92 protein-coding genes and 3 pseudogenes (1 of these 95 running past the window's edge) are annotated in these 115,343 nt (G+C 64.5%); 57 read left to right on the top strand and 38 right to left on the bottom strand.

All coding sequences use genetic code 11. The features are described 5' to 3' along the window. Positions 1–93: 93 nt before the first annotated feature. The 4 genes from A9K66_RS13320 to A9K66_RS13305 all read right to left on the bottom strand — a co-directional run bounded on the left by A9K66_RS13320 (position 94) and on the right by A9K66_RS13305 (position 7,476). Positions 94–2,409 (bottom strand): EAL domain-containing protein, encoded by a 2,316-nt coding sequence (locus tag A9K66_RS13320; RefSeq protein WP_067003356.1) that lies wholly within the window; start codon positions 2,407–2,409, stop codon positions 94–96. Positions 2,410–2,664: 255 nt separating this feature from the next. Then, positions 2,665–6,171: an indolepyruvate ferredoxin oxidoreductase family protein gene (locus A9K66_RS13315; RefSeq protein ID WP_280944367.1), complete on the bottom strand. Its 3,507-nt coding sequence runs from the start codon at positions 6,169–6,171 to the stop codon at positions 2,665–2,667. A gap of 176 nt (positions 6,172–6,347) precedes the next feature. Continuing rightward, entirely contained in the window at positions 6,348–6,875 is a 528-nt protein-coding gene (locus tag A9K66_RS13310; RefSeq protein WP_067324162.1) for a hypothetical protein, read from the bottom strand. Further along, the gene (locus A9K66_RS13305; RefSeq protein ID WP_067324160.1) at positions 6,868–7,476 is read right to left on the bottom strand and encodes a CGNR zinc finger domain-containing protein; all 609 of its coding nucleotides are present in this window, start codon (positions 7,474–7,476) and stop codon (positions 6,868–6,870) included. Before A9K66_RS13305 ends, A9K66_RS13310 begins: the two co-directional genes overlap by 8 nt. 95 nt (positions 7,477–7,571) lie before the next feature. Here A9K66_RS13305 and A9K66_RS13300 point away from each other — a divergent pair, with 95 nt between their 5' ends. The 4 genes from A9K66_RS13300 to A9K66_RS13285 all read left to right on the top strand — a co-directional run bounded on the left by A9K66_RS13300 (position 7,572) and on the right by A9K66_RS13285 (position 12,160). After that, the gene (locus A9K66_RS13300) at positions 7,572–8,477 is read left to right on the top strand and encodes a branched-chain amino acid ABC transporter permease (RefSeq protein WP_067324158.1); all 906 of its coding nucleotides are present in this window, start codon (positions 7,572–7,574) and stop codon (positions 8,475–8,477) included. Positions 8,478–8,720: 243 nt separating this feature from the next. Beyond that, positions 8,721–9,326 carry a TRAP transporter small permease subunit gene (locus A9K66_RS13295; protein ID WP_067324156.1) on the top strand — a complete coding sequence of 202 codons (606 nt, stop codon included), beginning with the start codon at positions 8,721–8,723 and terminating at the stop codon, positions 9,324–9,326. Then, a complete protein-coding gene (locus A9K66_RS13290) occupies positions 9,323–11,119 on the top strand; it encodes a TRAP transporter large permease subunit (protein WP_067324154.1) in 1,797 nt (598 codons plus the stop codon). The genes A9K66_RS13295 and A9K66_RS13290 overlap by 4 nt, the downstream gene beginning before the upstream one ends. A gap of 12 nt (positions 11,120–11,131) precedes the next feature. Further along, positions 11,132–12,160, top strand: coding sequence for a zinc-dependent alcohol dehydrogenase family protein (locus tag A9K66_RS13285; RefSeq protein WP_067324152.1), 1,029 nt, complete (start codon positions 11,132–11,134; stop codon positions 12,158–12,160). An 83-nt stretch (positions 12,161–12,243) separates the two neighbouring features. Here the strand turns inward: A9K66_RS13285 and A9K66_RS13280 are convergent, their stop codons facing one another. Further along, positions 12,244–13,353, bottom strand: a complete 1,110-nt coding sequence (locus tag A9K66_RS13280) for a TRAP transporter substrate-binding protein (protein WP_067003340.1) — start codon at positions 13,351–13,353, stop codon at positions 12,244–12,246. A 245-nt stretch (positions 13,354–13,598) separates the two neighbouring features. Here A9K66_RS13280 and A9K66_RS13275 point away from each other — a divergent pair, with 245 nt between their 5' ends. Next, positions 13,599–14,372 carry a gamma-glutamyl-gamma-aminobutyrate hydrolase family protein gene (locus A9K66_RS13275; RefSeq protein WP_067324150.1) on the top strand — a complete coding sequence of 258 codons (774 nt, stop codon included), beginning with the start codon at positions 13,599–13,601 and terminating at the stop codon, positions 14,370–14,372. A gap of 6 nt (positions 14,373–14,378) precedes the next feature. On the opposite strand, the gene A9K66_RS13270 is transcribed toward A9K66_RS13275, so the two are convergent. The 5 genes and pseudogenes from A9K66_RS13270 to A9K66_RS13250 all read right to left on the bottom strand — a co-directional run bounded on the left by A9K66_RS13270 (position 14,379) and on the right by A9K66_RS13250 (position 18,595). Further along, on the bottom strand, positions 14,379–14,771 hold the full coding sequence (locus tag A9K66_RS13270; RefSeq protein WP_067324148.1) for a hypothetical protein: 393 nt from the start codon (positions 14,769–14,771) through the stop codon (positions 14,379–14,381). A gap of 131 nt (positions 14,772–14,902) precedes the next feature. After that, entirely contained in the window at positions 14,903–15,886 is a 984-nt protein-coding gene (locus A9K66_RS13265; protein ID WP_067324146.1) for a 2-hydroxyacid dehydrogenase, read from the bottom strand. Further along, positions 15,883–16,905 (bottom strand): LacI family DNA-binding transcriptional regulator, encoded by a 1,023-nt coding sequence (locus A9K66_RS13260; RefSeq protein WP_067324144.1) that lies wholly within the window; start codon positions 16,903–16,905, stop codon positions 15,883–15,885. The genes A9K66_RS13265 and A9K66_RS13260 overlap by 4 nt, the downstream gene beginning before the upstream one ends. Positions 16,906–16,965: 60 nt before the next feature. Then, a pseudogene (locus A9K66_RS13255) lies at positions 16,966–17,848 on the bottom strand (DMT family transporter). Between the two features lie 339 nt (positions 17,849–18,187). Beyond that, on the bottom strand, positions 18,188–18,595 hold the full coding sequence (locus A9K66_RS13250) for a DUF2000 family protein (RefSeq protein WP_067324142.1): 408 nt from the start codon (positions 18,593–18,595) through the stop codon (positions 18,188–18,190). Between the two features lie 33 nt (positions 18,596–18,628). Between A9K66_RS13250 and A9K66_RS13245 the strand changes: the two genes are divergently transcribed. Further along, entirely contained in the window at positions 18,629–19,480 is an 852-nt protein-coding gene (locus A9K66_RS13245) for an AraC family transcriptional regulator (RefSeq protein WP_067324140.1), read from the top strand. A 264-nt stretch (positions 19,481–19,744) separates the two neighbouring features. Here the strand turns inward: A9K66_RS13245 and A9K66_RS13240 are convergent, their stop codons facing one another. After that, positions 19,745–20,215, bottom strand: coding sequence for a MarR family transcriptional regulator (locus A9K66_RS13240; protein WP_067003705.1), 471 nt, complete (start codon positions 20,213–20,215; stop codon positions 19,745–19,747). A gap of 357 nt (positions 20,216–20,572) precedes the next feature. Between A9K66_RS13240 and A9K66_RS13235 the strand changes: the two genes are divergently transcribed. The 6 genes and pseudogenes from A9K66_RS13235 (at position 20,573) to A9K66_RS13210 (ending at position 28,619) form a co-directional block, all read left to right on the top strand. Beyond that, positions 20,573–21,634, top strand: a complete 1,062-nt coding sequence (locus A9K66_RS13235) for a GTP-binding protein (protein ID WP_067324704.1) — start codon at positions 20,573–20,575, stop codon at positions 21,632–21,634. 233 nt (positions 21,635–21,867) lie between these two features. Beyond that, positions 21,868–22,842, top strand: coding sequence for a WD40 repeat domain-containing protein (locus tag A9K66_RS13230; protein WP_067324138.1), 975 nt, complete (start codon positions 21,868–21,870; stop codon positions 22,840–22,842). Positions 22,843–23,031: 189 nt separating this feature from the next. After that, a pseudogene (locus tag A9K66_RS13225) lies at positions 23,032–24,393 on the top strand (aspartate aminotransferase family protein); the annotation flags it as partial. Between the two features lie 25 nt (positions 24,394–24,418). After that, positions 24,419–25,825, top strand: a complete 1,407-nt coding sequence (locus tag A9K66_RS13220; protein WP_082953846.1) for a glutamine synthetase family protein — start codon at positions 24,419–24,421, stop codon at positions 25,823–25,825. 89 nt (positions 25,826–25,914) lie between these two features. Then, positions 25,915–27,150, top strand: a complete 1,236-nt coding sequence (locus A9K66_RS13215; protein WP_067324134.1) for a putative DNA modification/repair radical SAM protein — start codon at positions 25,915–25,917, stop codon at positions 27,148–27,150. Positions 27,151–27,152: 2 nt separating this feature from the next. After that, positions 27,153–28,619 (top strand): UdgX family uracil-DNA binding protein, encoded by a 1,467-nt coding sequence (locus tag A9K66_RS13210; protein WP_067324132.1) that lies wholly within the window; start codon positions 27,153–27,155, stop codon positions 28,617–28,619. 290 nt (positions 28,620–28,909) lie between these two features. Here the strand turns inward: A9K66_RS13210 and A9K66_RS13205 are convergent, their stop codons facing one another. The 4 genes from A9K66_RS13205 to A9K66_RS13190 form a co-directional block, all read right to left on the bottom strand. Beyond that, positions 28,910–30,169: a glycerate kinase gene (locus tag A9K66_RS13205; RefSeq protein ID WP_067324130.1), complete on the bottom strand. Its 1,260-nt coding sequence runs from the start codon at positions 30,167–30,169 to the stop codon at positions 28,910–28,912. Continuing rightward, entirely contained in the window at positions 30,166–30,669 is a 504-nt protein-coding gene (locus tag A9K66_RS13200; RefSeq protein ID WP_067324128.1) for a heme-degrading domain-containing protein, read from the bottom strand. Before A9K66_RS13200 ends, A9K66_RS13205 begins: the two co-directional genes overlap by 4 nt. A 75-nt stretch (positions 30,670–30,744) precedes the next feature. Beyond that, a complete protein-coding gene (gene guaD, locus A9K66_RS13195; RefSeq protein WP_067324126.1) occupies positions 30,745–32,058 on the bottom strand; it encodes a guanine deaminase in 1,314 nt (437 codons plus the stop codon). 2 nt (positions 32,059–32,060) lie between these two features. Continuing rightward, positions 32,061–33,287, bottom strand: coding sequence for a urate hydroxylase PuuD (locus A9K66_RS13190; RefSeq protein WP_067324124.1), 1,227 nt, complete (start codon positions 33,285–33,287; stop codon positions 32,061–32,063). A gap of 151 nt (positions 33,288–33,438) precedes the next feature. On the opposite strand from A9K66_RS13190, the gene A9K66_RS13185 reads away from it, so the two are divergent. Beyond that, on the top strand, positions 33,439–34,359 hold the full coding sequence (locus A9K66_RS13185) for a LysR family transcriptional regulator (RefSeq protein WP_067324122.1): 921 nt from the start codon (positions 33,439–33,441) through the stop codon (positions 34,357–34,359). A 37-nt stretch (positions 34,360–34,396) separates the two neighbouring features. On the opposite strand, the gene A9K66_RS13180 is transcribed toward A9K66_RS13185, so the two are convergent. Then, entirely contained in the window at positions 34,397–35,233 is an 837-nt protein-coding gene (locus A9K66_RS13180; protein WP_067324702.1) for a PhzF family phenazine biosynthesis protein, read from the bottom strand. Between the two features lie 249 nt (positions 35,234–35,482). On the opposite strand from A9K66_RS13180, the gene dps reads away from it, so the two are divergent. Continuing rightward, positions 35,483–35,971, top strand: coding sequence for a DNA starvation/stationary phase protection protein Dps (dps, locus tag A9K66_RS13175; RefSeq protein ID WP_067324121.1), 489 nt, complete (start codon positions 35,483–35,485; stop codon positions 35,969–35,971). Between the two features lie 25 nt (positions 35,972–35,996). On the opposite strand, the gene xdhC is transcribed toward dps, so the two are convergent. The 4 genes from xdhC to uraH all read right to left on the bottom strand — a co-directional run bounded on the left by xdhC (position 35,997) and on the right by uraH (position 41,274). After that, positions 35,997–36,992: a xanthine dehydrogenase accessory protein XdhC gene (gene xdhC, locus A9K66_RS13170; protein WP_067324699.1), complete on the bottom strand. Its 996-nt coding sequence runs from the start codon at positions 36,990–36,992 to the stop codon at positions 35,997–35,999. Between the two features lie 62 nt (positions 36,993–37,054). Next, positions 37,055–39,418, bottom strand: coding sequence for a xanthine dehydrogenase molybdopterin binding subunit (gene xdhB / locus A9K66_RS13165; RefSeq protein ID WP_067324119.1), 2,364 nt, complete (start codon positions 39,416–39,418; stop codon positions 37,055–37,057). After that, positions 39,418–40,896: a xanthine dehydrogenase small subunit gene (xdhA, locus tag A9K66_RS13160; protein WP_067324118.1), complete on the bottom strand. Its 1,479-nt coding sequence runs from the start codon at positions 40,894–40,896 to the stop codon at positions 39,418–39,420. The genes xdhB and xdhA overlap by 1 nt, the downstream gene beginning before the upstream one ends. A gap of 3 nt (positions 40,897–40,899) precedes the next feature. Further along, positions 40,900–41,274, bottom strand: a complete 375-nt coding sequence (uraH, locus tag A9K66_RS13155) for a hydroxyisourate hydrolase (RefSeq protein ID WP_067324116.1) — start codon at positions 41,272–41,274, stop codon at positions 40,900–40,902. A gap of 176 nt (positions 41,275–41,450) precedes the next feature. Between uraH and puuE the strand changes: the two genes are divergently transcribed. From puuE to A9K66_RS13090, 13 genes are all read left to right on the top strand, one after another. Next, positions 41,451–42,875: an allantoinase PuuE gene (puuE, locus tag A9K66_RS13150; protein ID WP_067324114.1), complete on the top strand. Its 1,425-nt coding sequence runs from the start codon at positions 41,451–41,453 to the stop codon at positions 42,873–42,875. Positions 42,876–42,885: 10 nt separating this feature from the next. Next, positions 42,886–43,746, top strand: coding sequence for a bifunctional allantoicase/(S)-ureidoglycine aminohydrolase (locus tag A9K66_RS13145; RefSeq protein ID WP_067324113.1), 861 nt, complete (start codon positions 42,886–42,888; stop codon positions 43,744–43,746). Next, complete coding sequence (locus A9K66_RS13140; RefSeq protein ID WP_067324111.1) at positions 43,743–44,234, top strand: ureidoglycolate lyase; 492 nt, start codon at positions 43,743–43,745, stop codon at positions 44,232–44,234. Before A9K66_RS13145 ends, A9K66_RS13140 begins: the two co-directional genes overlap by 4 nt. Before the next feature lie 19 nt (positions 44,235–44,253). Then, positions 44,254–44,847 carry a nucleoside deaminase gene (locus A9K66_RS13135; RefSeq protein WP_067324109.1) on the top strand — a complete coding sequence of 198 codons (594 nt, stop codon included), beginning with the start codon at positions 44,254–44,256 and terminating at the stop codon, positions 44,845–44,847. 83 nt (positions 44,848–44,930) lie between these two features. Further along, complete coding sequence (locus A9K66_RS13130; protein ID WP_067324108.1) at positions 44,931–46,916, top strand: CocE/NonD family hydrolase; 1,986 nt, start codon at positions 44,931–44,933, stop codon at positions 46,914–46,916. 149 nt (positions 46,917–47,065) lie between these two features. Beyond that, positions 47,066–48,652, top strand: a complete 1,587-nt coding sequence (locus tag A9K66_RS13125) for an ABC transporter substrate-binding protein (RefSeq protein WP_067324106.1) — start codon at positions 47,066–47,068, stop codon at positions 48,650–48,652. 17 nt (positions 48,653–48,669) lie between these two features. Further along, positions 48,670–49,629: an ABC transporter permease gene (locus A9K66_RS13120; RefSeq protein WP_067324105.1), complete on the top strand. Its 960-nt coding sequence runs from the start codon at positions 48,670–48,672 to the stop codon at positions 49,627–49,629. 11 nt (positions 49,630–49,640) lie between these two features. After that, entirely contained in the window at positions 49,641–50,468 is an 828-nt protein-coding gene (locus A9K66_RS13115; RefSeq protein ID WP_066995982.1) for an ABC transporter permease, read from the top strand. Next, positions 50,468–52,123, top strand: a complete 1,656-nt coding sequence (locus A9K66_RS13110) for an ABC transporter ATP-binding protein (protein WP_067324103.1) — start codon at positions 50,468–50,470, stop codon at positions 52,121–52,123. Before A9K66_RS13115 ends, A9K66_RS13110 begins: the two co-directional genes overlap by 1 nt. 87 nt (positions 52,124–52,210) lie before the next feature. Next, positions 52,211–53,050, top strand: a complete 840-nt coding sequence (locus A9K66_RS13105) for an alkaline phosphatase family protein (RefSeq protein WP_082953873.1) — start codon at positions 52,211–52,213, stop codon at positions 53,048–53,050. Positions 53,051–53,322: 272 nt separating this feature from the next. Further along, positions 53,323–53,889 carry a sigma-70 family RNA polymerase sigma factor gene (locus A9K66_RS13100; RefSeq protein ID WP_067324697.1) on the top strand — a complete coding sequence of 189 codons (567 nt, stop codon included), beginning with the start codon at positions 53,323–53,325 and terminating at the stop codon, positions 53,887–53,889. After that, the gene (locus A9K66_RS13095; protein ID WP_082953845.1) at positions 53,886–54,554 is read left to right on the top strand and encodes an anti-sigma factor; all 669 of its coding nucleotides are present in this window, start codon (positions 53,886–53,888) and stop codon (positions 54,552–54,554) included. The genes A9K66_RS13100 and A9K66_RS13095 overlap by 4 nt, the downstream gene beginning before the upstream one ends. Further along, on the top strand, positions 54,544–55,986 hold the full coding sequence (locus A9K66_RS13090; RefSeq protein ID WP_067324098.1) for a S8 family serine peptidase: 1,443 nt from the start codon (positions 54,544–54,546) through the stop codon (positions 55,984–55,986). The genes A9K66_RS13095 and A9K66_RS13090 overlap by 11 nt, the downstream gene beginning before the upstream one ends. A gap of 229 nt (positions 55,987–56,215) precedes the next feature. Here A9K66_RS13090 and A9K66_RS13085 read toward each other — a convergent pair whose 3' ends face one another. Further along, positions 56,216–57,238: a substrate-binding domain-containing protein gene (locus tag A9K66_RS13085; RefSeq protein ID WP_067324096.1), complete on the bottom strand. Its 1,023-nt coding sequence runs from the start codon at positions 57,236–57,238 to the stop codon at positions 56,216–56,218. Between the two features lie 361 nt (positions 57,239–57,599). On the opposite strand from A9K66_RS13085, the gene A9K66_RS13080 reads away from it, so the two are divergent. From A9K66_RS13080 to ugpC, 5 genes are all read left to right on the top strand, one after another. After that, positions 57,600–58,955, top strand: a complete 1,356-nt coding sequence (locus A9K66_RS13080; protein WP_066996009.1) for an ABC transporter substrate-binding protein — start codon at positions 57,600–57,602, stop codon at positions 58,953–58,955. A gap of 175 nt (positions 58,956–59,130) precedes the next feature. Next, the gene (locus A9K66_RS13075; RefSeq protein ID WP_066996012.1) at positions 59,131–60,144 is read left to right on the top strand and encodes a sugar ABC transporter permease; all 1,014 of its coding nucleotides are present in this window, start codon (positions 59,131–59,133) and stop codon (positions 60,142–60,144) included. 1 nt (position 60,145) lies between these two features. Then, positions 60,146–61,300: a carbohydrate ABC transporter permease gene (locus A9K66_RS13070; RefSeq protein WP_067324093.1), complete on the top strand. Its 1,155-nt coding sequence runs from the start codon at positions 60,146–60,148 to the stop codon at positions 61,298–61,300. A gap of 4 nt (positions 61,301–61,304) precedes the next feature. Further along, a complete protein-coding gene (locus tag A9K66_RS13065; RefSeq protein ID WP_067324091.1) occupies positions 61,305–62,969 on the top strand; it encodes an alpha-glucosidase family protein in 1,665 nt (554 codons plus the stop codon). 33 nt (positions 62,970–63,002) lie between these two features. Further along, positions 63,003–64,115 carry a sn-glycerol-3-phosphate ABC transporter ATP-binding protein UgpC gene (gene ugpC / locus A9K66_RS13060; protein ID WP_066996021.1) on the top strand — a complete coding sequence of 371 codons (1,113 nt, stop codon included), beginning with the start codon at positions 63,003–63,005 and terminating at the stop codon, positions 64,113–64,115. A gap of 105 nt (positions 64,116–64,220) precedes the next feature. On the opposite strand, the gene A9K66_RS13055 is transcribed toward ugpC, so the two are convergent. From A9K66_RS13055 to A9K66_RS13025, 6 genes are all read right to left on the bottom strand, one after another. Continuing rightward, entirely contained in the window at positions 64,221–64,451 is a 231-nt protein-coding gene (locus tag A9K66_RS13055; protein WP_067324089.1) for a DUF680 domain-containing protein, read from the bottom strand. A 146-nt stretch (positions 64,452–64,597) separates the two neighbouring features. Further along, a complete protein-coding gene (locus tag A9K66_RS13050; protein WP_066996029.1) occupies positions 64,598–64,804 on the bottom strand; it encodes a DUF680 domain-containing protein in 207 nt (68 codons plus the stop codon). 609 nt (positions 64,805–65,413) lie between these two features. Beyond that, positions 65,414–66,958 (bottom strand): DegQ family serine endoprotease, encoded by a 1,545-nt coding sequence (locus A9K66_RS13040; protein WP_067324085.1) that lies wholly within the window; start codon positions 66,956–66,958, stop codon positions 65,414–65,416. Between the two features lie 191 nt (positions 66,959–67,149). Beyond that, positions 67,150–67,896, bottom strand: a complete 747-nt coding sequence (locus A9K66_RS13035; RefSeq protein WP_067324083.1) for an MBL fold metallo-hydrolase — start codon at positions 67,894–67,896, stop codon at positions 67,150–67,152. Beyond that, positions 67,896–69,062: a diphosphate--fructose-6-phosphate 1-phosphotransferase gene (locus A9K66_RS13030; protein WP_067324081.1), complete on the bottom strand. Its 1,167-nt coding sequence runs from the start codon at positions 69,060–69,062 to the stop codon at positions 67,896–67,898. The genes A9K66_RS13035 and A9K66_RS13030 overlap by 1 nt, the downstream gene beginning before the upstream one ends. Positions 69,063–69,184: 122 nt before the next feature. Continuing rightward, the gene (locus tag A9K66_RS13025) at positions 69,185–69,952 is read right to left on the bottom strand and encodes a L,D-transpeptidase (protein WP_067324079.1); all 768 of its coding nucleotides are present in this window, start codon (positions 69,950–69,952) and stop codon (positions 69,185–69,187) included. Positions 69,953–70,183: 231 nt separating this feature from the next. Between A9K66_RS13025 and A9K66_RS13020 the strand changes: the two genes are divergently transcribed. From A9K66_RS13020 to xylB, 3 genes are all read left to right on the top strand, one after another. Further along, complete coding sequence (locus A9K66_RS13020) at positions 70,184–70,807, top strand: LysE family translocator (protein WP_067324077.1); 624 nt, start codon at positions 70,184–70,186, stop codon at positions 70,805–70,807. 111 nt (positions 70,808–70,918) lie between these two features. Next, a complete protein-coding gene (locus A9K66_RS13015; protein ID WP_067324075.1) occupies positions 70,919–72,244 on the top strand; it encodes a tetratricopeptide repeat protein in 1,326 nt (441 codons plus the stop codon). Between the two features lie 82 nt (positions 72,245–72,326). After that, positions 72,327–73,796 (top strand): xylulokinase, encoded by a 1,470-nt coding sequence (xylB, locus tag A9K66_RS13010; RefSeq protein WP_067324073.1) that lies wholly within the window; start codon positions 72,327–72,329, stop codon positions 73,794–73,796. Positions 73,797–73,995: 199 nt separating this feature from the next. On the opposite strand, the gene A9K66_RS13005 is transcribed toward xylB, so the two are convergent. After that, positions 73,996–74,364, bottom strand: coding sequence for a nuclear transport factor 2 family protein (locus A9K66_RS13005; protein ID WP_067324695.1), 369 nt, complete (start codon positions 74,362–74,364; stop codon positions 73,996–73,998). A 111-nt stretch (positions 74,365–74,475) separates the two neighbouring features. Here A9K66_RS13005 and xylA point away from each other — a divergent pair, with 111 nt between their 5' ends. The 3 genes from xylA (at position 74,476) to A9K66_RS12990 (ending at position 77,038) form a co-directional block, all read left to right on the top strand. Further along, positions 74,476–75,801: a xylose isomerase gene (gene xylA / locus A9K66_RS13000; RefSeq protein ID WP_067324071.1), complete on the top strand. Its 1,326-nt coding sequence runs from the start codon at positions 74,476–74,478 to the stop codon at positions 75,799–75,801. Positions 75,802–75,986: 185 nt separating this feature from the next. Further along, a complete protein-coding gene (locus A9K66_RS12995; RefSeq protein WP_066996194.1) occupies positions 75,987–76,190 on the top strand; it encodes a hypothetical protein in 204 nt (67 codons plus the stop codon). Between the two features lie 74 nt (positions 76,191–76,264). Further along, positions 76,265–77,038, top strand: a complete 774-nt coding sequence (locus tag A9K66_RS12990) for a TIGR01458 family HAD-type hydrolase (RefSeq protein ID WP_067324069.1) — start codon at positions 76,265–76,267, stop codon at positions 77,036–77,038. Here the strand turns inward: A9K66_RS12990 and A9K66_RS12985 are convergent. After that, a complete protein-coding gene (locus A9K66_RS12985; protein ID WP_067324067.1) occupies positions 77,019–77,999 on the bottom strand; it encodes a GlxA family transcriptional regulator in 981 nt (326 codons plus the stop codon). The genes A9K66_RS12990 and A9K66_RS12985 overlap by 20 nt on opposite strands. Positions 78,000–78,127: 128 nt before the next feature. Between A9K66_RS12985 and A9K66_RS12980 the strand changes: the two genes are divergently transcribed. From A9K66_RS12980 to A9K66_RS12925, 12 genes and pseudogenes are all read left to right on the top strand, one after another. Next, on the top strand, positions 78,128–79,045 hold the full coding sequence (locus tag A9K66_RS12980) for a 3-keto-5-aminohexanoate cleavage protein (RefSeq protein WP_066996067.1): 918 nt from the start codon (positions 78,128–78,130) through the stop codon (positions 79,043–79,045). 95 nt (positions 79,046–79,140) lie between these two features. Continuing rightward, a complete protein-coding gene (locus A9K66_RS12975; RefSeq protein WP_067324064.1) occupies positions 79,141–79,764 on the top strand; it encodes an HD domain-containing protein in 624 nt (207 codons plus the stop codon). Positions 79,765–79,766: 2 nt separating this feature from the next. Beyond that, positions 79,767–80,894, top strand: coding sequence for a carnitine 3-dehydrogenase (locus A9K66_RS12970; RefSeq protein WP_067324062.1), 1,128 nt, complete (start codon positions 79,767–79,769; stop codon positions 80,892–80,894). 4 nt (positions 80,895–80,898) lie between these two features. Beyond that, a complete protein-coding gene (locus A9K66_RS12965; protein WP_067324060.1) occupies positions 80,899–82,062 on the top strand; it encodes an acyl-CoA dehydrogenase in 1,164 nt (387 codons plus the stop codon). A gap of 64 nt (positions 82,063–82,126) precedes the next feature. Further along, positions 82,127–84,205, top strand: a complete 2,079-nt coding sequence (locus A9K66_RS12960; protein WP_066996197.1) for an acetate--CoA ligase family protein — start codon at positions 82,127–82,129, stop codon at positions 84,203–84,205. After that, the gene (locus A9K66_RS12955) at positions 84,198–84,980 is read left to right on the top strand and encodes a carnitinyl-CoA dehydratase (RefSeq protein ID WP_066996079.1); all 783 of its coding nucleotides are present in this window, start codon (positions 84,198–84,200) and stop codon (positions 84,978–84,980) included. The genes A9K66_RS12960 and A9K66_RS12955 overlap by 8 nt, the downstream gene beginning before the upstream one ends. 216 nt (positions 84,981–85,196) lie before the next feature. Further along, on the top strand, positions 85,197–86,138 hold the full coding sequence (locus tag A9K66_RS12950; RefSeq protein ID WP_067324058.1) for an alpha/beta hydrolase: 942 nt from the start codon (positions 85,197–85,199) through the stop codon (positions 86,136–86,138). Between the two features lie 553 nt (positions 86,139–86,691). Then, positions 86,692–88,686, top strand: a complete 1,995-nt coding sequence (locus tag A9K66_RS12945) for a hypothetical protein (RefSeq protein WP_082953843.1) — start codon at positions 86,692–86,694, stop codon at positions 88,684–88,686. Then, positions 88,683–92,411 (top strand): DUF11 domain-containing protein, encoded by a 3,729-nt coding sequence (locus A9K66_RS12940; RefSeq protein ID WP_067324055.1) that lies wholly within the window; start codon positions 88,683–88,685, stop codon positions 92,409–92,411. The genes A9K66_RS12945 and A9K66_RS12940 overlap by 4 nt, the downstream gene beginning before the upstream one ends. Positions 92,412–92,611: 200 nt before the next feature. Next, complete coding sequence (gene rpe / locus A9K66_RS12935; RefSeq protein ID WP_067324053.1) at positions 92,612–93,325, top strand: ribulose-phosphate 3-epimerase; 714 nt, start codon at positions 92,612–92,614, stop codon at positions 93,323–93,325. A gap of 221 nt (positions 93,326–93,546) precedes the next feature. Further along, a complete protein-coding gene (locus tag A9K66_RS12930; protein WP_067324052.1) occupies positions 93,547–94,290 on the top strand; it encodes a GntR family transcriptional regulator in 744 nt (247 codons plus the stop codon). 60 nt (positions 94,291–94,350) lie between these two features. After that, positions 94,351–95,877, top strand: a pseudogene (locus tag A9K66_RS12925) (malonyl-CoA synthase). Positions 95,878–96,069: 192 nt separating this feature from the next. Here the strand turns inward: A9K66_RS12925 and nagA are convergent. The 4 genes from nagA to A9K66_RS12905 are packed head-to-tail and all read right to left on the bottom strand — an operon-like array spanning position 96,070 to position 99,959. Then, entirely contained in the window at positions 96,070–97,230 is a 1,161-nt protein-coding gene (nagA, locus tag A9K66_RS12920; protein WP_067324050.1) for an N-acetylglucosamine-6-phosphate deacetylase, read from the bottom strand. Beyond that, positions 97,227–98,258 (bottom strand): SIS domain-containing protein, encoded by a 1,032-nt coding sequence (locus A9K66_RS12915; RefSeq protein WP_067324048.1) that lies wholly within the window; start codon positions 98,256–98,258, stop codon positions 97,227–97,229. Before A9K66_RS12915 ends, nagA begins: the two co-directional genes overlap by 4 nt. Further along, complete coding sequence (locus A9K66_RS12910; RefSeq protein WP_067324046.1) at positions 98,255–99,034, bottom strand: GntR family transcriptional regulator; 780 nt, start codon at positions 99,032–99,034, stop codon at positions 98,255–98,257. Before A9K66_RS12910 ends, A9K66_RS12915 begins: the two co-directional genes overlap by 4 nt. A 43-nt stretch (positions 99,035–99,077) precedes the next feature. After that, positions 99,078–99,959, bottom strand: coding sequence for an N-acetylglucosamine kinase (locus tag A9K66_RS12905; protein WP_067324044.1), 882 nt, complete (start codon positions 99,957–99,959; stop codon positions 99,078–99,080). 200 nt (positions 99,960–100,159) lie between these two features. Between A9K66_RS12905 and A9K66_RS12900 the strand changes: the two genes are divergently transcribed. The 6 genes from A9K66_RS12900 to A9K66_RS12875 all read left to right on the top strand — a co-directional run bounded on the left by A9K66_RS12900 (position 100,160) and on the right by A9K66_RS12875 (position 106,458). Further along, the gene (locus tag A9K66_RS12900; RefSeq protein WP_067324042.1) at positions 100,160–101,068 is read left to right on the top strand and encodes an N-acetylmuramic acid 6-phosphate etherase; all 909 of its coding nucleotides are present in this window, start codon (positions 100,160–100,162) and stop codon (positions 101,066–101,068) included. Positions 101,069–101,120: 52 nt separating this feature from the next. Next, a complete protein-coding gene (locus A9K66_RS12895) occupies positions 101,121–102,380 on the top strand; it encodes an ABC transporter substrate-binding protein (RefSeq protein WP_067324040.1) in 1,260 nt (419 codons plus the stop codon). A 228-nt stretch (positions 102,381–102,608) separates the two neighbouring features. After that, positions 102,609–103,538: a sugar ABC transporter permease gene (locus A9K66_RS12890; protein WP_067324038.1), complete on the top strand. Its 930-nt coding sequence runs from the start codon at positions 102,609–102,611 to the stop codon at positions 103,536–103,538. An 8-nt stretch (positions 103,539–103,546) separates the two neighbouring features. Then, positions 103,547–104,386 (top strand): carbohydrate ABC transporter permease, encoded by an 840-nt coding sequence (locus A9K66_RS12885; protein ID WP_066996124.1) that lies wholly within the window; start codon positions 103,547–103,549, stop codon positions 104,384–104,386. Beyond that, positions 104,383–105,444, top strand: a complete 1,062-nt coding sequence (locus tag A9K66_RS12880; RefSeq protein ID WP_067324036.1) for a Gfo/Idh/MocA family oxidoreductase — start codon at positions 104,383–104,385, stop codon at positions 105,442–105,444. The genes A9K66_RS12885 and A9K66_RS12880 overlap by 4 nt, the downstream gene beginning before the upstream one ends. Positions 105,445–105,459: 15 nt before the next feature. Beyond that, the gene (locus A9K66_RS12875; RefSeq protein WP_066996130.1) at positions 105,460–106,458 is read left to right on the top strand and encodes an ABC transporter ATP-binding protein; all 999 of its coding nucleotides are present in this window, start codon (positions 105,460–105,462) and stop codon (positions 106,456–106,458) included. A gap of 181 nt (positions 106,459–106,639) precedes the next feature. On the opposite strand, the gene A9K66_RS12870 is transcribed toward A9K66_RS12875, so the two are convergent. The 5 genes from A9K66_RS12870 to A9K66_RS12850 all read right to left on the bottom strand — a co-directional run bounded on the left by A9K66_RS12870 (position 106,640) and on the right by A9K66_RS12850 (position 113,213). Further along, positions 106,640–107,485, bottom strand: coding sequence for a fumarylacetoacetate hydrolase family protein (locus A9K66_RS12870; protein ID WP_067324033.1), 846 nt, complete (start codon positions 107,483–107,485; stop codon positions 106,640–106,642). Between the two features lie 237 nt (positions 107,486–107,722). Continuing rightward, entirely contained in the window at positions 107,723–108,454 is a 732-nt protein-coding gene (locus A9K66_RS12865; protein WP_067324031.1) for an SDR family oxidoreductase, read from the bottom strand. Positions 108,455–108,655: 201 nt separating this feature from the next. Then, positions 108,656–111,031: an aldehyde dehydrogenase family protein gene (locus A9K66_RS12860; protein WP_067324028.1), complete on the bottom strand. Its 2,376-nt coding sequence runs from the start codon at positions 111,029–111,031 to the stop codon at positions 108,656–108,658. A gap of 162 nt (positions 111,032–111,193) precedes the next feature. Further along, the gene (gene deoC / locus A9K66_RS12855) at positions 111,194–112,243 is read right to left on the bottom strand and encodes a deoxyribose-phosphate aldolase (RefSeq protein WP_067324693.1); all 1,050 of its coding nucleotides are present in this window, start codon (positions 112,241–112,243) and stop codon (positions 111,194–111,196) included. 142 nt (positions 112,244–112,385) lie between these two features. Then, positions 112,386–113,213: a ferredoxin--NADP reductase gene (locus A9K66_RS12850; protein WP_066996144.1), complete on the bottom strand. Its 828-nt coding sequence runs from the start codon at positions 113,211–113,213 to the stop codon at positions 112,386–112,388. A 220-nt stretch (positions 113,214–113,433) separates the two neighbouring features. On the opposite strand from A9K66_RS12850, the gene A9K66_RS12845 reads away from it, so the two are divergent. Further along, positions 113,434–115,343, top strand: partial view of a hydantoinase/oxoprolinase family protein gene (locus A9K66_RS12845; RefSeq protein ID WP_067324026.1) — the 5' portion only. Its footprint extends 163 nt past the window's final position; only the first 1,910 of its 2,073 coding nucleotides appear in the window; the start codon lies at positions 113,434–113,436; its stop codon lies off the right edge, out of view.

The following is a 115,343-nucleotide window of genomic DNA, read 5'->3' as shown; positions in this document are numbered from 1 at the left end:
ATCCTGAACAATCGGGTCAAAACCTTCCGATTGGACGAAAATTGCTGCGTAGCCAACGCAACGCGCATTCTTAATCCTGAATGATGAAATTCCCTATCTGGCCGACCGTCTGGGGGCGAGGCGCAGGTCCGCGGCGAATGGCCAGGTGACGTTCGACATCGTCTCGATGCCGGACGCGCTGAGCGCGGCGCCGAACAGGAAGCCTTGCACGAGGTCTGGCTTGACCGAACGCACCAATATCTTCAGCTGCTCGAAAGTCTCCACCCCTTCGATCGTGACGACCAGGCCCAGCGTCCGGGTCAAGCCGACGATACCCTTCAGAAGATCGAGCGACTGGGGGCTCTGGGTCACGTCGATCAGGAAGGAGCGATCAATCTTGATCTTGTCGAGCGGCAGCTTGTGCAGGTAGCTGAGGCTGGAATAGCCGGTGCCGAAGTCGTCGAGCGCGATGCGGACGCCCAGCGCTTTCAGCTCTTCGATCAGCTCGCGGGTCAGTGATTTGTCGTCGAGCAGGGCAGTCTCCGTCACCTCGATCTCGAGCCGGTGCGGCGCAAGGCCCGACGCCGCCAGCGCATCACGCACCTTCTGCACGACGTCGCGGTTGCGGAAGTCCTTGGCCGACAGGTTGATCGAAACGCTGGTCTGGGCCGGCCATTTGGCGCATTCGGCGCAGGCCGCCTGCAGCACGAAAGAGCTGATCTCGGAGATGATGCCCATCTCCTCGGCCAGCGGAATGAAGACGCCCGGCGAAATCGGGCCGAGATCGGGATGATCCCAGCGGCAGAGCGCCTCGCAGCTGGCGATGCGCATGGTGCTCATCGACACGATCGGCTGGTAGACGACGCGCAACTCCTTGGCTTGCACGGCGCTGCGCAGATCGGCCTTCATCAGCTGGCGATTGCGGAAGGCGGCGTCCATCGATGCCTCGAACAGCCGCCAGCTGTTCTTGCCGAGCTCCTTGGCTTTGTAGAGCGCGAGGTCCGCCTTGACGATCATGCCGTCGACGTCGGTGTCCTTGACCACGGACAACACCGCGCCGCCACTGGTCTGGATGCGCAGGCCGTGACCGGCGACGTCGACTTCGCCCTGCAGGCCGGCGAAGATCTCGTCGAGCAGGCTGCTGAGATGGCTCTCATCCTCGATGCGGTCGAAATAGATCATGAATTCGTCGCCGCCGAAGCGGCTGACATTGATGCCCGGCCCGGCGACCGCTGCCAGGCGCTCGGCTACGGCGTAGATCAGACCGTCGCCGACCGGGTGGCCGAGCGTGTCGTTGACGCTCTTGAAATCATCGAGGTCGAGCACCGCCAAGCCGCAGAGCCGGTCGCGGTCGCCGGACGCCATGGCTTCGCCGACCAGCTCGTGGAAGTAGGCACGGTTCGGCAGGCCGGTGAGGTTGTCGTAGCGCGCCATGAAGCGGATCTTTTCCTCCGCCTCGACCCGGGCCGTGACGTCCTCGAAGGTGATGACGCCGAGTTCCTGGCTGCCTTCGCGCGCGGAGAACTCGTAGTGCTGGCCATTGGCGAGCGACACGAGCACCTTGCGGTCCCGGCCCTCGCGCAAGGCGCGCGTCAGCTGCGCCTCGATGTAGCGGCAATCCTTCGGTGCCAGCATGCCGCCGGCGACGCCGCGCATCAGAAGGCCGTGGATCGAGCGCCCGAGCAGCGCGTCGGCCGATTTCAGCGACATCAGATGGGCGGCCTCGGCATTGGCGACGGCGACGCGCCCGTCGGGGCCGAGCATGACCAGGCCGTGCGACATCGTGTTGAGCGCGCGGTCGAACCTGCGCGTCAGGTTTCTCGCCTGCTTGTGGCCGATGACCGCCGAGAACAGCACGTTGCGGACATGATCGGCGCCGGTGATGGTGATGAACGTCATCGGGATGATCATCAGGCCGAGGACGACGGAGGGCGCGTCCATGCGCAGCAGGAGCGCGAGAGCCGCCGGACCGATGAAGGTCACGGAAAAGATCCGCACCATGCGCGGCGACCCATAGTTGCGGGCGACAACGGTGACCAGGGTCGCCAGCGTGAGCGACATTGCCGCGAGCTCGGCGAACGGTTCGGGATATATGTAGATCGACACGAAACACAGCGCGCCCAATCCGAGACCCTGAAGGCAGCCCTTCAGGATGTAGCTGCGCTCCAACCGCTGCGCGTGTTCGACATCGGCAATTGCGCCGCCTGTCCTCAGGAAGCCGCGAATGCCGAAGTAACGGATAAGGCTGACGGAAAGCAGGGCAAAAGAAAACGCCAGGAACAGGGGATTGTGGGTGCGCAGATAGATCATGAATCCGAGGATCCAGTAGCACGCGCCACCGATCAACAACATGTGCGCGTTGTCGAACAACGACCGCACAAATTGGATATAAACATCCGCTGGGATGCTTTCGGTCTTTGTTTTGCCCATAGGGTCGGCCCAACGCTAAGCCTCGTCATGACACAACCGCCTTAAGAAAGGCTTAGAACAGAACCGCCTTGAGCAGCGGCTTCGGTCTGCCGGCCAAGGGCCGCAAAGGACCTAACGCATGTCACCCACAAGTGCGCAGCGGTTTTGGGAGAACGACCTGCATCGAACAAAGGCCTAAAGCGCCTCTCCTGGATCCATTTCCACGCGAGGCACTTTAGGCCGACCGACGAAAACTTCGGGATTGGTCTGGCGCAATCACTCGGCAGCGCTGAGAACGGGCACCGGAGCGGCCTCGGTCAGCCGCTGCAGCAGCCTGGAGCGCTCTTCGGACGCCTTGGCGGCGCTGGCCTGCCGGACATGGCCATAGCCGCGGATGAGCGCCGGAACGGAGGCCAGAGCGGCGGCGGCCTCGACCTTGCCCGGCGCAAGTGCTGCGGCGATCAGATCGAGATCGGCCTCGTATTGCGCAAGCAGTTGCCGCTCGGCGCGCCGTTCGGCGGTATGGCCGAACAGGTCGAACGCGGTGCCGCGCAGGCCTCTCATGACAACAAGCAGGCGAAATGCCTTCATCATCCACGGGCCGAAACTCGATTTCCTCGGCTTGCCGTCATTGCCGCGCCGCCCGAGGATCGGCGGCGCGAGGTGAAATTCCAGCTTTTCGTAGCTTTGGAACTGCCTTGCGAGATCGGCGGCGAAGCTGCCGTCGGTGTAAAGCCGGGCCACCTCATACTCGTCCTTGATCGCCATCAGCTTGAACAGGTTTTTCGCGGCCGCCTCGGTGACGACCGTCGAGCCGGGAACCGCTGTCGCCTCGGCTGCGCGCAGCGCCGCGACCCTGTTGGCATAGCGCTTGCCATAGGCGGCGTTCTGGTAGGCGGTGAGGAAAGCCACCCGCCGGGCGACAATGTCGTCGAGCGTTTCGGCGGGTGCCGATGCCGGCTTGCCGGTATGATCGACCAGGCCGCGCACGAAATCCGGCTGGTGCGCGGCACGACGGCCCCAGCGAAAGGCGGCGATGTTCATCACCACCGCTTCGCCGTTCAATTCTATCGCTTTTTCAACGGCTTCGGCCGAGAGCGGCAGCCCGCCATGCTGGAAGGCGAAGCCGAGCATGAACATGTTGGCGCCGAGCGAATTGCCGAACAGCGCGGTCGCCGTGCGGGTGGCATCGAAGAAGTGGGCCTTGTCGTCGCCGGCGGCGGCACGGATCGCCTTCTTCAGCCGCTCGACCGGCAGCGAAAAATCGGCGGAACGGGTGAATTCGCCGGGCATGATCTCGGCGGTGTTGGCGAGGAACATGGTATGGCCCTCGCGCACCGCGGCGAGCACCTTTTTGGCGCCGGAGACGACGAGGTCGCAGCCAAGCACAAGATCGGCCTTGCCAGCGGAAACGCGGATGGCGTGGATGCCCTCGGGCGTCGGGGCGATGCGGACATGGGTGAAGACCGAGCCGCCCTTCTGGGCAAGGCCCGCCATGTCGATCATGCCGCAGCCCTTGCCCTCGATATGGGCAGCCATGCCCAGCACCGCGCCGATGGTGACGACGCCGGTGCCGCCGACACCGTCGATGATCGCCGCCCAGCCCTGAGATCCGAGTGGAAATTCGGCGGGTGACGACACGCCTTCGAGCGGATCGCTCTTGCCGGCAATCCCCTCGGCCTTCCTGATCTTGCCGCCATGCACCGTCACGAAAGAGGGGCAGAAGCCGTTGAGGCAGGAAAAATCCTTGTTGCAGCTCGACTGGTCGATCCGGCGCTTGCGGCCGAATTCGGTCTCGACCGGTTGGATCGAGACGCAGTTCGACTGCACACCGCAATCGCCGCAGCCTTCGCAGACCAGTTCGTTGATGAAGACGCGCTTGTCGGGATCGGGGAAGGTGCCGCGCTTGCGGCGCCGGCGCTTTTCCGCGGCGCAGGTCTGGTCATAGAGAAGCACCGACACGCCCTTGACCTCGCGCAGCTCGCGCTGGACGAGGTCGAGCTCGTCGCGGTGATGGATCGTGGCGCCGGGCGGGAAATCGGCCTTGCCGGCATATTTAGCCGGCTCGTCGGTGACGACGGCGATGCGCTCGACGCCCTCGGCGCGCACCTGTTTGGCGATCATATCGACGGTGAGGCCACCTTCGTGCGGCTGGCCGCCGGTCATGGCGACTGCGTCATTGTAGAGGATCTTGTAGGTGATGTTGGCGCCTGAGGAGAGCGCAAAGCGGATCGCCAGCGCGCCGGAGTGGTTGTAGGTGCCGTCGCCGAGATTCTGGAAGATATGGCCGCGCTTGGAGAACGGCGCCTGGCCGACCCATTGCGCGCCCTCGCCGCCCATGGCGGTGAAGCCGACCGTGTTCCGGTCCATCCACAGCGCCATGAAGTGGCAGCCGATGCCGGCGGCGGCAAGCGAGCCCTCCGGCACCTTGGTCGAGGAATTGTGCGGGCAGCCCGAGCAGAAGAACGGCGTGCGCGAACCGATGTCCGCGGTATCGGCGAGCATCGCCTGGAACTGGCGCAGCTTCGCCACCCGCGCCGCGATCTCCTCCGAGGGGCCGATGGTGCGCAGGATACGCTCGCCGAGCGCGATCGCGATCTCGTTCGGGTCGAGCGCGCCCTTGGCCGGAAACAGCCAGTCCCCGCGCTCGTCCTTCTTGCCGACGATGGCAGGCTGAATAGCGGAGCCGTAGAGGTTCTCGCGCAACTGCACCTCGATCAGCGAGCGCTTTTCCTCGACGACGACGATGGTATCGAGGCCGCGGGCGAAATCGGCGATATGCTGATAATCGAGCGGCCAGGGGCAGCCGACCTTGAACAGGCGGATGCCGATGCGATTGGCCGCCTTTTCGTCGATGCCGATATCCTCCAGCGCCTGGCGGACGTCGAGATAGCTCTTGCCTATGGTGATGATGCCGAGCTTCGGGTGGCGGCCGCCCGAATAGACGATCTGATTGAGCCCGTTGGCCTGGATGAAGGCGGAGGCGGCGGCGCGCTTGTGCTCATGCAGGCGCTCCTCCTGGCCGAGCATGTCGATCTCGTGGCGGATGTTCAGACCGCCCGGCGGCATGTCGAAGTCGGGAATGACGATGTTCAGCCGCGCGATCGAGGCGTCGACCGAAGCGGTCGATTCGATGTTGTCCTTGACGCATTTGATCGCCGCCCAGGTGCCGGCGAAACGCGACATGGCGAAGCCAAAGAGACCGTAGTCTATGATCTCCTGGACGCCGGCGGGGTTGAGGATCGGCACCATGGTGTCGACGAACAGGAATTCGGTCGCGTGCGCGTTGGTCGAGGATTCGGCCATATGGTCGTCGCCCATCAGGGCGAGAACGCCGCCATTTTTCGACGATCCGGCGAGATTGGCGTGGCGGAAAACGTCACCGGAGCGGTCGACGCCCGGCCCCTTGCCGTACCAGACGGCAAAGACGCCGTCATGGGTGCCTTCGCCGAGTAGCTCGGTCTGCTGCGAGCCCCAGCAGGCGGTGGCGGCGAGCTCTTCGTTGAGACCCGGCTGAAAGACGATGTCGGCTTGCGCAAGCTGCCGCTTCGCCTTCCACAGCTGCATGTCGAGGCCGCCGAGCGGCGAGCCGCGATAGCCGGAGACGAAGCCTGCGGTGTTGAGGCCGGCGCGGCGGTCGCGCTCGCGCTGCATCAAAAGCATGCGCACGACGGCTTGCGCCCCGGACAGGAAAACGCGCTCCTTGCCAAGGTCGAACTTGTCGTCGAGCGCGACGTCATGCAGCGTCATCAGGCATGTCCTCTGCGGAGGCGCGCCGCGGATCGGCGGCCAACGTCGGAGTGAGAGGCCGCAGTCTTTCTTCCCTTGCGGGACAGGTCAAACGAAATCGCAGCGGCCAGAGCGCACGCAACAAACGGTCCCGCTGGAAGCGGCCGCCGCATTCAATCGCACGCTAAACGCTTTGCAGCGCACGAAAATTTCAACCAGTCCAGCGGGCCTCACGCCGCTTTCGAGCAATCCGGCTTGGGCGCATCCGGCAGCTTGCCGTCGGGGTGCCCGGCAAGGTCCGGGTTGAGCTCGTATTTCGGCCCGATTACCAGCGGCCGGTCCGGCAGCATGGTCTGGTCCGCCGAGGAGGTCATCGTCGTCTCGAGGCTTTGAAGCAACGTGCCGCTCGAATCCTCGATGCGGATCGTGACGGAATAGGGCTTGTCCTTGACCACGCAGGTGAGCGGCGGGCTGGTCAAGGTGATATGCGGGAGCTTCGGCCAGATCTTCTGGTTGACGATGAGCGGGTCGCCGCCGGCCGGATTCTGGAAATTCACCACCGCAATCTGTCCCTCGCCCATCGGCCGCAGCGGTCTCAGCGTGATGACATAGGTGGCGATGCCAAGCCGGTAGTTGAACTCGAACAGCTTGCCGGAAATGGCGAAGAGCTGCTCCTTGCCGGTGTCGCGGCAGGCGCCGAGCGCCGTCGCGGCGATCAGGGCCGCGCCGAGAGCGATCGAACGGAATTTTCTAAGCATTGGTGGCCTCCCTGGCCGCCGTGCGGCGGCGATAATAGCGGTTCGCTTTCTGGCGGTTGCCGCAGACGGCCATGTCGCACCAGAGGCGGCTTGAGTTGCGGCTGCGGTCGACGAAGAGCCAGCTGCAGTTCGGACAGATCCTGAGCCTGGCAACGGTGTCGTCGCGCAGCAGCGAAAGCGCCGAGACGGCCAAAGCCGCCTCGAACGCTATCGGCGTCGCCGGATCGCCAAAGGGCCTGCCCGGTGCGCCGATCTCGATGCTGCTGCCGGAGAGGCCGTTGGCGCAGGCGGTCAGGAAATCCGGCAGATGGCCGGCGGCGATCGCGCCTTTCGCTATGGCATGGCGGAACAGGCGGTCCGTCGCCTCGCGTATCGACAGCACGACCGCGGCGATGCCGCCCGGTTCAGGCGCCTCCAGCCGCCGGCCGCCAAGCTCGGCGGCGCGAAAGCCGCTCGCCGCCTCGGCGAAGCGGGCGATCTCGGCCGGATCAGCGAAACGGTCGAAGGTCTTTTCCGGATCGTTGCGCAGGACGACCGTGTTCGCCGTGTCGAGCGCGAGGATGCCGCCGGTGAAGCGGTGCGGGGTCCAGGATACCGTCATGCCGGAAATCTAACCGATAAAACGTATTTGACAAGTTAGATTTCGGATGCAACGCTCCAAACAGGGGCCAGTTCGCGCGGCCCTAGGGATGCTCCATGCTCTATTTCTATCAGCAGGTGCTGAACGGGCTGCATTCGGGCGCGCTCTATGCGCTGCTCGCCTTCGGCTACGTGCTGACCAACGGCATCCTGCACCGCACCAACCTTGCCTATGGCGCGCTGTTTGCCTTTTGCGGCCACACCATGATCCTGACCGCCGCCTTCGGCTATCAGGCGCTGTGGCTGACGCTGTTTGCCTCGGTCGCGCTAGGTATCGTTGCTGCCCTGCTCTATTCGGTGCTGATCAGCCAGGTGCTGTCGCGCAGCGTGTTCGAGAGGCTGGCGGACCGGTCGCCTAATGCGATCGTGGTGACGACGCTCGGCATCTTGCTGTTCCTGTCGGAAGCAAGCCGCATCGCCGCCGACACCCATGATCTCTGGCTGCCGCCGATGCTCGCCCAGCCCGTCCTCTTCGCGCAGGGTGCCGGCTTCAAGGTGACGCTGACCGTTATCCAACTCTTGGATTGCGCGGCGGTGATGGCGATGGTGGCGGTGGCCGCGTGGCTGTTTTCGCATTCGCGCTTCGGACGCGCCTGGCGGGCCGTGTCCGACGACCCGAAGGCGGCCGCGATGTGCGGCATCGACGTCACCGCGGTGTTCCGCCGCGCGGTGCTCTATGGCGGCTTCTGCGCGGCTTTTGCCGGCATGCTCGCCGGCATCTACTACGGCAACATCAGCTTCGGCACGGGCCTCGTCTACGGCCTCAAGATCCTGTTCGTGACGGCGGTCGGCGGCTACATGTCGCCGCTCAAGGCTGCTCTCGGTGCCGCGGCCTTCGGCATGGCCGAATCGCTGTGGGCCGGTTATTTCCCGCTCGAATGGCGCGACGGCTGGATATACCTCTTCCTCGTCGCCATGCTGGTGCTGATCGGCGCCGGCCGCGACCAGGCCAAGGTCGCCTGAAATCCATCAGACTTTGGTTGCATGACGCGCCGTGAGGTGACCGGTTTTTACCGTTGCTCGCCGCGTGGATCGCCGGCACGTGCTTTGCCATGTTGACCATCCGGGCCACGCACTGCATACCGTTGGGCCAAGCGGCGCGACACCGGAGGGGGACTCGGGCGCGGCGCCAGCACTTTGAGTTAGGCATCGTGCTTTCCGAAATCGAACGCGATTCTCGGGGCCGGTGCGCGAGGGAGGAAATGCATGGCAGGGCTGCTCGCTCTATCCACGACGATCGACCGCATCAACGAGTTCATCGGCCGCTGGGTCTCGTGGCTGATCCTGCTTGCGATCCTGGTGAGCGCCGGCAACGCAGTCATCCGCAAGGTGTTCGACATCTCCTCCAACGCCTGGCTCGAACTGCAGTGGTATCTGTTCGGCGCCGCCTTCATGCTGGCTGCCGCCTATACGCTGAAACAGAACGACCATATCCGCATCGACATCGTCTACGGCATGTTCCCCCGCCGCGTGCAGCACTGGATCGACCTCCTCGGCCATCTCCTCTTCCTGATGCCGTTCGTGGTGCTGATGGTGATCTACTTCGTGCCTTACGTGTCGCTGTCCTTCCGCAGCGGCGAGATGTCGACCAATGCCGGCGGGCTGATCGTCTGGCCGGCCAAGGCCATCCTGCTCGTCGGCTTCTTGCTGCTGGCCATCCAGGGTGTCTCGGAGATCATCAAGAAGATCGCCATCATGCGCGGCGACATGGAGGATCCCACTCCCTATGTCTCGGCCCACGACCAGGCCAAGCTCGAGGCCGAAGCGCTTGCCGAAGAAGCCAAGGCGCTGTCCGACGAGGTGCGCTCATGATCGAGTTCATCGCGCAGAACATGGCGCCGATCATGTTCGCCTCGCTGATCATCTTCCTTTTGATCGGCTACCCCGTCGCCTTCTCGCTCGCTGCGAACGGCCTGTTGTTCTTCTTCATCGGCGTGCTCTTGTCGCCCTATTCCGGCGGCTCGATCAACCTCGCCTGGCCTCTGCTGCATGCGCTGCCGGATAATTTCTACGGCACAAGGGTGATGTCGAACGACACGCTGCTGGCCATTCCATTCTTCACTTTCATGGGAATCGTGCTGGAGCGATCCGGCATGGCCGAGGACCTGCTCGACACGGTCGGGCAGCTGTTCGGCCCGATCCGCGGCGGGCTTGCCTATGCGGTGATCTTCGTCGGCGCACTGCTTGCCGCAACGACCGGCGTGGTAGCGGCCTCCGTCATCGCCATGGGGCTGATCTCGCTGCCGATCATGCTGCGCTATGGCTACGACCGGCGCCTCGCCTCGGGCGTTATCGCGGCTTCCGGCACACTGGCCCAGATCATCCCCCCCTCGCTGGTGCTGATCGTGCTGGCCGACCAGCTTGGACGCTCGGTGGGCGACATGTATGCGGGCGCACTGATCCCCGGCCTCGTTTTGACCGGCATCTACATGCTCTACATCCTGATCATGTCGATCGTCCGGCCGAACTCGATGCCGGCATTGCCGCTCGAGGCCCGCACGCTCGGCCACGGCGTGATCTCGCTGATGGTGGCGCTGCTGGTGACCGGCGCGATTTCCTATGCGGCCTATCGTTATCTCGCGCCGACGCATGGCGACAATGCGGACATCCTCGGCGCCACCGTCGGCGTGATCGTCATCTACATCGTGGCGATCGCCGACCAGCGCCTCCACATCAACATGATGTCCAAGCTGGCACAGCAGGTGGTGATCGTGCTGATCCCGCCGCTGGCGCTGATCTTCCTGGTGCTGGGCACCATCTTCCTCGGCATCGCCACCCCGACCGAGGGCGGCGCCATGGGCGCCGTCGGCGCGCTGATCATGGCGGGCTTCAAGGGGCGGCTGACGATGGATGTCATCAAGCAGGCGCTGGCCTCGACGACGCGGCTCTCCGCCTTCGTGCTGTTCATCCTGATCGGCGCGCGCGTCTTCTCGCTCACCTTCTACGGCGTCAACGGCCATATCTGGGTCGAGCATCTCTTGACCTCGCTGCCGGGCGGCGAGACCGGCTTCCTGATCGGCGTCAACGTGCTGGTTTTCGTGCTCGCCTTCTTCCTCGACTTCTTCGAGCTCGCCTTCATCATCGTGCCGTTGCTGGCGCCCGCCGCCGACAAGCTCGGCATCGACCTGATCTGGTTCGGCGTGCTGCTTGGCGTGAACATGCAGACCAGCTTCATGCATCCGCCGTTCGGCTTCGCGCTGTTCTACCTGCGTTCGGTCGCGGCGCGCGTGCCCTATCTCGACCGCATCACCGGCAAGCAGATCGCGCCGGTCACCACCGGCCAGATCTACTGGGGCGCGGTGCCGTTCGTCTGTATCCAGGTGATCATGATCGGGCTTACCATCGCCTTCCCGCAAATGGTAATGCGCTACAAGGGCACCGCGGTCGAGCCGAGCACGATCGACCTCAAGCTGCCGGACATGCCGGGACTTGCGCCGCTCGGCACGCCGCCGGGCGACAATGGCGCGGCGCCCGCCAGTGGCGGCTCGGCGCCCGCCGCGCCTGGCACCCCGGACTTGTCACAGCCGCCGAATTTCGGCGATACGGCCCCCGCCAAGCCGGCGACGCCGGCACCCGATCTTTCCAAGCCGCCGAGTTTCAACTGAGGTGACCAAGTCATGAGAGCCGTACGGCTGGAAGCAATCGGCGGCATCGCCCTTCGTGCGGTCGACAAACCTGCGCCGGGGCCGGAGGATGTTCTGGTGCGGATCGAAGCCTGCGGCGTCTGCGGCACGGACCGCCACCTGTTCCATGGCGAATTCCCGTGCACGCCGCCGGTCACGCTTGGCCACGAATTCTGCGGCATCGTCGAGGCGGTCGGCGACGCGGTGTCCGGCATCGCCGTCGGCGATCGGGTCACGGGCGACCCCAACATCGCCTGCGGGCGCTGCAGCCAGTGCCGGGCCGGCCGCGTCAATTTGTGCAGCAATCTCAGGGCCATCGGCATCCACCGGGACGGCGGTTTCGCCGATTATGTCGTGATGCCGCAAGGCCAGGCCTTCCTCCTGCCCGGCAACCTCCAGCCGACGCATGGCGCCTTCTGCGAGCCGCTGGCCTGCTGCCTGCACGGCATCGACCTCGCCGGAATCAGGCCCGGCGACTCGGTGGTGGTGCTCGGCGGCGGCGTCATCGGCCTGCTCACCGTGCAATTGGCGAAGCTTGCCGGTGCCGCGACCATCATCCTATCGACCAGGCAGGCCTCGCGCCGCGCGCTGGCCGAAGAACTCGGCGCGACCGCTACGGTCGATCCAAGCGCCGTCGATCCCATCGAGGCCATCGCCGGAAAAGCCGGGCTTGTGCCGGGCGGCGTCGACGTGGTGCTGGAATGCGCCGGGGTTCGCGACACGGTCGAGCAGTCGATGCGAATTGCCAAGGCCGGAGGCACGGTGGTGATCGTCGGCGTGATGCCGCAGGGGCAGAAGGTGGCTTTCGAGCCTTTCGACGTGCTGTTCCGGGAGTTGAAGGTCCTCGGGTCCTTCATCAATCCCTTCACGCATCGACGCGCCGCGGACCTCATCGCGTCCGGCGCGATCGAGATCGACAAGCTGATTTCCAGGCAGGTGCCACTCGAAGAGGCGCCGCAGGTGATCTCGAACCCAGCCGCCCCCGGCGAGGTCAAGGTGCTGGTCGTGCCGGGCCGGACCTGAAGTCCTGCAACGTTGGCGATTGGCGAAACCGGCGGTGACAGCGCCCTCTCCCCGTCACCATAGGGGAGAGGGCTAATCCCCGGCTACAGCTTGCCGTTACGCTGCTGCACCATCATGAAGGTATCGTAGTTGTATTCGGCGACCTGGGCCCAGAGATAGTGCTCCTTGCGGAAGCCTTTGATGGATTCCCAGATCTTCTTGAACGGCGCGTTGTTGGCCTCCATTTCGGCATAGACTTCGTTGGCCTTTTCGAAGCAGGCAGCCATGATTTCCTGGCTGAAGGGGGCCAGCTTGGCGCCGCTGGCGACCAGCCGCTTCACCGCCGCCGGATTGAGGTAGTCGTATTTCTGCAGCATGTTGGCGTCGGCGGCTTGCGCGGCCGTGTGCACCAGCGACTTGTAGGCGGGCGACAATTCCTCGTATTTGGCCTTGTTGAACATCAGATGCACGGTCGGGCCGCCTTCCCACCAGCCGGGATAGTAGTAGTAGGGCGCGACCTTGTAGAAGCCGAGCTTCTCGTCGTCATAAGGGCCGACCCATTCGGCGGCGTCGATCGTGCCCTTTTCCAGCGCCGGGTAGATGTCGCCGCCGGCGATCTGCTGCGGCACGACGCCGAGCTTCTGCACCACTTTGCCGGCAAAGCCGCCGATGCGCATCTTGAGGCCGGAAAGATCGGCGACCGTGTTGATCTGCTTGCGGAACCAGCCGCCCATCTGCACGCCGGTGTTGCCGCCCGGCAGGCCGAATAGGCCTTGCGTTGCAAGGAATTCGTTGAAGAGGTCAATGCCGCCGCCATGATAGTGCCAAGCGTTCATGCCGCGCGCGTTAAGCGAGAACGGCACTGCGGCACCCAGCGCCCAGGTTGGGTCCTTGCCCCAATAGTAATATGCCACCGTGTGGCATGCCTCGACGGTGCCTGCGGCGGTGGCGTCGGCCGCCTGCAGGCCGGGAACGAGCTCGCCCGAGGCGAAGACCTGAACCTGGAAATTGCCGTCGGTCGCTTCCGACAGCATTTTTGAGAACACTTCCGCACCGCCATAGATCGTGTCGAGCGATTTCGGGAAGGACGATGCCAGCCGCCAGGTCACTTTCGGATTGGACTGGGCTATCGCCGGCGTGGCAAGCGCGGCGGCCGCTGCCGCGACACCAACACCGGATGCACCGGCCTTACGGATGAACGAACGACGATCCATGCATTTTCCTCCCGTTTAGAACCAACAGACCGATATTCGGACATCCGCGGTGCCCTGATCGGCTGCGCGAAACAATACACGGGCAAGATGTCGAGTCCAGCACCGCGGGCAACGTGCAACTATAGTCTAACGCCGACCGTCCTGGCCCATTCGGAGAACCGAAACTTGCCATGGCAAAGTGCCGACTGATCGCCTATTTTGTAGGCAGAATAATTCGTTAGCCCTCGATGGAACCCGTATCCAAAATGCAGCAGCCGCTCGTTGCCGTCTCAACCGATGTCCGCCAGTTCGACAACTACACATGGCATGCCGCGCCCCAGCAATATATCGAGGCGGCGATCGCCGGCGCCGGCGTGTTCCCGCTCCTGGTGCCGTCCTTCGGCGACCGGCTCGATTTCGACGAGCTGCTGTCCTCGGTCGACGGCGTCATGGTGACGGGTTCGAAATCCAATGTGCATCCCTCGCTCTATGGCGGCGATCCCAGCGAGGCCAACGGCCCCTACGACCCGGCGCGCGACTCCACCACGCTGCCGCTGATCCGCAAGGCGATCGAGCGCGGCGTGCCGCTGCTCGCCATCTGCCGCGGCATCCAGGAGCTCAACGTGGCGCTGGGCGGGACGCTCGGCACCGAGATCCAGGAGCGCGAAGGCTCGCTCGATCACCGCGCGCCGGTGAGCGACAATCAGGACGAGCGCTTCGGCATCCACCAGACGATTTCGATCAAGCCTGGAACCTGCCTCGCCGGCGTGTTCGGCGCCGGCGACATCAAGGTCAACTCGCTGCATCGCCAAGCGATCGACCGGCTCGGATCGAAACTGCAGGTCGAGGCTTTGGCGACCGACGGCACGATCGAGGCCGTCTCGGTCAAGGAGGCCCGCGCCTTCGCCGTCGGCGTCCAGTGGCACCCCGAATATTGGGTGAAGTCGGACAGCAACTCGGCAAAGATCTTCCGCGCCTTCGGCGATGCCGTGCGCCTGCATGCGGCGGCGAAGGCCGGTGCACGCGCGGCGGCGGAATAGCCGAACTCAGTCGCTGGTCGTCGCGTTCAGCGCCAAAAGCGGGGCGGCCGGTGCATAGGATTCGTAGCCGTCGCCATCAGCAACACCGAAGGTGACGATCGGATCGATGCCTTTCTCGCTGAACGCGACCGAGCCGTCGGCCTGCTCGCGCCAGAATTTCACACGCTCGATGCCGGGCATCAGCTTGCTGCAGTTCGGAGCAATTGTCAGCAGCGACAGGCCGTCCGAAACCTCGGCGCCGCGCTTGATTGCGCAGGCCGCTTCGTCGCCATTGGCTGTCAGCCGATAGCTGTTGGAGAGGCCGGCTTGCTCGACCGCGCTTTGGCCGTTGCCGTCGTGCAGGGACTGAACGCCCCCGTATAAGGCGACTGACGCAATCAACCCGGCTAACAGCTTCACTCCGCCTCTCCACATCCTGGCTTGCCGTGCCATGCCGGTCTCCAAACCACGCGCCGATTTGGACAACATGCATAACGAAGTATGCAGAATGATGGTTAAGCAGGCGTTAATAAATGTGGCCGGCCTTCCGCTCAGGCGCGTGGCTTGACGTTGATCGTCTCCGGCACCGGGGTCAGCGGCCGGTGCTCGCCGAACCAGGAGATGAGATTGTCGACGCACAGATCCGCCATGGCCCGGCGGGTGTGGTCGGACGCAGATCCGACATGCGGCAGAAGGGAGGTGTTGGGCGCATCGAGCAGCGCTTTGGGCACATTCGGTTCGTCGGCAAAGACATCGAGCCCGGCAGCAGCGATGGTGCCATTGGAGAGTGCGCCAGCCAGAGCCGCCTCATCAACCGTGCTGCCGCGGCCGATATTGACGAAGACGCCGTCGGGACCAAGCGCCGCCAGGACCGCCGCGTTGATGGCTTTCTCCGTCGCGGCCCCGCCCGGCGCGATACAAATCAGCGTGTCGACCGCTTCGGCCAGACCCTTAAGCGTCGCATGGTACTCGTAGGACAGGCCATCGACCTGGCGGCGGTTGTGATAGGCGATCGGCAGGCCGAAAGCCTCGAGGCGACGGGCGACGGCGAGGCCGATGCGGCCCATGCCGAAGATGCCGACGCGGCGGCCGCGCAAGGTGAGCCGGCTCAGGCGATAGTCACCCTTCTTCACCCAGTCGCCGTCGCGCAGCCATTTCTCCGCAGCGTACATTTCGCGCACCGTGTTGATCAACAGCCCGATGGTGGTGTCGGCAACCTCCTCGGTCAGCACGTCGGGCGTGTTGGTGACCATGACGCCGCGGGTCGCGGCATGACGAGCGTCGACGGAGTCATAGCCGACGCCGAAATTGGCGATGATCTCGAGATTCGGCAGCGCGTCGATCATGGCCGCGCTGATGCCGCCGAAGGAGGCGATGCCGCGCACGCTCTCGCGCATCTCGCCGGTGACGAGCGACGGATCGGCGCGCTCGATCCGCACGCGCTTGAACGCCTGGTCGATCCGGCCGATGGCATGGTCGTTGAAACGGCCCGGCACCAGGACGGCGACCGGCGACTTCGCTTCTGTCTGTGTCATTGACGCTCCACCGGCTTGCCGGTGGACTGGCGTACGTGCAGCTCCGGCTTGATCAATTCCTGCGACGGCCGCACGGCCTGCCCGTTCAGCTTGTCGAGCAGCGCGCTGGCGGCGCGGCGGCCGACCTCGCGCTGGCCATTCCAGACCGTGGTCAAGGCCGGCGTTGCTATCGCAGCCTCCTCCAGGTCGTCGTAACCAGTGACGGAGATATCGACGCCCGGCACCAGACCGGCGCGCGCGATGCCGTTCATCAGTCCGATCGCAACCAGATCATTCCAGCAGCAGGCGGCGGTCGGCTTGTCCTTCAGCGCCAAGAACTGTCCTGCAGCCTCGAAACCGGCCTGCTTGGTGCGCGGTCCAGGAATGCGCCAGGACGGCTTCACCTCCAGCCCGGCCGCTTCCATGGCGTTGACGTAGCCCTGGTAGCGGTCGCGGCCGGTCGAGGTCTGGTCCGTGCCGCCGATCATGGCGATGCGTTTGTGGCCGAGCGAGATGAGATGGTTGGTCGCGAGTGCCGTGCCATAGGCATCGTCGCCGCGGAAGACCGGCACGTCGGCGCCGGTGACGGTGCGCGCGATCAGCACCGCCGGGAGGCCGTTTTCCTCGGCCATGATGATGTCCTCGGCCGGCGTGCCTATGGCCGGCGACATGATGACGCCGTCGGCGCCGAGCTGCAGCAGCGTGTCGATGAAGGTGCGCTGCTTTTCCAGCTGGTCATAATGGTTGGACAGGATGAAGGTCTGGCGGCTGCGGTCGAGCTCGCTTTCTATCGAGCGCAGAATCTCGGCGAAGAACGGGTTCATGATGTCGTGCACGACGACGCCGACAATGCCGGAGCGCGAGGTGCGGAGCGACGCGGCCCGTCGGTTGTAGATATAGCCGATGGCGCGCGCGTGCTCCTTGATACGCTCGCGCGTCGAGCCCGCGACCAGCGGGCTGTCGCGCAGCGCCAGCGACACCGTTGCCGTGGATACGCCAAGCGCATCCGCGATCGTCGAAAGCTTGATCTTCTGTGCCAGCCTTGGTCCCCGAGGCCTTTAAACTGTTTAAATGGGCTTATGCCATCGATTGAGGGCAAATCAAAGTTTTTTTGCCAAGCCCTCGGCTTCCGTGTCCAAGGAACCGGAATTGCGCAGGCGAAGCCTGTGCTCGCGGTGGATGATGTAGAGGCCGCTGGCGACGATGATGGCCGCCCCGAGCAGGGTCCAGCGGTCGGGAAACTGGTGGAAGATCAGCCAGCCGGAGATGATCATCCAAATCATCTGCGAATAAGGGTAAGGCGCGAGCGCCGTCGTCGTCGCCAGGCGATAGGCCTGGACCAGGAGCCAATGGCCGCCGGCGCCGAAGACGCCGAGCATCAAAAGGATCACCCAGTGCCAGCCGTCCTGCGGCAGGACAATGAGAAGGGCAGCATGGGCAGGAGCAGCACCGTCGGCGCCAGCGCCGAGAACAGGATCAGGCTCTCGGATGTCTCCGTCGACGACATGCGCCGGGTCATGATGACGTAAAAAGAGTTCGACAGCATCGAGCCCAGCGCGAAGAGATGGCCCATGCCGAACACGCCGACGCCGGGCCGGGTGATGATGAGGACGCCGACGAAGCCGGTGAGGATCGCCAGCCAGCGCCGCCAGCCGCCCACTCGCCGAGCAGCGGGCCGGCCAACGCGGTGATCACCATCGGGCCGAAGAAATAGATCGAGGTGGTCTCGGCGAGCTGCAGCGTCCTGAGCGCCAGGATGTTGAACATGGTCGAGCCGAAAAGCAGACATCCGCGCAGAATGTGCGCCGGCAGGTTATTGGCGCGGAAGCGCGACGGCTCGCGCCAGCCGCGAAGGAAAACCCCGACAAGCAGGACATGCACGATGAAGCGGGCCCAGGCGACGATCAGCGCCGAGACGCCGGCGAGCACCAGATATTTGCTTGAGGTGTCGAGAAAGGTGAAGCAGACATAGACGCAGATCATCAACAGCATCGCCGCGGGCGGCGTCGCGCTGTCGTCGTGATTTTTGGGAACGCTCAAAATCGGGCCGGAGGAGAGGTAGACGCCACCCTTTTGCGGCAATCGCCGCCGGCCGGCAAGCCAAAAGCGACTGGCCCAACAAGACGTGTCGACAGGCTTAGAGCGCAGTGCCTTGGCGATCAGCAGAACGTTCCTGGTTCGTCATCCCGGGCGGAGCAAGGAGCGACGCGACGCGCGCAGACCCCAGGCTGACGAAGCAGGGAGGTTGCGGCCAATCTCGAACGTGCGCGACGTCGTCCGGACGAATGGTCAATCAGCCACCAAGAGCATCCTCCCCGAGGGTCAAGCATGCATGCGGGCGCCCTTGGTAATCTTGTCGACCAGCTTCTTTTCGGCGCGCAGCGCGATGCCGACGATCTTGGCGTCGTCCGGCGCGAATTCGGCGAAAACGGCGCGGTTGGCCAGGTCATGGCCGGTGGAGAACATCTCCTCGACATAGGCCGATGTCGTCACGCCGCGCTCCAGGGCCCGGCGGTGGATCGCAGCAAGCGTCGGCTCGTCCGCCGACAGCACGATAACGGGCTGGATCGAGAGCGGATTGAAGAGATTGCCGGCGCGGTCGCGATAGGGCTCGCCGATGATTTGAGGAGCTTGCGCGACGATGCCGCTGGTCAGGAAAGCGGTAACGTTGAGCTTCTGCCAGACGGCGAGGTCTTCCTTGAGCACGATTGCAAATTTCGTGTCGAACACCAAAATGTTTCTCCGAGATGTGGATCAGGGACCATGGCGCACGATCTAGGCAATGAGGCGCTGGGAGGTCTTGAACGTTCGTGCGCTGAGGACGACCGGATCGTTTCGGCGCCCGGTGCCACGGGCCTCGAGCGCATCGAGGCGCGTTTCCACGGCAATGCCTTCGAATTGCACCGCCACGACACCTACGCCATCGGCGTGACGCTGGACGGCGTGCAGCGCTTCCACTATCGCGGCGCGCTTCGGCACAGCGTGCCCGGCCAGGTGATCGTGCTGCATCCCGACGAACTGCATGACGGCGGCGCCGGCACCGAGGACGGCTTACGCTACAGGATTCTCTATCTCGAGCCGTCGCTGCTACTTGACTGCCTCCACGGTTCGCCGCTCCCTTTCGTTAAGGATGCTGTGGTGAGCGACCCTCAGTTGCGCGGCACGCTGCTGTCGGCGCTAACACCGCTCACCGAGGAACTCGACGACCTGTTCGTGGCGGATTTCATCGCGCAGCTGGCGCAGCAATTGAAACGCCATGCCGGACAGCCGGCAAAATCAGCGGGAAAAATCGCGTGGCGGGCTGCCGCGCTGGCCCGCGACTATCTCGAAGAAAACGCTGAACGGCCGGTGCGCTCCGACGAGCTGGAGGCGGTTACCGGCCTCGACCGCTACGCGCTGTCGCGCCATTTCCGCGCGACCTATTCGACAAGCCCGCATCGCTTCCTGTTGATGCGCCGGCTGCAGCGGGCGCGACGCATGATCGAAGCGGGAGAGCAGCTTGCCCAAACAGCTGTTGCGGCCGGCTTCAGCGACCAAAGCCATTTCAACCGGCATTTCAAGAGGGCGTTCGGGCTGACGCCGGGACGCTGGGCGACGCTGGTGCGCGACGCGTAGCGTCGTCGCCCTTTCCGCCACGCCGATGCTTGGTGGTGCCTGAGGCGACGATGCTGTGCATCGCGCTTGGGTCGCTCGAGACGACGCTGCGCGTCGCTCGTGGGTCACCAACGCCGGCGGCTAAGCGACGATGCTGCGCATCGCGCTCACGCGTCGCTCGAGACGACGCTGCGCGCCGCTCGTGGGTCACCAACGCCCAGCGGCTAAGCGACGATGCTGCGCATCGCGCTCACGCGTCCTCGAGACGACGCTGCGCGTCGCTCGTTAATCATCCAGCTCGGCGTCGTCGTCGATGAGGATCAGGTCCTCGTTCGACAGGTTGGCCTCGATGCGGGCGAGCAGCTTGAACAGCGCCTTCTGGTCTTTCTTGTCGAGACCCCTTAGCGCCTGCTTCTCGGTCTTCTTGACCGATTTCTCGATGGCGCGGATGGTTTCGCGGCCGGAGCCGGTGAGGAAAATATGGGCCTGGCGGGCATCGGCGTTGGAGGCGCGCTTTTCGAGAAAACCCTGCGCCTGCAGCCTGTTGATGGTTTTTGTGATCGTCGGCGGACGTACGCCGAGCTTGTCGGCGAGATTGCCGGGTGTCTGGCCGTCTTCGCGGTCGAGCGCCAGCATGATCTGGTCCTGGCCAGCGTAGAAGCCATGTGCCAGAAGGCGCGCAGCAAGCGCCGTGCGCGCCAGCCGCGCTGCCGAATGCAGCCGGCTCATAGTCGCCGTTCTGTCCGCCTTGGCCATGGTCATTCCCTCTTCGGCCGAACCGGCGCGGGCAGCATAGAGGCTGTCCGGCGGCTGGCAAATGACGATTTAACGAGTCCGGCCTGCAAACACTTTGCCGGCAAGCATTGCGTTGCCCGCGCAGGTGATGCCAGATGTTTATTTCAGTTAGATGACAAACGACTTTTGGCCCGCCGGCATTCACAGCGGAACATCCCGGAGGGGCTCTGATGCCGTGCGGCTGCCCTGTTACTTTAACCCACTGCGGCTGCCCCGATCGGGACCGGCTGGCCCATCGGTTTGGCGCGTGCAAAAGCGCGGCTCACATCCTATATGAGGGCCGACAAATCCTTCGAGCACAGATTTTCGAGGCAGGCCATGAGCGATGCACAGACGCAGATTCCCGTAACCGTTCTCACCGGCTATCTCGGCGCGGGCAAGACAACGCTGCTCAACCGCATCCTGTCGGAGAACCACGGCAAGCGTTACGCGGTCATCGTCAACGAGTTCGGCGAGATCGGCATCGACAACGATCTGATCGTCGAATCCGACGAGGAAATCTATGAGATGAACAATGGCTGCGTGTGCTGCACGGTGCGCGGCGACCTGATCCGCGTCGTCGAGGGCCTGATGCGGCGGCCCGGCCGTTTCGATGCCATCGTGGTCGAGACCACTGGCCTGGCCGACCCGGTGCCGGTGGCGCAGACCTTCTTCATGGACGACGATGTGCGCTCCAAAACCAAGCTCGACGCGGTGGTGGCGCTGGTTGACGCCAAGCACCTGCCGCTGCGCCTGAAGGACTCGAAGGAGGCCGAGGACCAGATCGCCTTCGCCGATGTGGTGGTGCTGAACAAGACCGATCTCGTCACTCCCGAAGAGCTCGAAAAGGTCGAGGCGACGATCCGCGCCATCAACCCGGCGGCCAGGATCCATCGCACCCAGCGCGCCGGTGTGGCGCTCGGCGAAGTGCTCGACCGCGGCGCCTTCGACCTGTCACGCGCGCTGGAGAACGATCCGCATTTCCTCGAGGCGCACGACCACGATCACGACCATGAATGCGGTCCGGATTGCGATCACGACCACCACCATCATCACGACGGGCACGATCACCATCATCACGACCATCCTTCCGCCATCCACGATGTCACGGTGAAGTCGGTCTCGCTGCGCGGCGGCGAGATGGATCCGAAGAAGTTCTTCCCCTGGATCGAGAAGGTGACCCAGATGGAAGGGCCGAACATCCTCAGGGTTAAGGGCATCATCGCGCTGAAGGGCGACGAGGACCGCTATGTCCTGCAAGGCGTGCACATGATCCTCGAAGGCGACCACCAGCGCGCCTGGAAGGACGGCGAGAAGCATGAAAGCCGGCTGGTCTTCATCGGCCGCGATCTCGACGCCGAGCGCCTCAGGAAGAGTTTTGAAGCTTGCCAGGCGGCTTGATTTCCGGACTTTCAGGCGTTAGCGCTGCCCCTACTTTCCTTCTCCCCTTGTGGGAGAAGGTGGCCGAGCGAAGCTCGGTCGGATGAGGGGTGTTCCAGCTTGGCGATGACGGCACTCCGTCGAACACCCCTCAACCGTCTTGGCGCTACGCGCCAATCCACCTTCTCCCACAAGGGGAGAAGGGGGAGTCACACCTAGCCGCGCCGGCTGGTGAAATCGAATGGACCATCCCCATGCCGACAGTCGCCCCGCTTGATCTCGAAGGCCATTGCGTCGCCGCAGTCTTCCTCAACGATGTGCCGCATTTCGCTTTGGCCGACGGCGCGATCCATCGGCTCGACAATGGGCATAAGACCGTACAGGCGAATGACGGGCTGCTCGCCGCCTTCCACGATGCGGCGAACGACCGGCTAGTTACCGGCGGCGAAGACGGCAAGGTGTTTGCGGTCAAGGCCGGCGGCGAGGCGAGCGAACTTGCCAGTGCCGGCAGAAAATGGATCACCAGCGTTGCGGCGGGCCCTCAGGGCGCAATCGCCTATGCCTCTGGCAAGACGGCGTTCGTCCGTTTCGCCGACGGCAAGATCAAGGAATTCGCGCATCCGCGCTCGGTGGAAGGGCTCGCCTTCTCGCCCAAGGGCATGCGCTTCGGCGTTGCCCGCTACAATGGCGCGACGCTGCATTTCCCGGCGGCGGAGGGCAAGCCGGTCGATCTGGAATGGGCCGGCGCCCATACCGGGATCAGCTTTTCGCCGGACAGCGCTTTCCTGATTACCACCATGCAGGAAAACGCGTTGCATGGCTGGAAGCTGGCGGACGGCAAGCACATGCGCATGAGCGGCTATCCGGGCAAGGTCAAAAGCCTGTCCTGGAGCGCGAAGGGCAAATGGCTGGCGAGCTCCGGCGCGCCGGCGGCGATCGTGTGGCCTTTCGCCAGCAAGGACGGGCCGATGGGCAAGGCGCCGCTGGAGCTCGGCACGCGCGGCAACACCATGGTGACCTGCGTTGCCTGCCATCCCAGCCAGGAGGTCACCGCGATCGGCTATGAGGACGGCATGGTGATCGCGGCCCGCTTCGCCGACGCCAAGGAAGTGCTCCTGCGTCGTCCCGGCAAAGGCGCCATCACCTCGATGATGTGGGACAAGGAAGAGCGCCGCATCGTCTTCGGCAGCGCGGCCGGCGATTGCGGCGTGATCGACATTACTGCGTAAGGGATTAGGGGAATAGGGCGGCAAGGGAATAGGGAAGGAGAGCCTTCCTCCGCTGTCTTCCCAATGCCCTACTCCCCTACTTCCTTAATCCCTTAATCCCTACTGCCTGAGCCAACGCCCGCCCCCTGCGCGGCCAATTGCGGTTTTGCCGACCGGTTGGCAGAGTGCCGCGCGAGAAAGAGGGGCTTCATGCATTCAATCGACCGGACTTCCATCGGCGGCATCGCCGCCGCCCGCATAGCCGAGCTGCGCGAGGCCGAGGCAGCCGCCTTCCGCAAGGCGCGGCCGAAGTCCGAGGCCAAGGTTGGCAACGGCATGGCCGGCTTCCTCGGCGGCGTGCCGATGCATTGGATGACCGACTGGCCGACGCCATTTGCGATCCTGGTCGACAGCGCCAAGGGTGCCACGATTACCGATGTCGACGGCAACAAGCTCGACGATTTCTGCCTGGGCGACACCGGCTCGATGTTCGGCCATTCGCCGCCAGCGGTCGCCCGCGCCATCCGCCGGCAAGCAGCACGCGGCTTGACCTATATGCTGCCCAGCGAGGATGCGCTGGCGATCGGTCCGCTCTTGCAGCAGCGCTTCCGCCTGCCGCACTGGCAGATCGCCACCACCGCCACCGATGCCAACCGCTTCGCCTTGCGGGTCGCCCGCGCGGTGACGGGGCGCGAAAAGATCCTGGTGTTCAACGGCTGCTATCACGGCTCGGTCGACGAGACGATGGTGCGACTGATCGACGGCAAGCCGGTCAACCGGCCTGGGCTGGCAGGCGAGTTCCGCGATCTCACACGGGCAACCAAGGTTATCGAATTCAACGATATTGCAGCATTGGAAGCGGCACTTGGCGACCGCGATATCGCCTGCGTGATCACCGAACCGGTGCTGACCAATTCCTGCATGGTGCTGCCGGAACCCGGCTTCCACGACGCGCTGCGGCGCCTCACCCGCGCCGCCGGCACGCTGCTTTTGATCGACGAGACGCACACCATTTCAACCGGGCCCGGCGGTTACACGCGAACGCACGGGCTGGAGCCGGACCTGTTCGTGCTCGGCAAGCCGGTGGCCGGAGGCGTGCCGGCCAGCATCTGGGGCATGAGCGAGGAGGTCGCGACGCGCTACGGCGCTTACAATCGCAGCAAGGAGCCCGGCTATTCCGGCATGGGCACCACGCTGTCGGCCAACCCGCTGCAATTCGCGGCGATGCGGGCGACGCCCGAAGAGGTAATGACCGAGGAAGCCTATGCGCATATGGACCGGCTGGCGCGCCGCCTCGACGCGGGGCTCTCCGCCGTCATCGAGCGAAACAAGCTGCCTTGGCATGTCGCGCGCGTCGGCGCCCGCGTCGAGTTCATCTGCGCGCCCGGGCCGCTCAAGAACGGCGGCGAGGCGGAGAAGGCACATGCGCCGGAACTCGAAGCCGCCGTCCATGTCGCGCTGGTCAATCGCGGCGTGCTGATCGCGCCGTTCCACAATATGATGCTGATCTCGCCGGCGACGACCGCGGCGCAGGTAAGCCGCCTGATCGCGGCTTTCGCCGCGGTTGCCGCAGGCTTACGGCATGAGACAAGCGGCTATGGACAATCCGAGCACAGTTGCGACCTCCCCTTCGGGCTCGACGCCGGCCGAGGCGAAAGCGTTTCTCGCCGCCCATCCCGACATCGAGGCCTTCGACATCGTGCTCACCGACGCCAACGGCATCGGCCGCGGCAAGATCGTGCGCCGGCACGAGCTGATGAGCATTTTCGAGGGCGGAAGGCATATGCCGATCTCGATCCTCGGCCTCGACATCACCGGTGAGGATGTTCACGAGACCGGGCTGATCTGGGACACCGGCGACGGCGACCTCAGGGCATGGCCGGTTCCAGGCACGCTGGTGCCGCTGCACGGCACCAAGCCGCCGCGCGGCCAGGTGCTGATGGCGATGTATCGTCTCGACGGCCAGCCGATGACCTCCGATCCGCGGCTGGTGCTGGCAAGGCAAGTCGGGATCCTGGCGGCGCGCGGCCTGCATCCGGCCGCCGCCTTCGAACTGGAATTTTTTCTGCTTGCCAATGAGCGCGATGCCGACGGCAAAGTGCAGGCGGCGCGCGCGGTGCTCGACGGGCGCCGCTCGGGCAAAACGGAAGTCTATTCAGTCGACCACCTGCACGGCATGGAGCCGCTGTTTTCCGACATCTACGCCGCCGCCAGGGCGCAAGGCATTCCGGCCGAGACGGTGATTTCCGAATATGCGCCCGGACAGTACGAGCTGACGCTCAACTACCGCAAGGACGTGATGCGGGCGGCCGACGACCTGGTCATGCTGAAGCGGCTGGTGAGGGCGCAGGCGCGCCGGCACGGCGTCACCGCCTGCTTCATGGCCAAGCCGATCGAGGCCTATGCCGGCTCGGGCATGCATTTCCACGTCTCGCTGCAGGACGATGCCGGCCGCAACGTCTTCACCGAAGCTGCCGGCGAGAAATGGTCGCCAAGCCTGCTCAACGCGCTTGGCGGCCTGATCCACACCATGGCGGAATCGATGCTGGTGTTTGCGCCGCATGCCAATTCATGGCGGCGTTTCGTGGCGCAATCCTATGCGCCGGTGGCGCCGACCTGGGGCGTCAACAACCGCTCCGTGGCGTTGCGCGTGCCGGCGGGCGATGCGATGAACCGGCGTATCGAGCACCGGCCGTCCGGCGTCGACGCCAACCCTTATCTTGTGGCGGCGACGGTGCTGGCGGGCATCGTCAAGGGCCTCGACGAGGCCCTTGACCCCGGACCGGAAACGACCGGCAACGGTTACGAGCAGACGACGGAAGCCTCCACCATGCCGACCGATTGGCGCGCCGCGATCGAGGCGGCACGTGGCTCCGAATTCCTGAAATCGGCGCTCGGTCCCGACCTGCACCGGACCTTCGTGGCGATCAAGCAGGCGGAATATCTGCGCGTCGCACGCACCGTCAGCGAACTCGACTACCACCTCTACCTCCACGAGGTCTGAGGACTTGGCCTCGCAGACGGAGTGATCACGTTTCGCCGCGACACTCAAAAGTTATAGCCAGGCGACTTTCTGGAACATATCATGAACGCATGGCTGTGCTTTCCGTCCGCGAGAAACTGGCGATCCTGTCCGACGCCGCTAAATACGACGCCTCCTGCGCATCGTCCGGTTCGGCGAAACGCGATTCGCTGAAATCGGGCGGCATCGGTTCGACCGAGGGCTCGGGCATCTGCCATTCCTACGCGCCGGACGGGCGCTGCATTTCGCTGCTGAAGATCCTGCTCACCAATTTCTGCATTTACGACTGCAGCTATTGCATCAACCGCTCCTCCTCCAATGTGCGGCGAGCCCGCTTCAGCGTCGACGAGGTGGTGCGGCTCACCATGGATTTTTATCGCCGCAACTACATCGAGGGTCTGTTCCTGTCTTCCGGCGTCATCCGCTCGCCGTACAAGACGATGGGCGAGATGGTCGAGGTGGCGCGACGGCTCAGGATCGAGGAGAAATTCGGCGGCTATATTCACCTCAAGACCATTCCCGAAGCGTCAGCCGAACTGATCGAAAAAGCAGGCCGTTATGCCGATCGCCTGTCGATCAATGTCGAGCTGCCGACCGACGAAGGGGTGAAGAAGCTGGCCCCGGAAAAGAAGCCGGAAACGATCCGGCTTTCCATGGCCAAGCTGCGCTGCAAGATCGAAGAGAAGGCCGAACCAACGTTGCAGAGCCGCAAACGCGAGCGCTTTGCGCCGGGCGGCCAGTCGACGCAGATGATTGTCGGCGCCGACAAAACGTCCGACGACGGCATCCTGCGCGCCAGCGCCCGGCTTTATGGCAGCTATCATCTGCGCCGCGTCTATTATTCCGCCTTCAGTCCGATCCCGGATTCGTCTGCGGCGCTGCCGTTGCAGAAGCCGCCCTTGATGCGCGAGCACCGGCTTTACCAGGCGGACTGGCTGATGCGCTTCTACGGCTTCTCGCAGCCTGAAATTCTGGCCGGCAGCAATGACGGCATGCTCGACCTTGCCATCGATCCCAAACTTGCCTGGGCGCTGCGCAACCGCGGCCGGTTCCCGGTCGACGTCAACCGCGCCGATCGGGAGGCGCTGCTACGTGTGCCGGGGTTGGGCACCAAGGTGGTCGACAGGATTCTGGAGACGCGCCGCCATCGCCGGCTGCGTCTCGAAGATGTCGGACGGCTCTGCCATTCGGTCGCCAAGGTACGCCCCTTCATCACTGCGGAAGGCTGGTCACCAGGCGCGCTCACCGACAAGTCGGGCTTGCGCGAGATCATCACCCGATCTTGCGAGCAGCTTTCGCTGTTTTGACCATGGCACGGACCCAGCTCAGCCTCGCATCTCATCTCGCCCGTCTCGAGAGCGAGACCGATTTCGACGGTTGGCGCGATGCGGCGCGCCGGCTGGCCACGAATGATATTCCGCCGGAAGAGGTGGCTTGGCAGGTTGGCCACGACGATGATGATCGCGGCAACGATTTGCCGGCTTGCCGACAGGATGCGCGCCTTGTCGTCCCGCGCGAGTTCATCGAACGTGCAGAGACGGTCATCTGTCATTCGGACCCCGAGCGTTTCAACTTCCTCTATCGGTTGCTCTGGCGGTTGCGCGTCGAACCGAAGCTGCTGTCGATCGCTTCCGACCCGGATACCCGTAAGCTCGAGTCCATGGAAAAGGCGGTTTGGCGCGACATTCACAAGATGCGCGCCTTCGTGCGCTTCCGGAAGATCGGCGACGGCGCGGAAGAACGTTATGTCGCCTGGTTCGAACCCGACCATTTCATCGTCGAGCGCAATGCCGATTTCTTTGTGCGCCGCTTCGCCGGCATGCGCTGGACGATTCTCACGCCGCACGCCTCGGCCGAATGGGACGGCAAGCGGCTGGCGATCGGCCCAGGCGCCAGCAAGCGCGACGCGCCGGCGGAAGACGACGCCGAGACGCTGTGGCGGACCTATTTCGAGAATATCTTCAACCCGGCCCGCCTCAAGGTGAAGGCGATGCAGAAGGAGATGCCGAAGAAATATTGGCGGAACCTTCCCGAGGCCTCGCTCATTCCAGACCTGATAGCAGGAGCGGACAGAGCCGCGACAGCCATGATCGCCCGGATGCCAACCTCCCCAGCGCCGCGCCACGCCAAAGTGAAGGCAAAACACTGGCCTTCGCCGGAGCCGGCGGATGTGGTGGAGCCCGAAAGTACGGATATTCCGGCATTGCGCGAAGAGGCGAGCGGTTGCCGGCGTTGCCCGCTCTGGCGCGATGCCACGCAAACCGTGTTCGGCGAGGGACCGGAGAATGCCGACGTGGTGTTTGTCGGAGAGCAGCCCGGCGACCAAGAGGACCTTGCCGGCAAGCCGTTCGTCGGGCCCGCGGGCAAGGTGTTCGACAGCATTTTGGACCAGGCCGAGATCGACCGCCGCAAGGTCTATGTGACCAATGCGGTGAAGCATTTCAAGTTCGAGCCGCGCGGCAAGAGGCGGATCCATTCAAAGCCCAATGCCGGCGAAATTCGTGCCTGCCGCTGGTGGCTCGACAAGGAACTCGACCTCATCAAGCCAAATCTTGCGGTGGCGCTCGGCGCGACAGCGGCGCAGTCGCTGCTCGGCAAGGCGGTGCCGATCACCAGGATGCGCGGCGACGTCATCCAGCGCGAGGACGGCTTGCGGGTCTTTGTCACCATCCATCCCTCCTTCATCCTGCGCATCCGCGAGCATGAGGACAAGGAGGCCGAGAGGGAGCGGTTTCTCACCGATATGAGGAAGGTGAAGCAGTTGATGGCTGCTTGACCGATCTGCGCGCCTAAACGGGACCTTGCGCGGACGGATGCTGTTGTACGAGTCGTGCGACTTGGGAGAATTGGGCGAGATGCCCGTCGCCTCGTCGTCCACGGGCGAAGCAAGGAGCGGAGCGACGCGCGCAGACCTGAGGATCATTCCGTTACCTGCAGGCGTCGCAACGATGCACAATTCTGCTCCGCTGCATTCCATGCCCGAGGTCACGGAATGGATTCCAGGGTCTCCGCGACGGAGCTTCGCTCCTGCTTCGCCCTGGAATGACGACTTCAGAGTTTATTGCGCTACCGGACGATTATCGCCCTTAGATCATTGACGTTGGTCCCGGTCGGACCGGGCACGAACAGATCGCCGACCGCGTTGAAGGCGGTCCAGGCATTGTTGCCGGCAAGCATAGCCTTAGCATCGACGCCTGCGGCACGCATGCGCGCCACGGTCGTGCCGTCGGCGAAGGCGCCGGCATTGTCCTCGGAGCCGTCGATGCCGTCGGTGTCAGCGGCTAAAGCATGGATGCCGCTGACCCCATCGATACCGATGGCGAAGGCAAGCAGGAATTCGGAATTCCGGCCGCCCTTGCCCTTCGCCCGCAGCGTTACCGTCGTCTCGCCGCCGGAGAGGATCAGCATCGGCTTCTCGAAAGGCCGGTTACGGGTCGCCACCTCGCGGGCAATCGCGGCATGCACGCCGCCGACCTCGCGCGCCTCGCCCTCGATCGAATCCGACAGGATGACGGCCTCGATGCCTTGCCGCTTCGCTGCGGCGGCCGCGGCTTCCAGCGAGACGCCGGCCGAGGCGATGAGATGCACTTGATTGCCGGCAAAGCGCGGATCGTCGGAGCGTGGCGCATCGGCTGCGGCAGACTGGATATGCGCCATGACCGCATCCGGCAGGCTCATGCCGTAGGCGGCGATCGACGCCAGCGCATCCGCGCGGCTGCCGGTGTCGGGGACGGTCGGCCCCGAGGCCACCAGCGCCGGATTGTCGCCGGGAATGTCGGAGACGACCAGCGATACGACCCGGGCCGGATGAGCGGCGCCGGCCAGCCGGCCGCCCTTTATGGTCGAGACGTGCTTGCGGATGGTGTTCATCGCCGCGATCGGCGCGCCGGAAGCGAGCAGCGCCTCGTTGACGGCGATCTCGTCGGCAAGAGTCAGGCCGGGAGCGGGCGACGGCAGCAGCGCCGAGCCGCCGCCCGAAATCAGCGCCACGACCAGATCGTCCGCGCTCAGTCCCCGCACCTTCTCCAACAGCCGACGCGAGGCTTCGAGGCCGGCGGCGTCCGGCACCGGGTGCGCCGCCTCGATGATCTCGATGCGCTCGGATTTTGCGCCATAGCCGTAGCGGGTCACGACCAGCCCATCGATCGGACCATCCCAGACCTTCTCGAAGGCCGCCGCCATCTGCGCCGAGCCCTTGCCGGCGCCGATAACGATGGTGCGGCCCTTCGGCTTTGCCGGCAAATGATTGCGGATCGTCTTCTCCGGATCGGCGGCGGCGACGGCGGCGTTGAAGATCGACGTAAGGAAAGTTTTTGGATCGGTCATTGCTCTTCCGGCGGCAACTTCAGCTTGCTCGCATCGACTCCGAGATGGGCGCAGAGCGCATCGACAACGACACCGTGGTCTTCTCGTTCGGGCAGACCGGAGACGGCGATGACGCCGATCACGCCTGCGCCCTTCACCGCGACGGGAAAGCCGCCGCCGGCCAGCACATAGTCGGCAATGTCGAGTGCTTCGCCGACCTTGAAGGTGCGGTCGGGTCGCTGCTGCTCCAGCACCATGCGATAGGTGCTTCTGAGATAGCGCTTGACGACATTGATCTTGCGCCGCGCCCAGTCGGGGTTGGAGGCGTTGGAGCCCGGCATAGCGGCATAGAATAGGGGACGGTCGAAGGTCCTAATATCGACGATAATCGGCAGGTTTTCGTTGAGCGCCCGCTCCCTGATCGCCGCGCCTATCTGGAAGGCCACGGCTTCGTCGAAGGCCGGAAAGACCAGCGTGGCTTCTTGTTTCTTGATCAGAGCGATGTCGTCGGCGGCAGCCATGGCGTTTCCCCTGTCAATGTCGACGCACGCTTTGGCCGATGGCTGACGCGGGGTCAAGCGACGAGCACATGTAATCTATGCGACAATCGCGCTCTTGGCCGGCCGGCCCGCCACATAGACCTCGCTCACGGCGCGATCGTCGCCCAGCGTCTGTAGCAGGAAGAGCTCTTCCGCAAGGGTCTCCACCGTCTCCATCCTCAGCCGCATCGCCGGCGTGGCGTTGGCGTCGAGCACGACAATGTCGGCATCCGTGCCTTCTTCCAGCGTGCCGATTTTTTCGGCGACAGACAGCGCCTCGGCATTGCCGCGCGTCAGCTGCCAGAAGGACTGGAAGGGGTTCAGCTTCTCGCCATTCAGCGCGATGACTTTGTAGCCCTCCTCCATGGTCCGCAGCATCGAATAGTTGGTGCCGCCGCCGACATCGCTGGCGGCAGCGATCCTGAGCGGCTTTTCGCGGCGGCGGTAGCGCTGGTAGTCGAACAGGCCGGAGCCGAGGAAGAGATTGGAGGTCGGGCAGAACACCGCAACCGAACCCGATTGCGACAGCGCATCGGCTTCGCGCTCGGAAAGATGAATGCAGTGGCCGAACAGGCTCTTTTTGCCCAGCAGGCCGTAATGCTCGTAGACGTCAGTGTAGTCGCGCGACCAGGGGTAGAGCTCCTGGGTGAAGGCGATCTCGGCGTGGTTTTCCGACAGATGCGTCTGCATGTGCAGATCGGGATGCTCACGGCAGAGCGCGCCGGCCATCTCCATCTGCTCGGGCGAGGAGGTGATGGCGAAGCGCGGGGTGGTGGCATAGAGCTGGCGTCCCTTGCCGTGCCATTCAGCAATCAGCGCCTTGCTGTCGTCATAGCCGGTCTGCGGCGTGTCGAGCACGCCCTCCGGCGCATTGCGGTCCATCATCACCTTGCCGGCGATGTTGAGCATATTGCGGTCGTGCGATTCGGCGAAGAAGGCTTCGGCCGACGATTTGTGCACCGAGCAATAGGCGACGACCGTCGTCGTGCCCTGGCGCAGCATCTCGTCGAGGAAGAGCCTGGCGATGCGGCGGCCATGCTGCGCGTTCGCGAATTTCGACTCCTCCGGAAAGGTGTATTTGTTCAGCCAGTCGAGCAGCTCGGCGCCGTAGGACGCGATGATCTGCATCTGCGGAACATGCACATGCGCATCAATGAAGCCCGGCAGGATGAGATGCGGGCGATGATCGATCGTCTCGACGCCGGCGCCGGCGCGCTTGGCGATCTCGGCATACGGACCGGCGGCAATGATCTTGCCGTCGTCGATCAGCAGCCCGCCATCCTCCTCGTAGCGCCAGGCGGAATGGTCGTCGATTGCTTCGGGCCAGCGCAGGAAGGAGAGCGTGCGGCCGCGCAGGAGTTTCGAGGTCATGCTTACTTTCCGGCGCCTTCGAACCAGGCCACCAAAAGGGCCCGTTCCTGGTCGGTTATCTGAGTGACGTTGGCGGGCGGCATGGCATGCGCGCGGCCGGCCTGGAGGTAGATCTCCCGGGCATGATCGGCGATGCGCGCGTCGGTGTCGAGCAACACGCCCTTCGGCGCATGGTAGATTCCTTCATAGGCCGGCTCTTCGGTATGGCACATCGAGCAACGGCCGAGCACGGTGTCGCGCACGGCCGGGAAATGCGCCGAGGCGATGTAGACCTGGGCAGCGGCGGATGCGGCGGAGGTCTTGGGCTCCGCTGTCAGCACCTTGGGCACGGTCGACAGCCAGATGACGATCATGAACAGCACGGCGGCACCCAGCCAGGTCCAGGTCGGGTTGCCCTTCCTCGCGTGCACGGTGTTGAAATAGTGCCGGATCAGCACGCCGATGATGAAGACCAGCGAGGCGATGACCCAGTTGAACTGCGTGCCGAAGGCCAGCGGGTAGTGGTTCGACAGCATCAGAAACAGCACCGGCAAGGTCAGGTAGTTGTTGTGCAGCGAGCGCTGCTTGGCAATCTTGCCGTATTTCGGGTCCGGCTTGCGGCCGGCGATCAGGTCGGCGACGACGATCTTCTGGTTGGGGATGATGACCATGAAGACATTGGCCGACATGATCGTGGCGGTGATGGCGCCGAGATGCAGGAAGGCGGCACGGCCGGTGAAGAGATGGGTCAGCCCCCACGCGATGAAGACCAGCACGCAGTAGAGCACCAGCATCAGGCCGGTATCGCTTTTGCCGAGCGGCGAGCGGCAGAGCAGGTCGTAGACGATCCAGCCGACGCCGATCGTTGCCAGCGACAAGAGGATGCCGACGGGCACCGAGATGTTGAGCACGTTGGGGTCGATCAGGAAGAGGTCGGCGCCGGCATAGTAGACCACGCAAAGCATGGCGAAGCCCGACAGCCAGGTGGCGTAGGATTCCCATTTGAACCAGGTCAGGTGCTCCGGCATCTCCGCCGGCGCCACCAGATATTTCTGGATGTGGTAGAAGCCGCCGCCATGCACCTGCCACTCCTCGCCGAAGGCGCCGGCGGGCAGGCCGGGACGCTGGCGCAGCCCGAGATCGAGGGCGACGAAATAGAAGGACGAGCCGATCCAGGCGATGCCGGTGATGACATGCAGCCAGCGGACGGCGAAGCTCAGCCAGTCCCAGAAAATCGCAAAATCCATCATCGAGTCGCCCCTGGGAAATCGTCCCTGCCGATCAGGCGACTTTACGGTCTGGAGCGCAAACGAAAAGAGGCAGGGCGCGCGATGACTTTCAAAAAAAAATGGAAAATACTAGGGTCGTCCCACGCAGCCATTTGAGAGCCACGACCGTCGCATGGCCTATCTCGACAATATCGCCGTCTTCGTCCGCGTCGTCGAGCTCGGCAATCTGTCGGCGGCCGGGCGCGACATGCGCATCTCGCCGGCGGTCGCCTCCAATCGCATCAAGGAGTTGGAGAAGCACCTCGGCGTGCGGCTGTTCAACCGCACCACGAGGCAGCTGATGCCGACCGAGCACGGCACGGTGTTCTACACCGGCGCCAAGCAGGTGCTGGACGCGATCACCGAGGCGGAGGCCGCGGTCGCAGCACTTTCCGGCCAGCCGCGCGGCACGATCAAGGTGACGGCGCCGCTCGGCCTCGGCCGGCGGCTGATCGCCTCGGGCATTCCGGATTTCCACGACAAATACCCCGATATCGAGGTGCGGCTGAGACTCTCCGACCACAATGTCGACATCATGAAGGAAGGCATCGACGTCGCCTTCCGGCTTGGCATCATCGAGGATTCCAGCCTTCGGATGCGCGGCATCATGGAATGCGAGCGCGTGCTGGTGGCGGCGCCGAAATACCTCGAGGCGCGCGGCGAGCCGGTCGAGCCGCAGGAACTGATCGGCAAGAAACATGATTGCCTGATGCTGCGCTATTCCGGCACGCGCGAATATGTCTGGACGCTGCAGACGCCGAACGGTCCGCAGAAATTCGAGGTGCATGGACCCTACGATACGGACGATGGCGATGTGCTGACAGGCTGGGCGCTGTCGGGGCGCGGCATCATCAACAAGCCGCGCTTCGAGGTCGAGCCGTTCATCCGCGATCAGCGGCTGAGAGTGATCCTGGCAACGACGCCGCCGACGCCGGTGCAGTTCGCTGCCGTCTATCCGCACAAGAAGCTGCAGGATCCGAAGGTGCGCCTGCTGCTCGACTTCATGGCCGATCGCTGCCAGCGGCTGATCAAGGACATTCTTGCCGGTAGGTAGGGCTGGCGGGCACGCGCCTTCGCGTGGGTGACCACACTCAGTCTTCGTCCATCAGGCGGGCTGTGCCGGATACCCGGATCGAGCTGCCCGGGGTGGGCGGAATATCGGCATGCAGCCGCGAGCGCATGCCCATATCCTCGCCCTGAGCGATATCGATCGCGCCGCCATGCGCCCAGCCAATGTCGCGCAGATAGCCGGCAAAGGCGGCGGCGGCAGCGCCGGTCGCCGAATCCTCGTAGACGCCGCCGGAAGCGAAGGGATTGCGCGTGTGGAAGAGACGCGGCGTTTCGGCATAGGCGAGCAGGATCGTTACCAGTCCCTCGCGCCGCATCAGGGCCCGGCCCTGTTTCAGGTCATAGGCCATGGCGGCGAGCGCCTTGCGCGACTTCAAGGCCAGCACCAGATGGTCGGCGCCGCCATGAATCAGCGCCGGCGGAATGGCGGGATCGAGATCGCCCGGCTGGTAACCGAACATGGCCAGGGTCTCGCCGGCCAGCTCCGACGGGGCCGGCCGGCTGCGCGTCGGCGGCGACTGCAGGGCGGCGGCAAAGTTGGCGCCGTCGCGAAACCCTTCGACGGTGATGGCGGCCTGATTCAGGAGCAGCTTGAAAATTCCGTCACCGAACTTTCTAACGAGGGCCGCGCCCAGCGCGATGGTGGCATGGCCGCAGAACGGCACTTCCGATTCGGGCGAAAAGTAGCGGACACGCCAGCCGTCGCCTTCACGTGCGGCAAAGGCGGTCTCGGAAAAGCCGACCTCTGCAGCGACGCGCTGCATGTCTGCGGCGTCGGGCAGAACCTCGCCAATCACCACGCCGGCCGGGTTGCCGCCGCTGTTGCCGTCCGAAAATGCCGCTATGCGCAAGACATCCATGTCGCTCGTCCCGTGTTCGTCATTCGTGTTCGCCAGGCGTGCAGAAAACACGGTTCAATCCGGTTTGGGAAACGAAGAAAGCGACGAGCAGCTGTGAGCATCAGTCATACCTTCGCCAGCTGTGCGCCCCTCGATCCGACGCGGAACGAAACCCGCTCCGTCGCCGTTCTGGCGATTGGCGGCTGCACGGCCGCCCTTCGAGACCAAGTCCCCAGCTTTCACAGCGACCCAGCGCCACAGGAGCCGACCATGGACGCCATTGTCACCAAGAACGACCTCAAATCCGACGCCAAGAAGGAATCGATCGATCTTCTCAATGCCAGGCTTGCCGATGCCATCGACCTGGCGCTGGTCACCAAGCAGGCGCACTGGAACGTCAAGGGCCCGCAGTTCATCGCCATCCATGAGATGCTCGACGAGTTCCGCGAGGAGATCGACGGCCATGTCGACATCATCGCAGAACGCGCCGTGCAGCTTGGCGGCACCGCGCACGGCACCTCGCAGGAGGTGTCGAGGGCAACGAAGCTCCAGCCCTATCCGACCGACATCCACAAGACCAAGGATCATCTGGCGGCGCTGATCGACCGCTATGCCACCGCTGCCAGGCTGGCGCGTGAGGCGATCGACGAGGCGGACGACGCCGGCGATGCCGACACCGCCGACATTTTTACCGCCTACTCGCGTTCGCTCGACAAGTTGCTGTGGTTCCTCGAAGCGCATACGCAGGAAAAGGAATAGCCGGCTAGGCTCCTCCCCGGCTGAATCAGCCGGCCATCGCCTTTGCGGGCGCGGCCGAGGCCTGGACCGCATGCGACACCAGCGCCGTCATGATCTCGGCGGCGGCGAGCGCGGCGATCACCGGCGGGCGCTTGTCCTTCACGGCATTGCCGCCGATCGGCGAGACGAGACGGTTGAACTGGGCCTCGCTGCCCTCGTCGGACTTCAGGAACCAGTTCTTGAACGTCGCCTTCTTGGTCTTCGAGCCGATCATGCCGACATAGGCGGCGTCGTCGCGCTTCAGCGCCTCGGCGACGATCAGGAAATCCAGCGCATGGTCATGGGTGAGGATGGCGAAGGCCGATCCCGCACGGGCTTCGCGCACCACCGCTTCGGGCATCGGCGTCAGCCGCGTCTCAACCGTTTCCGGCATGCCTTCCAGCGCATCGGCCCGCGTCTCGACGACCTCCACATGAATGGGCAGCAGCGCCAACGACGCGGCCAGCGCCTGGCCGACATGGCCGCCGCCAAAGACATAGACATGCGGCAGATGCGCCTCCTCGGCCTCGGCCTTGGCTACCAGTTCCTGTTCGATCTTAGCGTCAACCAAGCGGATCAGAACCTCGACTCGGCCGCCGCAGCATTGGCCGATTTCAGGACCCAGTGGAACATCCAGGGTCGCGCAGGTTTCGTCGACCTCGATGCGGGCTTCCCTCCCCCTCCAGGGCAGGGTGGCGGCGGAGCCGCCAGGTTGGGTCACCGGGGCAGTGCTCGGCGCTCGCTTGCCTTCTGAGAGCACCCCCTCTGGCCGCTTCGCGGCCATCTCGCTCTCAAGGGAGGAGAAAAGCATCTGCCGCGCCTTGTCGATCGCCATGAATTCAAGCTGGCCGCCGCCGATGGTGCCAAAAATCGCCGATGGTGAGACGAGCATGAAGGCGCCGGCTTCGCGCGGGGTCGAGCCCTTGGTGGCCGCGACCTCGACGAGCGCGGCCCGGCCGGCCTGGCCGAGAAACGCCTTCAGGCTTTGCACTTTCGAGTTCATCGTCTGCATTTCCACCCAGGAAATATAGCGTTTCGCACCTCGAATTGCACGTTTTGGCCGGTTCAGGCCGGCTTTGCGGCTTCCCGCTTCAGCCTTTCGATCGCCATCAGCACCCGTTCCGGCGTCGCCGGGGCATCGAGGCGCGGGCAGATCCTGTGATCGGCGACACTCGCCACCGCGTCGGAGAGCGCATGCAGCACCGACATGCCGTGCGGCAGCGGCGGCTCGCCGACCGCCTTGGAGCGATGGATGGTCGGCTCGTAGGCCGATGACCAGTCGGTCAACTTGACGTTGAAGATTTTTGGCCGGTCGGAAGCGAGCGGGATCTTGTAGGTCGACGGCGCATGCGTGCGCAGCCGGCCGCTGTTGTCCCACCAAAGCTCTTCCGTCGTCAGCCAGCCCATGCCCTGGATGAAGCCGCCCTCGACCTGGCCGAGGTCGATCGCGCGGTTCAGCGAGCGGCCGGCATCGTGCAGGATGTCGGTGCGCTCGACGACATATTCGCCGGTCAGCGTATCGACCGAGACTTCCGAGCAGGCCGCGCCATAGGCGTAGTAGTAGAAGGCATGGCCGCGGCCCTTGCTGCGGTCCCAATGGATCTTCGGCGTCTTGTAGAAGCCAGCCGCCGAGAGCTGGACGCGGTTCATGTAGGCTTGCTTGACCAGATCGTTGAAGGCGATTTCCTGGTTGCCGATGCGCACCCGGTTGGGTAGGAACACGACTTGGTCGAGCGGCACCTGGTATTTTTCGGCCGCGAAATCCGTCAGCCGCTTGCGGATCTGCCGAGCGGCATCCTGCGCCGCCATGCCGTTGAGGTCGGCGCCGGAAGATGCCGCCGTCGGCGAGGTGTTCGGCACCTTGGCTGTGGTGGTGGCGGTGATCTTGACCCGGTCGAGATCGATCTGGAATTCCTCGGCGACGACCTGCGCCACCTTGAGATGCAGGCCCTGGCCCATTTCGGTGCCGCCATGGTTCATATGCACCGAGCCGTCTGCATAGACATGCACCAGGGCGCCGGCCTGGTTGGCCTCGGTCTTTGTGAAGGAAATGCCGAACTTGACCGGAGTCAGCGCCAGGCCGCGCTTGATGAAGCGGCTGTTGTTGTTGAAGGCGCTGATCTCGCGCCGCCGCCGCGCGTAATTGGCGCTTTCCTCCAGCTCAGCGACGATGCGGTGGATGATGTTGTCCTCGACCTTCTGGTGATAGGGCGTGAGGCAGCGTTCGCCGATCGCATCCATCGGGTCATAAAAATTGAGCTTGCGGATTTCGAGCGGATCCTTGCCGACCGCGAAGGCCACTTCGTCGATGACGCGCTCCGCGCCGACCATGCCTTGCGGGCCGCCAAAGCCGCGGAAAGCGGTGTTCGAGACCGTGTTGGTGAAAAGCGGCGCCGATTTCGCGTGCACCGCCGGATAGAAGTAAGCGTTGTCGCAATGGAAGAGCGCCCGGTCGCCGACCGGACCGGACAGGTCGGCGGAGAAGCCGCAGCGCAGGGCATAGGTGAAATCGACGCCGAGGATGTTGCCCTCGTCGTCGAAGCCGACCTCGTAGTCGATGGCAAAATCATGCCGCTTGCCTGTGGCGGTCATGTCCTCGTCGCGGTCGAGCCTGATCTTCACCGCGCGCCCCAGCTTCTTGGCCGCGATGGCGGCTATGGCCGCGCATTGGTTGGCCTGCGTCTCCTTGCCGCCGAAGCCGCCGCCCATGCGGCGCACTTCCACCGTCACCGCATGGCTCGGCACGCCGAGCGCATGCGCAACCAGATGCTGCGTCTCGCTCGGCCCCTGCGTCGAGCAATAGACGATCACCTCGTCGTCCTCACCGGGGATCGTCAGCGAGACCTGGCCCTCGAGGTAGAAATGGTCCTGGCCGCCAAGCCACATGCGGTTCTTGATGCGGCGGGGTGCCGCCGCAATCGCCGCGGCCGCATCGCCGCGCTTCAGGATCAGCGGCGTGGTGACCTGCTTGTCCTTGACCGGGTCGAGGTCCCAGATGTCGATCACAGCCGGAAGCTCGTCATATTCGATCCTAGCCAGGCGTGCCGCGCGGCGCGCCGCCTCGCGTGTCTCAGCTACCACGGCGAAGATCGGCTGGCCGTAGAAGTGCACCTTGTGCTCGGCGAGCACCGGATCGTCATGCATGTTGCTCGGCGAGACGTCGTTCTCGCCGGGCACGTCGGCACAGGTCAGCACATCGACGACGCCTGGCGCTGCGCGCACCGCCGACAGATCGATGCTCTTCAGCATGCCGTGCGCGACATTGGCGAGGCCAAGGCCGACATGCAGCGTGCCGGCAGGCTCAGGCATGTCGTCGATATAGACGGCGGCGCCGCTGACATGCTTGTGCGCGGAATCGTGCCGCTGCTCGGTGGCGACGCCGCCGACGATTTTTTCGGCCTTGAGGTTGGGAGTGGCGTGCTTGTTCATCAGGCCGCCTCGGTGCGGGTCACTTGAAACGGCGCCCCGGTGCCGGTGGTTTCGATATAAAAACGCAGCAAAAGATTTCTCGCCGCCAGCGCCCGATACTCGGCCGTTGCACGCATATCGGTAATTGGCGTGAAGTCGCTGGCGTATTCGGCCATCGCGGACTCGACACTCGCTTCGGTCCAGACTTTGCCGATAAGGGCGGTTTCAACCGCAGTCGCCCGCTTCGGCGTCGGCGCCATGCCGCCATAGGCGATACGGATATCCGCCACGGTGCCGTCCTTGGCCTCGGTCAGATAAAAGGCGCCGAGGGTAGCAGTAATGTCCTCGTCGCGGCGCTTGGTGACCTTGTAGACGGCAAATTTCGTGCCCTCTGCCGGCACGGGCACATGGACGGCCTCGACGAATTCGCCGGGCTGCCGATCCTGCTTGCCATAGGCAATGAAGAAGGTTTCGAGCGGGATCGTGCGTCGGGCTTTGCCCTTGCGGAGCGTGAGCTGCGCGCCGAGCGCGATCAGCGGCGGCGGCGTGTCGCCGATCGGAGAGCCGTTGGCGATGTTGCCGCCGATGGTGCCCATGTTGCGCACCTGCTCGCCGCCGATGCGGTCGACCAGCGGTCCCAAGGCCGGGATACGCCTGGAAAGCGTGGCGAAGGCTTCGCTGTAAGTCACGCCGGCGCCGATCGTAATCACGCCATCGGTCTCCGAGATCGTGCGCAAGCCGTCGAGGCCACCGATGAAGATAGCCGGCGAGATGTCGCGCATATGCTTGGTGACCCACAGCCCGACATCGGTTGAGCCGGCAACGATGGTGGCGCCAGGCTCCTTCTCGAGCGCCATGGCGAAATCGTCGACGCCAGCCGGCACGATCAGCCGCTCCTTACCCGAACCGACCTCGACCCTGGCGCCGTCGCGCAGCGCTCCCAGCCGTGCAGTGATATCCTTGCGCTCCACTGCCAGCGGGTCCTTCGCCGCCTTGCCGTAGCTTGATATGGCGCGCGCGGCGCGCATGATCGCCTCGTAGCCGGTACAGCGGCAGAGATTGCCCTGCAGCGCCTTTTCGATCGCCGCGTCGGCCGGGTTGGGCGTCTTCATCCACAGCGCATAGAGCGACATGACGAAGCCGGGCGTGCAGAAACCGCATTGCGAGCCATGGAAATCGACCATCGCCTGCTGCACGGGGTGAAGCTGTTCGCCATTGCCGCGCAGGTGCTCAACGGTGACGACATGCGTGCCGTCGAGCGAGCCCATGAAGCGGATGCAAGCATTGACGCTTTCATAGACCAGGCCCTCGACCGACAGCTTGCCGACCAGCACCGTGCAGGCGCCGCAATCGCCCTCGGCGCAGCCTTCCTTGGTGCCGCGCAGCGAGCGGTTCAACCGCAGCCAGTCGAGCAGGGTCGCGTCGGGGGCGATGTCGTTCAGCGCGACATCGTCGCCGTTCAGGATGAAGCGTATCTGGTTACGGGTCTTGTCGGCCATGTCTCAGCTCCCGCGATAGGTCGAGTAGCCGTAGGGCGAGATCAAGAGCGGCACATGATAATGCCGCTCCTCCGCCATGCCGAAGCGGATCGGCACGATGTCGAGGAAAGCCGGCTCCGGCAGGCTGGCGCCCTGCCCGCGCAGATAATCGCCGGCAGCGAAGACCAGCTCGTACTCGCCGGTGCGGAAGTCGGCGCCGGCAAGCAACGGGGCGTCGCAGCGGCCGTCATCATTGGTGGTGACGGTCTTCAAATGCGTGCGGGCCTGGCCTTCGAGGCGGAAAAGCCCAATCGAAAGGCCCTTTGCCGGCCTGCCGGTCGCGGTATCGAGGACATGGGTCGTCAGACGCCCGCCATCGGCTTTCGACGTTTCTGCCACTGGCCGCCTCCCATCCCAAGTAGTCGAACGTTTTCAGGTCAATTGTGCGCCAATTAAAGGCGATGCATAAGCCCCGGTCGAGCGGAGTGCGGCAAAAAGCACTTTCAAAAATTTTCGGGGGAATGCACGAGCACTCCTTTCGATATCTTCATCTCAACAGTCGGGCAGGAGCGATCATGCGTTACGAACGGGACATGCGCGGTTACGGAGCCAATCCGCCAGACCCGAAATGGCCCGGCGGCGCCTATGTCGCGGTGCAGTTCGTCGTCAATTACGAAGAAGGCGGCGAGAACTGCGTGCTGCACGGCGACAAGGCTTCCGAAGCCTTCCTGTCCGAGATCGTCGGCGCCGCCCCCTGGCTCGGCCAGCGCCACTGGAACATGGAATCGATCTATGAATACGGCGCCCGCGCCGGCTTCTGGCGGCTCTACCGGCTGTTCACGCAAGCTGAGGTGCCGGTGACCTGCTACGGCGTCGCCACGGCGCTGGCACGCTCCCCCGATCAGGTCGCGGCGATGCAGGAGGCCGGCTGGGAGATCGCCTCGCACGGGCTGAAATGGATCGACTACCGCGACCATAGCGCGGAGGACGAGCGACGCGACCTCGAAGAGACGATCCGTCTGCATTACGAAGTGACCGGCGCGCGGCCGACCGGCTGGTACACCGGCCGCACTTCGGTCAACACGGTGCGACTCGTCGCCGAGGAAGGCGGCTTCGATTACGTCTCCGACACATATGACGACGAATTGCCCTACTGGTTCGACCGGGGTGGTCTGGAGAAGCCGCAGCTCATCATCCCCTACACGCTCGACGCCAACGACATGCGCTTTGCCACGCCGCAGGGCTTCAATTCGGGCGACCAGTTCTTCGCCTATCTGAAGGACAGTTTCGACACGCTCTATGCGGAGGGCAAGGCGGGGCGGCCGCGCATGATGAACATCGGCCTGCATTGCCGGCTGGTCGGCCGTCCGGGCCGCGTGGCGGCGCTGAAGCGCTTCGTCGACTATGTGAAGTCGCATGACAGGGTGTGGCTGACCCGGCGCATCGATATCGCAAAACACTGGCGCGAGACGCACCCCTACCAGGCGCCGGCGCTGCGCCCGTCTCGGATGGAATTCGAGGAATTCGTGCATGCTTTCGGCGGGGTGTTCGAGCATTCGCCGTGGATCGCCGAGCGGGCCTACGAACTGGAGCTCGGCCCGGCCCATGACAGCGCCGGCGGCCTGCACAACGCGCTCTGCCGCGTCTTCCGCGCGGCGACCGAGGCCGAGCGGCTTTCTGTGCTCAACGCCCATCCCGACCTTGCCGGCAAGCTGGCGGCGGCCAAGCGGCTGACGCCGGAATCAGCCAAAGAACAGGCCTCCGCCGGGCTCGACGCGCTGACCGACAAGGAGCGCGAGCTGTTTTCGAAGCTCAACGCCGCCTATGTCACGACCTTCGGCTTTCCCTTCATCATCGCGGTCAAGGGCAAGACGAAGGACCAGATCCTGGCGGAGTTCGAGGCTCGCATCGGCAACAGCCGCAGCAATGAATTCGACACCGCGTGCAAACAAGTCGAGCGCATCGCGCTGCTTCGGCTGAAAGACATGCTTCCAAAATAGGCTTCAACACATGGACAGGATGAACATGGCCGAGCGAACCTATTACGCGCCGCATGGCGGCCATCCCGGTCAGCACGAGCTGTTGACCGGCCGCGCCGTCTTCACCGAAGCCTATGCGGTGATCCCCAAGGGCGTGATGCAGGACATCGTCACCAGCCCGCTGCCGTTCTGGGACAAGACAAGGGCCTGGATCATCGCAAGACCGCTTTCGGGCTTCGCCGAGACCTTTTCGCAGTACATCGTCGAGGTCCTGCCCGGCGGCGGCAGCGACCGGCCTGAGCTCGACCCCGAAGCCGAGGGCGTGCTGTTCGTGGTCGAGGGCGAGCTTACGGTCTCGCTTGCCGGCAAGAACCATGTGCTTCGCCCAGGCGGCTTCGCCTTCCTGCCGCCGGGCAGCGGCTGGACGGTGCGCAATGAGAGCAGCGGTGCGGTCCGCTTCCACTGGGTCCGCAAGGCCTATGAGGCGGTCGACGGCCTCGACGTTCCGGAAGCCTTCTTCAGCAGCGACAAGGAGGTCGAGCCGAGCCCGATGCCCGGCACGGGAGGCCACTGGGCGACGACGCGCTTCGTCGACCCGGCCGACATGCGCCACGATATGCATGTCACCATCGTCACGCTCAAACCCGGCGCGGTCATCCCCTTCGCCGAGACCCATGTCATGGAGCATGGGCTCTATGTGCTCGAAGGCAAGGCAGTCTATCGCCTCAATCAGGACTGGGTCGAGGTCGAGGCCGGCGACTTCATGTGGCTGCGCGCCTTTTGCCCGCAGGCCTGCTACGCCGGCGGTCCCGGGAATTTCCGCTACCTGCTATACAAGGACGTCAACCGGCACGCCAAGCTTGGCGGCGCCCTTGGGGCTCGCGCGCGGTGACCCAAATCGTGGCCCAGCCGCTGACACGCGAAAACTTCGCGCCGTTTGGCGACGTGATCGATATGGGCGGCGAGAACCGCTACCCGATCAATGGCGGCAAGGCGATGCGCTACCACGATCTCGCCACTGCCGAGGCCACCGGGCCGAATGCCAAGGTGCTGATCTCGATGGTGCGCGGCACCCCCTACGAGATGCCTCTGAAACTGACCATGGTCGAGCGCCATCCGCTCGGCAGCCAGGCCTTCATTCCGTTGTCGCCGCGGCCATTCCTGGTTGTCGTCTGCCATGACACTCAGGACGGCCCAGGCGAGCCGCACGCCTTCATCACCGCGCCCGGGCAGGGCATCAACTACCGGCGCAACCTCTGGCACGGCGTGCTGACGCCGATCGGCGAGGAACAGGACTTCCTCATCGTCGACCGCGGCGGCGACGGCGCCAACCTCGAAGAGTGCCATTTCTCGCACCCTTACGAGATCCATCTTCCCTGAAAGCTGCCAGTTTTCCCCGATGACAGACATTTCGCTGATCGACCGCCTGCTCGACGTTATCGAGCACGATATCGTGCCGAAGACCGCTGAAGGCGTTGCCCATGGCAACAAACTCTTCGGCGCCGCCATCCTGCGGAAAGACGACCGCTCGCTGGTGATTGCCGAAACCAACAACGAGATCGAAAATCCGCTCTGGCATGGCGAAATGCACTGCCTGAAGCGATTTTACGAAATGCCAAAAGCCGAGCGCGTCGACACCAGGGATGCACTGTTCCTGGCCACGCACGAGCCCTGCTCGCTGTGCCTGTCGGCGATCACCTGGACCGGCTTCGACAATTTCTACTACCTCTTTAGCCACGAGGACTCGCGCGACAGCTTCGCCATCCCGCATGACCTGAAGATTCTCAAAGAGGTCTTCACACTCGATCCCGGCGGCTACAATGCCGAGAACGCCTACTGGAAGAGCTTTTCCATACGCCGATTGGTGCGCGCTTTGCCCGGGTCGGAACGCAGGCGGCTGGAGGCGCGCATCGGCCAAATCTCCGCCCTTTATGACGAGCTCTCCGGTACATACCAGGCGAGCAAGGCCGATAACGACATTCCGCTGAACTGACGCTTTGATCTGACGCTTATTGACCAGCCGATTTCGCCGGCTGGCCCACGACGCCTTCCAGACGGTTCCATCATGTGCCTTGCATGAAAACCGTCGCAGAATTCCCCCGCAAGGTCGTCGAATTTCCCGACATGGGCATCGTCATGCCGGATGGCTGCCGGCTGTCGGCGCGCATATGGATGCCTGAGGATGCCGGCGACAACCCGGTGCCGGCGGTCCTCGAGCATTTGCCCTACCGCAAGCGCGACGGCACCATCTTCCGCGATCAGCTGACGCATCCTTATTTCGCCGGACACGGCTATGCCTCGATCCGCGTCGACATGCGCGGCAACGGCGATTCCGAAGGGCTGATGGACGACGAATATTCCGAGCAGGAATTGCAGGACGCCTGCGACGTCATCGCCTGGGCGGCCGCGCAGCCCTGGTGCAACGGCAATGTCGGCATGATGGGCATATCCTGGGGCGGCTTCAACTGCCTGCAGGTCGCGGCAAAGCAGCCGCCGGCGCTGAAGGCGGTGATCAGCCTGTGCTCGACCGTCGACCGCTATGCCGACGACATTCACTACAAGGGCGGCTGCCTGCTGCTCGAGAATTTCGGCTGGGCCTCGACGATGCTCTCCTACTCGTCGCGGCCGCCGGATCCGGAAATCGCCGGCGGCAACCGCTGGCGCGATCTGTGGCTGAGCCGTCTGGAGAACCAGCCTTTTCTCGCGCCGCTATGGCTCAGCCACCAGCATCGCGATGCCTACTGGAAACGCGGCTCGATCTGCGAGGACTTTTCGGCCGTTAAGGCGGCAGTGCTGTCGATCGGCGGTTGGCATGACGGCTACCGCAACACGATCTCCAATCTGGTCACCAACATCCAGGCGCCGGTGAAGGGCATCGTCGGCCCCTGGATCCACAAATATCCGCATTACGCGGCACCCAATCCGGCCATCGGTTTCCTGCAGGAGGCGCTGCGCTGGTGGGACCGCTGGCTGAAGGGCGCGGCGACCGGCGTCGAGGCCGACCCGGACTACCGCGCCTATGTGATGGATAGCGTGCGTCCGGCCCGCTGGCATCCCGAACGGCCAGGCCGCTGGATTGCGGAACAGCAATGGCCCTCGCCCAACATCAAGATCAAGGCAACCGGGCTCATTCCCGAGGGCGCCGGGCCGGCAATCGTCGCCTCGCCGCAAAGTTGCGGGCTTGCCGGCGGCGAGTATTTTCCCTTCACCTTCGGTCCGGAACTGCCGGGCGACCAGCGCTCCGACGACGCGCTTTCGGTATGCTTCGACCAGGTCGAACTCGAGGAGGCGATCGACATCGTCGGCGCGCCTGAAGTCGAAGTACGGGTTGCCTCGGACCGCCGCCAGGCCAACCTCGCGGTGCGTCTCTGCGACGTGCATCCGGACGGCGCCTCGGAGCTGATCTCCTATGGCGTGCTCAACCTCACCCACCGCAACTCGCACGAGTTCCCGGAAGCGCTGGTGCCAGGCGAGACGGTCTCGGCACGCGTCGTGCTCGACCAGTGCGCCTACCGGGTGCCGGCCGGCCACCGGCTGCGGGTCGCCGTCTCGACCGCCTACTGGCCGATGATCTGGCCTTCGCCGGAGCCGGCGACGCTCGAACTGTCGGCCGCGACGCTCAAGCTGCCGCTGCGCCCGCCGGCGACGGCCGACGAGGTGTCGTTCCTCGAACCGGAAGGGGCTACGCCCTGGGCGACCGAGACGATCAGGCCGACCAATTCCGAGCGGCATATCCACCGCAACGAAAAGACCGGCGTCGTCACGCTTGCCGTAACGGACGATTTCGGCGAGGTGCGCGACCTGGAGCACGGGCTGGTCCACGGCAGCATGGTCCGGGAGACATGGGCGATCCAACCCGACGATCCGCTGTCGGCGACGGGCAGCACGAATTGGACGCAGACATTGTCGCGAAATGAATGGTCGGTGCGGACCGAGACCTTCGCCGAGATGCGCTCGGACGCGCAAGACTTCATCCTCAGCGCCAGAATCGAGGCCTATGAGGGCGAAAAACTGGTGTTCGAGCGCGATTTCAAACAGACGATTCCCCGCGCTCTCGTGTGAGCGCTGACAAGATTGGTCCAAATGCGACGCGCCATTTACGCCACGGCATGTCGCATTCGGTCTTGCTTACAGCTTTCCGTTGCGCTCATTATCCCTCACAAGAACAAGAACCGACCACATGGTCGTACCATCAGAGTGAGGAACCCATAATGACAAACGAACTCGACTATCTCAGCCGGCGCGTCGCTGCCGGAAAGCTCAGCCGCCGCGACTTCCTTGGCCGCGCCGCCGCGCTCGGCGTCACCGCGCCCTTCGCCAACTCGCTGCTTTCGAGCGCTGCCCGGGCCGCCGGCCCCGTCAAGGGCGGCACGCTGAAGGCCGGCCTGGTCGGCGGTGAATCCACCAACAGCCTCGACCCGGCCCTGATGATGACCCAGGTGCCCTTCGCCTTCGGCAAGTGCTGGGGCGAAATGATCGTCGAGCTGTCGCCCGACGGCAAGCTCGAGAACCGCATCGCCGAGGAAATCGGCTCTTCCGACGACGCCAAGGTCTGGACGCTCAAGATCCGCGACGGCATCGAATTCCACAACGGCAAGACGGTGACCGCCCAGGACGTGGCCGCCACGCTGGAGCGCCATTCGGACGAGAAGTCGAAGTCCGGCGCGCTCGGCTACATGAAGGGCATCGAGACCATCAAGGTCAACGGCAAGGAAGTGGTGCTGACCCTCAAGGAAGCCAACGCCGACCTTCCCTATCTGCTCAGCGACTATCACCTGATCGTCCAGCCGAATGGCGGCAAGGACAAACCCGACGCCGGCATCAGCGCCGGCCCTTACAAGGTCAAGGTCAACGAGCCCGGCGTGCGCCATGTCGGCGAACGCTTCGCCAACTACTGGCAGGGCGACAAGATGGGCCATGCCGACCAGGTCGAAGTCGTCGTCATCAACGACGCGACGGCGCGCACGGCGGCCCTGCAGGGCGGTCAGGTCAACATGATCAACCGCGTCGAGCCGAAGATCGTCGACCTGATCAAGCGCGTGCGGGGCGTCACCATCCGCAACCACTCCGGTCCCGGCCACTACGTGTTCATCATGCATTGCAACACGGCGCCGTTCGACAACAACGACCTCAGGATGGCGCTGAAGCTGGCGATCAACCGCGAAGAGATGCTGAACAAGGTGCTGCGCGGCTACGGCTCGCTCGGCAACGACTTCCCGATCAACGCCTCCTACCCGCTGTTCACAGAGATCGAGCAGCGCAAATACGATCCCGACAAGGCCAAGTTCCACTACAAGAAGTCGGGTCACGACGGCGCCGTGCTGCTCAGGACGTCGGACGTCGCCTTCCCCGGCGCGGTCGATGCCGCGCAGCTCTATCAGCAGAGCGCGGCCAAGGCCGGCATCAAGCTGGAAATCAAGCGCGAGCCCGGCGACGGCTACTGGAACGAAGTCTGGAACAAGCAGCCCTTCTGCGCTTCCTATTGGGGCGGCCGCTCGACGCAGGACCAAATGTACTCGACCGCCTACCTGTCGAGCGCCGACTGGAACGACACGCGGTTCAAGCGGCCGGACTTCGACAAGATGGTGCTGGCGGCGCGCGCCGAGCTCGACGAGGCCAAGCGCAAGCAGATGTACCATGACATGGCTGTGATGGTGCGTGACGAGGGCGGCTTGATCCTGCCGATGTTCAACCAGTTCATCGACGCAACTGGTCCCAAGGTCGGTGGCTGGGTGGACGATCCGCATCAGGAGCTGATGAACGGCTACGCCTTGGCGAAGTGCTGGATGGAAGCCTAAGGTCCGGCCTTGCGGAGATGTCCTCACCCGTCGTGAAACTGGTGGCCCAGCGCGTTGCGCTGGGCATCCTCCTTCTGCTGGCCGTTTCGGTCCTGATCTTCGCCGGCACGCAGATCCTGCCCGGCGACGTCGCCCAAGCCATCCTCGGACAATCGGCGACGCCGGAGTCGCTCGCCAATCTGCGCGAACAGCTCGGACTCAATCAGCCTGCCTATATCCGCTACTTCCACTGGCTGGGCGGCGTGCTCACCGGCGATCTCGGCACGGCGATGTCGAGCGGGCAGGACATCGCGACATCGATCAAGGAACGGCTGTGGAACACCTTGTTCCTGGCCTTCTGGGCGGCAATCGTGGCCATTCCGCTGGCGATCACGCTTGGCCTGATCGCGGTGCGCTACCGCAATGGCTGGGTCGACAAGATGATCTCCGGCGTGGCGCTCGCCTCGACCTCGTTCCCGGAATTCTTCATCGGCTACCTGCTGGTCTTCTACTTCGCGGTCGAGCATCAATGGTTTCCCGCCATCTCGACCGTCTATGACGGAATGTCGTTAGGCGAGCGCTTGCAGGCGATCGCGCTGCCGGCGGCGGCGCTGACGCTGGTGGTGCTGGCCCACATGATGCGCATGACGCGAGCGGCCATCCTCAACGTCATGCAATCGGCCTATGTCGAGACGGCGGAACTCAAGGGGCTTTCGGCTTTCGCGGTCATCCGCAAGCATGCCTTCCCGAACGCGATCGCGCCGATCATCAATGTCGTCATGCTGAACCTCGCCTATCTCGTGGTCGGCGTCGTCGTGGTCGAGGTGATCTTCGTCTATCCGGGCATGGGGCAATATCTCGTCGACCATGTCACCAAGCGTGACGTTCCCGTCGTCCAGGCGGTCGGCCTGATCTTTGCGGCCGTCTATATCGCCCTCAACATCATCGCGGACATTGCGGCGATCGTCGCCAATCCGCGGCTCAGGCATCCGAAGTAGGGGGCGCCGGTATGCTCGATATCAGACGCACTCCTGTCGCGGCGCTGATCGGCATTGTGCTGACGACGCTGTTCGTGCTGGCGGCGGTCTTGGCGCCATGGATCGCCCCGCACGGCAATGCCGAGATCGTCAGCGACGTCCCTTGGGAACCGATGTCATCGGTGCACCTGTTGGGCACCGACAATCTCGGCCGCGATCTCCTGTCCCGCATGATCTATGGCGCCCGCATCACGCTGTTCATCGCCGTGCTGGCCACCGCGCTGTCCTTTTCGCTCGGCGCCATTCTGGGCTTTTCGGCGGCGGTGTTCGGCGGCTGGTTCGACACGATGCTGTCGCGCCTCGTCGACCTGCTGATGTCGATCCCGACGCTGATCATGGGCCTGGTCGTCCTGTCGGTGCTGCCGTCCAACCTGGTGACGCTGATCCTGGTGATGGGCATCCTCGATTCGACCCGCGTCTACCGCTTGTCGCGCGCGGTGGCGGTCGACATCAACGTCATGGACTATGTCGAGGCCGCGAAACTGCGCGGCGAAGGCAGCGGCTGGATCATTTTCCGCGAGATTCTGCCGAACGCGCTGTCGCCGCTGGTCTCGGAACTCGGCCTGCGCTTCATCTATGCGGTGCTTTTCCTGTCGACGCTCTCCTTCCTCGGCCTCGGAGTGCAGCCGCCGGACGCCGACTGGGGCGGCATGGTGAAGGAGAACAAGGACGGCATCGTCTTCGGCATCCCGGCGGCGCTCATCCCGGCGGCAGCGATCGCGGCTCTGGCGATCTCGGTCAATCTTGTCGCCGACTGGGTGCTCAACCGCACGACCAGCCTGAAGGGAGGGCGCGGGTGATGGCTGACAGCAAAGCAAATTCCGGCCGACTCCTCGACATCCGCAATCTGCGCATCGAGGCGACCGTCTACCCGCCCGGCGAGGCGCCGAAGACCATCACCCTTGTCCATGATGTCTCGCTGACGCTGGAGAAGGGCAAGGTGCTCGGCTTGATCGGCGAATCCGGCGCCGGCAAGTCGACGATCGGCCTGTCCTCCATGGGCTATGGCCGAGGCGGCGTGCGCATTACCGGCGGCGAGGTGATCCTCAACGGCCGCGATATACTGAAGGGCGGCAAGGAGGGCTTGCGCAAGCTGCGCGGCCGCGAAGTGTGCTATGTTGCCCAGTCGGCGGCGGCGGCCTTCAATCCGGCGCACCGGCTGATGGACCAGGTGGTGGAGGCGACGCTTCTGCACGGCACGGCAACCCGGGCCGAGGCCGAGAAGCGAGCCGTCGCGCTGTTCAAGAAGCTCAGCCTGCCCAATCCGGAAACGATCGGTGAGCGCTTCCCGCACCAGGTCTCCGGCGGCCAGTTGCAGCGCGTCATGACGGCGATGGCGCTTTGCTCCGAGCCCGACCTGATCGTCTTCGACGAGCCGACCACGGCGCTCGACGTGACGACGCAGATCGATGTGCTGGCGGCGATCAAGGACGCAATCCGCGATACCCATGTGGCGGCTTTATACATCACCCACGACCTCGCCGTGGTGGCGCAAGTAGCGGACGAGATCATGGTGCTGCGCCATGGCCGGCTGGTCGAATGGGGCGGTACCCGCCAGATCATCAAGGAGCCGCGCCAGGAATACACCAACGCGCTGGTCTCGGTGCATGAGATCGAGCACAACGAACAGCAGCCCGGCACCACACCAATGCTGTCGGTGAAGAACGTGACGGCCGCCTATGGCGGCGGTCTCGTCAAGGTGCTGAAGAACGTCTCGGTCGACATCTACCCGGGCCAGACGCTAGCCGTCGTCGGCGAGAGCGGTTCCGGCAAATCGACGCTGGCGCGCGCCATCACCGGCCTCCTGCCGCCCGAGCAGGGCAGCGTCTTCTTCGACGGCCGAACGCTTGGCAACAGGCTCGCCGACCGGCCGAAGGAGGATCTGCGCCAGCTGCAGATGATCTACCAGATGGCCGATGTCGCGATGAACCCGCGCCAGACCGTGGGAACGATCATCGGCCGGCCGCTCGAGTTCTATTTCGGCATAAGAGGCCGCGAGCGCGACAAGCGCGTCGCCGAGCTGCTCGACCAGATCGAGATGGGCAAGGGCTTCATCGACCGCTATCCGGCCGAGCTTTCCGGCGGCCAGAAGCAGCGCGTCTGCATCGCCCGTTCGCTCGCCGCCAAGCCGAAGCTGATCATCTGCGACGAGGTGACCTCGGCGCTCGATCCGCTGGTCGCCCACGGCATCCTCAAGCTGCTGCTCAACCTGCAGCAGATCGAGAAAGTGGCCTATCTCTTCATCACCCACGATCTCGCGACAGTGAAGTCGATCGCCGATTCGATCGCGGTCATGTATCGCGGCGAGGTCGTTCGCTACGGCTCCAAGAGCAAGGTGCTGGCGCCGCCCTTCGATGCCTATACCGACCTTCTCTTGTCCTCCGTCCCCGAAATGGAGATCGGCTGGCTGGAGAAGGCGATTGCCGGCCGGCGCATGGAAAGCGCCGGCAACTAAGCTGGCTAGCTCTTCGCTGCACTTCTCGGACTTGGCCGGACCGGTCAAGCCCGCCGATCTCTCCCGCCAGACCGCATGGAATTGCCCGTGGCGCTTAAATCCAAATTGCTGCTCATCATCCTTGACGGCGTGCCCTACCGGAACTGGCGCCGGCTCATGGGCAATCTCGAAGGCTGGGTACAGTCTGGTGAGGCGCAAGTTTGGAGAATGCGCTCCGTGCTGCCGTCAACATCGGCCTGCTGCTACGCCTCGATCCATACCGGGGTCACGCCGCAGGTTCATGGCATCCTCTCCAACGAGAACCGGTTCCGGGTCAGGCAGCCCGATATCTTCTCGGAGGTCAGCAAGGCCGGCGGCAGGACCGGGGCGGTGACGCATTCCTACTGGTCGGAATTCTTCCGCTCCTATCCATTCGATCTCGTCGAGGACATGGAATTCGACGAGCCTGGCGGGCCGATCACGCATGGCCGCTTCCACACCATGACCGGCTACAATCTCAAGAACCAGATGACGCCGAGCGATGTCGACCTGTTCGCGACATTGACCATGCTCACCCGCCGCCACGGCATCGACTACGGCGTCCTGCACAGCTGCACGCTGGACTCGATGGGCCATCGCTTCGGCCACGACTGCCACGAGATGGATCATGCCTGCTACGCGATGGACGGTATGCTCGCCGCCTTCCTGCCCGGCTGGCGCGAAGCCGGCTATGAAGTCATCGTCACCGCCGATCACGGCCAGACGGACCGCGGCCATCACGGCGGGCATGACGACGAGATGCAGGATTTCGCGCTCTACTATTTCGGGCCGGCGAAGGGTCCAGAAGCCGACGCGCTGCTCGACCAGCTGCAGCTCGCGCCGACGGTGCTGAGCCGGCTCGGCGTGGAGGTGCCGGCGACGATGAAGGGGAAGGTGTTTTTGATTTAGCTTCCCCTTCTCCCCTTGTGGGAGAAGGTGTCGCCAAAGGCGACGAATGAGGGGTGTTTCAGTGAACGCCAACGTCTCACTCCGCTGGAACACCCCTCAACCCGTCTCGGCGCTCCGCGCCGATCTACCTTCTCCCCCAAGGGGAGAAGGGGGCGCCACCTCTGGCAACGCTCATCTTCTTCGGTTAGCTTCCGAAAATTCCCTGGCGGAGGATGAACCTTTTTGGACCGACCAGCGACAGAGCCACGAGGAGCCAGGCGGCTCGACCGGCCATGAACGCGGCGACCGAAACCGATCGCGCGCTTGTAGACCGGGTCGCGAAGGGCGACCGGGCCGCCGTGCGGCTCCTGTTCATGCGTCACCACGCGCGGATCTACCGTTTCGTGGCGCGCCAGACGGGATCGGAAATGATGGCCGACGATATCACCAACGAGGTCTTTCTCGAGCTGTGGCGCCAAGCGCCGAGCTTCGAAGGCCGCTCCGAAGTCTCGACCTGGCTGCTCGGCATCGCCCGCTTCAAGGCACTGTCCTTGCTGCGCAAGAAGAAGGAAGACTGGATCGACGACGATGACGCGGCGCAGGTTCCCGACAGCGCCGACACGCCGGAAGTGGTCACCATGAAGGAAGACAAGGCCGCCGCCTTGCGCCGCTTTGTCGATGCCTTGCCGGAGGAACACCGCACGGTGATCGACCTTGCCTATTACCATGGCCAGTCGGTGACCGAGATCGGCGAGGTGCTCAACATCCCGGTTGCCACTGTCAAGACCAGGATGTTCTACGCCCGCAAGAAACTCGGCGAGGCCCTCAAGGCGGCCGGTTACGACAGGGGGTGGCCATGAGCGCCGCTGAAAAGATGTCGCGCCGCGACGAGATGGAGACGTTGCTGCCGTTTTACCTCAACGGTTCGCTGGAAGGCGCAGAACTCGAAGCCGTCGAGGAATGGCTGGCCTCCGATCCTGCGGCGATGGCCGCGCTCGGCGAGGCGGAAGCCGAATTCTCCGGCACCGCCGCCGCCAACGAAGCGATCCGACCGCCGGCCGACGCGCTCTCCCGCTTTGCAAGGGCGCTCGACGCCGAGGCCGGTCCGGCGCGAGCGCCCCCCGGCCAGTCATGGCTGGCGAAGGTCTTCGGCCGGGTCACGGCAATCCCCTCGGGCGTCGCCTGGGCGGCGGCCGCGGCGCTGCTTGCGCTGGTCGTGGCGCAGTCTTTCGAGCGGCCGGGCGGCAAGGGCAACGACTTTGAAATCGCCGGCGCTCAGGATGATCTGGCAAACCTGCCCTTCGCCCTGGTCAAGTTCAAGCCGGATGCCAGGATGTCGGACATCGCCGCCTTCCTTGGGCAGAACGGGCTGAAGATCGCCGGCGGGCCGACCGCCGACGATGTGTTTCACGTGACAATCCCGGCCAGCACGGCGGCCGACTACGACAAGCTCGTCGGCCTTATTGCCGCCCAGCCTTTCGCGGAAGCTGTGGTGCAGGGAAGGAAACCGGTCGATGGCGGCTAAGGCGGTCGTTCTTCATGCGGCAATCCTCGCGGCGACATTTGTAGGCGCTCCCGCCGTGGCGCAGACCAACGATCCGAACCTCTCGCAAAAGCAGATCGACTGCCTCAACCGGACGACGGCGGCCGGCGCTGACTGCGACGAGGACGGCGTCAGGAATGGCGGCGGGAAATCCGGCGCGGGCAATGCCGCCGTTGGCGCTGTGTTCCTGCCGGCGCTGATCGTCGACCTGTTCCCGAATCCGCCGGCACGGCCGACGCCTGCGCCAACGCAGCCGGCGCCTCCAAAGAGTCCAACAAGCACAGCGGCGCCCGCTCCGCCGCCAAGCGGCCCCATCACATCGCCTACCGGGCTCAATGTCGTCGCGCCGCCGCGTGCGGTCAGTGGCGAGTTCGTGCCCGACGAGGTGCTGGTGACGGTCGCCGGCGATGCCGGCGCGGTGCAGCAGATCGCCACCACCTTCGGCCTTCAGGTGCGCTCGCAGCGCCAGTCGCGGCTGCTCGGCACAACGCTGGTGCGCTACGGCATTCCGGACGGACGGCCGGTCGGCGTCGTGCTGGCGCAGCTTGCCGCCGACGGGCGCACGCAGCGGCGTGAGCCCAACCACATCTATTCGCTGCAGCAGGCCGCCGGCATCGTGAACTATGCCTTCGAGCGCATCGCGCTCGATTCGAAACAGGCGAGCGGCGAGAACGTGCGCGTCGCCGTCATCGACACCGGCATCGACGATACCAACCCAGCGCTAAAAGGCGTGATCGCCGGCCAGTTCGACGCCATGCCGAACGTGCCGATCAAGAAGCGCGACCACGGCACCTCCGTCGACGGGCTGATCGCCGGCGTCGGCGCGCTGGAAGGCATCGCGCCGGGCGCCAAGATCTATCACGCACGAGCCTTCGAAGGCGGCAAGTCGAGTATGGACGTCATCCTGTCGGCGCTCGACTGGGCGGCGGAACAGGACGTGCGCATCATCAATATGAGCTTCGTCGGGCCGAAGAACGACCTGCTCGGCACCGCCTGCCGCAATGCGCGCGCGCTCGGCATGGTGCTGGTCGCAGCGGCCGGCAACAACGGGCCGAAGGCGCCTTACGGCTATCCGGCAGCCTTCGACGGCGTCATCGCGGTCACCGCGACCGACGCCAAGGACGGGCTGATGCCGCAAGCCAATCGCGGCGCCTATGTCTTCCTCTCGGCGCCGGGCGTTGAGATGGTTGCGCCGAGCGGCACCGGCTCGGACGTGGTGACCGGCACCTCCTTCGCCGCCGCGATCGTCTCAGGCGCGATCGCCAACCTGATCCATGCCGCGCCCGACCGCTCGGCCGATGAGATCGAGAAGGCGCTGGCGGCCACGGCCAAGGATCTCGGCCCGAAGGGGCGGGACAATGACTTCGGCTATGGGCTGTTGGATATAAAAGCAGCTGGGGCTGCGAAGAAATAGGCTCCCGAAAATCTGTGGCGCCGGCGGGACAGCACCCCCCTCTGGCCTGCCGGCCATCTCCCCCGCAAGGGGGGAGATCAGCAGTTTCAGCGCCGACCCCGCTCCTCAAAGTCGAGTATTGGCGAATACGGCTGCGACGTCCAATCTCCCCCCTTGCGGGGGAGATGTCCGGCAGGACAGAGGGGGGTGCGACGGAACTCAACGCGTCTCGTCTGTCGGAACACGATCCCTACACCGGCGCGCCGGCCACCGACCCCCGCACCACCAGATCGACCGGCCAGACCTCGCCGCGCGCGCCCTCTTCCAGCCCTGATATGCGCGCCGCCAGCCGCTCGGCCACGCGCGCGCCGGCAAGGCGGATCGAGGAGCGCGTGGTCGACAGCGGCACCGGGAAATTCTCCGGCCGCAGCCAGGGAAAGACGTCGTCATGGGCGACCAGCGACAGATCGCCCGGAATGGTCAGGCCGAGATCGCGCACGGCGCGGACGACGCCGAGCGCCATGATGAGACTGGAGCAGACGATCGCCGTCGGGGCTCCGCTTTCTTCGAGCAGGCGGCGGGCGGCGCGATAGCCATTTTCCTCGGTCATGGTCGTGGAACAGATGTGGCGCTCGCCCAGTGTCAGTCCGCTGGCGGCAAGCGCCCGGCGCACGCCGCGCTCGCGATGGATGGCGAAGGTCTCGCGGTCATCGCCGTTGATCAGCGCCAGCCGCTTGTGGCCGAGCTGGACGAGAAGCCTGGCCGCTTCGTGGAAGGCGCCCTCGTTGTCGATATCGAGATAGGGATAGTCGAACTCAAAGCCCTCGCTGCGGCCATGGACGATGAAGGGGATGCCCAGCGTGTTGACCAGCGCCAGCCGCCGGTCGGCCGGGCGTGGCGAGGAAATGTAGACGGCGTCGACCTGCCGGTTGGCGACGATGCGCCGATAGGTCGTCTCCTGGTCGTCGGCGTCGGCCGGCGAGAGCACCAGATCGAGCTCGTGCGAGCGGGCATAGTCGCCGAGACCCGAAAGAAACTCGACGAAATGCGGATCGATGTCGACGGCGTTGCCGGTCGGCAGCACATAGCCGATCATTCCCGATTTGCCGGTGGCCAGCCGCCTCGCGCTGGGGTTCGGCCGGTAGCCGTGGCGCTTAGCGGCATCCATCACGCGACGCCGCGTCTCCTCGCTGACCTCCGGGTAGCCGTTCAGCGCCCGGCTTACCGTGGTTTGCGAAAGCGACAGCATGTGCGAGAGTTGCTTGAGGTTCATCGAGGCCTCCAGCCTCAAAGCGCTTTCAATTTGAATCGATCCGAGGATCGCTGGCACCGTCGTCGGAACGTCATGACCTTAGGGGCCGCCACAGGCAGTTTGAAGCCGAAATTGCTGCTGCAGCGCCAAAAAAGCTTGCTGCATTGCACTTTTTCCTTCACTCGCAAGCGGGTTTAAATCGATTAGCACGGCCGACCTCTTGACTTCCGCATGATTCAATGGCGAGATCAGCTTTAGCCAAAGCGCTTTGGAAGACTCTTCGAAAGGTTGCGGTTGCCTTCTCGCTGAGTCACAGTTCCGTGGGCGTCGGCGGACGAGATGGAGGTTTCGTCCGAACTGTCTCAACACTGGGAGGACTGCCATGAAGAAAATGCTTCTCTTGGGTGCTGCGTTCGCTGCGCTCACCCTTGGCCTGCCGGCACATGCCGAACTGAAATTCAAGCCGGGCGAGGATTCGAAGTTTCATTGGGCGAATTACGACGATCTCAAAAAGGTCGACCTCAAGGGCGAAACGCTGACCATCTTCGGTCCGTGGCGCGGCGAGGACGAGACGCTCGTGCGTTCGGTGCTCGACTATTTCTCCGAGGCGACGGGAGCGGAGGTCAAATACTCCTCGTCCGAGAATTATGAGCAGCAGATCGTCATCGACACACAGGCCGGCAGCCCGCCCAACATCGCCATCCTGCCACAGCCGGGACTGATCCAGGATCTCGCTTCCAAGGGTGTGCTGACCCCGCTGGGCGACGACGTCGCCGCCTGGATCAAGGAAAATTATGCCGCCGGCGACTCCTGGGCCAAGCTCGGCACCTATACGGGCAAGGACGGCAAGCCGGGCTTCTATGCCTTTCCCTACAAGATCGACGTGAAAGGTCTGGTCTGGTACTCGCCAGATAATTTCGAGGAGGCAGGCTACAAAGTTCCGAAGACTCAGGAGGAACTGGCCGATCTCGAAAAGAAGATCATTGCCGACGGCGGCAAGCCCTGGTGCATCGGCCTGGGTTCGGGCGGCGCCACCGGCTGGCCGGCGACCGACTGGGTCGAGGACATCATGCTGCGCACCCAGCCGCCGGAAGTCTACGACAAATGGGTGAAGAACGAGATTCCCTTCACCGATCCGGCCGTGGTCAACGCCCTCGACATCTTCGGCAAGATCGCAACCGACGACAAGATGGTCGACGGCGGTGCCAAGGCAGTCGCCGCAACCGACTTCCGCGACAGCCCGAAGGGCCTCTTTACGGTGCCGCCGAAGTGCTACATGCACCATCAGGCATCGTTCATTCCTTCGTTCTTCCCGGAGAATGTGAAGCTCGGCCAGGATGCGGACTTCTTCCCCTACCCGCCCTATGCCTCGAAGCCGGAACTGGGCACGCCGCTGGAAGTGGCCGGAACGCTGGTGATGATCACCAAGGATTCCAAGGCTTCGCGTGAGTTCATCAAGTTCCTCGAGATGCCGCTCGCGCACGAATTGTGGATGGCGCAGAAGAGCTTCGTCACGCCCTTCAAAGGAGCCAACAAGGACGCCTATGGCAGCGACGCGCTGAAGAAGCAGGGCGAGATCCTGGTCGGGGCCACCACGGTGCGTTTCGACGGCTCGGACCTGATGCCCGGCAAGGTCGGCGCAGGCTCCTTCTGGACCGGCATGATCGACCTGGTCGGCGGCAAGTCCGCCCAGGACGTCGCCGCCGATATCCAGAAGAGCTGGGATGCCATCAAGTAAGCAGAGAGGCCGCCGCGCGCGACCCGAGACTTTCCTCATCCTCCTACTGGATCCGGGCTACGGCCCGGGTCCGACCGGCAACGCACGCCGGAAGCCTTCGCGTTCCGAATAACTGAAAGTCGGCGCATGCGCCTGCCAGCCTTGGCCGGCCGGTCATGCCCAGGGAGAGGGACCCATGGCGGCTCAGATTTTCTCGGCCATATTCGTCATCATCATCGGCGTCGGCGGCTGTGTCGCGTATTTCTGGGGCGCCAACAAGCTGCTCGATCTCATCTTTCCGTCGCGCGGCGTCTCCGGCAGCGCCGCCGTCGACAATCTGCGCCGGCAAGGGCTGGTGCGGCCATGGCTGTTCGTCGGGCCGGCGATGATCATCCTGACCATCTATCTGATCTATCCGGTGATCGAGACGCTGCGGCTCTCTTTTCTCGACCGCGGCGGCGAGCACTTCGTCGGCCTCGCCAACTACCAATGGGCGTTCAGCGACCAGGATTTCCGCAACTCGATTTTCAACAACATCCTATGGCTGGCGGTGGTGCCGGCGGCCTGCACCTTTCTCGGCCTGATCATCGCCGTGCTCACCGACAAGATCTGGTGGGGGACGATCGCCAAGAGCCTTATCTTCCTGCCGCTGGCGATTTCTTTCGTCGGCGCCAGCGTGATCTGGAAATTCATCTACGAGTATCGCGGCGAGGGCCAGGTGCAGATCGGCCTGCTCAACGCCATCATCCAGTATTTCGGCGGCCAGCCGCAGGTCTGGATATCGCTGCCGTTCTGGAACAATTTCTTCCTGATGGTGATCCTGATCTGGATCCAGACAGGGTTCGCCATGGTGATCCTGTCGTCGGCCTTGCGCGGCATTCCGGAAGAGACGCTGGAGGCGGCCGTGATCGACGGCGCCAACCCGTTCCAGATCTTCTGGAAGATCATGGTGCCGCAGATCTGGGGGACGATCGCAGTTGTCTGGACCACCATCACCATCCTGGTGCTGAAAGTGTTCGACATCGTGCTGACCATGACCAACGGCCAATGGAACAGCCAGGTGCTCGCCAATCTGATGTTCGACTGGATGTTTCGCGGCGGCGGCGATTTCGGCCGCGGTGCCACGATCGCGATCATCATCATGATCGCGGTCATCCCGATCATGGTCTGGAACATTCGCCAGGCCAACAAAGAGACGGGAGGACACTGAGATGGCTGCGACCCGCGGAAAGTCCTTCGTCGGCCGATTCGGCGTTCATCTCGCCGTGCTGGTCTTCGTCGTCATCTGGACCATCCCGACACTCGGCATCCTCGTGTCGTCGCTGCGCGACAAGGACCAGATCATCGCGTCGGGTTGGTGGAACTCCTTCTCAAGCTCCAGCCAGACCGAGGCTGGGCGTCTGCCGGCTGCGTCCGCACAAACCCAGAAGGACGGCAAATACGTCATCGAAGGCAACGTCTTCGGCGACGGCGCCAAGCGTGCGATCAGCGCCTTCGGCACCAAGGCGGCGGCGCCGACACAATACAAGGCCGGCACGGCTGCCGATCTCGGCGATGGGGTGTCGCTGCAGGTCAACGCCGACGGCACCTTCGTGCTGTCTTCGCCGAAGCCCTTCGAAGGCGATCGCGGCCAGCGTGTCTATTATGCCTCCTCGGCGCCGCCGAAATTCACCACGGAAAACTACGAGAACGTGCTTCTGTCGCAAGGTATCGGCCGCTCCTTCATGAACTCGCTGACCGTGACCATTCCGGCGACGGTGATCCCGATCCTGATCGCGGCCTTCGCCGCCTATGCGTTGGCCTGGATGCGCTTTCCCGGAAGGGCGCTGCTGATTGCGGTGATCATCGGCCTGCTGGTGGTGCCGCTGCAGATGTCGCTGATCCCGCTGCTCAAGCTCTACAACGGCGTCGGGACCTTCTTCGGCGTGCCGTCGAAAACCTATCTCGGCATCTGGCTGGCGCATACCGGCTTCGGCCTGCCCTTCGCCATCTACCTGCTCAGAAGCTATATCGCCGGCCTGCCGCGCGAGATCATGGAATCGGCACGGATCGACGGCGCCAGCGATTTCGAGATCTTCGTCAAGATCGTGCTGCCGCTGTCCTTCCCGGTGCTTGCCTCCTTCGCCATCTTTCAATTCCTGTGGGTGTGGAACGATCTGTTGGTGGCGATGGTTTTCCTCGGCACGGCGCCCGACCAGATCGTGCTGACGGCGCAACTCAACGCGCTGCTCGGCTCGAGAGGCGGCAATTGGGAAATCCTCACGACATCGGCCTTCATCACCATCATCGTGCCGCTGATCGTGTTCTTCTCACTGCAGCGCTATTTCGTCCGCGGGCTGCTTGCCGGCTCGGTGAAAGGAGGTTGAGACAATGCAATCGGCTTTGAAGACGAGTTCGAGACCGGACCCCGCCGTAGACCGCGACTGGTGGCGGGGCGCGGTGATCTACCAGATCTATCCGCGCTCTTATCAGGACTCGAACGGCGACGGCATCGGCGACCTGCAAGGCATTGTCCGGCGGCTGCCCTACATCGCCTCGCTCGGCGTCGACGCCATCTGGATCTCGCCCTTCTTCAAATCGCCGATGAAGGATTTCGGCTACGACGTGTCGGACTATTGCGACGTCGATCCGATGTTCGGCACGCTGGCCGACTTCGACGCGCTGGTGGCGGAAGCCCATCGGCTGGGCCTCAAGGTGATGATCGACGAGGTGCTGTCGCACACCGCCGACATCCACCCCTGGTTCAAGGAAAGCCGCTCCAGCCGGACCAATCCGAAAGCCGACTGGTATGTGTGGGCGGACGCCAAGCCCGACGGCACGCCGCCCAACAATTGGCTGTCGATCTTCGGCGGCTCGGCCTGGCAATGGGATACAAGCCGCCAGCAATATTACATGCATAATTTCCTGGCCGAGCAGCCCGATCTCAACTTCCACAACGCCGAGGTTCAGGACGCGCTGCTCAACATCACCCGCTTCTGGCTGGAGCGCGGCGTCGACGGCTTTCGGCTCGACACCATCAATTTCTACTTCCACAGCCTGGGGCTGGAGGACAACCCGCCGCTGCCGCCGGAAGAGCGCAACGACCAGACGGCGCCGGCCGTGAACCCCTACAATTACCAGGACCATATCTACGACAAGAGCCGGCCGGAGAATCTCGGTTTCCTTGAGCGCTTCCGCGCGCTGCTCGACGAATATCCGGCGCAAGCCGCCGTCGGCGAGGTCGGCGATTCGCAGCGCGGGCTGGAAGTGGTGGCCGCCTACACCGCCGACGGCAAGCGCGTTCACATGTGCTATTCCTTCGACTTCCTGGCACCGGAAAAGATCAGCGCCGCCAAGGTGCGGGCGGTACTGGAGGCCTTCGGCCGGGTCGCCAGGGACGGCTGGTCCTGCTGGGCGTTCTCCAATCATGACGTGATGCGCGTGGCCTCGCGCTGGGCCGCCAACGAAGCGGACCCGAGCGCTTATCTCAAGGTGATCTCGGCGCTGTTGATGTCGCTGCGCGGCTCGGTCTGCATCTATCAGGGCGAAGAGCTCGGCCTCGGCGAGGCGGAACTCAAATTCGAGGACCTGCAAGACCCCTACGGCATCCGTTTCTGGCCGGAATTCAAGGGCCGCGACGGCTGCCGCACGCCGATGGTGTGGGATGCGGCGGCCAAGAATGGCGGCTTCTCGACCGCCAAGCCCTGGCTGCCGGTGCCCGGCAAGCATCTGGCGCAAGCCGTGAATGTGCAGCAGGGCGATCCGAGCTCGCTGCTCGAGCATTACCGGCGCTTCCTCGCCTTCCGGCGCCAGCATTCGGCGCTGGGCAAGGGCGAAATCGACTTTATCGAAAGCGATGGCGACACCGTCGCCTTCACGCGCCGCGAAGGCAACGAGCGCATCGCCTGCGTCTTCAACCTCGCCAGCAAGCCGGCCGAAGTCGATCTCGGCAAGGGCTCGCTGCAGCCCTTGCCGGGACATGGCTTTTCGGGACAAGGTGGCACCGGGCCCATCCGCCTTGGCGGCTATGGCGCTTGGTTCGGGCGGATCGACTGAGTTGAGAACAGACAATCACTGGGAGAGGAAACCATGGCCGATGTCACGCTGAACCAGGTGAAGAAATCATACGGCAACCTCAACATTCTCCACGGCATCGACCTCGACATCAAATCGGGCGAGTTCATCGTGTTCGTCGGGCCGTCGGGCTGCGGCAAGTCGACCTTGCTGAGGTCGATCGCCGGTCTCGAGGAAATCACCTCCGGCGTGCTCCAGATCGACGGCGAAGTTGTGAACGACGTGCCGCCTTCGAAGCGGGGCATCGCCATGGTGTTCCAGTCCTATGCGCTCTATCCGCATATGACCGTTTACGACAACATGGCCTTCTCGATGAAGATCGGTAAGGAAAGCAAGGCCGAGATCGACAAGCGCGTGCGCCAGGCGGCCGAGATCCTGCAGCTCACCAAGTATCTCGACCGCCTGCCCAAGGCGATGTCGGGCGGCCAGCGCCAGCGCGTCGCCATCGGCCGTGCCATTGTGCGCAATCCGAAGGTGTTCCTGTTCGACGAGCCGCTGTCGAATCTCGATGCGGCACTGCGCGTCGCCACCCGCATCGAGATCGCCAAGCTGAAAGAATCGATGCCGAACACGACGATGATCTACGTCACGCACGACCAGGTCGAGGCGATGACGCTGGCGGACCGCATCGTGGTGCTGAAGGAAGGCGTCGTCGAGCAGGTCGGCACGCCGATGGAGCTCTACAAGCGGCCGGGCAATCTCTTCGTCGCGCAGTTCATCGGATCGCCGGCCATGAACATATTGCCGGCGAAGATCGAGAAGGCCGGCAATCCGACCGTGGTCAGCCATGTCGGCGACCGCAAGGCGACGGTGCCGATCACAACGCCCGCTTCGGCGAACGGCGCGGCGGTGAGCTTCGGCGTGCGGCCCGAGGATCTCGCGATCGCGACCGGGACGGATTACCTGTTCGAAGGCAAGGTCGATTATATCGAGCAGCTCGGCGAGGTTCAACTCGTCTATGTCGACATCGGCCGCGCCGATCTGCCGCTGGTGGCCAAACTGCCGGGAAATGTCGAGGTCAAGCGCGGCGAGACGCTGCGGCTCAATGCCGGCGCCGGGGATCTGCACATCTTCGACGCGGAGGGGCATTCCTTCACGCTGCATCGCGACGAGGCGAAGGCGGCCTGACGCTCGGTGCTGCCGTTTCGGCCATGAGGCACGGGTCGGTCCGGATAAAGAAAGAGCGGCGAGGTTTGGCCTCGCCGCTCCTTTTTCGTCAACTGCTTGCGGCTGTTAGCGGCCGAACAGATTGCGGTCGCTGCCCTGCGGGGCCGACTTGTGCACGTCATTCGACGAGTTCAGCAGCTTATAGACCGGCGAGTCGGTGCCCACCGACGAAGTGCGGATCGTGTCGACGGCAGGGGCCTGCTGGCTGGCGCCAGCCGAGCCGTAATTGTCGCTGCCTGCGAAAGCTGCGCCGGAGAGGGCCAGAACGGCCGTTGCGGCAAGAACGATCTTCTTCATTTCAATACTCCTGAATTCTTAACCTGATGTCGTTTCCAAAACTGGGGTACACTTTTGGGCGACATGCCTTGGGACGCGGCGGGTGAACCCAGCGTCTGTCTCCTGTCAGCCATGGCCCCTCATGGATCATTGCTAGGTTCGGCAGTTTAGTTGTTGCCGAAGAGGTTGTGGTCCGCGCCCTGGGTGACGGGCTTCTGAGCGGCCGCTTCCGACCTGTGGGTCGAGGCCGTGCGAGAAGTGTCGACCGCGGCGGCCGGCTGATTGGCGGCGTTGGAACCGTAGTTGTCGCTACCAGCGAAGGCGCTGCCGGAAATGGCCAGAAGGGCGGCGGCAGTGAGAACAATCTTTTTCATTTTTGGTACTCCAGTATGTTTTTTCGTCCGTCTAGCGGCGTGTCTTGGGAGTGAAAATCGCGTCGTTCGGACAGCCCCGATGTGGGTGAGCCGGCTGCCGGATTCCAATCACGAAGTTGTTTCGGCTGGCCCATGAATCCCCATCTTGAAATTGTACCAATCGCCCGCCGCGATCGGTTTTTACACTGTTGAATCAGCTGGTTATCGCATTTATCCATTTGGCTCACCAAGTGTATACGCGCGCCGATGTTCACCCCGCCTGCACGCACCGTCAACAGAAACGAACTGTTCGGTTCGATTTTAGAATCTCCTAATAGTCACTTTCCGATACCGCTTAACCATTTTGGACCTACCGGCTTGATTCGGGAGCGTTGCCGCCCACGGGTCAAAGGCGTCGGCAACTCTGGGCGCAGCCTCGTCTGAGCGTCCTTCTCTCCGATCTGGAAGGATCGCGCCGGCCGGGCGCCGAGCCTGCTCGCGCGTCAGCGTCAGCACCAGATCGAAGCCGTCGAGACGATCGTCGTCGCGGAAGTCGACCTCGTTTGCGGGCAACCGAAATCTTGTCGGCGGAGCCTGCCGAAGAGGCCGGCAGGCTCCTTGGAAGTTTTCTCAGCCGGCGGCGAAAGGCACGGCGACGAATATCTGCGCGTCGCCGCGATCGACCAGCAGCAGCACCGACTTCCTGCCGGACTTGCCGGCCTCGGCGATCGCCTGGTTCGCTTGCCTTGCGTTTTTCACCGGCGTGCGGTCGACGGCGACGATGACATCGCCGGGTTCAATGCCGGCCGCGGAGGCCGCCTTGTCCGGGTTGACGCGCTCGACCACGGCGCCGCGCTGGTTGTCGGCCAGGTTGAGCTGCTCCCGGATGTCCGGCGTGAGGTCCGTAAGGCCAAGGCCGAGCGAGGGCACGCGCAGGCCCTGTTCGGCAGATGGCTTGCCGCCTTCGTCATTCGAGGCAGTCTTCTGGTCTTCGGCATTGCGGCCGACATCGGCCGAGATCTGCATCGCCTTGCCGTTGCGCCAGACACTCAGCGTTTCCTTGCTGCCGGGGGAGACGTCGGCGACGGCGCGCGACAGATCCTTGGGATCCTTGATCTCCTGGCCGGCGAAGCCGGTGATGACGTCGCCGGTCTCGATGCCGGCCTTGGCCGCCGGCGAACCGTCGGTGACCGCCGCGACCAGCGCGCCGCCCGGATGGTCGAGGCCGATGGCGCTGGCGACGTCCTGCGTGACCGGCTGGATCTGCACGCCAAGATAGCCGTATTCGATGTCACCGCCCTTCATAAGCTTGTCGACCACTTTTTGTGCCTGGTCCGAAGGAATGGCGAAGCCGACGCCGACGCTGCCGCCATTGGGCGAATAGATCGCCGTGTTGATGCCGACCACATTGCCCTTCACGTCGACAAGCGGGCCGCCGGAATTGCCGTGGTTGATCGGCGCGTCGATCTGGATGAAATCGTCGAACGGCCCGCTGTGCAGGTCGCGGCCGCGCGCCGAGACGATGCCGGCGGTGACCGTGGTGCCGATGCCGAACGGATTGCCGATCGCCAGCACCTGGTCGCCGGTCATCAGCTTGTCGGAATCGCCCCATTTGACGGTCGGCAGCGGCTTGCTCGCCTTGACCTTGAGCACCGCCAGATCGTTCTTTGCGTCGTGGCCGACGAGCTTGGCGGGAAGCTCGGTGCCGTCGTCGAGCGTCACCTTGATCGAGGTCGCGCCGTCGATGACATGGTTGTTGGTGACGATGGTGCCATCGGACCCGACGATGAAGCCGGAGCCCAAAGCCTCCTGCCGCGGCGCCTGCTGCGGCGGCGTCTTGGGCATCGGGATGCCCTGGTCGCCGAAGAACTGCTGGAAATACTGGTCGAAGGGCGAATTGCCGTCGAAAGGCGAGCCGTCATCCGTCGCGCCGGGCTGGGCTTTCATCACGGTCATCACGGTCACGACTGCCGGCTTGGTGGTGGCGACAACCGGCGCGAACGAGCCGTTCGGGGCGGTAATGCCGGCGACCGGCGTCTGTGTCGTCGCGACCACGTTGCTCAGGCCGGCATTGCCGGGATTTTGCGCAAAGGAAACAACGACGGGGGAGATGATCAGCGCAGCGCCCAGCAGGGCCGCGACGCGATGTCTGCGAAGAATGCTAAATGGTGACATGGTCGTTTCTGTCCGGGCGAGAGTTGATCCGGCGCCGCGGACGGCTCTCTCCAAGGACGCGCCCGTCGGCGTGTCGACGGCCGGGATTGCCCGTCTCGCCATGCATGGCAGCCGGCCGGATCGACAGCCACGCATTTAGGGCGTGGAATGGTCCGAATTAGGGTTTTGGCGCGACCTTACAAAGATTTAATTCAGACAGCGCTCACGAAGCGCTCTCGGCGGCGTAGGTAGGAAGACGCGATCTCTCCCATCCTCGCGCGGCCGAAACTCGGGCCATGGCCGCCATGGCCGATACGTATCGGCAGTTCGAGCAGCCGCTGCATGGTGCGGCAATAGGCGGCGCGGTCCGAATCCGGCAGGTCGTCGATCAGCATGCCGTCATAGATGGCGTCGCCGGCGAAGAACAGGCCGTCGGCCTCATTGAACAGCGCGATCGAATCCGGCGAATGTCCGGGCAGATGCAGCACGCGGAATTTCCGGTCGCCGAGGTCGACGATGTCGCCCTCGTCGAGCATTCGCGTCAACGGTGCGGAAGGGATGCGATAGTCAGCCGCCTTCCAGCCGGGCGCCGGCAATTTGGATACCGCATCGTCGAGATTGTGGAACATGTTGGCGTAGGTGACGGCATCATCCATGCCATCGAACTCCCCCGCGCTGACCTTCGGCCCCATCCTGAGCGGGAATTCGTGCAGCGAGCCGACATGGTCGAGATGGATGTGGGTGGCGACGACGATCAGCGGCTTGCCGGCCGGGGTGTCGATCTCGGGCGCCAGCGGGCAGATGCCCATGCCGGTGTCGACCAGCAGGTCGGCGTCCCGGCCCTTGAAATGCCAAATATTGGCGCGCACGAAATCGTGCACGAATGGCTCGGTCAGCATCGTCGTTCTGGCATCGACAACGGATTTGCCGAACCAGTCGCCCACCACAAGGTCGCCCATCAGACGAACGGCTTTCCGACCTTGTATTTTTCCGGCACCAGCCGTTTCAGATAGGCCATGCCGGCCTCGGACAACTGGTTGACGTCCGGCTTCATGAAATTGTCCGGCATGTGGCGGGTCTTGCCGGCCACCGCCTCGAGCGGCACCTTCTTCAGCACGGTCTTGGTGCCGTCATATTGCAGCGCCACCGAGCCGCCACCCTCCTCGGCAACGGCGACCGCGAACGCGCCGGCTTCGAAGGCTTCCTTGGCGTCCACGGGGCTGATCGCCCCGACATAGCCGCGCGGCATATAGCCCAGGGCATCGACGCGCGCCCGCTTGCCCGGCAGGCCTTCCGCCAAAGCGCGTTCGAGCGCCGCCGGCAGATCGCTGCCCGACAATTTGACGTTGCCGTGCTGGTCGCGCTCGAGCTTTTCCGGCGGCACCAGGCTCTCGACCAACGCCTTGCCGTCGGCGGTGCTGACGCCTTCCGAGACGGCGACGATGCAGCGCTTGTGGCGGTCGAGCGTCTTGCGGACATCATCGATGAAACGCTCGGCGGAGAAGGCGCGCTCCGGTACATAGACCAGATGCGGACCGCTATCCGGATCAAGCTGCCAGGCGGCGGCCGCGGCAGTCAGGAAGCCGGCGTGCCGGCCCATGACGATGCCGACATAAATGCCGGGCAACGCGCGGAAATCCAAATCGACCGACAGGAAAGCGCCGGCGACGAATTCGGCCGCCGAGATGAAGCCCGGCGTATGGTCGTTCTCCTCGAGATCGTTGTCGATGGTTTTCGGCGCATGCACGAAGGCCATTGCGCCGCCGGCGGCGTCGGTCAGGATCTGCTGGGTGCCCGAAGTGTCGTTGCCGCCGATATAGATGAAGGCATCGGCGCCGGCCTTCTTGAGGCCGTTGAGGATGACCTCGCAATACGCCGCGTCTGGCTTGTCGCGGGTCGAGCCAAGGGCGGCGCTCGGGGTGCCGGCGATCAGCCGCAGCCGATCTTCGGGGATGGCTGAGAGGTCGACATAGTTGCCGTCGCGGATGCCGCGCACGCCATGGATCGAGCCGAGCACCTTGGCGCCGGGATGCCGCTTGCGGATCTCCAGCGTGGCGCCGACGACCGTCTGATTGATGACGGCGGTCGGGCCGCCGCCCTGCGCGATGACAAAGGTTCCGGCCATGATCGTTCTCTCCCGAGGCGAAGCTTTTCAGAGCACCTTCGCCTGTCTTGCGGCATCACGCAACGGGAGAAAGGAGGCGCATGATCCCGAAAAAATAGCGACCGTGCTGACCGCCGAAAAAATCAGACGACGACGACTGGGTTCTTCTTCGATACCCTGTTGTAGAGGTCGATGATGTCTTGGTTGATCAGCCGCACGCAGCCCGACGACATCGCTTGGCCGATGGTCCACCATTCGGGCGAGCCGTGGATGCGGTAACCGGTGTCCTTGCCGTTCTGGTAGATGTAAAGCGCGCGGGCGCCCAGCGGATTGGTCAGGCCGCCGGGCTGGCCGCCCTGCCATTTCACCAGTTCCGGCTTGCGCTTGACCATCTCCGGCGGCGGCGTCCAGACCGGCCATTCCTTGCCGTACTGGATGTTGGCGCGGCCCGACCAGCGGAAGCCGTCCTTACCGATGCCGACGCCGTAGCGGATGGCGTCGCCGCCGGGCTGGACGAGATAAAGCATGCGCTCCTGCAAAAGCACGACGATGGTGCCGGGCGCTTCGCCGGTCTTGTCGACGACGATCTGGCGACGGAACTCTGGCTTGACCTTCTGGTAGGGCACCGCCGGGACCTGGAAGCCGTTGTCGGTCAAGGCAGCATACATCACGTCGGGACCGGTGATGTTCTTGTCGACGCTGATCGCCGGTCGGATCGGCACCGATCCGGTGGTGGTGTCGTCGATCTGCAATTGCGGCAGGTCGAGCGTGTCGGTGGTGCTGCAGCCGGCCATGCCGAGCAGCGCCATGGCGCCCATGCCTGAAAGCATGGCGCGGCGGGAAAGCGGAACTTCGGTTTCGACGGTTTCGCCGCTCGAAGGCGGCGTCAGACTTTGCGGCAATTCGCGCATACACCAAACCCTACGCTGTCGGCGGGAAGCACGGTCCGGCCGAATGGCTGCAATTTTCGTCAGTCATGGTTGAAAAAGGGTGAAAGAACTTTGCCCGCACTTAACCCTGACAGGGCGTTATCCGGGCCAGGCGACAGGGCAGGCCGGCGCCGAAGATTTTCTCCAACGCCTCTTTACAATCTCGCATACCCCAGGATTTATCCTGTTCTTTGCGCTCAAGGAGTAGGGAAAATGTCCTTCGAAAACTGGGCTGCCTTTGCCGCTGCCTCCGCCATCCTCCTCGTCATCCCGGGCCCGACGATCCTCTTGGTCGTCTCCTATGCGCTCGGCCAGGGCTGGCGTACGGCGCTGCCGATGGCAGTCGGCGTCGCGCTCGGCGATTTCACCGCCATGACGCTTTCGATGCTCGGCATCGGCGCGTTGCTTGCGGCTTCGGCCACTGTGTTCACCGTGCTCAAGGTGATCGGCGCCGGCTACCTCATCTATCTCGGCATAAAACTGTTCCGCGCCGGCGGCGCGCTGAAGGCCGAACCGCGCACCGACGCCCTGTCGGCGGCAAGGATGATGGCGCATGCCTGGCTGGTCACGGCGCTCAACCCGAAGAGCATCACGTTCTTCGTCGCCTTCCTGCCGCAGTTTCTCGACCGGCATGCCGATTTCTGGACGCAGATGCTGATCTTCGAAGCGACCTTCCTGGCGCTCGCATTCAGCAATGCCTTCGGCTATGCGCTGATTGCTTCGCGAGCGCGCGCCATCGTGCGCAACCCAAGGGCGATCCGTATCTTCAACCGCACCGGCGGGACATTGCTTGTCGGCGCCGGCATCGCCACGGTGGCGATGCGTTCGGGGAATTGAGGAGAAGTCCGGTTCGACACAGTCGAAGCCCTCGCCGGTTGGCGGTCCGACGGTCGATGTTCTAGGATTGCATCGGTCCGACCGGACGAATAGGCATCAAAGGACGCGGCTATGGCGCTGAAGGACGCATTCGGCCTGACGCACTCGGGCGCGACCGAAGCCGGGCTTTCGTCCTACGCCAGAGCCGTCCGTGAGCTGCAGTGCTTCATCGGCGACCCGGTCGGCTCCATCGATAGCGCGATCGCCGATGAGCCCAGCTTCGTGATGGCGCATGTGTTCAAGGGTTATCTGTTCGGCCTCGCCACCGAGCGGGAGGCGATGGCGATTGCGCAAACCTGCCATGCGGCGGCGCTGCCGCTCGCCGGCACCGCGCGCGAGCGCGCGCATGTCGCGGCGCTCGGCCATCTTGCCAGCGGCCGCTGGCATGACGCCGCCCGCATCCTCGAGGACGTCGCCATCGACAACCCGCTCGATGCGGTGGCGCTGCAGGTTGGCCACCAGATCGACTTCTTCATCGGCAATGCGCGCATGCTGCGCGACCGCATCGGTCGGGCGTTGCCGGCTTGGGAGAAGGACATGCCGGGCTACCATGCCGTTCTCGGCATGCAGGCTTTCGGGCTGGAGGAAATGGGCGACTATGCGCGCGCCGAAGCCTTCGGCCGGCAGGCCATCGAGATCGAGCCGCGCGACGGCTGGGCGCAGCACGCGGTCGCGCATGTCATGGAAATGCAAAGCCGGCAAAGGGAGGGCATCGCCTGGATGCGCGCCAATCCGGAGGCGTGGACGAAGGACAGCTTCCTCAAGATCCATAATTGGTGGCATCTGGCGCTGTTCCACTACGATCTCGGCGAGACAAACGAGGTGCTCCAGCTCTATGACGGGCCGATCTACGGCGACCGCTCGACGCTGGCGCTCAACATGGTCGACGCCTCGGCGATCCTGTGGCGACTTTATCTCCACGGCGTCGATGTCGGCGACCGCTGGGCGGCGCTTGCGGCGAACTGGGCGCCAAAGGCGGCCGCCGGCAATTACGCCTTCAACGATGCGCATGCGATGATGGCCTTTGTCGGCGCCGGGCTGCACGCGCCGGCCCAGACCCTGCTCGAAGCGCAGCGCGAAGCAATGCGCGGCGATGACGATAACGCCGCATTCACGCGCGACGTCGGCCACCCTCTAACCTTGGCGATCAAAGCATTCGGCGAGGGCAACTACGGAGAAGTGGTGCGCCTGATCCGGCCAATCCGCTGGATCGCGCACCGCTTCGGTGGCAGCCATGCACAACGCGACGTGATCGACCTGATGCTGATCGAGGCGGCGCTGCGTGCCGGTGACAGCGCGCTGGCGCGGGCGCTGACCGCCGAGCGTCAGCTGGCGCGGCCGGACAGCCCGCTGTCGGCGCTGTTCTCGCGCCGCGCGGCCGATTTGTCAGAGAATTGACCGGAGGCGGATCTTGGCTTAAGAACTGGCCAAGCCAGATTTTTTCGAGACCCGAAAAAATTAATGGCATCGGGAGGAAATCATGTATCTCGGCCTCGACCTGGGCACCTCGGGCGTCAAGGCGCTCCTGATCGATGATCGCCAGACGGTCGTCGGGTCCGGCCACGGCTCGCTGGACGTCTCGCGGCCGCATGCCGGCTGGTCCGAACAGAATCCGGCGCACTGGATCGAAGCCTGCCAGACAGCGATTGCCGAGCTCAAGACTTCCCATCCCAAGGAGCTTGCAGCGGTCAAGGGTATCGGCCTCTCCGGCCAGATGCATGGCGCGACCCTGCTCGACGCCTCGGACAAGGTGCTGCGTCCCTGCATCCTTTGGAACGACACCCGCAGCCATGTCGAGGCAGCGGCGCTCGACGCCGACCCGCGTTTCCGCAAGCTCACCGGCAACATCGTCTTCCCGGGCTTCACGGCGCCGAAGCTGGTGTGGGTGAAGGACAACGAGCCCAGTGTTTTTGCCGCTGTCGCCAAGGTGCTCCTGCCCAAGGACTATCTGCGGCTCTGGCTGACCGGCGAGCATATTTCGGAGATGTCGGATTCGGCGGGCACATCCTGGCTCGACGTCGGCAAGCGGCAGTGGTCCTCCGAACTGCTCGCCGCGACAACGCTCGACGAGAAGCATATGCCGTCGCTGGTCGAAGGCACGGCGAAGGCCGGCGGCTTGCGCGGCGAGCTTGCCTCGAAATGGGGTATTGCTTCAGGCATTCCGGTCGCCGGCGGCGCCGGCGACAATGCGGCCTCGGCCTGCGGCATGGGCACCGTGGGCGCCGGCCACGCCTTCGTGTCGCTCGGCACGTCGGGGGTGCTGTTTGCCGCCAACGCCTCCTATCTGCCCAATCCGGAAAGCGCGGTGCACACCTTCTGCCACGCGCTGCCCAACACCTGGCACCAGATGGGGGTCATCCTGTCGGCCACCGATTCGCTCAACTGGCTGTCGAAGATCACCGGCAAAGGCGCCGGCGACCTGACCGGCGAGCTCGGCGACAAGCTCAAGGCGCCGACAGGCATCGCTTTCCTGCCTTATCTCTCCGGCGAGCGCACGCCGCATAATGATGCGGCCATTCGTGGTTCCTTCACCGGCCTCGCGCATCAATCGAGCCGCGCCGTGCTGACCCAGGCCGTGCTCGAAGGCGTGGCGTTTGCCTTCCGCGACAGCCTCGAGGCGCTGGAAACGGCGGGCACGACCCTGACCAGGGTGACGGCGATCGGCGGCGGCTCTCGCTCGCGCTACTGGCTGAAGGCGATCGCCACCGCGTTGCAGCTGCCGGTCGACATCCCGGCCGACGGCGATTTCGGCGCCGCCTTCGGCGCGGCGCGTCTCGGGCTGATCGCCGCGACCGGCGCCGATCCGCTTGCCGTTTGCACCGCGCCGGCGACCGATGCGACGATCGAACCGGATGCCGGGCTTGGTGGGGCGTATGCAGATGCTTATCAACGCTATCGTGCGCTCTATCCGGCGATCAGGAGCGCAACCGCGCGAGCGGGCGCGAGCTAGTCGCATGAGTTGGCGCGAGGCACCCCCCTCTGCCCTGCCGGGCATCTCCCCCTCAAGGGGGGAGATCAGCAGCTTCGGCGCCGCTGCGCTTCTTTCAATGCTGGCGACTGGCGAAGGTCCGCATGACAGTCAATCTCCCTCCTTGCGGGGGAGATGGCCGGCAGGCCACAGGAGGGTGCCTCGCGCCTCCCTTACCCGGTTAGCCTCGCTGCGCCGGCACCTTGTCGAGGAAGCCGGTGACGCTCTTCAGGCGGCCGTTCTCGACGACGCAAATATCGGTGCCTTCGATGACGGATTCTGCGCCTTCGGGGCCCAGATTCCACGAAAAGCGGATGCGGTCGGCAAAACCGTCCGGCTCACCCTTCAGGGAGAAGCGGAAGCCGGCGAATTGCTGCTGCACGCCGTCGATCAGCGCGGCGAGGCCGTCGTGGCCGTCGCCTTGCATGATCGGGTCGCGATAGCTGACGTCGCTGGTGAAGACGGCCTCGAGCAGGGCCTTGCGGCGCGCCGCATCGCTCTCGTTCCAGGCGGTGATGTAGTTGCGGGCGATTGTGTTGAGGTCGGTCATGGTCTTCATCCTTCATTGGATCGTTTCGACATGACCCTTTTGGACCCACGGAAGCGCCAAACCAATTACGCCTGAGGTAATCGGCGAAAGCAGTTGGAGAGGAAGGAAACCATGAGCAGCGGATTTTTCGGCAATATCAAGACCATCAAGTATGAAGGGCCGGATTCGACCAATCCACTGGCCTACCGATATTACAACCCGGACGAAGTGGTGGGTGGCAAGCGGCTGGAGGACCATCTGCGCTTCGCCGTCGCCTATTGGCATTCCTTCGCCTGGCAGGGCGGCGACCCGTTCGGCGGCCAAACCTTCGACCGCCCCTGGTTCGCCAGGCCCGGGGGCATCGACACGATGGAACTGGCGAAACTGAAGGCCGACGTCGCCTTCGAGCTGTTCTCGCTGCTCGGCGTCCCCTATTTCTGCTTCCACGACGCCGACGTTCGCCCGGAAGGCAAGGATTTCTCCGAAAGCGCGGCGCGCCTCGACGAGATCGCCGATTATTTTTCGGCCAAGATGAACCAGACCGGCGTCAAGCTGCTCTGGGGCACGGCGAATCTTTTCTCGCATCGGCGCTTCATGGCGGGCGCCGCCACCAATCCCGATCCGGACGTGTTCGCCTATGCGGCGGCGACGGTGAAGAAATGCATCGACGTGACCAAGAAGCTGAAGGGCGAGAACTATGTGCTGTGGGGCGGGCGCGAAGGCTATGAGACGCTGCTCAACACCGACCTCGCGCGAGAGCAAGAGCAGGCCGGCCGCTTCCTCAACCTCGTCGTGGATTACAAATACAAAATAGGTTTCGAGGGCACGATCCTGATCGAGCCGAAACCGCAGGAGCCGACCAAGCACCAATACGACTACGATGTCGCCACCGTCTACGGCTTCCTGAAGCGGTTCGGGCTGGAGAAGGAGGTGAAGGTCAACATCGAGCAGGGCCATGCGATCCTTGCCGGCCACTCCTTCGAGCATGAGCTGGCCTTGGCCAACGCGCTCGGCATCTTCGGTTCGATCGACATGAACCGCAACGACTATCAGTCCGGCTGGGACACCGACCAGTTCCCCAACAATGTGCCGGAGATGGCTTTGGCCTATTACCAGATCCTGCAGGGCGGCGGCTTCAAGACCGGCGGCACCAATTTCGACGCCAAGCTGCGCCGCCAGTCGCTCGACCCGGAGGATCTGCTGATCGGCCATATCGGCGGCATGGACGCCTGCGCGCGCGGGCTCAAGGCGGCGGCCAGGATGATCGAAGACAAGGCGCTGTCGGGTCCGCTTAACGAACGCTATGCCGGCTGGAACACGGCCGAAGGCAAGGCGATGCTTTCCGGCAAGCGTACGCTGGAGGAGATCGCCGAACGCGTGGTGACGGAGAACATCGAGCCGCAGCCGCGCTCCGGCCGGCAGGAGCTCCTTGAAAACATCGTCAACCGCTACGTCTGAGGCTTTCCTGCGGCGCCCGAATCGAGCGCCGCAGAGCTGAAATTGCATTCCATGCGGGGTGAACCTACACGACAAGGTTTTGCCCCGCGCTGCCTCTCAATCGCCGCGCTCTTGCCTTCAAACAGCCGTCACGAATCGCGTATATTGTCGACATCCGGCGGGAAGGAAAGAAGGAGGCGAAACGTATGCAGCACGAACGCGAAATCGACGCCCTGCTCTCTTCCGGCGAGGCTGGTTCGATCATCGATCGGCTGATGGCGCTGCCGCATCCGAAGGATGGCGCCGGCGAAGCAAATGAATGGGATCGCGCGGTCGCCGCGCGGTTGGAAACGGCGCTGGCCAAGAGCATGCGCTCGCGCATTGTGCGCGAAGGCCGCGACGCCGCCTGATTCTTCGGCCCCTGTGTCCGAGGGCGTATTTTCGGCAGTTTGACGAACGGAGACTGTTTCTCCATCCTGCACCGATGATACGCGCGGTGCTGCTCGATCTCGCGGGTGTCGTCTATGATGGCGACACCTCGATCGCAGGCGCTGTGGCTGCGGTCGAGCGTTTGCGCAAGGCCGGACTGCCGCTCCGCTTCGTCAGCAACACGACACGTTCGCCGCGCCATAAAATCATCGCGCAGCTCGCCGCGCTGGGCGTCGAAGTCAGGGATGAAGAATTGCTGACGCCGGCGCGCGCCGCAGTCGAATGGCTGCGAAGGCATGGCCGCCAACCTCACCTGCTCGTCCATCCCAACCTCGAACCCGAGTTTACCGGTTCGGAGGGCGGCAAGAGCCGCGCTGTCGTCGTCGGCGACGCCGGCGAGGCCTTCGACTATGCCGGCCTAAACCGAGCGTTCCGCGAACTGGTTGCCGGCGCCGATTTTCTCGCTTTGGCCACCAACCGCACCTTCAAGGACGCAGACGGCCAGCTCAGCCTCGACGCCGGCGCCTTCGTGGCAGCGCTCGAATTCGCCTGCGGGCGAAGCCCTGTCGTGCTCGGCAAGCCGTCGCCCGATTTCTTCCTCTCGGCGCTTGCCGGCTTGAATTGCCCGCAGACCGACGCGATGATGGTCGGCGACGACGCGGAAAGCGATGTCGCCGGCGCGCTCAGCGCCGGGCTCGGCGCGGCGCTGCTCGTACGCACCGGCAAGTATCGCCCCGGTGACGAGACACGCTTCGACCCGGCGCCCACGGCGCTGGTCGACGACCTCAGCGCGGCGGTGGACTGGATCCTCAGCCGCGCCGCAGCCTGACCGGCGCTTCGCCGAACGCGCGGGAAAACGCCCTGGAAAACGCCGCGGCTGATGAAAAACCCGTACGCCCGGCAATGTCGGCCATGGCGATGCGCGTGTCGACCACCAGACGTCGGGCGGCGGCGAGCCGCAGCCGCAGATAGTAGGCGCCCGGCGTCTCGCCGATGGACTTGCGGAAGATGCTCTCGAGTGTGCGCGCCGTGACGCCGGCGCGCTTGGCCACGGCATCGATGGTCAGCGGCTCATCGACATGCGCTTCCATCAGTCGGATCGCCTGCGCCAGGCGCGGATCGTAGCCGTCGAGCCGGCCGAGCGAGACCAGCGGCTGGGCGTCGGTCGCCGCGCGCGTCTGATCGTAGATGAAGACGCTCGCCACATCGAGCGCGGCCGCCATGCCGAGCCGGGTGCGGACCAGATGCAGCATCAGGTCGAAGGTGGGCGAGGCACCGCCCGAGGTGAAGACCGGCCCGTCGATGACATAGCGGTCGGGGCGCACATCGACGCCCGGAAAGGCGGCGGAGAAATCCTCCATGTCTTCCCAATGCGTGGTGGCGCTGCGGCCTTCGAGCAGGCCGGCGCGCGCCACCAGCCAGGTGCCGGCCTCGACGCCGCCGCAGGCGCGGGCCGCACGCGCCGCGCGGCGCAACCCGGCAAGCAACGCCGACGTCGCATAGTTCTGCGTGCCGAAGCCGGCGACGACGACCAGCATGTCGGTCGCTTCGGCGGCATCGAAGCAGCCGCCGACGGCGACCGGCAAGCCGCAGGTCGTCACCGGCGCCTCTCCGGTGAGCGAGACCAGCTTGAAGTCGAACAAAGTCTCGCCGGAAATGCGGTTGGCGGCGCGCAGCGGGTCGACCGCCGAGGCCACGCACATGATCGACGAGCCCGAGAACACCAGAAACGTCACCTTGAGGGTTTCCCGCTCGGCGCGAAAGATCGTCGGCTTTTCGCTTTTAGTCATGGCGCCTTCGTAAAACGCAAAACAGTTTCCGGCAAGTCGGTCATGCTTGGCCAGCTTCGGCGCAGGTCGTCATAGCAAAGCCGGTTTCCGGCTTCATCAATGGCTGATCGAATTTGGGAGGAAAGACGATGCCGCTCGCGATGAACCGTGAGGTTTTCATTACCTGTGCCGTGACCGGTTCCGGCGGGACGCAGGACCGCAGCCCGAACGTGCCGCGCTCGCCCAAGCAGATCGCCGATTCGGCGATCGAGGCCGCCAAGGCGGGTGCTGCGATCGTCCATTGCCATGTGCGCGACCCCGAGACCGGCAAGCCGAGGCGCGACGTCCATCTCTACCGCGAGGTCACCGAGCGCATCCGCGAGGCGAACGTGGATGTGGTGCTGAACCTCACCGCCGGCATGGGCGGCGACATGGTGTTCGGCTCGCCGGAAGCGCCGCTGCCGCTCAACGAGAAGGGCACCGACATGGGCGGCGCCACCAACCGCATGGAGCATGTGCGCCAGTGCCTGCCGGAGATCTGCACGCTTGATTGCGGCACGATGAACTTCGCCGAAGCCGACTATGTGATGACCAACACGCCCGGCATGCTGCGCGCCATGGGCGGCATGATGACGGCGCTCGGCGTGAAGCCCGAGATCGAGGCTTTCGATACCGGGCATCTGTGGTTCGCCAAGCAGCTGGTCGAGGAACAGGTGCTGAAGCCGGATGCGCTGGTGCAGCTGTGCATGGGTGTGCCTTGGGGCGCGCCGGACGACCTCAACACCTTCATGGCGATGGTCAACAACGTGCCGTCGACCTGGAACTGGTCGGCCTTCTCGATCGGCCGCAACCAAATGGCCTATGTCGCGGCGGCGGTGCTGGCCGGCGGCAATGTCCGTGTCGGGCTGGAAGACAATCTGTGGCTGGACAAGGGCGTGCTGGCGACCAATGCGCAGCTCGTCGAGCGCGCGGTGAGCATCGTCTCCAATCTCGGTGCGCGCGTGCTCGGACCGGAGGAAGTGCGCAAGAAGCTTAACCTCACCAAGCGGGCTCCGATCGCGGCATGAGCATGACCCCGAAAAGTGGGAACCGGTTTTTGCTTCGCTGACCTGCGGTTCGGAAAAGATCATGCTCAAACAACATTGAAAAGCGGGAGGTCGAGATGGCTACCGTCAAATTCACCGCGATGAAGGACGGCGACAAGGAAGACTATGAATTCCTGACCGCCCACGAGATCGACTATGCCGCCAGGACGGGGGATCGGCTGCTTTCCGCGCTGGTGCAGCTGGACGAAGGTTTGTCCGGCTATAAGATCACCCGGCTCGGCCATTCGCTGCAGGCGGCGACGCGCGCCTGGCGCGACGGCGCCGACACTGACTGGATCGTCTCCGCGCTGCTGCACGACATCGGCGACATATACGCGCCCTACAATCATGACGAATATGCCGCCACCATCCTGAAGCCGTTCGTGCGCGAGCAATGCACCTGGGTTGTCGAAAAGCACGGCGACTTCCAGCGCCTCTATTACGCGCATCATTTGGGCGGCAACCAGCATGCCCACGATCGCTTCGCCGGCCATCTCTATTTCGACGATTGCGACCGGTTCTGCGAGCGCTGGGACCAGTCGAGCTTCGATCCCGACTACGAGACGCTGCCGATCGAGTTCTTCCGGCCCCTCGTGCTCGAAGTCTTCGCGCGCAAAGCTTACGACCCGGCCGTGATCCGCGCCGGCGAGCGCGTGCCGCTTTCCGATCCCGAAACAGCCAAGACCAGAACCGGAGCCTGACCATGAGCATCATCAACAAGGCGGCCGCCATCGGCGGCGGCGTCATCGGCGCCGGCTGGGTGGCGCGCCTGCTCTTGAACGGCATCGATGTCTCGATCTTCGATCCCGATCCCGAGGCGTCGCGCAAAGTCGGCGAGGTGATGAAGGGCGCACGCCGCGCTTACAAGCAGATGCTGCCCGGCGGCCTGCCCAAGGAAGGCAAGCTCACCTTCGCCAAGACGATCGGCGAGGCGGTAGCGGATGCCGACTTCATCCAGGAGAGCGTGCCGGAGCGGCTCGACCTCAAGCACAAAGTGCTGGCCGAGATCGACGCCCATGCGCCGGCCAACTCCATAATCGGCTCCTCGACCTCTGGCATCAAGCCGACTGACATGCAGGTGGCGATGAAGAAGCACCCGGAGCGGCTGGTCGTCGGGCACCCGTTCAACCCGGTCTATCTTCTGCCGCTGGTCGAGATCGTCGGCGGCCACCAGACTTTTCCCGAGGCGATCGAGGTCGCCAAGGAGATCTACGCCTCGATCGGCATGAAGCCGGTGGTGGTGCGCAAGGAAATCGAGGCCTTCGTCGGCGATCGCCTCCTGGAGGCCGCGTGGCGCGAGGCGCTGTGGCTGGTCAAGGACGGCATCTGCACCGTCGAGGAACTCGACGATATCATGCGCTATTCCTTCGGCCTGCGCTGGGCTCAAATGGGCATGTTCCAGGTCTACCGCGTCGCCGGCGGCGAAGCCGGCATGCGCCACTTCATGGCGCAGTTCGGACCTTGCCTGAAATGGCCGTGGACCAAGCTGATGGACGTGCCGGAGTTCAACGACGAGCTGGTCGACCTGATCGCCACGCAGTCGGACGAGCAGGCAAACGGCCTCTCGATCCGCGAGCTTGAAAAGATCCGCGACGACAATCTGGTCGCCATCATGGATGCGCTGTCGAAGCAGAACAAGGGCAAGGGCTGGGGCGCCGGCGCGCTTCACAAGGACTATACCAGGCAGTTGGCCAAGCTGGCGGCGAAGCCGGCCGCCAAGGCAGGCGACAAAGCAAAAGCCGCCAAGCCGGCGAAGAAGATGGCGAAGCCCGCAAAGGCCGAGAAGCCCACGAAGGCCGACAAGGCGAAAACAAGCAAGAAGAAGGGCTGAGGCGATGCATTTCGGTCTTTCGGAAGAACAAAAACTGATCGTCGAGACGACGCGTGCCTTTGTCGAGAACGAGCTTTACCCGCATGAGCGCGAGGTGGAACGCACCGGCGAACTGCGCCGCGAGCTGATCGACGAATTGAAGGCGAAGGCGATCGCGGCCGGGCTCTACGCCGCCAACATGCCGGCCGATGTCGGCGGCGCCGGCCTCGATACGGTGAGCTGGCTGCTCTACGAGAAGGAGCTTGGCCGCGCCAATTACGCGCTGCACTGGACCTGCGTGGCGCGCCCGTCCAACATCCTGCTCGCCGGCACGCCGGAGCAGCGTGAAAAATATCTCTTCCCCTGCATCCGCGGCGAAAAGTGGGACTGCCTGGCGATGACCGAGCCCGGCGCCGGCTCCGACCTGCGCGGCATGAAGGCGACCGCGGTCCAGCACGGCTCGGACTGGGTGCTCAACGGCACCAAGCACTTCATCAGCCACGCCGACATCGCCGACTTTGCCATCGTATTCATGGCTTCGGGCGAAGAGGATTCGCCGCGCGGCAAGCGCAAGAAGATCACCGCCTTCTTCGTCGACAAGGGCACCAAGGGTTTCACGGTGCGCGACGGCTACCGCAACGTCTCGCATCGCGGCTACACCAACTCGATCCTCGAATTCGACGACTGCCGGCTGCCGGCTTCCCAGGTGCTCGGCGAAGTGCACAAGGGCTTCGAGGTGGCGAATTCATGGCTCGGCGCCACGCGCCTGCAGGTCGGCGCCACCTGCCTCGGCCGCGCAGAGCGCGCGCTTTCGCATGCCATCGAATATGCCGCGCAGCGCCAGCAGTTCGGCCAGCAGATCGGCAAGTTCCAGGGTGTGTCGTTCAAGCTCGCCGATATGGCGACGGAGTTGAAGGCCGCTGACCTGATGGTGTTCGAAGCCGGCTGGAAGTACGATCAGGGCACCGTCACCGATCAGGACATGGCGATGGCCAAGCTGAAGGCTACCGAGATGCTGGCTTTCGTCGCCGACGAGGCGATCCAGATCCATGGCGGCATGGGGCTGATGGACGATCTGCCGCTGGAGCGCATCTGGCGCGACGCGCGCGTCGAGCGCATCTGGGAAGGCACTTCGGAGATTCAGCGACATATTATTTCGCGGGCGTTGCTGCGCCCGTTCGGGGCTTAGAGCATGATCCGCCAAAACCGGGATCCGGTTTTGGCAACGATCGTGCTCAAATGAAAAGATGACCATGCATAAACTCGAACGTCTCCTGCGCCCGAAATCGATCGCCGTGTTCGGCGGGGCGCAGGCCGCCGCCGTCGTCGCGCAATCAATCAAGATGGGCTTTGCCGGCGAAATCTGGCCGGTGCACCCGACTAAAGACGAGGTCGCAGGCCGCAAGGCCTACCGTTCCGTCGCCGACTTGCCCGGCGCGCCGGACGCCGCCTTTGTTGGGGTCAACCGGCATCTCACCATCGAAGTGGTCAAGGCATTGGCCGAGCGCGGCGCCGGCGGCGCCGTCTGCTTTGCCGCCGGCTTCCTCGAGACCGAGGCCTATGACGAGGACGGCGAGCGGCTGCAGGCCGAGCTGGTCGCCGCCGCGGGTGAGATGCCGATCATCGGCCCGAACTGCTATGGCCTGATCAACTATGCCGACGGCGCGCTTTTGTGGCCCGATCAGCATGGCGGGATCAGACTGGCCGAGGGCGGCAAGGGCGTCGCCATCATCACTCAATCGTCCAACATCGCCATCAACATGACGATGCAGAAGCGCGGTCTGCCGATCGCGTTCCTGATGACGGCCGGCAACCAGGCGCAGACCGGCCTTTCCGAAATGGCGCTCGGTCTGATCGAGGACGAGCGCGTCACGTCGCTTGGCCTGCATATCGAGGCCTTCGATTCCGTGGCCGGCTTCGAGCGATTGGCGGCGAGAGCCCGCGAGCTGAAGAAGCCGATCATCGCCATGAAGGTCGGCCGCTCGGAACAGGCGCGGCAGGCGACGGTTTCCCATACCGCGTCGCTTGCCGGTTCGGATGCCGCCTCGGGCGCGTTCCTGAAGCGGCTGGGCATCGCGCGCGTCGATTCCATACCGGCCTTCATCGAGGCGTTGAAGCTCTTGCACATCACCGGGCCGCTGCCCGGCTACAGACTGTCGTCGATGAGCTGCTCGGGCGGCGAAGCCTCCGTGATGGCCGACAGCGCGGAAGGACGCTGGGTGCATTTCCCGACGCTAAGCGCCGAGCATCGCGCGCATGTCAAATCGACGCTCGGGCCGCTGGTCGCGGTCGCCAATCCGCTCGACTACCACACCTTCATCTGGAACAACGAGCCGGCGATGACGGCCACCTTCACTGCCATGGTGTCGGGCGGCTTCGACCTCAACATGCTGGTGCTCGACTTCCCGCGCCCCGACCGCTGCTCGGACACCGACTGGTGGGCGACGCTGCGTGCCTTCGAGGCGGCGCTGAAGACCAACAGGGCGCAGGGCGCGATCGTCTCCTCGCTGCCGGAAAACCTGCCGGAGGAATATACCGCCGGGCTGATGGCGCGCGGCATGGTGCCCTTGTTCGGCATTTCGGAAGCGATGGACGCCGCCCAGGCCGCCGCCTTCATCGGCTGGGCCTGGCGCGAGCCGCAGGCGCAGCCGGTCGACACCACGGCGGCGGGCGCTTCCGACGGCGACCACGTCACGCCGGACGAAGCCGAGGCCAAAGCGCGTCTGATCGAGGCCGGGCTGCCGGTGCCGAAGGGCGAGCGAGCCTCGAACGCGGTCGAGGCGGTGATTGCGTCCATGGCGCTTGGTTTCCCGGTGGCGCTGAAGACGCTCGGCGTGACGCACAAGTCGGAGGTCGGCGCCGTGCGGCTGAACCTCAAGGACGCCGAATCCGTCAGCAATGCCGCGCATGACCTGTTGCCGCTTGGCACCGGGCTCTATGCCGAGCGCATGGTGCGCGACGGCGTCGCCGAACTGATCGTCGGCTTCACCCGCGATCCGATGTTCGGCGCGGTGATGACGCTCGGCACCGGCGGCGTGTTGGTCGAGCTGCTGCGCGACAGCGTGACCCTGATGCTGCCAGCGACGCGCGACGACATCGAGGCGGCGCTGCGTGGCCTGAAGCTCTATCCGTTGCTGGAGGGCTATCGCGGCCGGCCCAAGGCCGACGTCCAGGCCGCCATCGACGCCATCGCCGGCATTGCCGACTTCGTGCAGAAGAATGAAGGCGAAATCGAAGAGCTCGACATCAACCCGCTGATCGTCTGCGCCGAAGGCAAGGGCGCCTGGATCGCCGACGCACTGCTGGTGCTTGGAGAAAAGAAGAATGGCTGACGTCATCACCACTCGCCGCGAAGGCACGATCCTGGAAGTCACGCTCGACCGGCCCAAGGCCAATGCCATCGACCTCAAGACCTCACGGCTGATGGGCGAGACTTTCAAGGCGTTCCGCGACGATCCCGGCTTGCGCGTCGCCATCGTCAAGACGGCCGGAGACAAGTTCTTCTGCGCCGGCTGGGACCTGAAGGCGGCTGCGGCCGGCGACGCGGTCGACGGCGACTACGGCGTCGGCGGCTTTGCCGGGCTGCAGGAACTGCGCGACTTGAACAAGCCGGTGATAGCTTGCGTCAACGGCATGGCGGTGGGCGGCGGCTTCGAGCTGGCGCTGTCCTGCGACCTGATCTACGCCTCTGACCATTCTTCCTTCGCGCTGCCCGAGATCCGCGCCGGCACGCTGGCCGACGCCGCGACGATCAAGCTGCCGAAACGCATTCCCTACCATATCGCCATGGACCTTCTACTCACCGGCCGTTGGATGGATGTGGCGGAAGCGCATCGCTGGGGCCTGGTCAACGAGGTGCTGCCCAAGGAGAAGCTGGAGGACCGCGTCTGGGAAATCGCGCGGCTTTTGGCCAGCGGCCCGCCGCTGGTCTTCGCCGCGATCAAGGAGACGGCGCGCGTGGCCGAGGCGCTGACCTTCCAGGAGGCCATGAACAAGGTGACGCGCAGGCAACTGCCGACGGTCGATATCCTCTACGGCTCGGAGGACAATATGGAAGGCTTCCGCGCCTTTGCGGAGAAGCGCGATCCGGTGTGGAAGGGTAGATAGGCCGCAGACGATGGCGTTCCGTCACACCCCCCTCTGCCCTGCCGGGCATCTCCCCCGCAAGGGGGGAGATCGGATGTCACGGTCGCTTTCGCCAATTGCCAGCGTCGCAGGTGGATCCCCGGCGCCCAAGCTGCCAATCTCTCCCCCTGCGGGGGAGATGTCCGGCAGGACAGAGGGGGGTGCTCAGGCTCGACCTTCGCGATCGGCCCAAGCGCTATGACCGACTACAAGACCCTCATCGACGCCGAGACCTGGGCTTTCATCGAGAAGACCAATTCCTATTACCCGCCCGACACGATCGACTACACGATCGCAGAGCAGCGGGCGATCTACGACCGGATGTGCCGCGAGTTCTTCGCCGGCTATCCGCAAGGCGTGACGGTCGAAACGACCGCCATCGCCACGCCGACCGCCAGCATCCCGATCCGCATCTATAGCAACGCGGAATCGAACAGCGCCGCAATGGTGCTCTATGTTCATGGCGGCGGATTCATCCTCGGCGGGCTGGACAGCCATGACGATGTCTGCGCCGAGCTATGCGCCCGCACCGGCTACGAGGTGGTTTCGGTCGATTACCGGCTGGCGCCGGAACATCTGCATCCGGCCGCCTTCGACGACGTGCTAAGCGCCTTTGAATGGGCCGCCAAGACCTATGATTGCCCTGTCCTGCTTTGCGGCGACAGCGCCGGCGGAAACCTCTGCGCGGCCGTTGCCCACGCAACGCGCGGTCACGTCAAGAAGCCGGCCGGCCAGGTGCTGATCTATCCCAGCCTCGGGGGCGACCGCTCGCGCGGCTCCTATGTGGCGCATGCTGACGCGCCGATGCTGACCCTGCGCGATATCGAATTCTACCTGAACATTCGCACCGGCGGCGTGGACCGGACCGGCGACATCACGCTGTCGCCGCTCGCCGACGCCGATTTCGCCTATCTCCCGGCGACGGTGCTGATCACTGCCCAATGCGACCCGCTGTCCTCAGACGGCGAGGCCTATCGCGACCGCGTCGTCGCGGCCGGCGGGTATGCCTACTGGTTCGAAGAACAGGGGCTGGTGCACAGCTATTTGAGAGCCCGGCATACGGTCGGTCGTGCTCGCGCGAGCTTCACCCGCATCGTCGAGGCGGTCTCCGTGCTCGGCAGAGGCGAGTGGATCTGGTGATTTTGCCAAAGCGCGTCGCGTCGAGAATTCAAGCGCCGCGCTTCGGGGCTGATGCCAAAATCGCTGCTCTCTTTCGGCGACTTGCATGAGACGGGCAAAGACAGCTCTACCAGCCGGACGCCTAGAGCATTTCACCGTTTCACGGAAACGACGAAATGCTCGGGCTTGTTTGTTCTGACGCAATTCCGGACGGAAAACCGCTCACACTTTTTCTCGAATTGCTCTAGACCGCATTGAACCTTTCCGCATCAGCCTGCGACTGACGGCCAGGCGCCGCATGGCGCGGGCCGGAAAGGGAGCCCGTATGATCAGAAATCCAGAGCCGCGGTGGTCCGAGGAAGCAACAGGAGCTCGGCGCGATCATCGGCTTCGGGATGGAGACGACGCGCTCGGCTTTCGGCTGATTCCGTTGACCCTGCCAGGCACCCGGCGTATCGTGAACAGGCGGAAAACAGACAATTCTATCAGGGACGAACGAGCCGGAACGCTGCGACTTACCTTGTTTTGCGCGGCGAAATCGGAGGGTTCTTCCGACGACTTCGGGGGGAGCTCAATGTCTCGCGACCGCGGCTCGTTCGTGGCTTTTCGCGGCGGCGGTTTGCGCCGCGCGATCGTGACCACCAGCGGAATTCTTGCCCTGGCACTGGCCGCCGGCTTTTGCCTCGGCGGTGCGGCAAAGGCTCAGGAAGCCCAGATCATCTATCCGGGCTCGATGGCGGTGACCGGCTTCCCCGGCACGATCATCCCGGATTTCGGCTCTCCCGATTCCGAAAAGGGCGGCCTGCCGCCCGGCGTCGACCCGGTCGACGAAACCTTCATCGACACTTCGCAGGCCTCGTTGCGCATTTTCAACGTCTCGCAACTCGGCGGCCCAGCTTCGGGCCAGCTCGTCTACACGCCGCCGCCCTTCGAGGTGACAGCCGGCCAGATCGGCGAGGTGTTCGGCCTCACCTATGACGACGGCGTGCGCGATGGCGTGCCGTCGGGCATTCCGAACCTCTATGCGGCGGCGACCTCGCTGCACGGCATCGAGATCGTCACGCCGGACGCCGACGAGGACGGGCGGCCTGAGCGACAGCGCCGCGGCGCCGCCGGCGCTGTCTTCATGAACGGCCAGTTCGGCACCGAAAATGGCGGCGGACCGGGCACCATCTGGAAAATCGACGGTATCTCGGGCGCCGTCTCGAAATTCGCCGACATCGACACCAACAGCGGGCCCGGCATCGGCAACCTCGCCTTCGATCCGACCCATCGTGAGTTCTTCGCTTCGGATCTCGATACCGGGCTCATCCACCGCATCGATGTCGAGGGCAATCTGATCGACAGCATCGACCATGGCATTGCCGGGCGTCCCGCGCATGGGCTCGCCCCGGTCGCCGACGACGGCGCCGTGATGGACATCCACGACACGGCCTTCGATTCGGAAGACCCTCGAACCTGGGGCTATACGCAGGATGCGCGCCGCGTCTGGGCCGTCGCCTACCATGGCGGGCGGCTCTACTATTCCGTAGGCGAGAAAGCCGAAATCTGGTCGGTCGGCATTGCAAGCGACGGGGGTTTTGGCCGCGATCCGCGCTGGGAACTGACGGTCAAGGCCGACCAAGATTATGCCGTCACCGATATCGCCTTCGACAATCAGGGTTTCATGTATCTCGCCCAGCGCGGCCCGGTCGAGAACCGCTACGATTACAGCCGCTTCGCCGATACCGGCAAAGGCGAGGTGATCCGCTACCAGCGCGAGGATCCGGACGATCCGGCAACGGAATCGGTCTGGGCCGAGGTGCCGCAGGAATATGCGGTCGGCTTCCCGCAGGGCAACCGGCAGTCGGCAGGCGGCGTCGACCTGCAATACCGCTACGACCCCGAAGGCAATCTTGACACCTCGGTCTGCACCGACACGGTCGTGAACACCGGCGACAAATTGCGCGACAATCCGGAGCTTGCCGAGCGCCTCGCCGCCGGCGGGCCGCTTGCCGTGCATGGCGTCCAGCTCACGCCAAGCAAGCTGGTCAAGCCGGTAAACGTGCCGCCCTTCGGCTCCTGGGTCGTCGACTTCGACGGCTATTTCGAAGACCCTGACGTCCAGGGCCATGTCGGCGACGTCAGGGTCTGGCGCCCCTGCGAGGGCCGCGCCGGCTATTATGAGGAAATCCCCGGCGGCTTCCTGCCTCCCGTCTATCCGCCGGACTTCCCGCCGCCCGGCAACCTGCCCCCATGCCTCGATGTCGAGGACGTGCAGTATTTCTGCACACCCCGCGGCCTCCGGGCCGACCTCTATCTCGATGACCACGCCGGCTTTGGCGGCGATTCGATCAAGGCTTTGTCCAAGACACCGGGTGTCGGGGTGACCTCACCCATGTCGCATGCGCCGGGCAAGCCCTACACGATCGGCATCATCGGCCATAATCCGGGCGACACCGTCAATGTCGGGCTCTGCTTCTACCGGAAGTCCGACCGGGACAAAGGCGGCTACTATCCTTGCTGCAAGGTGACGCTGCCGCTGAGGACGCCGGCCGTCGAGTGCGAAGCGCCGAGGAGGGACAGATGAGCGGTCTCGTCCTTTCCCGCCCTGCCCCGCGCAAGGCCGTCATGGGCACGATCATGAAACCCCTGTCATACGCCAGGCGCGGCGCGCGCTGGCTGATGGCGGCCGGTGTCGCGGTCGCCATGATGCCGGCAGTGCCGGCGCTTGCGCAGGACAAGGCACCGGCCGGCCAGATCGCCAACCCGGAAATCACGGCTGGATCGCGCGGCATCAATCCGGAGCTCGGGCGGATCATACCCTTCTTCACCAAGAAGGGTGGCCTAAGGGGCTGCGATAGCGTCGAATACGTCTTGAGCTTCGGCATCCATGGCGACCCGCAGGACTTCGACCGGCCAAGCGTGGCGGCCCTTCTGAAGGCGACAAGGCTCGACTTCAAGGACCAGTTGCCGCACGGCTTGCAGATCGTGAGCGTCGACCTCGTCGGCGACGGCACGGGCGCTTCCGGCGGACCGCTGCCCGCTGCTTCGATCAGCACATCGGCCGGCCCAAATGATACGGCAAGCGTTTCCAATTTCCGGATCAGCGCTTCGAACCTCGACGGCGTCGGCGCTGCCGACGAACGCGTGATCACTTTCCGGATCACGGCCAAGATAGACCATGCCGCCTTCGCCGCGCCGGCAACGGTCGATAACCAGGGTGAGATGAAGGTGGCCTTCAGGGGCGGCCCGGCAACCACGATCCCCTCGCAGGATCCGGACAAGCCCGACGACGCCGATTTCCTCACCGGCGTGAAAACCTCGATCACGATCGACCTGAGCAAGTGCAACCCGCCGCCTCCGCCTCCCAGCAAGGAATGCTTCAAGGTCGAACGCGGCACGGTCGACTGCGTGCCCGGTGGCGGCGCCTTCATCTATCACATGCCGGTCGGTCCGGAGATGGCCGGCAAATGGGTGCAGCTGTCGACGACGACACCCGGCATCACCATCGCCACCGACACCCAGCAGGTACCTGCCGGCGGCGGCGTGTTGAACTGGAAGATCATCGGCGCCTCGCCGGGCGAGGCCATCCATCTCGTCGTCATCGGCATCGACACCTATGCCGGGCCGAAGGAAGGCTGGGGACTTTGCTGCACGCAGGAGATCGACATCGACATTCCGCGTGATCTCAGGTGCCCGCCCCAAAAGCAGCCCGACCTCAAGGTGGAGAAGTGGGCAGAGGTGCCGCGCTGCACGATGTCCGGCGGCTGCGACTTCACCATCACGGTCACCAATGTCGGCGATGCGCCCTATAACGGCAAGATCGTGCTCGACGAGGTGACATTGCCGGCCGGGTCGGCGCTGTCGTCGGGACCGAACCCACCCTGGGTCTGCGCGCCCGGGACGACGCCGATGACCTGCACCCATCCGGCAACCACGCTCAACCCGGGCGCCTCCGCCGTCCTCAAGCTCGGCTTCAAGCCGGCCGGCGGCTGGCAGGGCAGCGTGCTGCGCAATTGCGCCGCCTATGACTACCAGGCGAGCGGCAAGCCGCTGTTCGGCAGCCAGCAGAACGATCGCGGCTGCGCCTCGATCCCGGTCTGCCGCCGTGGCGATCGCGATCCGCAATGCCAGCCTGCGGTCGAGAAGAAGGTCGACCTGCTGCTGAAGAAGCGCGCCCGCATGCCGGTCTGCACGCCGGACGGCATCTGCAGCTTCGTGATCGATATCATCAACAACGGCACCAGCACCTATCACGGGCCGCTGACCGTGATCGACACCTATCCGGGCGACGCGCCGACCTCCTCGGCCTTCGGGCCCAGCCCGCCATGGACCTGCTTGCCGAACGGCCCCGGCCAGTTCCGCTGCGACAATGCCGGCATCTCGCTGCCGCCGGGCGCCTCGACGCCCATCGTGGTCAAGGCGGTCATGCCGGCAAACTACCGGCCGGACACGGTCGAGAACTGCGCCGAGGTGAAGGCCATTGCCGGCGAGGTCGACCTCGCGAACAACAAGGCGTGCGCGACCGAGCGCATCCGCCGTCCGAATGGCGCCAAGCCCGGCCTGCGCATCACCAAGGCGTGCGAGAGCTCGCTGGCCGGTGCGTCTTCGGTATCCTGCCGCATCACCGTGACCAATGCCGGCACTGCTGCCCCCACCGGTCCGGTGCGAGTCAACGATGCCGCCACGCTGGTGTCGGGCGGCGCGCCGGTCGCTGTCCGGACCGTGACCCCGGACGGCGCCGACTGGAACTGCGGGCCAGTGCCCGCCAACATGCTGTCTTGCCAGATTGCCGGCGCCGTCATGACGCCCGGAACCAGCCGGCACTTCGACGTGACGGTCGGCGGCAATGACGCGTTCGAGAACTGCGCGCGCGGCTCTTTTGGGCCGGCGCCCCGCGACGACATCGTCTATCCGATCGGCCAGGCTTGCGCGAAGGGCGGTGGGGCCTCCACGATCCGCGTCGAGAAGACCGGCGACAGCGAATGCCAGCCAGGCGCGCCCTGCTCGTTCGAGATCACCATCACGAATGAGGGGCCGAATGCCTTCTCCGGTCCGGTCCGCATCGGCGATGCGGTCGGCATCGACGGTCTCGGCAGGCTGGAGGGTGTCAAGATCACCGCGATCGACCCGCCTTTCGGCTGCTCGCCGGAGCCGGCGACGCTGCCGGCGTCCTGCATCGCCAATCTGAGGCTGGGCGCCGGCGAAAGCCATACGCATCATGTCACAGTGGTCCTTCCCGACGACGCGCGCCTTGCCACTCTGCGGGGTACGGTCAGCGGACAGAACTGCGTCGGGGTGCTCTCGCCAAACACGCCGGTGCAGGGCGGCGGCGATCTGCTGTCGCGCGCCCCAGCCAACGCGCAGGGCGACCGCGGCAGGGCCTATGCATGCCACCCCTTCACCATCAAGCGTGAGGTGAAGAACCAGTGTTCGGGCGGCATGGTGCTCAACTCGGCCGGCCGCTGCGCCTGCCCGGACGGCACCACATTCCGCAACGGTCAGTGCTCGTCCGGCGGCACCAAGCTTCTGCCGCTGCCAGTGCCGCAGCGCTGCGTCCTGCTCAAGGGCCAGATCCGGACCGAGGACGGGCGCTGCGTCTGCCCGCGCGGCGCCGAGCTGGAAAACGGCAGATGCGTTCAGAGCGAGCAGCCGCAGGAGCCGCAGTGCACGCTGAGTCCCGGCCAGTACCGCGACCAGGACGGCAATTGCGTATGCCGGCGCGGCGAGCTGGTGAACGGCGTCTGCCGCGTCGCTCCGCCGAAATGCACTATCCGCGGCGCCGTGCCGACACCGGATGGCTGCGCCTGTCCCAAGGACACGCATGTCGACCGCGCCGCCAAGGCTTGCGTGCCCGACAGGCAGCAGCCGCCCAGCCAGTGCCGCATTCGTGGCCAGGTGCGCAATGCCGATGGCGATTGCGTCTGCCCGAGGGGGACGGCGTTGAAGGGCAAAGCCTGCGTGCCGGTCAGGAAGCCGCAAGCATGCTCCATCCGCGGCCAGTTCCTCAACAAACGCGGCGTCTGCGTGTGTCCACGCGGCACCGAAGTGATCGAAGGTAGATGCGGCAGGTTCGAAGACGCTGTATGCGCGCCGGGCTCGGAGATGATCGATGGCATGTGCCAGCCGATCATCAGGCGGCGCTGCCCGGTCGGAACGGCCGGCCGGTATCCGGATTGCTTCCCGATCCGCAGGCGGCCAGGCGTGGAGATCGATCCGGACCTGCTGCTCAATCCGAATATCCTGCAGCAGTTGGTGCCAAGAAGCCAACCAAGGCTGCAGCGGAACCCGGCGACTGACAACCTTCAGTAAGGCAGCCCATCACTACCGCGCCCGCGAACCCGCCGGAAAAATCCAGCGGGTTCTCTCCTTCCCGCATCGCAGCTCGCGTTTTGCGTGCCCGTCGAGCGAAGCGGAAAACACGCTTCCCCTTGGCCGGACGATGGTCTAGGCAGACCCGCGTGCCAGCGCGCAGCACAGAGCGCCGATGAGGATGCCGGGAGAAGCCTTTCATGAGCAAGAAGACCCTGATCGCACCATCGGTGCTGGCGTCGGACTTTTCGAAGCTCGGCGATGAGGTCGAAGCGGTCGCGGCGGCCGGAGCCGATTGGATCCATCTCGACGTGATGGACGGCCATTTCGTGCCCAACATCACTTTCGGCCCACCGGTGATCAAGGCGATCCGCAACCGGACAAAAACCTTCTTCGACTGCCATCTCATGATCGCGCCTGCCGACCCCTACCTGGCGGCCTTTGCCGAGGCCGGCTGCGACGGCATAACGGTCCATGCCGAGGCCGGCCCGCATCTCGACCGTTCGCTGCAAACCATCAAAGGTCTCGGCAAGAAGGCCGGTGTCTCGCTCAACCCGGCGACGCCGGAAACGGCGATCGAATATGTGCTCGACCGGCTCGACCTCATCCTGATCATGACCGTCAATCCCGGCTTCGGCGGCCAGGCTTTCATCCCGGCGATCGTCGACAAGGTGCGAAAGGTCAAGGCGCTGATCGGCGAGCGCCCGATCCGCATCGAGGTCGACGGCGGCATCTCGCCAGAAACGGCGCCGCTGGTGACGGCCGCCGGCGCCGGCGTGCTGGTGGCCGGCGCGGCCATTTTCAAAGGCGGCACAGTGGAAACCTATCGGGCAAATATCGAAGCGATCCGCTCAGCCGCCGACAAGGCCGTTAAAGACGTCGACAGTGCGTTCCTAGCAAAGCCGCCTCGCTAACTAAGGGCTGTTCAGTATACCGAGTTATGTCAAGTCTCCCACTGACGTCAGCCTTTTTTCAAGTGGATTTTACTTTATTCGATAATTGACCCCGCCTTGTCTTAAAGTACGAATATCGCCATCATACGTTTTTAGGCGGCAGTGCTCGGCTGTAAGATACATCGTATGAAATTGCTTGGCCGAGGGACCCTGCAAAACAGGGGCCGGCAACAGGAGTCAAATTGCCATACGGGAACGCCGATACGGGCGAAGGCAAGGGTGCCAAGAGCACGCTGGCCAGTTCGGTCTACCATCAGCTCCGCGAGGACTTGCTGCGGGGAGCTTTGGAAGCCGAGGGCAAGCTGCGCGTCGAATGGGTCGTTTCCCGGTATGGCGCCGGCGCTTCGCCGGTGCGCGAGGCGCTGAACCGTCTGGCCGCCGAGGGATTGCTCGGCCGCCACGACCAGCGCGGCTTCTTCGTGATGCCGGTCAACGCGGCCGAGCTGGAGGAGCTCACCCGCACGCGGTGCTGGCTGGAAGAACGCGCATTACGCGAATCCATTGCGCACCGAACGGCGGAATGGGAAGAACAGCTGGTGCTCGCCCTGCACCGCCTGGCGCGCGCCGAACGCCGCCGGCCCGATGACCCGGCAACCAACAATCCGGAATGGGAGAAGCTGCACCGCGCCTTTCATCGCGCGCTGATCTGCGCCTGCCGCTCGCATTGGCTGATCGGCTTTTGCGACCAGCTTTCCGACCAGGCCTCCCGCTACCGGCTGATCTCGCAGCGCGGCCCCGGCTCCGAACGCGACGACTTCGGCGAGCACCGGACGATTGCCGAGCGGACCATGGACGGCGACGCCGACGGCGCGGTCGAGGCCTTGCTCAGTCACTACCGCCTGACGGCGGAGATGTGCATGGCGCAGCTCAGCCCAGGCGACGGTCCGCGGGCTCGCGCAGGCAAGGCCGCGCGCGGTCGCAAATAGCTGCCCATCGCTGACAAATCTGATATTCGCTCTGGCCGAGCTTTCGACGCCAGGGACGACATGACCAATCACCTGTTCGACGCGTTTCGCGCCAGCATGCCGGCGCCTGGCCAAGTGCTGATGGAGACGGGTGACGGGCGTTCGATTTCCTATGCCGACATGCTGGCGTGGTCCGCGCGGTTTGCGCACGCGCTGGTCGCCGCTGGTGTGCTGCCCGGCGATCGCGTCGCGGTGCAGGTGGAGAAGCCCCCTGAAGCTTTGCTCCTCTATCTCGCCTGTCTGCGCGCCGGCGCCGTCTTCCTGCCGCTCAACACCGCCTATACGCTGCCGGAGCTCGACTATTTCTTCCGCGACGCGGAGCCGCGGCTGGTCGTGTGCGATCCGGAAAAGGTGAAGGATGTGCAACCGCTTGCCGCATCGGCGGCGGCGGCAACGCTGACGCTAGGCCGCGACGGACAGGGCACGCTTGCGGACCGTGCGGCGCTGCAGCCGGCGGATTTTGCGGATCTGGAGCGCGGCCCCGACGATCTTGCCGCCATCCTTTAGACGTCTGGCACGACGGGCCGCTCCAAGGGCGCCATGCTCAGCCACGAGAACCTCGCCTCCAACGCGCGCGTGCTGGTGGATTACTGGCGCTTCAGCGGCGATGATGTGCTCATCCACGCGCTGCCGATCTTCCACACGCACGGCCTGTTCGTCGCGACCAACGTCATCCTGATGGCCGGCGCAAAAATGCTGTTCGAGCGGAAGTTCGACCCGGCCCGTGTGATTTCGCTTCTGCCGCGCGCGACCGCGCTGATGGGCGTGCCGACCTTCTATGTGCGGCTCCTGCAGCAGCAGGGCCTGACGAAGGATGCGGCCAGCCGCATGCGGCTGTTCATCTCTGGTTCGGCGCCGTTGCTTAGCGAGACGCATAATGCCTGGCGCGAGCGCACCGGCCACGCCATCCTCGAACGCTACGGCATGACCGAAACCAACATGAACACCTCCAACCCCTATGACGGCGAACGGCGCGCGGGCACGGTCGGCTTTCCGCTGCCGGGTGTCTCGCTGCGTGTCGCCGACCCCGAAAGCGGCAAGCCGCTAGCCCAGGGCGAGATCGGCATGATCGAGGTGAAGGGCCCGAACGTCTTTGCCGGCTATTGGCGGATGCCAGAGAAAACCAAGGCCGAATTCCGCGACGACGGCTTCTTCATCACCGGCGACCTCGGCCTGATCGATACCGGCGGCTATGTCCACATCGTCGGCCGCGGCAAGGACCTGATCATCTCGGGCGGCTACAACGTCTATCCCAAGGAAATCGAGAGCGAGATCGACGCGCTTGCCGGCGTTGCCGAAAGCGCGGTGATCGGGGTTGCGCATCCCGACTTCGGCGAAGGCGTCACGGCCGTCGTGGTGCGCAAGCCGGGCTCGGCAATCAGCGCAGCCGATATCGCCGACGCCATCGCCGGGCGGCTGGCCAAATACAAGCATCCAAAGCAGGTGATCTTCGTCGACGAATTGCCGCGCAACACGATGGGCAAGGTGCAGAAGAACGTTTTGCGCGAGGCGTTTAAGGATATCTACCAATCCAGGCCGCAGAGCTAGGACCAGTGCAAACGCCCGGTAGCTTCGCCATTTTGGGGCGGAGCAAGGAGCGAAGCGACGCGGGAAGACCCTAGGATCCATGCCTTAACGCCCAACGTTGCAACAATTACAGAATTCTGCACCGTTGCGCCCCACGGCAGAGGTCACGACAAGGATCCTCGGGTCAAGGCCGAGGATGACGAAGGAAGAGGCCTACGCCGCAAACACCTTCTCGCCGCCGATCCAGACATTCTTGACGTCCAGGTCTTCCGACAGCCCGACAATGTCCGCTGCGGTGCCGTTGGCGAAGCGGCCGAGGCGATGCGCCTGGCCGATCGCTTCGGCGGGATAGAGCGAGGCCATGCGGAGCGCCTCGTCGAGATCGAGCCCGACCACGCGATGGACAAAGCGCACGGCGGAAATCATGTCTAGATCGGCGCCGGCCAGCGTGCCGTCGGCAAGCCTGAGACTCCCGTCCTTGCGGTAGATGGTACGGCCGTTGAGGGTGAAGGATGTCATGTCGGTGCCGATCGTCGCCATGGCGTCGGTGACCAAAAGGATCTTGCCCGGGCCTTTCTTGGCATTGAGTGCAAGCGTCATGGTGCCGGGATGGACATGGATACCGTCCGCGATGATGCCAGCGTAGAAGCTGCCGGTGTCGATCGCCGCTCCGGCCAGTCCCGGCTCGCGATTGCCGATCTGGCTCATGGCATTGAAGAGATGGGTGACGACCGTGGCGCCGGCCTCGGCGAAGGCCGTTGCCGTGGCATAGCCGGTGTCGGAGTGGCCGAGGCTGACAACGATGCCGGCCGCGGCCAGCGCCGTGACCCGGGCCGGCTGGACCGATTCCGGTGCGACCGTGGTGAGCAGCACCGGCAAGCCCTGACGCGCCGCGACCAGCGCAGCCTGGTCGGCGTCCGTCATTGGCCGGATAAGAGCCGGATCATGCGCGCCCTTGCGCGCGACGGACAGATGCGGGCCTTCGAGATGCAGCCCAAGAAAACCCGGCACCTTCTTCCGGGCGGCCTCGGCGCCGGCGGCGACCGCCGCGGCGGTGATCGCCGGCGTGTCAGTGATCAGCGTCGGCAAGAGCGCCGTGGTGCCGAAGGGCGCGTGCGCCCGGCAGATGGTCTCGATCGAGGCGACATCGGGATGGTCGTTGAGCATGATGCCGCCACCGCCATTGACTTGGATGTCGACGAAGCCGGGAACCAAGAGGCCGCCACCGGTCTCGACACGGGAGACGCCTGACGGCACGGCGCCGGTGGGCAGAATGGCCTCGACCATGCCGTCCTTGACGACGAGGGCCGTATCGTCGTGCCAGTCGGCGCCGTCGAAGATGCGAGCGCCGGTGAGGGCGAAACGGTCGCTCATACGGTTTCCGTCACCTTGCGCAAATTGCGTGGCGCATCCGGATCGAGGCCCCGATGGCGAGCGAAGGCCTCTACGAAGGCATAGAAGGACACGATCAGCGGCAGCGGATCGGTTAACGGATGGCCGGTTGCGACATACGGCAGCAGCCTGGCTGCCTTCGCCTTGTCGGAGGTGACGAAAGCGGCCGCGCCTTTGGCCGTCAAGCTATCGGCGGCCTCGGCCACCGAAGGCTCCGACGCGTCGCGGGCAGCAAGCGCCAGGACCGGGAAGCCCGGCCCGACCAGCGCCAGCGGCCCATGCATGACCTCGGCGGCGCTGTAAGCCTCTGCATGCATGGCGCAAGTTTCCTTGAATTTCAGCGCCGCCTCGCTGGCGATCGCGAAGGATGGGCCGCGGCCGAGGATGAACAGCGAGCGCGGGGACTCGAGCGCCGCGGCGAGCGCCATCCAGTCGTAGGCGATCGCCTTCTCGAAATGCTCCGGCAGGCGGGCGAGCGCAGCAAGCAGCGCCTCATCGCCAGTGCTGTGCGCCATCAGCGCCAGGGCGGCGACGGCCGAGTTGACGAAGGTCTTGGTGGCCGCGACGCTGCGCTCCGGGCCGGCGAGAATGTCGATGGCGTAATCCGAGGCGCGCGCCAGTGGCGAGTCGGCGGTGTTGGTGATGGCGACGGTGAGCGCGCCGCCGGCTCTCGCGGTTTCGGCCATAGCGACGATGTCGGGACTCTTGCCCGACTGCGAGATCGCCAGGCAAGCCGAGCCGCGCAGCCTCAGCTTCGCGCCATAGATGGAAGCGATCGACGGGCCGACGGAAGCGACGGCGAGGCCGGCCGTCAGCTCCACGGCATATTTCATGAAGGTGGCGGCATGGTCGGACGAGCCGCGCGCCACGGTAACGACGAAATGCGGATCGCGCTCGCGAAGACCGCGGCCGGCCTCGGCCAGCACGTTGGCTGAGCCGTCCAGCAGGCGGGCGGTGGCCTGCGGGATCTCCTCGATCTCGCGCCGCATGTGGGTGGCGGTTGCGCTCATGGCCGGCTCTCCTCTCCCGGCCCGGTCAGCCGGAGTTCCGCGACGAAGTCATAGGCGTCGCCCCTGTAGATCGAGCGCGTGAACTCGATCACCTTGCCGCTCGCCAGATAGGAAATACGTTCGATGTGCAGGCCGGCAACCCCCGGCGGCACTTCGAGAAGGCGCGCGTCGCCGTCGCCGAGATTGGCGGCCGAAATGCGCTGCACGGCCCGCACCGGGCGGTTGCCGGTCAGTTCCAGCGCCGCGTAGAGCGAGGAGCCGATCGCTTCGGGGTCGGGAAGCACGCTCGCCGAAATCGCGGCGCGCTCGATCGCCAGCGGCGTGTCGTTGGCGATGCGCAGGCGCGCCACGCGCGCCACCAGCTCGCTCGACGACAGGCCGAGCACCATCATCTCGTCCGGCGAGGGCGCATAGAGGCCGCGGTCGAGCCAGGCCGAGCGCACGACCATGCCGCGGCGCGCCATATCCTCGGTGAAGGAGGTGAGCCGCGACAGCGACTGCTCGACACGTTCCATGCGCGGGGCGACAAAGGTGCCGGAGCCATGGCGCTGGACGAGGATGCCGCCTTTGACGAGATCCTGCACGGCCTTGCGCACAGTGACGCGCGAAATGTCGGCCTTGCTGGCTATATCGCGCTCCGACGGCAGCGCGTCACCCGGCCCGATCAGGCCGCGATTGACCGCTTCCTCGATGCTTTTTCTCAGCTGCAGGTAAAGCGGCGCTCCGCTCTGCGAGGATTCTTTCAGCATAGCGAAGATCTGGTCGGCGGCGCTCATGGCGGCGCCTCCGGCAGCATGGCGAAAATCCGGTCGGCGGCGCTCATCGGGCGCCTCCGGATTTGCCCGCGAAGATGCGCGCGGCCATCTGCACCGCGCCGCCGAGCGCATCGTCAAGCGGGGCCTTCAGCAGCGCCTGATAGCGCGCCGCCAGCCGCGGCGCGTAGAGCGGCGCCAGGCCGCCGAGCAGGCATAGCGGCGCATCGTCGGCGAGTTCGAGGGCGCCGAGCGAAGCCTCGACATCGGCAACCGCCTTATCGAGGATCCAATTGGCGACGAGATCGCCCTTTTCGGCATGCTCGAAGACCTTTGGCGCGAAACCGCCGAAGTCGCCGGGCTTGGCGTTGGTGGTGAACTCGACCACGTCCTCGGGATTGTTGCGGAAGACGGCAAGCATGGCATCCGTCAGCGGCGACCCGGGGCGGATGCCGTCATAGGCAAGGAGCGTCTGCTCGAGCAGGTCGCGGCCGATACGGGCGCCGCTGCCCTGGTCGCCGACCTGGAAACCCCAGCCGCCGATGGCGCGCGACTTGCCCGCTTTGCGCGCCATATAGGCGGTGCCGGTGCCCAGGATCGCCATGGCGCCGTCGCCGGAGCCGACGGCGCCTTCGAGCGCGATCTCGGCATCGGTCTCGACGCGGCTTTTGCTGAACGGCAGGATCGCTTCCAGCTGCTGCCTGTAGGTGCCGACATTGGCTCCGGCGAGGCCGAGAATGGCAGGCGTCTCGGGGATCAGCTCCGGATCTTCACCGGCGGCCACGAAAGCCTGCCTTGCCGCCTCGACGATGTTTGCGCGCGCACCGGTAAGGTCGGTGCGGATATTGGCCGCGCCGCTCTTGGCGCGGCCAACGACAGCGCCGTCGGCGGTCGCAAGGGCCGCCCTGCAGCTTGTGCCGCCGCCATCGATGCCAAGCACGAATTTCACGCGATTTTCTCCTCGTCGCGGATAATACCAATAAAATACCAATAGCCAAGCGTTAATTTCGGCTCAAAAAAGATTAAGGCGTATTTGATTGAAAGGACATGGAAATTTGTTCCCGACGCGCTCCGGAGCATGAAAACGCAATGAGAGATGTGGACAAGTGGTATTTTTTTGGTATTGTTCGATCAGTTGGAGGAAAGCGGATGGCCGAGACGCGCACGGAAGCGCTTCATCAGAACGCCGCGGGGCTGGATGTCCAGACCCCGGATGCCATCCTTTCATTCCTCGCCAATGCGCAGATCGAGGCCGCCCGGGCCGTGCACGGCGCCATTCCGGCCATTGCCGAGGCCGCCGAGCTTGTCGCCAGACAATTGAAGGGTGGAGGCAGGCTCGCCTACGCGGCAGCCGGCAGTTCCGGCCTGATGGCTGTCGCCGATGCGCTGGAACTTCCCGGCACATTCGGGATCGCGCGTGACCGCATCGCCATCCTGATCGCCGGCGGCGACGAGGCGTTCCACACGCTTGCCGGCGGACCGGAAGACGATACAGAGGAAGCCGCGGCAGCCGTGGCGAATGCCAATATCGGCAAGGGCGACTGCCTGATCGCCATCTCGGCCAGTGGCTCGACGCCCTATGCGGTCCAGGCGATCGGCGACGCGCGGTGCCGGGGCGCGACGACGATCGCGATCGCCAACAACAAGGGCGCGGCGCTGTTCGGCGAGGCCGACGTCGCCATCCTGCTCGAGACGCCGCCGGAGATGATCGCCGGCTCGACGCGCATGGGCGCGGGAACAGCACAGAAGATCGCGCTCAACATGCTGTCGACGCTCGCTGCCGTCCATCTCGGCCATGTGCATGACGGCTACATGGTCAACCTCGCCGCCGACAACTTCAAGCTGCGCGACCGCGCGGCGCGCATGGTGGCCGCCATCAGCGGACGCAGCCGCGAAGACGCGGCGCGCCTGCTCGAAGAGAGCGGCGGCAGCGTCAAGACTGCCATTCTGCTCGCCGCGGGTGCTGCCAATGCCGATGCGGCCGAGAAGATACTGGAAAAAACCGGCCAGAAGCTCAGGCCGGCGCTTTCCGCGATCGAGGGGAGCAAGGGGCGCTAGCCGCTGTTCTCATCAAAACCGAACCTGAAAAAGGTCAACAGGGAGACTGGACATGACGACCAAACTACTGACGGCACTTCTCATCGGCACGAGCATTCTCGGCACCACCGGGATGGCCCTCGCCGAAGACGTCACGCTCAACATCGAGAGCTGGCGCGGCGACGACCTGACCATCTGGAAGGACAAGCTGATCCCGGCCTTCGAAGCCAAGAACCCGGGCATCAAGGTGGTGTTCGCGCCCTCGGCGCCGACCGAGTATGACGCGGCACTCGGCGCCAAGCTCTCTGCCGGCTCGGCGGGCGACCTGATCACTTGCCGCCCCTTCGACAAGTCGCTTGAGCTGTTCAAGAAGGGCAACCTCGCCGACCTCTCGTCGCTGCCCGGCATGGACAACTTCTCTCCGGTCGCCAAGGCCGCCTGGCAGACCGACGACGGAAAGTCGAGCTTCTGCGTGCCGATGGCTTCGGTCATCCACGGCTTCATCTACAACAAGGACGCCTTCGACAAGCTCGGCCTCAAGGTGCCGACGACGAATGAAGAGTTCTACGCCGTGCTCGACAAGATCAAGGCGGACGGCACCTATATCCCGATGGCGATGGGCACGAAGGACCTCTGGGAAGCCGCGACCATGGGCTACCAGAACATCGGCCCGAACTACTGGAAGGGCGAGGAAGGCCGTCAGGCGCTGATCAAGGGCGAGCAGAAGCTGACCGATCCGCAGTGGGTCGAACCCTACAAGGAACTGGCCAAGTGGAAGCCCTATCTCGGCGACGGCTTCGAGGCGCAGACCTATCCGGACAGCCAGAACCTGTTCACGCTCGGCCGCGCCGCCATCTACCCGGCTGGCTCCTGGGAGATCGGCCTGTTCAACACCCAGGCGCAATTCAAGATGGGCGCCTTCCCGCCGCCCGTGCAGAAGGCCGGCGACACTTGCTACATCTCCGACCATACCGATATCGGCATGGGCCTGAACGCTGCCTCGAAGCACCCGGAAGAAGCCAAGAAGTTCCTGTCCTGGGTCGCTTCGCCGGACTTCGCCAACATCTACGCCAATGCGTTGCCGGGCTTCTTCAGCCTGAACAACACGCCGGTGAAAATGGAGGACCCGCTGGCGCAGGAATTCGTCTCCTGGCGCGGCAAGTGTAAGTCGACGATCCGCTCGACCTACCAGATCCTGTCGCGCGGCACGCCAAACCTCGAGAACGAGACCTGGGTCGAATCGGCCAATGTGATCAACGGCACCGACACGCCGGAAGCCGCGGCCAAGAAGCTGCAGGACGGCCTCGACAGCTGGTACAAGCCGGCGAAGTAAGACTTTAGCCATTCGAACCGGCCGGGCGCTGCCCGGCCGGCCTTCGGACAGATCTAGATAGCGATTGTCGGCGCCGCCTCTCGGTCTTACCCTCACCCTTGCGGGAAGACGAAGCCGCACTGTCGCTGGCCTTGTCCCTCGCATCATGGGGACAGTCAGGCCGCCGTGCATCGAGGCATCAGCCAAGCACCATCGACCTGGAACCGAGAGACGGCGGGGACCGAACTCATGGCCGCACAAACACGACCCAAGAAACCGATCCGCTGGCATATCGGCGTCTTCCTGGCGCCGGCGGTGCTGGTCTACACGGCAGTCATGATCCTGCCGCTGTTCGGCACCCTGCAGCTTTCTCTGTTCCGCAACATCAACCAGGCGCAAGTGTTCGTCGGGTTCGACAATTTCCACACACTATTCGGCGATCTCAACTGGTCGGTGAATTTCTGGAACGCGCTGCGGAACAATGTCTGGTTCTTCATCATCCACATGCTGGTGCAGAATCCGATCGGCATCCTCTTGGCGGCGCTGCTGTCCAGCCCGAGACTGCGGTTTGCCGCCTTCTATCGGACCGCGATCTTCGTGCCGACGATCCTGTCCTTCGTCATCGTCGGCTTCGCCTGGAAGCTGATCCTGTCGCCGATCTGGGGCGTGGCGCCGCACCTGCTCGACTTCGTTGGGCTGAAGAGCCTGTTCACTCCGTGGCTCGGCAAAGAGCAATATGCGCTCACCGCGCTCAGCCTCGTCTCGGTCTGGCAGTTCGTCGGCATCCCGATGATGCTGATCTATGCAGCGCTTCTGTCGATCCCCGACGAGGTGATCGAGGCCGCCGAATCCGACGGCGTCACTGGTATGGCGCAGTTCTGGAAGATCAAGCTGCCGCTGATCCTGCCTTCGATCGGCATCATCTCGATCCTGACCTTCGTGGGCAATTTCAACGCCTTCGACCTGATCTACACCGCGCAAGGGGCGCTCGCCGGTCCGAATTATTCGACCGACATCCTCGGCACCTTCCTCTACCGCGCCTTCTTCGGTTTCCAGCTGCAGGTCGGCGATCCCAACATGGGTGCCGCGATCGCCACGATCATGTTCCTGATCATCCTCGCCGGCGTCTGCGTCTACCTGTTCCTCGTCCAGACGCGCCTGCGTCGCTATCAGTTCTGAGGCGCGCCATGAGCACCGCAACACATTCGCTTCCCCGCACCATCGGCGCCCATGCAGTCCTTTTGACCTACACGGTGATCGCGCTGTTCCCGGTGATCCTGGTCATCATGAACTCGTTCAAGTCGCGCGCCGGTATTTTTGGCGCGCCGCTGACGCCGCCGACGCCGAAAACTTTCGACCTGATCGGCTACACCACCGTGTTCGGCCAGGGCGACTTTCTGCATTATTTCCAGAACAGCCTCGTCGTCACGGTCGCCTCGCTGTTCTTCGTGCTTCTGTTCGGCGCCATGGCCGCTTTCGCACTGTCGGAATACCGCTTCCGCGGCAACACGATGATGGGGCTCTATCTCGCGCTCGGCATCATGATCCCGATCCGCCTCGGCACCGTCGCCATCCTGCAGCTGATGGTGGCGAGCGGGCTGGTCAACACGCTGACGGCGCTGATCCTGGTCTACACGGCGCAAGGCCTGCCGCTCGCGATCTTCATTCTGTCGGAGTTCATGAAGCAGGTGTCCGACGACCTGAAGAACGCTGGCAGGATCGACGGGCTGTCGGAGTACACGATCTTCTTCCGGCTGGTGCTGCCGCTGGTGCGCCCGTCCATGGCGACGGTCGCCGTCTTCACCATGATCCCGATCTGGAACGACCTGTGGTTCCCGCTGATCCTGGCGCCGTCGGAAGAGACCAAGACGGTGACGCTCGGCGCGCAGCTCTTCCTCGGCCAGTTCGTCACCAACTGGAACGCGATCCTGGCGGCGCTCTCGCTGGCGATCCTGCCGGTGCTGATCCTCTACGTCATCTTCTCGCGGCAGCTGATCCGCGGCATCACGTCAGGAGCCGTCAAGTGAGTGCAGAACAGCCTCTTCGCGTCGTCGTCGCCGGCCTTGGCAATATGGGCCGCAGCCATGCGCTGGCCTATCACACCAATCCGGGCTTCGAGATCGCCGCGCTCGTCAACCGTTCCGAGGTGCCGCTGCCGGATGGACTCGCGGGCTATCGCATCAGGCGCTCCTTCGAGGACGTGCTGCGCGACGAGAAACCGGACGTCGCCGCCATCGCTACTTATTCCGACAGCCACGCCGACTATGCGGTGCGGGCGTTCGAGGCCGGCTGCCATGTCTTCGTCGAGAAGCCGCTGGCGACCACGGTGGCGGACGCCAGGCGCGTCGTCGATGCCGCCAAAGCCAACGGCAGGAAGCTGGTGATCGGCTATATCCTGCGCCACCATCCGTCCTGGATGCGGCTGATCGCCGAGGCGCGCAAGCTCGGCGGGCCATACGTGTTCCGCATGAACCTCAACCAGCAGTCCTCCGGCCACAGCTGGGAAACGCACAAGCAGCTGATGCAGACCACCTCGCCGATCGTCGATTGCGGCGTGCATTACCTCGACGTGATGCTGCAGATCACCGACGCCAGACCGGTCGAGGTGCGCGGGATGGGCGTGCGGCTCAGCGATGAAGTGGCGCCCTCGATGTATAATTACGGCCAACTGCAGGTGCTGTTCGAAGACGGCTCGGTCGGCTGGTATGAGGCCGGCTGGGGACCGATGATCTCGGAGACCGCCTTCTTCGTGAAGGACGTGATGTCGCCCAAAGGCTCTGTGTCGATCGTCATGAAGGAGGGCGTGAAGTCCGACGACATCGACACCCATACCAAGACCTCGACCATCCGCCTGCACAGCGCCACGACCGGGCCGGACGGAAAGTTCATCAAAGAGGACGAGTTGCTGTCGATGGAAGGCGAGCCGGGGCACCAGGAACTCTGCGATCTTGAACAAGCCTTCCTGCTCAAGGCCATCCGCGAGGACATCGACTTGACCCGCCACATGGAGGACGCGGTGAAGTCGCTCGCCGTCTGCCTCGCCGCCGACCAGAGCGTGCGCACCGGCGCGCCAATCAAACTCTAGAACAAGGACGAAGCCGTGGGCTCGCTGAACATCGAGAACGTGAAGAAGGCATTCGGGCCGGTCGAGGTGCTGAAGGGCATCGACCTCGAGGTCAATGACGGCGAATTCGTCGTCTTCGTCGGCCCGTCCGGCTGCGGAAAGTCGACGCTGCTGCGCGTGATCGCAGGGCTAGAGGATTCGACCTCCGGGCGCGTGGTGATCGACGGCGACGACGTCTCCGTCACGCCGCCGGCAAAACGCGGCATCGCCATGGTGTTCCAGACCTACGCGCTCTATCCGCATCTGACGGTGAAGAACAATATGGGGCTCGGCCTGAAACAGGCCGGCACGCCTTCGGCCGAGATCGAGCGCCGCATCAAGATCGCTTCCGCGATGCTGTCGCTCGAGCCCTATCTCGAGCGGCGGCCGGCGGAGCTGTCGGGCGGGCAGCGCCAGCGCGTCGCGATCGGCCGCGCCGTGGTGCGCGAGCCGAAGCTGTTTCTGTTCGACGAGCCGCTGTCCAATCTCGACGCGGCACTGCGCGTCAACACCAGGCTGGAGATCGCGCAGCTGCACCGGCGGCTAAAGGCAACGATGATCTACGTCACGCACGACCAGGTCGAAGCGATGACGCTGGCCGACAAGATCGTCGTGCTCAATGCCGGCCGCATCGAGCAGATCGGCAGCCCGATGGAGCTCTACAATGCGCCGGCCAATGAATTCGTTGCCGGCTTCATCGGCTCGCCGAAGATGAATTTCATCGACGGCGCCAAGCTTGGCGAGACGGCGAAGACCGTCGGCGTGCGCCCGGAACATCTGACCGTCGATGCAAAATCCGGCGCCTGGAAGGGCACGGTGGTGCATGCCGAGCATCTCGGCGCCGACACCAATCTCTATCTCGACTGCGAGAAGGCCGGGCTGCTCACCGTGCGGATCTTCGGCGTCTACAATGCCGAACCGGGCGCGACGCTCTATGCAACGCCGGATCCGGCGAAGACGTATCGGTTCGGGGCAGATGGAAGGGTGTTGAAGTAGCGCCGGCCTCCCCTTCTCCCCTTGCGGGAGAAGGTGGATCGGGGCGCAGCGCCGAGACGGATGAGGGGTGCTCCAGCGGAGTGCGACGCTTACTTCTGCAATGCAGAGATCGTTCCAACACCCCTCATCCGGCCGCTTCGCGGCCACCTTCTCCCACAAGGGGAGAAGGCGAGGTCTGCGCTTACTCGTCCGCCTTGAAGGTCTGCTTCTGCTGGCCCATGCCCTCGATGCCGAGCTCGACGACGTCGCCGGCCTTCAGGAACACCGGCGGCTTCATGCCCAGCCCGACGCCGGGCGGCGTTCCGGTGGAGATGATGTCGCCGGGATGCAGCGACATGAACTGGCTGAGATAGGAAACCAGATACTTGACGCCGTAGACCATCGTCTTGGTCGAGCCGTTCTGCATGGTCTTGCCGTTGACCGTCAGCCACATTTTGAGGTTCTGCGGGTCGGCGATCTCGTCCGTGGTCACCAGCCAGGGGCCGATCGGGCCAAACGTGTCGCAGGACTTGCCCTTGGTCCACTGGCCTTGGCGCTCGGCCTGGAAGGCTCGCTCGGAAACGTCGTGCGCGACGCAATAGCCGGCAACATAATCCAGCGCGTCGTCCTCGCTGACATACTTCGCCGTCTTGCCGATGACGACGCCGAGCTCGACCTCCCAGTCGGTCTTGACCGAGCCGCGCGGGATGAGCACGTCGTCATCCGGCCCGACGATAGCCGAACTCGCCTTCATGAAGATGATCGGCTCCGGCGGCACGGTGGCGCCGGTCTCGGCAGCGTGGTCGGAATAGTTGAGGCCGATGCAGACGAATTTCCCCGTGCCGGCCACGCAGGCGCCGATGCGTGGGCTACCGGAAACAGCCGGCAGCGATTTCGGATCGAGCTTCGACAGCATCTCCAGCGAAGCCGGATGCAGCGCCGTGCCGGCGATGTCGGCGACATAGGCCGAAAGATCGCGGATCGTGCCATCCTGATCGAGCAGGCCGGGACGCTCGCTTCCCATCTCGCCATAGCGCAGCAACTTCATCTTTTCTCTCCACCTTGCGGCCAAAGACCGATTTGCAAAACTTTCCGCCACGACCTCATGCGAAAATCGGGCGGACCCTAGCCATCAGCCTGGTACCCCGCAAGCGCGGACTCCACGCAGTAGGTCGGCAGGCTGGATTTTTCAGACTTTTCGATGCTTCCGATGAACGCGTAGCCCCGATCCGATCTTCCTGTTCGCCCACTAGCACTGCGAACCGCCCTATTTTCGAAACGGGCGTCAGATCGACCAGCCGCCATCAATATTGTAGGCCTGCCCCGAAGTGTAGGTGGCGCCCGCCAGATAGACGGCGAGATCGGCGATTTCTTCCGGCGTGCCCAGCCGTCCCATCGGCTGGCGGGCGATGAAGGCGGCGCGCGCCGCCTCATAATCGCCCTGCGCATGCATGCGGTCCTGCAGCGACGGGCTCTCGACCGTGCCCGGACAGATGGCGTTGCAGCGGATGCCCTTAGCCACATAGTCGGCGGCGACCGCCTTGGTGAGGCCGACGACCGCGGCCTTGGTCAGACCGTAGACGAAACGGTTCGGCACGCCCTTCTGCGAACTCGCCAGCGATGCCATGTTGATGATCGAGCCGTCGCCGCGCTCCAGCATGCCGGGCAGCACGGCGCGGATGGTGCGGATCATAGAGCGGACATTGAGATTCAGGGCGAAGTCGAGATCGGCATCCGTCATTTCGAGGATCGAGCCCGAATGGACGAAGCCGGCGCAATTGAACAGAACATCGACCGGGCCGATCTCGGCGAAGGCCGATGTCACGGCCGCGTCATCGAGCACGTCGAGCTTGCGGGTTTTTATGCCGGAAGTCTTGCCGAGTTCCGCCAAAAGCTGCTCGTTGATGTCGGTGGCATGAACGGTGGCGCCGGCCTTGGTGAAAGCCAGCGCGCTCGCCCGCCCAATGCCTTGCGCCGCCGCGGTGATGACGACCACTTTGCCTGCCAGATCCGCCATGCTTCCCTCCGGTGTCGCAAGCTTTCTTAGTGGCGGCCAGACGGGATGCAATGTGCCAGGCGAGCCTGACCGCTATTCCGCAGGCCAATTGTTTTTTCTGGTTAAAGAACACATGCCGATGCGTCAAGCCTGGAAGCCTGCGGCAAACGCGCCGAATTTGCGGCGCGAGTGTCGTCAAACCAGACCCGGTCTGGAACGCGCTTAGTCGCCGTAAGGCAACCAAACGTTCTTGACCTCGATGGCGCGGCGCAGGACGGCCTCGCCAGCCGCCTCGCTCGATGTCCAGTCGAGGCTGCGGCCATTGCCGGTCCAGACGCGCTTGAGGTTGCCGATGGAATCGGCCTCCGCCTTGGCGCAGGTGTCGGCATCGGCAAACACCCAGAGCCCATCGACGTCGTCGTGCTTGGCCAGAACGCCGCAGAGCTCGGCGCTGCGGCCGGTGACGATATTGATCGCGCCGGCCGGAATGTCGGAATATTCGATGATCTGGTAGAGATCCGTGGCTAAAAGCGGGTGACGCTCGGACGGCACGGCCACCACGGCGTTGCCCATGGCGAGCGCCGGCGCCACCAGCGAGACGAAGTTGAGGAGCGGCTGATTGTCCGGCGCAACGATGCCGACGACGCCGACAGGCTCGTGCAGCGCAAGCGTCACGGCGCGGGCCGGCGGCTGGTGGACGCGGCCCTCGAACTTGTCGGTGAGGCCGGCATAGAGGAACAGCCGCTCGATGGACTGCTCTACCTCCTCGCGCGCTGCCTTCGCCGTCACGCCGGCGAGTTGGACAAGGCGTGCAGCGAACTCATCGGCACGGCCCGAAAGGTTTTCCGCGAAGTAGTAGAGCACCTGGCTGCGGTTGAAGGCCGTCGCGTCCGGCCAGGCCTTGCAGGCGCGCGCGGCGGCGACCGCGTCGCGGATATCCTTGCGGTTGCCAAGGCCAACTTCGCCGGCAAGCTTGCCCTTGGCGGTGGCGACGGCCAGCGAGTAGTTGCCGTCCGGACGCACCTGCTTGCCGCCGATGAACAGCTTTGCCGTGCGGTCGATGGCCATACCGTCAGCCTGCTCGACGACCTGCGCCGAGCCGACTGCGGCCGGCTTGATGGCGGGGCCGACCGGCAGCTTGGCGGCAAGATATTCGAACATCCCTTCCCGTCCGCCTTCGCGACCGAAGCCGCTTTCGCGATAGCCGCCGAAGCCGCAGGCCGCATCAAACATGTTGGTGCCGTTGACCCAGACGACGCCCGCCTTCAATTGCGGCGCGACATGCAAAGCGAGATTGACGTTCTCGCTCCACACCGAAGCGGCAAGACCGTAACGCGTGTTGTTGGCTAGCTCGATCGCCTCCTCGGTGTTGCGGAAGCTCATCGTCGCCAGCACCGGCCCGAACACCTCCTCCTGCGCCAGGATATTAGCCGGCGAAACAGAGGTGGCGAGCGTCGGCAAGTGATAGTAGCCCGTCGTCGGCAAGGCAGCGTCCGGCTGCCAGCAAGCGGCGCCCTGCCTGGCGCCCTCGGCGATCAGGCCCTTGACGCGGTCGAGCTGCGTGCGGTCGACCAGCGGCCCGATGTCGGTGTTCTTGTCGAGCGGGCTGCCGACGCGCAGGCGGCTCATCCTGACCTTGACCTTGGCGATGAAGGCCTCCGCGATGCCTTCCTGCACCAGGAGCCGCGAGCCGGCGCAGCAGACCTGGCCCTGGTTGAACCAAATGCCGTCGACCAGTCCCTCGACGGCGCTGTCGAGGTCGGCATCCTCAAAAACGACGAAGGCCGATTTGCCGCCGAGCTCCAGCGACAGCTTCTTGCCCGATCCGGCGGTTGCCTTGCGGATGATCTTGCCGACCTCGGAGGAACCGGTGAAGGCGATCTTCTGCACGCCCGGATGGTTGACGATGGCGGCACCCGCCTCCGGTCCGCCCTGAACGATGTTGACGACGCCTTTCGGCACGCCGGCGCGCTCGCAGATCTCGGCGAACAGTATGGCGGTGAGCGGCGTGAATTCGGCCGGCTTCAGCACCACCGTACAGCCGGCCGCGAGCGCGGGCGCGATCTTCCAGGCCAGCATCAGCAGCGGGAAGTTCCACGGAATGACCTGGCCGACGACGCCGACCGGCTTGTGGCCGGGAAAATCCTTCTCGAGCGTCTGCGCCCAGCCGGCATGATGGATGAAATGGCGGATCGCCAGCGGCACGTCGATGTCGCGGCTCTCGCGGATCGGCTTGCCGTTGTCGATCGATTCCAACACTGCGAACAGGCGCTGATGGCGCTGCATGGCGCGGCCGATGGCATAGAGCACTTTGGCTCTGGCGTAGCCCGAGGATGCCGACCATTTCGGCAGCGCCTTTGCGGCCGCCGCGACCGCGGCGTCGATGTCGCCGGCGCCGGCATCCGAGATCTTCGCCAGCAGCTTGCCGGAGGACGGCTCGCTGGTATCGAAAGTCTTGCCGCTTGCCGCCGCCTTCCAGGCGCCGTCGATGAACAGCGCCCTGGAGAAATCGCGGCCGGCGAGCCAGGCGTCGGCCTCGTTGCGGGCTTCCGGCGCCGGGCCGTATTCCATGGCGCGATAGCGTTCGAGGATGTTCATGGGATGCCTCCTTTACCCTCCCCCTTGTGGGGAGGGTCGATCGGCGAAGCCGATCGGGGTGGGGGTAAATGGCTGACGGTTTGGTGCATTGGAAGGCAGATTTGTTTTTCGACCTCCACCCCGCCGCTTAGCGGCGACCCTCCCCACAAGGGGAGGGGTGGCTCACGCCATGGCGTGGCGATGGTTGGCCGAATAATGGCCGGTCAAATGATGTTCGAGCTGGCGCTCGATGTCCGTGAGCAGGCTGGAGGCGCCGAAGCGGAACAGCTCCGGCTCGAGCCAGGGCCGGCCAAGCTCTTCCTTCATCAGCACCAGCCAGTCGAGCGAGACCTTCGCGGTGGAAATGCCGCCGGCCGGCTTGAAGCCGATCAGATAGCCGGTCTCCTCGAAATAGGCGCGGATGGCGCGCACCATCGCAAGCCCGACGGGAAGCGTGGCGTTGACGCTTTCCTTGCCGGTCGAGGTTTTTATGAAATCGGCGCCCGCCATCATCGCCACCATCGAGGCCAGCATGACGTTGCGCAGGGTGGCGAGATCGCCCGTGCCTAGGATGACCTTGAGATGGGCTTCGCCGCAGGCGGCGCGCATGGCGACGATCTCGTTGAACAGCTCGCGCCATTTGGCGCCGTAAACCAGCCCGCGCGGGATGACGACGTCGATCTCGTCGGCCCCGACCTTCACTGAGGCCTCGATCTCCTGCAAACGGGTCGAGAGCGGCGCAAGGCCGTGCGGGAACGCTGTGGAGACGGCCGCGACATGGATGCCTGTGCCGCGCACCGCATCCACGGCCGTGGCAACGAAGGGATGGTAAACACAAACCGCCGCGGGGCGGATCGTTTCGTCGGCGATGCCGAGGCCCTCGACGATATCCCGGCGCAGCGGATTGATCGCTTTGGCGCAGAGCCGGCGCACACGCTCGTCGGTGTCGTTGGAATTCAGCGTGGTCAGGTCCATGCAGGCGATCGCGCGCAGCAGCCAGGCGGCCTGGTTGTCGGCCTTGATCGAGCGCCGCTTGGTGAGGGTCGCGACGCGGCGCTCCAGCGCCGAGCGGTTGACGCTGCGCACGGATTCGAGGAAGCCGAGGTCCAGCTTCATGCCAGGATTGCGGGCAATGCCGTGCTCCAGCGGCATCGGCGTGTTGGCGGCGGCACGCGCCGGCAGCGGCATGATCTTGGACGCGCCTGCGCCGGCCTCGCGGATGGTGCTGCTCATCTCCTGCCCTTTCATTCAGCGACGTGCACTGAAGATAGCCCGCGAAGTTGTCCTTCACGAGTCCTTCAGTGGCTCATAGCGGAAAAAGGCGGCAAAAGCAGTAGGTTTTTGACCGCATGGTCAAAACACTGGGAGACGCGCCTCAGCCGACGAAGGCGCGCTCGACGACGAAGCTGGCGGGATGGCTGAGCGAGCCCTCCTGGAAGCCGAGGCTTTCGGCGAGCTCCTTGACGTCCTTCAGCATGTGCATCGAGCCGCAGATCATGATGCGGTCGGTCTCGGGATTGAGCTTGTCGATGCCGAGGTCGGAGTAAAACTTGCCCGAGCCGATCAGGGCCGTGATCCGGCCCATGCGCGCCGACTCCTCGCGGGTCGTCGAATTGTAGAGCGTGACACGCCCGCCGGTCAGCTCGCCGATCAGCGGATCGGTCTCGAGCGCAGCCACCAGTTCCTGGCCGTAGGTGAGCTCGGCGTTGTCGCGGCAGGTGTGGGTGAGGATCACCTGATCGAACTTCTCATAGGTGTCGGGGTCGCGCAGCAGGCTGGCGAAAGGCGCGATGCCGGTGCCGGTCGAGATCATGAACACGCGCTTTGCAGGCGTCAGCGCGTCGAGCACCAGCGTGCCGGTCGACTTCTGGCGCATGATGACGGTGTCGCCGACCTCTATCTTCTGCAACTCGGAGGTCAGAGGACCGTCCGGGACCTTGATCGAGAAGAATTCGAGCTCGTCGTCCCAGGCGGGGCTGGCAACGGAATAGGCGCGGAAGATCGGCTTCTCGGCATTGGGCAGACCGATCATGACGAACTCGCCGGAGCGGAAGCGCAGCGACTGCGGGCGGGTGATGCGGAACGAGAACAGGCGGTCGGTGTAATGCTTCACCGATACCACGGTCTCCGCATAGACATTGGCCGGGATCGGGAACTGCAGCGGCTTTGCACCGGCGAGGTTCAACGCGGATGTCGTGTTCATCAAACCCAACTTTCCGGCGCGGACGCGGGGCGCTGGCGCCAAACTTTCTCCTGCGCGCCCGAACGGTCAGGTTCCGACGTGCTCTCTGCACACTGCCAAGCGGTAAGCTCTTGTGTCCGGAATTTATTAGTATACAAATGATCTTCAGGTCAAGATGGCAGCGTAAAACGGCTTTCCAAACCGAGGCATATCCGTAGTCCTGGCATTTCGGGTTTCGGCAATGAATGAGAAATTTTCGGCGTCGGCGGGAAGCGTGGTTGCCGGCATCGATGTCGGGGGAACTTTCACCGATCTGCTCCTGATCGACGGCAAGGCCGGCGGCAAGGTGCACATCGCCAAGACCCCGACGACGGTAGAAAATCAGGCCTTTGGCGTGGTCGCCGCACTTGGCGCGACCGGCTTTCCGGTCGAGGGCATCGACCTTATCGTGCACGGCACGACGACCACCACAAACGCCGTGCTGGAGCGCCAGCTGGCCAGGACCGGCATGATCACGACGCGCGGCTTCCGCGACGTGATCGAGCTTGGACGGCGCACGCGGCCGCAAGCCTATGGCATGACGGGCACCTTCGTGCCGGTCATTCCGCGCGATCTGCGGCTCGAAGTTTCGGAGCGCGTCGAGGCGTCCGGCGCGGTTCGCCTGCCGCTCGACGCGGCCGAAATGCGCGATGCCGTGAAAAAGCTGCTCGACGCCGGCTGCGAGTCGCTCGTCATCCATTTCCTGCATTCCTACGCCAACCCCTCGCACGAGCGGCGCGCGGCCGAAATCGCGGCGGAGCTCTGGCCGAACGGCCACATCACGACCGGCCATGCGCTGCTTTCGGAGGCGCGCGAATTCGAACGCGGCGTGACGGCGGCGGTCAACGCCTCGGTGCAGCCGATCCTGGAGCGCTATGTCGAGCGGCTGCGCAAGGAGCTCGCGGCGAAAGGCTATGCGCGCGACTTCCTGATCATGAACGGCAATGGCGGCATGATCTCGGCCCGCTTCGTCACGCAGGAATCGGCAAAGACCGTCATGTCCGGTCCGGCTTCCGGCGTCATCGCCGCCGCTTACACGGGAAAGCGTGCCGGCTTCGCCAACTTGGTGACCTACGATATGGGCGGCACCTCGACCGACGTGGCGCTGATCCGCAACGCCGAGCCCGCGGTCTCGAACGAGATCGAGATCGAATATGCGATGCCGATCCATGTGCCGATGGTGGCGGTGCACACCGTCGGCGCCGGCGGCGGCTCGATCGCGCGCGTCGACGCCGCCGGCCTGATCCAGATCGGTCCGGAAAGCGCCGGTGCCAATCCCGGCCCGATCTGCTACGGGCGCGGCGGCACGGAACCCACCATCACGGATGCCAATCTGGTGCTCGGGCGGCTGGCGCCGAAGAAGCTGCTTGCGGTCGACAATCCGGTCACTGTCGAGCGCGTCACCGCAATCTTCGAAGACAGAATCGGCAGGCACACGGGCCTTTCCGGCGTCGAGGCGGCCGGTGCCATCTTGAGGCTCGGCAACATGAAGATGGCGGGCGCCATCCGCATGGTTTCGGTGTCGCGCGGTCACGACCCGCGCGATTTCGCGCTGTTCGCCTTCGGCGGCGCCGGCCCACTGCACGCGACGGCGCTGGCCCGAGAACTCGGCCTGCCGAAGGTAGTGGTGCCGGCACGCCCCGGCATTACCAACGCGCTCGGCTGCGTCGTCGCCGACCTCAGGCACGACTTCGTCAATACGGTCAACCAGCCGGTAGCGAGCCTCGACGAAGCAAAGCTTCGCGAGTTGTTGGAACGGCACCGAAACGAAGGCGAGGCGCTGATCGGCAAGGAAGCGGTGAAGCCCGATGCAATCCGCGTCACCCACTCCGCCGACATGCAATTCGTCGGCCAGACGCACATCATCAACGTGCCGCTGCCCTCATCCTCGGTTTCACGGGCGAGGCTGCAGCAGCTGTTCGAAAAAGCCTATTTCGCGCGTTTCAAGGTTGAACTGCCGGAGATCCGCGCCAATCTCGTCAACCTCAACACCTCGGTGACGGGCGTGCGGCCGCAGATCGACCTGTCTCAGCTGATCGACCCGGCAGGACGCGCGGCGACGCTGGAGGAAGCGCGGCGCGAGATCCGGCCGGTCTGGTACAGCGGGCGCTG

It is taken from the genome of Mesorhizobium sp. AA23 (assembly GCF_001672435.1).
Classification (GTDB): domain Bacteria; phylum Pseudomonadota; class Alphaproteobacteria; order Rhizobiales; family Rhizobiaceae; genus Mesorhizobium.
Note: the sequence above shows the minus strand (reverse complement) of the source record. Positions and strands in the feature narration are given on the sequence as shown.

Bases quoted from the DNA above. Each gene is read 5' to 3' on its own strand.
- A9K66_RS13320 (WP_067003356.1), bottom strand. From the start codon at position 2,409: ATGGGCAAAACAAAGACCGAAAGCATCCCAGCGGATGTTTATATCCAA.
- A9K66_RS13310 (WP_067324162.1), bottom strand. From the start codon at position 6,875: ATGCTTAGAAAATTCCGTTCGATCGCTCTCGGCGCGGCCCTGATCGCC.
- A9K66_RS13305 (WP_067324160.1), bottom strand. From the start codon at position 7,476: ATGACGGTATCCTGGACCCCGCACCGCTTCACCGGCGGCATCCTCGCG.
- A9K66_RS13300 (WP_067324158.1), top strand. From the start codon at position 7,572: ATGCTCTATTTCTATCAGCAGGTGCTGAACGGGCTGCATTCGGGCGCG.
- A9K66_RS13295 (WP_067324156.1), top strand. From the start codon at position 8,721: ATGGCAGGGCTGCTCGCTCTATCCACGACGATCGACCGCATCAACGAG.
- A9K66_RS13290 (WP_067324154.1), top strand. From the start codon at position 9,323: ATGATCGAGTTCATCGCGCAGAACATGGCGCCGATCATGTTCGCCTCG.
- A9K66_RS13285 (WP_067324152.1), top strand. From the start codon at position 11,132: ATGAGAGCCGTACGGCTGGAAGCAATCGGCGGCATCGCCCTTCGTGCG.
- A9K66_RS13280 (WP_067003340.1), bottom strand. From the start codon at position 13,353: ATGGATCGTCGTTCGTTCATCCGTAAGGCCGGTGCATCCGGTGTTGGT.
- A9K66_RS13275 (WP_067324150.1), top strand. From the start codon at position 13,599: ATGCAGCAGCCGCTCGTTGCCGTCTCAACCGATGTCCGCCAGTTCGAC.
- A9K66_RS13265 (WP_067324146.1), bottom strand. From the start codon at position 15,886: ATGACACAGACAGAAGCGAAGTCGCCGGTCGCCGTCCTGGTGCCGGGC.
- A9K66_RS13245 (WP_067324140.1), top strand. From the start codon at position 18,629: ATGGCGCACGATCTAGGCAATGAGGCGCTGGGAGGTCTTGAACGTTCG.
- A9K66_RS13240 (WP_067003705.1), bottom strand. From the start codon at position 20,215: ATGGCCAAGGCGGACAGAACGGCGACTATGAGCCGGCTGCATTCGGCA.
- A9K66_RS13235 (WP_067324704.1), top strand. From the start codon at position 20,573: ATGAGCGATGCACAGACGCAGATTCCCGTAACCGTTCTCACCGGCTAT.
- A9K66_RS13230 (WP_067324138.1), top strand. From the start codon at position 21,868: ATGCCGACAGTCGCCCCGCTTGATCTCGAAGGCCATTGCGTCGCCGCA.
- A9K66_RS13220 (WP_082953846.1), top strand. From the start codon at position 24,419: ATGGACAATCCGAGCACAGTTGCGACCTCCCCTTCGGGCTCGACGCCG.
- A9K66_RS13215 (WP_067324134.1), top strand. From the start codon at position 25,915: ATGGCTGTGCTTTCCGTCCGCGAGAAACTGGCGATCCTGTCCGACGCC.
- A9K66_RS13210 (WP_067324132.1), top strand. From the start codon at position 27,153: ATGGCACGGACCCAGCTCAGCCTCGCATCTCATCTCGCCCGTCTCGAG.
- A9K66_RS13205 (WP_067324130.1), bottom strand. From the start codon at position 30,169: ATGACCGATCCAAAAACTTTCCTTACGTCGATCTTCAACGCCGCCGTC.
- A9K66_RS13200 (WP_067324128.1), bottom strand. From the start codon at position 30,669: ATGGCTGCCGCCGACGACATCGCTCTGATCAAGAAACAAGAAGCCACG.
- guaD (WP_067324126.1), bottom strand. From the start codon at position 32,058: ATGACCTCGAAACTCCTGCGCGGCCGCACGCTCTCCTTCCTGCGCTGG.
- A9K66_RS13190 (WP_067324124.1), bottom strand. From the start codon at position 33,287: ATGATGGATTTTGCGATTTTCTGGGACTGGCTGAGCTTCGCCGTCCGC.
- A9K66_RS13185 (WP_067324122.1), top strand. From the start codon at position 33,439: ATGGCCTATCTCGACAATATCGCCGTCTTCGTCCGCGTCGTCGAGCTC.
- A9K66_RS13180 (WP_067324702.1), bottom strand. From the start codon at position 35,233: ATGGATGTCTTGCGCATAGCGGCATTTTCGGACGGCAACAGCGGCGGC.
- dps (WP_067324121.1), top strand. From the start codon at position 35,483: ATGGACGCCATTGTCACCAAGAACGACCTCAAATCCGACGCCAAGAAG.
- xdhC (WP_067324699.1), bottom strand. From the start codon at position 36,992: ATGAACTCGAAAGTGCAAAGCCTGAAGGCGTTTCTCGGCCAGGCCGGC.
- xdhB (WP_067324119.1), bottom strand. From the start codon at position 39,418: ATGAACAAGCACGCCACTCCCAACCTCAAGGCCGAAAAAATCGTCGGC.
- xdhA (WP_067324118.1), bottom strand. From the start codon at position 40,896: ATGGCCGACAAGACCCGTAACCAGATACGCTTCATCCTGAACGGCGAC.
- puuE (WP_067324114.1), top strand. From the start codon at position 41,451: ATGCGTTACGAACGGGACATGCGCGGTTACGGAGCCAATCCGCCAGAC.
- A9K66_RS13145 (WP_067324113.1), top strand. From the start codon at position 42,886: ATGGACAGGATGAACATGGCCGAGCGAACCTATTACGCGCCGCATGGC.
- A9K66_RS13135 (WP_067324109.1), top strand. From the start codon at position 44,254: ATGACAGACATTTCGCTGATCGACCGCCTGCTCGACGTTATCGAGCAC.
- A9K66_RS13130 (WP_067324108.1), top strand. From the start codon at position 44,931: ATGAAAACCGTCGCAGAATTCCCCCGCAAGGTCGTCGAATTTCCCGAC.
- A9K66_RS13125 (WP_067324106.1), top strand. From the start codon at position 47,066: ATGACAAACGAACTCGACTATCTCAGCCGGCGCGTCGCTGCCGGAAAG.
- A9K66_RS13120 (WP_067324105.1), top strand. From the start codon at position 48,670: ATGTCCTCACCCGTCGTGAAACTGGTGGCCCAGCGCGTTGCGCTGGGC.
- A9K66_RS13115 (WP_066995982.1), top strand. From the start codon at position 49,641: ATGCTCGATATCAGACGCACTCCTGTCGCGGCGCTGATCGGCATTGTG.
- A9K66_RS13110 (WP_067324103.1), top strand. From the start codon at position 50,468: ATGGCTGACAGCAAAGCAAATTCCGGCCGACTCCTCGACATCCGCAAT.
- A9K66_RS13100 (WP_067324697.1), top strand. From the start codon at position 53,323: ATGAACGCGGCGACCGAAACCGATCGCGCGCTTGTAGACCGGGTCGCG.
- A9K66_RS13095 (WP_082953845.1), top strand. From the start codon at position 53,886: ATGAGCGCCGCTGAAAAGATGTCGCGCCGCGACGAGATGGAGACGTTG.
- A9K66_RS13090 (WP_067324098.1), top strand. From the start codon at position 54,544: ATGGCGGCTAAGGCGGTCGTTCTTCATGCGGCAATCCTCGCGGCGACA.
- A9K66_RS13085 (WP_067324096.1), bottom strand. From the start codon at position 57,238: ATGAACCTCAAGCAACTCTCGCACATGCTGTCGCTTTCGCAAACCACG.
- A9K66_RS13080 (WP_066996009.1), top strand. From the start codon at position 57,600: ATGAAGAAAATGCTTCTCTTGGGTGCTGCGTTCGCTGCGCTCACCCTT.
- A9K66_RS13075 (WP_066996012.1), top strand. From the start codon at position 59,131: ATGGCGGCTCAGATTTTCTCGGCCATATTCGTCATCATCATCGGCGTC.
- A9K66_RS13070 (WP_067324093.1), top strand. From the start codon at position 60,146: ATGGCTGCGACCCGCGGAAAGTCCTTCGTCGGCCGATTCGGCGTTCAT.
- A9K66_RS13065 (WP_067324091.1), top strand. From the start codon at position 61,305: ATGCAATCGGCTTTGAAGACGAGTTCGAGACCGGACCCCGCCGTAGAC.
- ugpC (WP_066996021.1), top strand. From the start codon at position 63,003: ATGGCCGATGTCACGCTGAACCAGGTGAAGAAATCATACGGCAACCTC.
- A9K66_RS13055 (WP_067324089.1), bottom strand. From the start codon at position 64,451: ATGAAGAAGATCGTTCTTGCCGCAACGGCCGTTCTGGCCCTCTCCGGC.
- A9K66_RS13050 (WP_066996029.1), bottom strand. From the start codon at position 64,804: ATGAAAAAGATTGTTCTCACTGCCGCCGCCCTTCTGGCCATTTCCGGC.
- A9K66_RS13040 (WP_067324085.1), bottom strand. From the start codon at position 66,958: ATGTCACCATTTAGCATTCTTCGCAGACATCGCGTCGCGGCCCTGCTG.
- A9K66_RS13035 (WP_067324083.1), bottom strand. From the start codon at position 67,896: ATGGGCGACCTTGTGGTGGGCGACTGGTTCGGCAAATCCGTTGTCGAT.
- A9K66_RS13030 (WP_067324081.1), bottom strand. From the start codon at position 69,062: ATGGCCGGAACCTTTGTCATCGCGCAGGGCGGCGGCCCGACCGCCGTC.
- A9K66_RS13025 (WP_067324079.1), bottom strand. From the start codon at position 69,952: ATGCGCGAATTGCCGCAAAGTCTGACGCCGCCTTCGAGCGGCGAAACC.
- A9K66_RS13020 (WP_067324077.1), top strand. From the start codon at position 70,184: ATGTCCTTCGAAAACTGGGCTGCCTTTGCCGCTGCCTCCGCCATCCTC.
- A9K66_RS13015 (WP_067324075.1), top strand. From the start codon at position 70,919: ATGGCGCTGAAGGACGCATTCGGCCTGACGCACTCGGGCGCGACCGAA.
- xylB (WP_067324073.1), top strand. From the start codon at position 72,327: ATGTATCTCGGCCTCGACCTGGGCACCTCGGGCGTCAAGGCGCTCCTG.
- A9K66_RS13005 (WP_067324695.1), bottom strand. From the start codon at position 74,364: ATGACCGACCTCAACACAATCGCCCGCAACTACATCACCGCCTGGAAC.
- xylA (WP_067324071.1), top strand. From the start codon at position 74,476: ATGAGCAGCGGATTTTTCGGCAATATCAAGACCATCAAGTATGAAGGG.
- A9K66_RS12995 (WP_066996194.1), top strand. From the start codon at position 75,987: ATGCAGCACGAACGCGAAATCGACGCCCTGCTCTCTTCCGGCGAGGCT.
- A9K66_RS12990 (WP_067324069.1), top strand. From the start codon at position 76,265: ATGATACGCGCGGTGCTGCTCGATCTCGCGGGTGTCGTCTATGATGGC.
- A9K66_RS12985 (WP_067324067.1), bottom strand. From the start codon at position 77,999: ATGACTAAAAGCGAAAAGCCGACGATCTTTCGCGCCGAGCGGGAAACC.
- A9K66_RS12980 (WP_066996067.1), top strand. From the start codon at position 78,128: ATGCCGCTCGCGATGAACCGTGAGGTTTTCATTACCTGTGCCGTGACC.
- A9K66_RS12975 (WP_067324064.1), top strand. From the start codon at position 79,141: ATGGCTACCGTCAAATTCACCGCGATGAAGGACGGCGACAAGGAAGAC.
- A9K66_RS12970 (WP_067324062.1), top strand. From the start codon at position 79,767: ATGAGCATCATCAACAAGGCGGCCGCCATCGGCGGCGGCGTCATCGGC.
- A9K66_RS12965 (WP_067324060.1), top strand. From the start codon at position 80,899: ATGCATTTCGGTCTTTCGGAAGAACAAAAACTGATCGTCGAGACGACG.
- A9K66_RS12960 (WP_066996197.1), top strand. From the start codon at position 82,127: ATGCATAAACTCGAACGTCTCCTGCGCCCGAAATCGATCGCCGTGTTC.
- A9K66_RS12955 (WP_066996079.1), top strand. From the start codon at position 84,198: ATGGCTGACGTCATCACCACTCGCCGCGAAGGCACGATCCTGGAAGTC.
- A9K66_RS12950 (WP_067324058.1), top strand. From the start codon at position 85,197: ATGACCGACTACAAGACCCTCATCGACGCCGAGACCTGGGCTTTCATC.
- A9K66_RS12945 (WP_082953843.1), top strand. From the start codon at position 86,692: ATGTCTCGCGACCGCGGCTCGTTCGTGGCTTTTCGCGGCGGCGGTTTG.
- A9K66_RS12940 (WP_067324055.1), top strand. From the start codon at position 88,683: ATGAGCGGTCTCGTCCTTTCCCGCCCTGCCCCGCGCAAGGCCGTCATG.
- rpe (WP_067324053.1), top strand. From the start codon at position 92,612: ATGAGCAAGAAGACCCTGATCGCACCATCGGTGCTGGCGTCGGACTTT.
- nagA (WP_067324050.1), bottom strand. From the start codon at position 97,230: ATGAGCGACCGTTTCGCCCTCACCGGCGCTCGCATCTTCGACGGCGCC.
- A9K66_RS12915 (WP_067324048.1), bottom strand. From the start codon at position 98,258: ATGAGCGCAACCGCCACCCACATGCGGCGCGAGATCGAGGAGATCCCG.
- A9K66_RS12910 (WP_067324046.1), bottom strand. From the start codon at position 99,034: ATGAGCGCCGCCGACCAGATCTTCGCTATGCTGAAAGAATCCTCGCAG.
- A9K66_RS12900 (WP_067324042.1), top strand. From the start codon at position 100,160: ATGGCCGAGACGCGCACGGAAGCGCTTCATCAGAACGCCGCGGGGCTG.
- A9K66_RS12895 (WP_067324040.1), top strand. From the start codon at position 101,121: ATGACGACCAAACTACTGACGGCACTTCTCATCGGCACGAGCATTCTC.
- A9K66_RS12890 (WP_067324038.1), top strand. From the start codon at position 102,609: ATGGCCGCACAAACACGACCCAAGAAACCGATCCGCTGGCATATCGGC.
- A9K66_RS12885 (WP_066996124.1), top strand. From the start codon at position 103,547: ATGAGCACCGCAACACATTCGCTTCCCCGCACCATCGGCGCCCATGCA.
- A9K66_RS12870 (WP_067324033.1), bottom strand. From the start codon at position 107,485: ATGAAGTTGCTGCGCTATGGCGAGATGGGAAGCGAGCGTCCCGGCCTG.
- A9K66_RS12865 (WP_067324031.1), bottom strand. From the start codon at position 108,454: ATGGCGGATCTGGCAGGCAAAGTGGTCGTCATCACCGCGGCGGCGCAA.
- A9K66_RS12860 (WP_067324028.1), bottom strand. From the start codon at position 111,031: ATGAACATCCTCGAACGCTATCGCGCCATGGAATACGGCCCGGCGCCG.
- deoC (WP_067324693.1), bottom strand. From the start codon at position 112,243: ATGAGCAGCACCATCCGCGAGGCCGGCGCAGGCGCGTCCAAGATCATG.
- A9K66_RS12850 (WP_066996144.1), bottom strand. From the start codon at position 113,213: ATGAACACGACATCCGCGTTGAACCTCGCCGGTGCAAAGCCGCTGCAG.